Annotated in this window: 104 protein-coding genes and 4 tRNA genes (1 of these 108 running past the window's edge); 36 read left to right on the plus strand and 72 right to left on the minus strand. The window is 28.6% G+C overall.

Annotated elements, in window-relative coordinates:
• Window positions 1-251: 251 nt before the first annotated feature.
• The 4 genes from KFW21_00155 to tpx all read left to right on the plus strand — a co-directional run bounded on the left by KFW21_00155 (window position 252) and on the right by tpx (window position 4,221).
• Window positions 252-1,793, plus strand: a complete 1,542-nt coding sequence (locus KFW21_00155) for an AbgT family transporter (GenBank protein MDK2817845.1) — start codon at window positions 252-254, stop codon at window positions 1,791-1,793.
• 9 nt (window positions 1,794-1,802) lie between these two features.
• The gene (pepT, locus tag KFW21_00160; protein ID MDK2817846.1) at window positions 1,803-3,038 is read left to right on the plus strand and encodes a peptidase T; all 1,236 of its coding nucleotides are present in this window, start codon (window positions 1,803-1,805) and stop codon (window positions 3,036-3,038) included.
• A gap of 81 nt (window positions 3,039-3,119) precedes the next feature.
• Window positions 3,120-3,662 (plus strand): hypothetical protein, encoded by a 543-nt coding sequence (locus KFW21_00165; GenBank protein MDK2817847.1) that lies wholly within the window; start codon window positions 3,120-3,122, stop codon window positions 3,660-3,662.
• A gap of 61 nt (window positions 3,663-3,723) precedes the next feature.
• Window positions 3,724-4,221, plus strand: coding sequence for a thiol peroxidase (gene tpx / locus KFW21_00170; protein MDK2817848.1), 498 nt, complete (start codon window positions 3,724-3,726; stop codon window positions 4,219-4,221).
• A gap of 83 nt (window positions 4,222-4,304) precedes the next feature.
• Here tpx and KFW21_00175 read toward each other — a convergent pair whose 3' ends face one another.
• Window positions 4,305-5,852: a hypothetical protein gene (locus tag KFW21_00175; protein MDK2817849.1), complete on the minus strand. Its 1,548-nt coding sequence runs from the start codon at window positions 5,850-5,852 to the stop codon at window positions 4,305-4,307.
• A 151-nt stretch (window positions 5,853-6,003) separates the two neighbouring features.
• On the opposite strand from KFW21_00175, the gene KFW21_00180 reads away from it, so the two are divergent.
• The 7 genes from KFW21_00180 (at window position 6,004) to KFW21_00210 (ending at window position 12,027) form a co-directional block, all read left to right on the plus strand.
• Entirely contained in the window at window positions 6,004-6,735 is a 732-nt protein-coding gene (locus tag KFW21_00180) for a TrkA family potassium uptake protein (GenBank protein ID MDK2817850.1), read from the plus strand.
• 1 nt (window position 6,736) lies between these two features.
• Window positions 6,737-7,714, plus strand: coding sequence for a thiamine-phosphate kinase (gene thiL, locus KFW21_00185; GenBank protein MDK2817851.1), 978 nt, complete (start codon window positions 6,737-6,739; stop codon window positions 7,712-7,714).
• Window positions 7,714-8,328 (plus strand): hypothetical protein, encoded by a 615-nt coding sequence (locus tag KFW21_00190; GenBank protein MDK2817852.1) that lies wholly within the window; start codon window positions 7,714-7,716, stop codon window positions 8,326-8,328. The genes thiL and KFW21_00190 overlap by 1 nt, the downstream gene beginning before the upstream one ends.
• Window positions 8,300-8,506 (plus strand): hypothetical protein, encoded by a 207-nt coding sequence (locus KFW21_00195; GenBank protein ID MDK2817853.1) that lies wholly within the window; start codon window positions 8,300-8,302, stop codon window positions 8,504-8,506. The genes KFW21_00190 and KFW21_00195 overlap by 29 nt, the downstream gene beginning before the upstream one ends.
• Window positions 8,507-10,078, plus strand: a complete 1,572-nt coding sequence (locus tag KFW21_00200) for an arginine--tRNA ligase (GenBank protein ID MDK2817854.1) — start codon at window positions 8,507-8,509, stop codon at window positions 10,076-10,078. It abuts the gene before it with no gap.
• Window positions 10,068-10,463, plus strand: coding sequence for a hypothetical protein (locus KFW21_00205; protein ID MDK2817855.1), 396 nt, complete (start codon window positions 10,068-10,070; stop codon window positions 10,461-10,463). The genes KFW21_00200 and KFW21_00205 overlap by 11 nt, the downstream gene beginning before the upstream one ends.
• A gap of 181 nt (window positions 10,464-10,644) precedes the next feature.
• On the plus strand, window positions 10,645-12,027 hold the full coding sequence (locus KFW21_00210) for a DUF1214 domain-containing protein (GenBank protein MDK2817856.1): 1,383 nt from the start codon (window positions 10,645-10,647) through the stop codon (window positions 12,025-12,027).
• 92 nt (window positions 12,028-12,119) lie between these two features.
• Here KFW21_00210 and KFW21_00215 read toward each other — a convergent pair whose 3' ends face one another.
• Window positions 12,120-12,467 (minus strand): FMN-binding protein, encoded by a 348-nt coding sequence (locus KFW21_00215; GenBank protein MDK2817857.1) that lies wholly within the window; start codon window positions 12,465-12,467, stop codon window positions 12,120-12,122.
• Window positions 12,468-12,619: 152 nt separating this feature from the next.
• Here KFW21_00215 and nagE point away from each other — a divergent pair, with 152 nt between their 5' ends.
• Entirely contained in the window at window positions 12,620-14,068 is a 1,449-nt protein-coding gene (gene nagE, locus KFW21_00220; GenBank protein MDK2817858.1) for an N-acetylglucosamine-specific PTS transporter subunit IIBC, read from the plus strand.
• A 5-nt stretch (window positions 14,069-14,073) separates the two neighbouring features.
• On the plus strand, window positions 14,074-15,150 hold the full coding sequence (locus tag KFW21_00225) for a YdcF family protein (protein ID MDK2817859.1): 1,077 nt from the start codon (window positions 14,074-14,076) through the stop codon (window positions 15,148-15,150).
• 54 nt (window positions 15,151-15,204) lie between these two features.
• Here KFW21_00225 and KFW21_00230 read toward each other — a convergent pair whose 3' ends face one another.
• Together KFW21_00230 and KFW21_00235 are read right to left on the minus strand one after the other, a co-directional pair.
• A complete protein-coding gene (locus KFW21_00230) occupies window positions 15,205-16,614 on the minus strand; it encodes a PTS transporter subunit EIIC (protein MDK2817860.1) in 1,410 nt (469 codons plus the stop codon).
• Window positions 16,615-16,633: 19 nt separating this feature from the next.
• Complete coding sequence (locus KFW21_00235; protein MDK2817861.1) at window positions 16,634-17,407, minus strand: hypothetical protein; 774 nt, start codon at window positions 17,405-17,407, stop codon at window positions 16,634-16,636.
• Between the two features lie 439 nt (window positions 17,408-17,846).
• Here KFW21_00235 and eno point away from each other — a divergent pair, with 439 nt between their 5' ends.
• A complete protein-coding gene (eno, locus tag KFW21_00240; protein ID MDK2817862.1) occupies window positions 17,847-19,166 on the plus strand; it encodes a phosphopyruvate hydratase in 1,320 nt (439 codons plus the stop codon).
• 140 nt (window positions 19,167-19,306) lie between these two features.
• The gene (locus tag KFW21_00245) at window positions 19,307-19,915 is read left to right on the plus strand and encodes a hypothetical protein (GenBank protein ID MDK2817863.1); all 609 of its coding nucleotides are present in this window, start codon (window positions 19,307-19,309) and stop codon (window positions 19,913-19,915) included.
• A gap of 73 nt (window positions 19,916-19,988) precedes the next feature.
• Here the strand turns inward: KFW21_00245 and KFW21_00250 are convergent, their stop codons facing one another.
• From KFW21_00250 to tmk, 3 genes are read right to left on the minus strand one after another with little or no spacing between them, the layout of a single operon-like run.
• A complete protein-coding gene (locus KFW21_00250) occupies window positions 19,989-20,315 on the minus strand; it encodes a hypothetical protein (GenBank protein ID MDK2817864.1) in 327 nt (108 codons plus the stop codon).
• 40 nt (window positions 20,316-20,355) lie between these two features.
• Window positions 20,356-21,273, minus strand: coding sequence for a hypothetical protein (locus tag KFW21_00255; GenBank protein MDK2817865.1), 918 nt, complete (start codon window positions 21,271-21,273; stop codon window positions 20,356-20,358).
• A gap of 34 nt (window positions 21,274-21,307) precedes the next feature.
• Window positions 21,308-21,925: a dTMP kinase gene (gene tmk, locus KFW21_00260; protein ID MDK2817866.1), complete on the minus strand. Its 618-nt coding sequence runs from the start codon at window positions 21,923-21,925 to the stop codon at window positions 21,308-21,310.
• 163 nt (window positions 21,926-22,088) lie between these two features.
• Between tmk and KFW21_00265 the strand changes: the two genes are divergently transcribed.
• Both KFW21_00265 and KFW21_00270 read left to right on the plus strand, forming a co-directional pair.
• Window positions 22,089-22,763: a hypothetical protein gene (locus KFW21_00265; protein ID MDK2817867.1), complete on the plus strand. Its 675-nt coding sequence runs from the start codon at window positions 22,089-22,091 to the stop codon at window positions 22,761-22,763.
• A gap of 97 nt (window positions 22,764-22,860) precedes the next feature.
• Window positions 22,861-26,268: a UvrD-helicase domain-containing protein gene (locus KFW21_00270; GenBank protein MDK2817868.1), complete on the plus strand. Its 3,408-nt coding sequence runs from the start codon at window positions 22,861-22,863 to the stop codon at window positions 26,266-26,268.
• A gap of 110 nt (window positions 26,269-26,378) precedes the next feature.
• Here KFW21_00270 and KFW21_00275 read toward each other — a convergent pair whose 3' ends face one another.
• From KFW21_00275 to ptsP, 3 genes are read right to left on the minus strand one after another with little or no spacing between them, the layout of a single operon-like run.
• On the minus strand, window positions 26,379-26,852 hold the full coding sequence (locus KFW21_00275) for a DUF327 family protein (GenBank protein MDK2817869.1): 474 nt from the start codon (window positions 26,850-26,852) through the stop codon (window positions 26,379-26,381).
• A 13-nt stretch (window positions 26,853-26,865) separates the two neighbouring features.
• Window positions 26,866-27,477: a Holliday junction branch migration protein RuvA gene (gene ruvA / locus KFW21_00280; protein MDK2817870.1), complete on the minus strand. Its 612-nt coding sequence runs from the start codon at window positions 27,475-27,477 to the stop codon at window positions 26,866-26,868.
• Window positions 27,474-29,258, minus strand: a complete 1,785-nt coding sequence (gene ptsP / locus KFW21_00285; protein ID MDK2817871.1) for a phosphoenolpyruvate--protein phosphotransferase — start codon at window positions 29,256-29,258, stop codon at window positions 27,474-27,476. The genes ruvA and ptsP overlap by 4 nt, the downstream gene beginning before the upstream one ends.
• A gap of 142 nt (window positions 29,259-29,400) precedes the next feature.
• On the opposite strand from ptsP, the gene KFW21_00290 reads away from it, so the two are divergent.
• A complete protein-coding gene (locus tag KFW21_00290; protein MDK2817872.1) occupies window positions 29,401-29,889 on the plus strand; it encodes a CvpA family protein in 489 nt (162 codons plus the stop codon).
• 93 nt (window positions 29,890-29,982) lie between these two features.
• A complete protein-coding gene (locus tag KFW21_00295) occupies window positions 29,983-31,464 on the plus strand; it encodes a TolC family protein (protein ID MDK2817873.1) in 1,482 nt (493 codons plus the stop codon).
• 61 nt (window positions 31,465-31,525) lie between these two features.
• Here the strand turns inward: KFW21_00295 and KFW21_00300 are convergent, their stop codons facing one another.
• The 5 genes from KFW21_00300 to KFW21_00320 form a co-directional block, all read right to left on the minus strand.
• Entirely contained in the window at window positions 31,526-32,431 is a 906-nt protein-coding gene (locus tag KFW21_00300) for a glycine--tRNA ligase subunit alpha (GenBank protein ID MDK2817874.1), read from the minus strand.
• 64 nt (window positions 32,432-32,495) lie between these two features.
• Entirely contained in the window at window positions 32,496-33,416 is a 921-nt protein-coding gene (locus tag KFW21_00305; GenBank protein MDK2817875.1) for a threonylcarbamoyl-AMP synthase, read from the minus strand.
• 6 nt (window positions 33,417-33,422) lie between these two features.
• Complete coding sequence (locus tag KFW21_00310) at window positions 33,423-34,310, minus strand: DUF58 domain-containing protein (GenBank protein ID MDK2817876.1); 888 nt, start codon at window positions 34,308-34,310, stop codon at window positions 33,423-33,425.
• Between the two features lie 15 nt (window positions 34,311-34,325).
• Window positions 34,326-34,610 carry a hypothetical protein gene (locus tag KFW21_00315; GenBank protein ID MDK2817877.1) on the minus strand — a complete coding sequence of 95 codons (285 nt, stop codon included), beginning with the start codon at window positions 34,608-34,610 and terminating at the stop codon, window positions 34,326-34,328.
• A gap of 3 nt (window positions 34,611-34,613) precedes the next feature.
• On the minus strand, window positions 34,614-35,075 hold the full coding sequence (locus KFW21_00320) for a hypothetical protein (protein MDK2817878.1): 462 nt from the start codon (window positions 35,073-35,075) through the stop codon (window positions 34,614-34,616).
• 184 nt (window positions 35,076-35,259) lie between these two features.
• Between KFW21_00320 and KFW21_00325 the strand changes: the two genes are divergently transcribed.
• Window positions 35,260-36,267, plus strand: coding sequence for a Gfo/Idh/MocA family oxidoreductase (locus KFW21_00325; protein MDK2817879.1), 1,008 nt, complete (start codon window positions 35,260-35,262; stop codon window positions 36,265-36,267).
• Window positions 36,268-36,278: 11 nt separating this feature from the next.
• Here the strand turns inward: KFW21_00325 and KFW21_00330 are convergent, their stop codons facing one another.
• Window positions 36,279-36,803, minus strand: coding sequence for a CinA family protein (locus KFW21_00330; protein MDK2817880.1), 525 nt, complete (start codon window positions 36,801-36,803; stop codon window positions 36,279-36,281).
• A gap of 140 nt (window positions 36,804-36,943) precedes the next feature.
• On the opposite strand from KFW21_00330, the gene pgi reads away from it, so the two are divergent.
• Entirely contained in the window at window positions 36,944-38,602 is a 1,659-nt protein-coding gene (gene pgi, locus KFW21_00335) for a glucose-6-phosphate isomerase (GenBank protein ID MDK2817881.1), read from the plus strand.
• A 78-nt stretch (window positions 38,603-38,680) separates the two neighbouring features.
• On the opposite strand, the gene KFW21_00340 is transcribed toward pgi, so the two are convergent.
• From KFW21_00340 to KFW21_00350, 3 genes are all read right to left on the minus strand, one after another.
• Entirely contained in the window at window positions 38,681-39,274 is a 594-nt protein-coding gene (locus KFW21_00340) for a hypothetical protein (protein ID MDK2817882.1), read from the minus strand.
• A gap of 144 nt (window positions 39,275-39,418) precedes the next feature.
• A complete protein-coding gene (locus KFW21_00345) occupies window positions 39,419-40,039 on the minus strand; it encodes a hypothetical protein (protein ID MDK2817883.1) in 621 nt (206 codons plus the stop codon).
• Between the two features lie 20 nt (window positions 40,040-40,059).
• The gene (locus tag KFW21_00350) at window positions 40,060-42,348 is read right to left on the minus strand and encodes a Smr/MutS family protein (protein MDK2817884.1); all 2,289 of its coding nucleotides are present in this window, start codon (window positions 42,346-42,348) and stop codon (window positions 40,060-40,062) included.
• A gap of 107 nt (window positions 42,349-42,455) precedes the next feature.
• Here KFW21_00350 and KFW21_00355 point away from each other — a divergent pair, with 107 nt between their 5' ends.
• Complete coding sequence (locus tag KFW21_00355; protein ID MDK2817885.1) at window positions 42,456-43,259, plus strand: hypothetical protein; 804 nt, start codon at window positions 42,456-42,458, stop codon at window positions 43,257-43,259.
• Between the two features lie 170 nt (window positions 43,260-43,429).
• On the opposite strand, the gene KFW21_00360 is transcribed toward KFW21_00355, so the two are convergent.
• The 5 genes from KFW21_00360 to KFW21_00380 form a co-directional block, all read right to left on the minus strand.
• Window positions 43,430-45,520, minus strand: a complete 2,091-nt coding sequence (locus KFW21_00360; protein ID MDK2817886.1) for a hypothetical protein — start codon at window positions 45,518-45,520, stop codon at window positions 43,430-43,432.
• On the minus strand, window positions 45,513-47,504 hold the full coding sequence (locus KFW21_00365; protein MDK2817887.1) for a methyl-accepting chemotaxis protein: 1,992 nt from the start codon (window positions 47,502-47,504) through the stop codon (window positions 45,513-45,515). Before KFW21_00365 ends, KFW21_00360 begins: the two co-directional genes overlap by 8 nt.
• Window positions 47,505-47,629: 125 nt before the next feature.
• Window positions 47,630-48,925, minus strand: a complete 1,296-nt coding sequence (locus tag KFW21_00370; GenBank protein MDK2817888.1) for an NTP transferase domain-containing protein — start codon at window positions 48,923-48,925, stop codon at window positions 47,630-47,632.
• Window positions 48,926-48,953: 28 nt separating this feature from the next.
• On the minus strand, window positions 48,954-50,222 hold the full coding sequence (locus KFW21_00375; protein ID MDK2817889.1) for an L-serine ammonia-lyase, iron-sulfur-dependent, subunit alpha: 1,269 nt from the start codon (window positions 50,220-50,222) through the stop codon (window positions 48,954-48,956).
• A gap of 22 nt (window positions 50,223-50,244) precedes the next feature.
• On the minus strand, window positions 50,245-51,063 hold the full coding sequence (locus KFW21_00380; GenBank protein ID MDK2817890.1) for an HAD-IIB family hydrolase: 819 nt from the start codon (window positions 51,061-51,063) through the stop codon (window positions 50,245-50,247).
• Window positions 51,064-51,236: 173 nt separating this feature from the next.
• Here KFW21_00380 and KFW21_00385 point away from each other — a divergent pair, with 173 nt between their 5' ends.
• Entirely contained in the window at window positions 51,237-52,145 is a 909-nt protein-coding gene (locus KFW21_00385) for an ROK family protein (GenBank protein ID MDK2817891.1), read from the plus strand.
• A gap of 22 nt (window positions 52,146-52,167) precedes the next feature.
• On the opposite strand, the gene KFW21_00390 is transcribed toward KFW21_00385, so the two are convergent.
• The 6 genes from KFW21_00390 to rpmE form a co-directional block, all read right to left on the minus strand.
• Window positions 52,168-52,575, minus strand: a complete 408-nt coding sequence (locus tag KFW21_00390; protein MDK2817892.1) for a hypothetical protein — start codon at window positions 52,573-52,575, stop codon at window positions 52,168-52,170.
• A 19-nt stretch (window positions 52,576-52,594) separates the two neighbouring features.
• Window positions 52,595-53,059 (minus strand): hypothetical protein, encoded by a 465-nt coding sequence (locus KFW21_00395; GenBank protein ID MDK2817893.1) that lies wholly within the window; start codon window positions 53,057-53,059, stop codon window positions 52,595-52,597.
• Window positions 53,060-53,295: 236 nt separating this feature from the next.
• A complete protein-coding gene (locus KFW21_00400) occupies window positions 53,296-54,006 on the minus strand; it encodes a hypothetical protein (GenBank protein ID MDK2817894.1) in 711 nt (236 codons plus the stop codon).
• 90 nt (window positions 54,007-54,096) lie between these two features.
• Window positions 54,097-54,894 carry a methyltransferase domain-containing protein gene (locus tag KFW21_00405; protein ID MDK2817895.1) on the minus strand — a complete coding sequence of 266 codons (798 nt, stop codon included), beginning with the start codon at window positions 54,892-54,894 and terminating at the stop codon, window positions 54,097-54,099.
• A gap of 1 nt (window position 54,895) precedes the next feature.
• On the minus strand, window positions 54,896-56,023 hold the full coding sequence (gene xseA, locus KFW21_00410) for an exodeoxyribonuclease VII large subunit (protein ID MDK2817896.1): 1,128 nt from the start codon (window positions 56,021-56,023) through the stop codon (window positions 54,896-54,898).
• 45 nt (window positions 56,024-56,068) lie between these two features.
• Window positions 56,069-56,272: a 50S ribosomal protein L31 gene (rpmE, locus tag KFW21_00415; GenBank protein ID MDK2817897.1), complete on the minus strand. Its 204-nt coding sequence runs from the start codon at window positions 56,270-56,272 to the stop codon at window positions 56,069-56,071.
• Window positions 56,273-56,483: 211 nt separating this feature from the next.
• Between rpmE and KFW21_00420 the strand changes: the two genes are divergently transcribed.
• The 5 genes from KFW21_00420 to KFW21_00440 are packed head-to-tail and all read left to right on the plus strand — an operon-like array spanning window position 56,484 to window position 61,585.
• Window positions 56,484-57,527 (plus strand): glycosyltransferase family 2 protein, encoded by a 1,044-nt coding sequence (locus KFW21_00420; GenBank protein MDK2817898.1) that lies wholly within the window; start codon window positions 56,484-56,486, stop codon window positions 57,525-57,527.
• Window positions 57,527-58,555 (plus strand): glycosyltransferase family 2 protein, encoded by a 1,029-nt coding sequence (locus tag KFW21_00425; protein MDK2817899.1) that lies wholly within the window; start codon window positions 57,527-57,529, stop codon window positions 58,553-58,555. The genes KFW21_00420 and KFW21_00425 overlap by 1 nt, the downstream gene beginning before the upstream one ends.
• An 8-nt stretch (window positions 58,556-58,563) precedes the next feature.
• Window positions 58,564-59,616, plus strand: coding sequence for a glycosyltransferase family 2 protein (locus tag KFW21_00430; GenBank protein ID MDK2817900.1), 1,053 nt, complete (start codon window positions 58,564-58,566; stop codon window positions 59,614-59,616).
• Window positions 59,613-60,236 (plus strand): bis(5'-nucleosyl)-tetraphosphatase (symmetrical) YqeK, encoded by a 624-nt coding sequence (yqeK, locus tag KFW21_00435; protein ID MDK2817901.1) that lies wholly within the window; start codon window positions 59,613-59,615, stop codon window positions 60,234-60,236. The genes KFW21_00430 and yqeK overlap by 4 nt, the downstream gene beginning before the upstream one ends.
• Window positions 60,236-61,585, plus strand: a complete 1,350-nt coding sequence (locus tag KFW21_00440; protein MDK2817902.1) for a hypothetical protein — start codon at window positions 60,236-60,238, stop codon at window positions 61,583-61,585. The genes yqeK and KFW21_00440 overlap by 1 nt, the downstream gene beginning before the upstream one ends.
• A gap of 58 nt (window positions 61,586-61,643) precedes the next feature.
• Here KFW21_00440 and KFW21_00445 read toward each other — a convergent pair whose 3' ends face one another.
• The 12 genes from KFW21_00445 to KFW21_00500 form a co-directional block, all read right to left on the minus strand.
• Window positions 61,644-62,024, minus strand: a complete 381-nt coding sequence (locus KFW21_00445; GenBank protein MDK2817903.1) for a hypothetical protein — start codon at window positions 62,022-62,024, stop codon at window positions 61,644-61,646.
• Window positions 62,025-62,189: 165 nt separating this feature from the next.
• The gene (locus tag KFW21_00450) at window positions 62,190-63,056 is read right to left on the minus strand and encodes a hypothetical protein (GenBank protein MDK2817904.1); all 867 of its coding nucleotides are present in this window, start codon (window positions 63,054-63,056) and stop codon (window positions 62,190-62,192) included.
• A 2-nt stretch (window positions 63,057-63,058) separates the two neighbouring features.
• On the minus strand, window positions 63,059-63,481 hold the full coding sequence (locus tag KFW21_00455; GenBank protein ID MDK2817905.1) for a response regulator: 423 nt from the start codon (window positions 63,479-63,481) through the stop codon (window positions 63,059-63,061).
• A 38-nt stretch (window positions 63,482-63,519) separates the two neighbouring features.
• Window positions 63,520-63,981, minus strand: coding sequence for a chemotaxis protein CheX (locus KFW21_00460; GenBank protein ID MDK2817906.1), 462 nt, complete (start codon window positions 63,979-63,981; stop codon window positions 63,520-63,522).
• A gap of 80 nt (window positions 63,982-64,061) precedes the next feature.
• Window positions 64,062-64,583, minus strand: a complete 522-nt coding sequence (locus tag KFW21_00465; protein MDK2817907.1) for a chemotaxis protein CheW — start codon at window positions 64,581-64,583, stop codon at window positions 64,062-64,064.
• An 8-nt stretch (window positions 64,584-64,591) separates the two neighbouring features.
• Window positions 64,592-66,919: a chemotaxis protein CheA gene (locus tag KFW21_00470; GenBank protein MDK2817908.1), complete on the minus strand. Its 2,328-nt coding sequence runs from the start codon at window positions 66,917-66,919 to the stop codon at window positions 64,592-64,594.
• Complete coding sequence (locus KFW21_00475) at window positions 66,912-68,093, minus strand: response regulator (GenBank protein MDK2817909.1); 1,182 nt, start codon at window positions 68,091-68,093, stop codon at window positions 66,912-66,914. Before KFW21_00475 ends, KFW21_00470 begins: the two co-directional genes overlap by 8 nt.
• A 15-nt stretch (window positions 68,094-68,108) precedes the next feature.
• Window positions 68,109-68,933, minus strand: coding sequence for a protein-glutamate O-methyltransferase CheR (locus KFW21_00480; protein MDK2817910.1), 825 nt, complete (start codon window positions 68,931-68,933; stop codon window positions 68,109-68,111).
• 28 nt (window positions 68,934-68,961) lie between these two features.
• Window positions 68,962-69,813, minus strand: a complete 852-nt coding sequence (locus KFW21_00485) for a hypothetical protein (GenBank protein ID MDK2817911.1) — start codon at window positions 69,811-69,813, stop codon at window positions 68,962-68,964.
• A 29-nt stretch (window positions 69,814-69,842) separates the two neighbouring features.
• Entirely contained in the window at window positions 69,843-71,537 is a 1,695-nt protein-coding gene (locus KFW21_00490; protein ID MDK2817912.1) for a phospho-sugar mutase, read from the minus strand.
• 30 nt (window positions 71,538-71,567) lie between these two features.
• Window positions 71,568-72,464, minus strand: a complete 897-nt coding sequence (locus KFW21_00495; protein MDK2817913.1) for a hypothetical protein — start codon at window positions 72,462-72,464, stop codon at window positions 71,568-71,570.
• 46 nt (window positions 72,465-72,510) lie between these two features.
• Entirely contained in the window at window positions 72,511-73,689 is a 1,179-nt protein-coding gene (locus KFW21_00500) for a hypothetical protein (GenBank protein ID MDK2817914.1), read from the minus strand.
• A gap of 148 nt (window positions 73,690-73,837) precedes the next feature.
• Between KFW21_00500 and KFW21_00505 the strand changes: the two genes are divergently transcribed.
• The 3 genes from KFW21_00505 to KFW21_00515 all read left to right on the plus strand — a co-directional run bounded on the left by KFW21_00505 (window position 73,838) and on the right by KFW21_00515 (window position 75,983).
• Entirely contained in the window at window positions 73,838-74,458 is a 621-nt protein-coding gene (locus tag KFW21_00505) for a DUF305 domain-containing protein (protein ID MDK2817915.1), read from the plus strand.
• A 141-nt stretch (window positions 74,459-74,599) separates the two neighbouring features.
• On the plus strand, window positions 74,600-75,361 hold the full coding sequence (locus KFW21_00510; protein ID MDK2817916.1) for an MBL fold metallo-hydrolase: 762 nt from the start codon (window positions 74,600-74,602) through the stop codon (window positions 75,359-75,361).
• 1 nt (window position 75,362) lies between these two features.
• Window positions 75,363-75,983: an epoxyqueuosine reductase QueH gene (locus tag KFW21_00515; GenBank protein ID MDK2817917.1), complete on the plus strand. Its 621-nt coding sequence runs from the start codon at window positions 75,363-75,365 to the stop codon at window positions 75,981-75,983.
• A gap of 80 nt (window positions 75,984-76,063) precedes the next feature.
• Here KFW21_00515 and KFW21_00520 read toward each other — a convergent pair whose 3' ends face one another.
• From KFW21_00520 to KFW21_00640, 25 genes are all read right to left on the minus strand, one after another.
• Entirely contained in the window at window positions 76,064-76,978 is a 915-nt protein-coding gene (locus KFW21_00520) for a DUF368 domain-containing protein (GenBank protein ID MDK2817918.1), read from the minus strand.
• Window positions 76,979-76,991: 13 nt separating this feature from the next.
• Window positions 76,992-77,963 carry a tRNA-dihydrouridine synthase gene (locus KFW21_00525; protein ID MDK2817919.1) on the minus strand — a complete coding sequence of 324 codons (972 nt, stop codon included), beginning with the start codon at window positions 77,961-77,963 and terminating at the stop codon, window positions 76,992-76,994.
• A complete protein-coding gene (locus KFW21_00530) occupies window positions 77,963-79,618 on the minus strand; it encodes a hypothetical protein (GenBank protein ID MDK2817920.1) in 1,656 nt (551 codons plus the stop codon). Before KFW21_00530 ends, KFW21_00525 begins: the two co-directional genes overlap by 1 nt.
• The gene (tsaD, locus tag KFW21_00535) at window positions 79,615-80,622 is read right to left on the minus strand and encodes a tRNA (adenosine(37)-N6)-threonylcarbamoyltransferase complex transferase subunit TsaD (protein ID MDK2817921.1); all 1,008 of its coding nucleotides are present in this window, start codon (window positions 80,620-80,622) and stop codon (window positions 79,615-79,617) included. Before tsaD ends, KFW21_00530 begins: the two co-directional genes overlap by 4 nt.
• Before the next feature lie 46 nt (window positions 80,623-80,668).
• Window positions 80,669-81,991, minus strand: coding sequence for a hypothetical protein (locus tag KFW21_00540; protein ID MDK2817922.1), 1,323 nt, complete (start codon window positions 81,989-81,991; stop codon window positions 80,669-80,671).
• Window positions 81,992-82,039: 48 nt separating this feature from the next.
• A tRNA-Asn gene (locus tag KFW21_00545) sits at window positions 82,040-82,112 on the minus strand.
• An 8-nt stretch (window positions 82,113-82,120) separates the two neighbouring features.
• A tRNA-Lys gene (locus KFW21_00550) sits at window positions 82,121-82,193 on the minus strand.
• Window positions 82,194-82,258: 65 nt separating this feature from the next.
• Complete coding sequence (secF, locus tag KFW21_00555) at window positions 82,259-83,152, minus strand: protein translocase subunit SecF (GenBank protein ID MDK2817923.1); 894 nt, start codon at window positions 83,150-83,152, stop codon at window positions 82,259-82,261.
• Window positions 83,153-83,160: 8 nt separating this feature from the next.
• The gene (gene secD, locus KFW21_00560) at window positions 83,161-84,696 is read right to left on the minus strand and encodes a protein translocase subunit SecD (GenBank protein MDK2817924.1); all 1,536 of its coding nucleotides are present in this window, start codon (window positions 84,694-84,696) and stop codon (window positions 83,161-83,163) included.
• 33 nt (window positions 84,697-84,729) lie between these two features.
• Complete coding sequence (gene yajC / locus KFW21_00565) at window positions 84,730-85,071, minus strand: preprotein translocase subunit YajC (protein ID MDK2817925.1); 342 nt, start codon at window positions 85,069-85,071, stop codon at window positions 84,730-84,732.
• A 127-nt stretch (window positions 85,072-85,198) separates the two neighbouring features.
• A tRNA-Gly gene (locus KFW21_00570) sits at window positions 85,199-85,269 on the minus strand.
• Window positions 85,270-85,315: 46 nt separating this feature from the next.
• Window positions 85,316-86,254 (minus strand): ankyrin repeat domain-containing protein, encoded by a 939-nt coding sequence (locus tag KFW21_00575; GenBank protein MDK2817926.1) that lies wholly within the window; start codon window positions 86,252-86,254, stop codon window positions 85,316-85,318.
• Complete coding sequence (locus KFW21_00580) at window positions 86,255-87,643, minus strand: ankyrin repeat domain-containing protein (protein MDK2817927.1); 1,389 nt, start codon at window positions 87,641-87,643, stop codon at window positions 86,255-86,257. It lies immediately after the preceding gene.
• 69 nt (window positions 87,644-87,712) lie between these two features.
• Window positions 87,713-88,267 carry a hypothetical protein gene (locus KFW21_00585; protein MDK2817928.1) on the minus strand — a complete coding sequence of 185 codons (555 nt, stop codon included), beginning with the start codon at window positions 88,265-88,267 and terminating at the stop codon, window positions 87,713-87,715.
• Window positions 88,268-88,344: 77 nt separating this feature from the next.
• Entirely contained in the window at window positions 88,345-88,893 is a 549-nt protein-coding gene (locus tag KFW21_00590; protein MDK2817929.1) for a hypothetical protein, read from the minus strand.
• A gap of 3 nt (window positions 88,894-88,896) precedes the next feature.
• Window positions 88,897-89,208: a hypothetical protein gene (locus KFW21_00595; GenBank protein MDK2817930.1), complete on the minus strand. Its 312-nt coding sequence runs from the start codon at window positions 89,206-89,208 to the stop codon at window positions 88,897-88,899.
• Complete coding sequence (locus KFW21_00600; GenBank protein ID MDK2817931.1) at window positions 89,205-89,705, minus strand: sigma-70 family RNA polymerase sigma factor; 501 nt, start codon at window positions 89,703-89,705, stop codon at window positions 89,205-89,207. Before KFW21_00600 ends, KFW21_00595 begins: the two co-directional genes overlap by 4 nt.
• A 112-nt stretch (window positions 89,706-89,817) precedes the next feature.
• Window positions 89,818-90,810 (minus strand): ankyrin repeat domain-containing protein, encoded by a 993-nt coding sequence (locus KFW21_00605; GenBank protein ID MDK2817932.1) that lies wholly within the window; start codon window positions 90,808-90,810, stop codon window positions 89,818-89,820.
• Between the two features lie 211 nt (window positions 90,811-91,021).
• Window positions 91,022-91,834 (minus strand): hypothetical protein, encoded by an 813-nt coding sequence (locus KFW21_00610; GenBank protein ID MDK2817933.1) that lies wholly within the window; start codon window positions 91,832-91,834, stop codon window positions 91,022-91,024.
• A gap of 114 nt (window positions 91,835-91,948) precedes the next feature.
• Window positions 91,949-92,641, minus strand: a complete 693-nt coding sequence (locus KFW21_00615; GenBank protein ID MDK2817934.1) for an ankyrin repeat domain-containing protein — start codon at window positions 92,639-92,641, stop codon at window positions 91,949-91,951.
• Between the two features lie 184 nt (window positions 92,642-92,825).
• Window positions 92,826-94,544 carry a pentapeptide repeat-containing protein gene (locus KFW21_00620; protein MDK2817935.1) on the minus strand — a complete coding sequence of 573 codons (1,719 nt, stop codon included), beginning with the start codon at window positions 94,542-94,544 and terminating at the stop codon, window positions 92,826-92,828.
• On the minus strand, window positions 94,545-98,216 hold the full coding sequence (locus tag KFW21_00625) for an Eco57I restriction-modification methylase domain-containing protein (GenBank protein MDK2817936.1): 3,672 nt from the start codon (window positions 98,214-98,216) through the stop codon (window positions 94,545-94,547).
• A gap of 173 nt (window positions 98,217-98,389) precedes the next feature.
• Window positions 98,390-98,899, minus strand: coding sequence for an Abi family protein (locus KFW21_00630; protein ID MDK2817937.1), 510 nt, complete (start codon window positions 98,897-98,899; stop codon window positions 98,390-98,392).
• Between the two features lie 583 nt (window positions 98,900-99,482).
• Window positions 99,483-99,980 (minus strand): hypothetical protein, encoded by a 498-nt coding sequence (locus tag KFW21_00635; protein MDK2817938.1) that lies wholly within the window; start codon window positions 99,978-99,980, stop codon window positions 99,483-99,485.
• 81 nt (window positions 99,981-100,061) lie between these two features.
• Window positions 100,062-100,134 (minus strand) — tRNA-Thr (locus tag KFW21_00640).
• Between the two features lie 140 nt (window positions 100,135-100,274).
• On the opposite strand from KFW21_00640, the gene sbcD reads away from it, so the two are divergent.
• Complete coding sequence (sbcD, locus tag KFW21_00645; protein ID MDK2817939.1) at window positions 100,275-104,129, plus strand: exonuclease subunit SbcD; 3,855 nt, start codon at window positions 100,275-100,277, stop codon at window positions 104,127-104,129.
• Between the two features lie 33 nt (window positions 104,130-104,162).
• Here sbcD and KFW21_00650 read toward each other — a convergent pair whose 3' ends face one another.
• A complete protein-coding gene (locus KFW21_00650; protein ID MDK2817940.1) occupies window positions 104,163-105,710 on the minus strand; it encodes a family 10 glycosylhydrolase in 1,548 nt (515 codons plus the stop codon).
• Between the two features lie 123 nt (window positions 105,711-105,833).
• On the opposite strand from KFW21_00650, the gene KFW21_00655 reads away from it, so the two are divergent.
• The gene (locus KFW21_00655; GenBank protein ID MDK2817941.1) at window positions 105,834-106,712 is read left to right on the plus strand and encodes an HAD family phosphatase; all 879 of its coding nucleotides are present in this window, start codon (window positions 105,834-105,836) and stop codon (window positions 106,710-106,712) included.
• 76 nt (window positions 106,713-106,788) lie between these two features.
• Here the strand turns inward: KFW21_00655 and KFW21_00660 are convergent, their stop codons facing one another.
• The 4 genes from KFW21_00660 to KFW21_00675 form a co-directional block, all read right to left on the minus strand.
• Entirely contained in the window at window positions 106,789-107,682 is an 894-nt protein-coding gene (locus KFW21_00660; GenBank protein ID MDK2817942.1) for a hypothetical protein, read from the minus strand.
• 66 nt (window positions 107,683-107,748) lie between these two features.
• The gene (locus KFW21_00665; GenBank protein MDK2817943.1) at window positions 107,749-109,464 is read right to left on the minus strand and encodes a motility associated factor glycosyltransferase family protein; all 1,716 of its coding nucleotides are present in this window, start codon (window positions 109,462-109,464) and stop codon (window positions 107,749-107,751) included.
• A gap of 4 nt (window positions 109,465-109,468) precedes the next feature.
• Window positions 109,469-110,776 (minus strand): DUF502 domain-containing protein, encoded by a 1,308-nt coding sequence (locus KFW21_00670; protein ID MDK2817944.1) that lies wholly within the window; start codon window positions 110,774-110,776, stop codon window positions 109,469-109,471.
• Window positions 110,777-110,801: 25 nt separating this feature from the next.
• Window positions 110,802-112,370 carry a penicillin-binding protein 2 gene (locus KFW21_00675; GenBank protein MDK2817945.1) on the minus strand — a complete coding sequence of 523 codons (1,569 nt, stop codon included), beginning with the start codon at window positions 112,368-112,370 and terminating at the stop codon, window positions 110,802-110,804.
• A gap of 246 nt (window positions 112,371-112,616) precedes the next feature.
• Between KFW21_00675 and KFW21_00680 the strand changes: the two genes are divergently transcribed.
• The 3 genes from KFW21_00680 to KFW21_00690 all read left to right on the plus strand — a co-directional run.
• On the plus strand, window positions 112,617-113,174 hold the full coding sequence (locus KFW21_00680; GenBank protein ID MDK2817946.1) for a peptidylprolyl isomerase: 558 nt from the start codon (window positions 112,617-112,619) through the stop codon (window positions 113,172-113,174).
• Between the two features lie 216 nt (window positions 113,175-113,390).
• Window positions 113,391-114,335 carry an acetyl-CoA carboxylase carboxyltransferase subunit alpha gene (locus tag KFW21_00685; GenBank protein ID MDK2817947.1) on the plus strand — a complete coding sequence of 315 codons (945 nt, stop codon included), beginning with the start codon at window positions 113,391-113,393 and terminating at the stop codon, window positions 114,333-114,335.
• 18 nt (window positions 114,336-114,353) lie between these two features.
• Window positions 114,354-115,343 carry the 5' portion of a diphosphate--fructose-6-phosphate 1-phosphotransferase gene (locus KFW21_00690; protein MDK2817948.1) on the plus strand. The gene runs 738 nt beyond the window's last position, so only the first 990 of its 1,728 coding nucleotides appear in the window; it begins with the start codon at window positions 114,354-114,356; its stop codon lies off the right edge, out of view.

Genomic DNA, 115,343 nt, shown 5'->3' on the forward strand with positions numbered 1-115,343 from the left:
ATACTCTTTAGGGGGGAAAGTAGGTACTACCAGATTTTTATTTTTTTTATTTATTTGATATGTGAATATTGGAATATATAAAAAAAATAAAAATTTATAACTTATATGATATGAAAAACCACCTGTATAAGGTGGTTTTTTGTTCTTTAAATAATATTGTGATTTACAAAAATTTACTATATAATATACTTTGAAAGTATTGAGTTTTATGTTATATATGTCTTTATCTGTAACATAAAAGGAGGGGATAAATGATAGCTAAAAAAAACAATTCTTTTTTAGCAAAAATTGAATTAGTGGGAAATAAATTACCAGATATTTCTATGCTTTTTTTATATGCTTTAATTTTTATTTGGGGATTGAGTTTTGTACTGTCTTTTGTTAATTTTGATTATTTTCATCCTACAACAAAAGAACAAATTATAATAATTAATATGCTTGCGCCCAAAGAGTTATTATTATTATTAACTAATATGGTAAAAAATTATGCTCTTTTTCCACCTTTGGCAATGACAGTTATAGTTACAATTGGAGTAGGAATAGCTGAAGGTAGTGGATTTTTAACAACGGCTGTAAAGAAAGGTATGTGTATTACTTCTAAAAAATGGATAACACCTACTGTTGCTTTTGTTTCTATATTAAGTAATCTTATTTCTGATTCTGCATATGTTATTTTAATGCCTTTAGCTTCGTTAATTTTTTATTTAGCTGGAAAACATCCTTTAGCAGGAATTGCAACAAGTTTTGCAGCTTTAGCAGGGGGTTTTTCAGCGAGCTATATCCCATCACCAATGGATCCTATTATGCAAGGATTTACTCAAAGTGCTGTTAATTTATTAGATAAATCTTATACAATAAATGTGTTATGTAATTATTTTTTTAGTGTTACTTCTACATTTGCTGTAATTGGTGTTGTTTGGTTTATTACAGATAAAATTGTAGAGCCTAAATTATTTGCTACTATGCCTATTGAGTTAAGTAAAGAAGATCAAATAGAGTTAGAATCACATAATATTATTTCAGATCTTGAGACCAAAGCTTTTAAAATAACAATAATAGTAATAGGTATTTTAGCTACTTTATTGTTCTTTGCTTTGTTTCCAGAAAATTCTATTTTTAGAGCAGTAGATGGGAGTTTAACTTCTAGTAAAGCTCCTATTATGCAAAGTATCGTACCTATTATCTTTTTGTTTTTTGCTATTCCTGGATTGGTTTTTGGTAGTATTATGGGAATTTTTAAAACATCCAAAGATGTTTCCAAATCAATGGTTAAAACAATAATGACTTTATCTGGATTTTTTGTATTTTCATTCTTTTGTTCTCAGTTCTTGTATGTTTTTGGAAAATCTAATATAGGGACGCTAATTGCTATTTCTGGTGCAGAATTATTAAAATCTTTAAATATGCCTCCTCAAATAACTATTGTTGGACTTATTTCTTTAACATCTATATTAAATTTGATTATTACTTCAGCCTCTTCAAAATGGGCAATTTTAGCACCTATATTTGTACCTATGTTGATGGGGGTTAATATTGCTCCCGAATTAACACAAGCTGCTTTTCGTCTTAGTGATGCTGCTGTAAATGTATCTACCCCTATGTTTGCGTTTTATCCTTTGATTATTTCTTATTGTCAGAAATATTGTAAGCAAACAGGGGTGGGCACACTGTGTTCTATGATGATTCCTTATACAATAGGACTTCTTATTGTATTAACATCAATGTTGTTTCTTTTTTGGGGCTTAGGAATACCTCTAGGTATAGATAGCAATTATATTTATGTGCCTAAATAGGAGTAATATATGAATAAGAAATATACAGATTTATTACAAAGTAATTTTTTTAGATATCTTAGTATTTCTAGTCAATCATTAGCATCTAATACAACACTTCCTAGTAGTGAAGGACAAAGAAAATTAGCTGAATTATTAGTAAAAGAATTAAAAAACTTAGGATTGAGTGATATTTGTATCGATGAATACGCTATTGTTACAGCTGTTTTGAAAGGGGATAAATCTCAAGTTCCTAAAATAGGATATATAGCACATTTAGATACGGTAGATGTGAATTTGAGTCCAGATATCTCCCCTCAAATTATTAATTTCAAAGGGGAAGCTTTGGTTTTAAATAAAGAAAAAAATATTATTTTAGATCCTAAAAATCATCCAGAATTAAATAAATATAAAAATGAAAATATTATTTTTAGTGATGGCACTAGTGTCTTAGGTGCTGATAACAAAGCCGCTATTTCAGTTATTATGACTAGTTTATATTATCTTATTGATAACAAAATTTCTCATGGTGATCTATATGTTGCATTTGTTCCTGATGAAGAAATAGGTCTACGTGGTGCGAAAAAATTAGATTTGTCTCGTTTTCCTGTAGATTTTGCTTATACTATTGATTGTTGTGAAATAGGTGAAGTGGTTTTTGAGAATTTTAATGCAGGATCTGTAAATATTCAAATACAAGGTATTGCTGCACATCCTATGTCTGCAAAAGGTGTATTAATAAATCCTTTATTAATAGCAGTAGATATTATTAACAAATTTGATAGAAACGAGACACCTGAATGTACAGAAAATAAAGAAGGATATATTTGGCAAACAGACTTGGTGTCTAATGCAACTAATGCAACTCTTAATATGGCAATTAGAGATTTTGATAAAACATCTTTTGAACAGAAAAAATTATATATCCAGTCTGTTATAGAAAAAACAAAAAAAAAATATCCTAAAGCTATTATAGAATATACAATTTCTGATGTATATAGTAATATCGCTGATAGTTTAACAGAGGATAAAAGGTCGCTTGATGTTATTTTTGATTGTATGAAAGAGTTATCTATTCCTATCAATGTGCTACCAATGAGAGGTGGAACGGATGGAGCAGTATTATCTGCTAAAAACATTCCTACTCCTAATTATTTTACAGGAGCGCATAATTTTCATTCTAATTTTGAATTTTTGCCAATCACTTCTTTTGAGAAATCATTAGCATTAACAATTGCTATTATTCAAAAAGTATCTACTTTATAATCAACTCTAAATAAATTATTTAAATATGAATATTGACTATTTATTTATTATGACTATATTTATTAATAGAAGGAGTTGTTAATGAATTTAATCAAATATAGTTTATTGGTAATTTTATTTTTGTCTTTATCGTCTAAAAATGTGTTTGCATACGATACTCACCATGCTCCCAAAATATATGGAGTCCTTGGCACAGGTACAGTTTTATTTACTGGTGGGATAGGTTTTTCTTATACAGCTGAAATTACAGTTAATCCTGAAGATAAAATTTTTCAAGCTGTTACTACAGATATGCAATTTTTAGGAATTTTAGAACCGTCTGCTTTTGAATATAATGTGTTAAGTACTTATGGAGTGGGTTATAAATTTGAAAAAGGTCACAAATTAATAATTGATGTATTCGGAATAGGATTAAATTTGCGATCTAGTCCCTATATTACTGATACAGGTCAAAATATTTCTTATATTCCTCCTGCAGGATTTGTTTTTAATTTTCCAGGATTTCAATTTATTCATAAAAATAATTTTTATGCTGCATGGAGAAACAATTTTACTATCGGCGATTTTATGGAATTTAAATCTTATTTTGCCATAGGTTTTGATTTTAGCAAAATATTTGAATAATTGTATTGAATCTTATCACAAATTGTGCTATAATTACATACAATTAAAACAAGGGGTTTATATGTTAAACATCACTTTTGCAGGCGGTCCTTTGACTGTACCTGGAACACAATTACAAGTAGGGGATAAAGCACCCAATTTTAGTGTTACAAAAAATGATTTGTCATCTATTTCATTAAGTGATCTTAGTGGTGTAAAATTACTTTCTATAGCACCATCTTTAGATACAGGGGTTTGTCAAATACAAACAAAAAAATTTAATAAAGAAGTTACTTCATTAAATGGAGTAAGTTTGATGACTATTTCTTTGGATTTACCATTTGCTCAAGCTAGATGGTGTGGTACAGAAGGATTAGAAAACTCTCTAACAGTATCTGATTATCAAAATAGAGATTTTGGTACTAAATATGCTCTTTTAATTGAAGAATTGAAATTATTAACTAGAGCTGTATTAGTTTTAGACAAAGATAACAATGTTAAATATGTTGAATATTTAAAAGAAATTACAGATGAACCAAATTATGCTGCTGCCGTAGCTGCTGTTAAATCATTAATCTAAAATAATAAAAGACTAAAAAAAGACTAAAAAAAGACATTGTATTATACAATGTCTTTTTTTTATTAATATATAGTTTGTTATTATTAATATCTAAAAGAATAATCAATACCAAGAAAAATAAACGGTGTAGTACCAATAGTATGAACATCATCAATAAAAGTTGACCCTACCCGACCATTTATTTTGATTAATACACCCCAATACATATTAGGTAACATATGATATTTTAGATTTATATCAATAACACTAAAATCAGGACCTAGAATATCATTAAATGTGATTGTATACAGTGATCTTAATGTCCATTGAACAGAGAAGGATAGTTGTTTTAAAAGTACATTTCCGAGTGTGAATGATGCTGAAATCCAAAGATCTTCTTGTGAAAAATCTCCATAAAATTCTAATTGGAATAAGATAGCCTTTTCTACATTTTCAAATCCTATAGAACTTGTAAAATAAGTAAGATTAGGAGAAATTGTCATCAATTTGTTTTCTCGAAGGATACCGTCTTGATTTATATAAGGTCTATCAAGATAATAAAATATATTTACCCAACGAGGTTGCCAGTAATTGGATGCCTTAGATATTTCAAATTTAATGGGTAGTTTTTCAAGGAAAGTCATAATCAAACCACCTGAAATTCCACTTCCTGTCTTGATAGTAAAGAGATCTGTTTTAGCTCCAATAATTTGGGTATAATCTCCATATATCATCATTTTGAATATATTATTTTTACTAGTATATAGAGGAATATCGATTCCTATTTCAAACATAGAAAATACAGGCGAATTTTTGTTAGGTGAAAATTCATACAGTGCAGAAGAGTATCCTTGAAAAGGATCTAAGTCCATTCCATAAATAGCATAAATTTTGAGATCTTTATAAGTTTGAAGTTTAGGATTTTTTAATCCTTGTAAAGGTTTTATAAAAATTTCTGCAGACATAAGATCAGGTTGTGCTATATTAGCTATTAAATAACTAATACCGAAATAAGAAATATCTAAACTAAATTTTAAGGTTTTGAAGGGTTCATAAGGAGCATAGAGATTAGGATTGTAATCATAAAAAAATCGCCCATGACCTTGAAATAGCTGCTCACCTTTGTAAATAGATGCTTGAATATGTCTGAAAATATGATTGGTTTTGGAGTAATATAGATCAACTTCTACTTTGGATATTAGTGCTGGGGTTGATGTCCACATTCTTGAAATAAAAGCACTATTCCAATCAAAACGAAGTGGTATTTCATATGCTATAAAAAAATATCCTATTTTCATGTAGGGAGATAAATAAATATCTGTATAAGGTAGTTTATCAAATTGTCCGTATTGAGCAGCAAAGGTAAGCCCAATATTAAATATAGACGAAGGACCAATAACAGCATTAGTTTGACTTAGCAAACTTTCTCTATCTCGAGATGGTGGTAACACAACTGTTGGTGTTAATGTTCGTGGCATATATAATTGAGCATCTGGATTAAGGTTTTGCTCAGTTGGTGGTTTATATCCATCTCCAGATTCAATAATAGACTGACCAATAATTGGAGATATAGGAGCATCTTGAGCGTATATATTAGATAGGGATAAGTAAAATAATGAGTATATAAGATAAAAAATAAGTTTGTTGTTCAATATATATTCCTTAATTATTGTTATATTATTATATAGTAAATTCTAATTAAATTCAAATTTGTAAAAGATTTTATCTTGTTATTAAATCTTGATTTTTTATAGAAATTAAAGTAATATAATAGAGATAATATCTTTAATAAAAGGAAAAAATATGATAAATACTTCTAGTCAAAAACAAACTTTTTTAATTATTGGATTAGGTGTTTTTGGATTTCAAATAGTTCAAAATCTAGCACAGTCTGAATCTGAAGTGATAGCAGTTGATAGTGATTTGGCTATGATTCAAAAAATGAAAGAACTTCCTGTTTTCCCTTTTCAATTAGATTCAACAGTTGAAGAAGCTTGGAAGGAACTTGATATTGCTTCTGTAGATTGTGTTATTGTTTGTATTGGTGAAAATATGATGACCAGTGTATTAACGACATTATTAATGAAAAAATTTAAAATTCCTAGAATTATTGCTCGTGCTAATAGTGCAGAACATGCTCAAATTTTGGAATTGATTAATGTTTCAGAAATCATTAGACCAGAAATTGAAAGTGCTGCAAAATTAGTTGGAACTTTAGTTGGTGGGTCTGGATTTGTATTATCTTATGAGCGAATTTGGAAAGATCATGCAATAATTGAAGTGCAAGTCAACAAACAGATTGCTGGTAAAACTTTAGTTAATTTGGATTTACGAAATAAATATAAAGTTAATGTGATAGCGGTTAAACATCCTATTGTTAGAGTAAATGGTGAGTTTCAAAATAGTCATGAATATGAAATTGATGAAGTTCCTAACCCTCATGTGGAATTAGTAGTAGGTGATATTTTAATCATTCTAGGTAAATTATCAGATATTAAAGGCTTACAAGAATCTCCAATAGGCAGAATGCGATAATATGATATCAGAAAATAATAATCTTAATTCAGAGTCTCAAATTATAGACGAGTTGCAAATACTGTTCAAATCTAGCAAAGGACGATTGGGTATAGGTGATGACGCAGCCGTGATAGAGCATAACCAACTTATTTCAACTGATGCTATGGTTGAAGGGGTTCATTTTATCCGAGGTAAAGCAACTTGGGGAGAAGTTGCTTACAAACTATTTGCTTCTAATGCTAGTGATATAGCGGCTATGGGTGGTTATGTTACGGGATATACGCTTACTTTATCCCTACCTGAATATTGGACAAATACAGACTTAAAAGATTTTATAGCAGGAATTAGACTATTTTTAACAGATCATCCAGCAGATTTATTAGGTGGTGATACGGTTAGATCTAAAGAATTTTTTGCTTCTGTAACTGTTTTTGGTCGTACTAGTGGTAGGCCTTGGTTGAGAGCTAATGCAAAAGAAGGTGACTTTATTTATTGTACAGGAACTCTTGGTGATTCCAAACTTTGGTTGAATAGAGAACTAGGCAAAGCTAGTTTACCTCTGCAAGATCCTGAATATTTTAGAAATAGACATTACAAACCATTCCCTAGAAATAATCTTGTACCATTTTTAAAAAAATTTAATATAACATCAGCAATGGATATTAGTGATGGTCTTATTGAAGATCTTCAAAAATTATGTAAAGCATCAAGTACTAATTTTTATATTGATGGGGATTCTATACCTATTAGTGAACAACAAGTTGGAATAGCAAATTTATTAGAACACAAAATTTACTATCAACGAGAAGCTTTGATTGGTGGAGAAGATTATGAATTATTATTTACTAGTCCAGAATCTATTGATGAGACATCTCTAATGAATAATACTGTTCGAATTACTAGAATTGGTCGGTTGTTATCAGCCAAAGATCATTCTTTTATTTTGCATGCAGGTCAGAGACTAAAACCAGATCAATTCAAAGGATTTCAACATTAATGGATAAGCTTTTAGTATTACAACAAGCACTCAATCGTGTTAATGATAGTTATTTTAATTATGAAAAATTACCTATAATAAAGCTTTCTAAAGGTCAAGATAAATCCAAAAGACGAGCAATCATATTTGGTACTTATCATGCTAAAAAAGATGAAATAAAAATTCATCCTGTATTATTACAAGAACAGGTACAAAGCTTTGTTTTGGATTTTGTTATTTATCATGAAATGCTTCATTATCAAGATAGAGATATACTGCTTACTCGTAAAAAAGGTGAGAAGGTACATACAAGAGAGTTCAGAAAAAGAGAGCAAAATTATCTTCATTATGAGGAATCTCAAAAAATATTAAAAAAAATTTTATATGGAAATGATATGAAAGAAGAGTCTACACAAAATTTACGATCTAATAAGGAAAATACCTCAAATAATAATACTAAAAAAAATACGAGAACTATTTTAAAAGGTGAAGCGCTAGAAAGTGCATTAGCAGATTCTTTACAACGATTAGATCATATATTAATAAAATATAATATGAAAGAAGATAAAATCAAAGGAGCTAAGCGTGGTACCAAAAAGAAAAATGATGAAAGCCAATTGGCTAGTAATGAGTAGTGGATTATTGATTATTCTCTTAGGCTATGTTTTAGTAGCACCTATTACTAGAGATTATGAAACGCCAAAAGCTTTTTTTGCAATTTTAATATTAAATTTAGGATTGCTAGTAGTTATTTTAGGGCTTTCAGTTCCTTTTGATGCTCTTTTCAACAAATTTTCTAAAGAGGTAAAATAAATGAGTCATCATTCTACTAAAAATAATATTAAAAATATTTTAGCAGAAACTCTGTCTTCTCTTGGAATAATAAATGATTGTATTGTAATAGAATATCCTGAAAATCAAGACCATGGACATTATTCGTCCCCTATAGCAATGTCATTAGCTAGAGATCTCAAAAAAAATCCTCGTGTAATTGCAGAAGAGATTCACACTCTTATCAAAGACAATAAGATGTTTGATAAAGTAGAAATTGCTGGAGCTGGATTTTTGAATTTTTTTCTTAGTGAATCATACTTGCAATCAAAATTAAGCCAAATTTTAACAGATTCTTGTTTTGGGAAAAATAAAAGCTTAGCTAATCAGAATATCTTATTAGAATATATTAGTGCAAATCCAACAGGACCTTTACATATTGGTCATGGACGATGGGCAGCAGTCGGGGATAGTTTATCTAGGCTTTTGAAATTTTCTGGAGCAATGGTTTTTCGTGAATTTTATGTCAATGATGCTGGTGTACAAATAGCTCATTTAAGAGCCAGTGTTGAAGCTTTACAGCAAGGTAAAGAAGTTCCTGAAGATGGCTATAGAGGATCTTATGTGCAAGCATTAGCTGAAGAAGTAAGTAAAACAGGAATAGCTCCAGAAATACTAATGCAAGATTCTCAACGACAAACTTTAATAGCTTTTCGTACAGAATTTGATCAATGGTTTTCTGAAAAAAGTCTGCATATAGATAATACAATGGCAACTACATTTACTGAATTAGAACAAAAAAAATCTACCTATCTTCAAGATGGTGCTTTATGGTTTAAATCTACAGAATATAGTAAAGATGATAAAGATAGAGTTATCGTTAAAAGTGATGGAGATTTTACCTATTTTGCATCAGATATAGCTTATCATCGTAACAAAATTCAAAGAGGATTTCCTATATTGATTAATATTTTAGGCTTTGATCATCATGGCTATGTAGAACGAATTAAAGCAGCTGTAAAAGTACTAGGAGGAGATTTAACTGTTTTGTTAGGGCAAATGGTTAATCTTTTCCGTAATAATGAACCTGTGCGTATGAGTAAAAGAACAGGTGATATGATCACTCTAGATGAAGTAATTGAGGAAATTGGTACAGATGCTACACGATATCTTTTGTTAAGAAGACCTATGAATTCTACAGTAGATTTTGATTTAGAAATTGCAAAAACATCCTCTAATGATAATCCTGTTTTTTATATTCAGTACGCTCATGCGCGAATTGCTTCTATCCTACGAAATACTACTAAAAAAGCAGAATTCATTTCTTTTGCTCATCACGATGAAAAATCATTACTATTAGAAATTATAAAATTTGAAGATTTGATTCTCGATCTTGCTCAAACTTATGAATTAAATAAAATTCCTAATTATCTGGAAGGACTTGCGGGAATATTTCATCGTTTTTATAGAAATTGTCGTATTATTGATGATACTCAAGAATCTTCACGCTTGGCTATTTGTCAAGCTACCAAGAATATTATTAGACAAGGTTTAGAATTATTAGGTGTTTCAGCTCCTGAAAAAATGAAGGGTGTACCGAGTAATGAGGCTTGATAAATGGTTAAAAGTAGTATTAATATACAAACAACGAAGTAAAGCTACAGAAGCTATTGATAGTAATAAAATTCGAGTGAATGGAGACATTGCTAAAGCTGCCAAAATATTGAAAATTGGTGATCTTATAACTATCTCAAGAGAGCTAGGACATTATCAATATACGGTGCTTAAATTAGCTGAAAAAAACATCTCAAGAGAACAAGCTAAAGAAATGTATGATCTTGTAACCCCAGAAGATACTGGTACAGAAGATGAAAAAATGATCAAAAAAGTAGAGCGTGTTCAAAAACAAGAAAATCGAAAAGATTGGAATAAAATGCATGATGATAAAAAAAAGCAACGGAAATTACGATCTTACAAATATAGATCCGATATAGAATAATTATAATATAAACAAAAATCTTAGAGTTTAATCTAAGATTTTTTTGTTTATATTATTTGAATTTCTTTGAATGAAGAAAATTCAAAAACGGTATGTATCTATATAATGAATTTATAATTATTTGATTGTTGGTTATTATATGAGTATTATAAATTATATAATTATTTAAAAGGAGTTTTTGATGAGAAGATATACACGATATTTACCACTAGTAATTTATGCGCTCTTATTGGGGTGCCAGAAAAATAATTTGAATTCTGATGGAAATCTGAGAGAGTTAGTTACCTATACTTATCCTTATGTAGCGATATTTAATACTCTAAATAATTTGGTTGAAAAACCTCAAAATGGTAGTGTAGGAACTGATGGATGGAATAAGTTACTTATTCCTACTGGTTTAACAGATCATTTTATGACTGCTATTCCTAGACCTAATAATGATAGTTTATATCTTATGGCATCTTTAGACCTTAGACAAGAACCTGTGGTGGTTGTTTATCCTAAGTTTGATTCAGATTATATAGTTTTAGAGGTTTCATCATTAGACCACTCTATAGATGTTCCTTTATCCAGTACTAAAGGTGATTTTACAAATATGACCAAAGTATTATATTATAGTGATCAAACAGCACAATTCAAAGATTTTGATGCTACTAAGTATGACAAAGTTGTTAAATTAAATGGAGATTTAGGAATTTCTTTTTTAAGAATTATGCCTCATTTCTCTGATACCAAAAGATATGAAAACAATATTAAGTTAATAAAACAAACTACAATCAAAACTTATACAGAGTATAATAATTTACCAAGATTATCTCAAATTCCATTGAATGTTCCTGCTTTTGGCTCTGATATAAAAGTATATAGTAATAACTTGTTAGAAGTAATGCAATTTATTGTGAATCATTTGTCTTTCACCAAAAATATTCCTATTGATAAAAAAATGCTTTCTATCTTAGCAAAATATGGTGTTAGTCCAAATAATACCAACACTTCTGAATTTGCAATATTAGATACAGAAAAATTAGTTACTATTATGAAAGATCTAAAAATAGAACAATATGAGCGTTATGAAAATTTTACTATAGATGATATCCACAAAATATTTCTTCCTAATGAAATTTCTCAAATAGACAATTTATTGTTAGCAACAACGGTAGGACCTCTAGGATTGCCTTCTACAGAAGCTATTTATCCAGATATTCTTACAGAAGATGGGGCGCCATTAAATGCATTGTATGATTATAAAATTTCTATGACAAAGGATAATTTACCTCCTGCTAATGCATTTTGGTCATTTACATTATATGATACAGAGAAAGGATTGTTTTTACCAAATGATTATAAAAAATATAGTGTTGGTCAAAATGGTGGTATGAAATTAAATGAAGATGGTGGTATTGATATTTATATTTCTGAAATCAAACCAGAAGGTGTTGCTCCAGAAAACTGGCTTCCTGTCAATAGGATAGATCAACTATTAGATATAATATTAAGAATGTATCAACCTGATTTAGAAACATACAAAACTTGGAAAGCGCCACTTATTCAAAAAATATCTTAGGATATTTGATTTTAATAGGAATATAAAATTTTAAATAAAAAAACCTAAGCTCTAACTTAGGGTTTTTTATTTTGTCTATAATAAGGTAGTGTTTATTTGAGAGCTTTCAAAGGCTCACCTTTAAAGTTGATACCTGTGGGTTTAAGAGCGTTTTCAATAGCTGCTAGAAAACCTTTACTAGTGAGAGATGCGCCACTAATAATATCAATATTGATATTATTAGTGGCTAGGATAGTTTTTGTCATCCTTGGATAAACAAACACTTTATCTTCTTTAGATTCTGTAACCTTAATTGCAGAGATAACACTATCAACAAGAGTTACTTGTACAGTGATTTTACCTCTTTTTCCTGTTGATGATCCTGTATAATCACCATTATTACTAAAAGATTGTAAGGGCACTACTAAACAGCAGATTAATAAAATAGATTTGAAATTCATTAAAGACTCCTTATGCTACAATCTAAGATATTATAACATAATAATCTCTTAGGTGCAAATATAATATATAAACTACCTATATATATATTTATTATTGACAAAAAAAATATATCTTATATAATTAATATATATATTAATATACAGAGGTTTACATGTTTACATATTTACAAAAAATAGGAAGAGCTTTAATGGTTCCTGTATCGGTTTTACCAGCTGCTGCTGTACTAATGGGTATTGGCTATTGGATAGATCCTGTAGGTTGGGGTAGTGGTAATGTATTTGCTGCCTTTTTAATTAAATCAGGATCAGCTCTTATTGATAATATGGGTATTTTATTTGCTATTGGAGTTGCTTTTGGTTTGTCAAAAGAACAAGATGGTCCTTCAGCATTATCTGGAATTGTTGCATGGTTAATTATTACGACTTTATTATCACCTAGTTCTGTTGTTCAATTACAAGGAATACCTATTGAGCAAGTATCACTAGCATTTAGCAAAATTAACAATCAATTTATTGGTATTCTTTGTGGTGTGATCGCTGCAGAAACTTATAATAAATTTTATAAAACAGAACTACCTGCCGTATTAGCATTTTTTTCAGGTAAAAGATTGGTACCAATAGTAACAGCTTGTATAATGTTAGCTGTATCATTTTTATTTCTATATATTTGGCCTATAGTTTTTGAAGCTTTAGTAGCTTTTGGGATTGTCATTTCTAAATTAGGTGCTATTGGGGCAGGATTGTTCGGATTTTTAAATAGAATGTTAATCCCTGTTGGATTACACCATGCTTTAAATGCAGTTTTTTGGTTTGATGTTGCTGGTATTAATGATATTGGTAATTTTTGGAGTGGAGCAGGGATTAAAGGTGTAACAGGAATGTATCAAGCTGGATTTTTTCCTATTATGATGTTTGGATTGTTGGGAGCTATTTGTGCTTTTATTCAAACAGCAAAACCTGAAAATAAAAATAAAATAAGTTCTATTATGATAGCATCAGGATTTGCTAGTTTTTTTACAGGTGTTACAGAACCTATTGAATTTGCATTCATGTTTTTAGCCCCAGGACTGTATTTAATCCATGCATTATTAACAGGATTATCTCTTTTTATTGCATCATCTCTACAAATAACAGCTGGATTTGGATTTTCAGCAGGATTAATTGATTTTATTCTTTCTTCAAGACTTCCTATGGCGAACAAACCTTGGTTATTACTTGTTCAAGGATTTTTATTTTTTATTGTTTATTATATAATTTTTTATTTTGCTATTATAACATTTAATCTCAAAACTCCAGGTAGAGAAGATGCTATGATAGAAGAAAATGATGATAATAATAAAACAACAACAAAGCACAGTGAAGTTGCTGAAATTTTGTTAATTGCTCTTGGTGGTAGTTCTAATATTATTGCTATTGATAATTGTGCAACTAGACTTCGTCTTGAAGTTGTAGATTCAAGTGTTATTAATGATATACAAATTAAATCAGTATCTATTGGACTATTAAAAGGGTCTCAAACTTCTGCTCAAATCATTATAGGACCAAAAGTTCAGTTTGTTGCAGATGAGTTAAAAAATCTTGTTAAATTAAATATGGAGTAGTTGTTATGCGTTATTTTTTAGTATTGATATTTTTATTTATTACGAGTTCTTGTTCGAAGACAAAAAATATATCTTTTTTTACAGAAGAATATTATCAAAATCAAGTTAAAATCACAGAATTAGTTCAACAGGGAATGTATTATTATTGGAATGGTGGTGATTATAAGAATGCAGAAAAAGAATTCTTCAAAGGAATTACTTTAAAGGGTAATTTAGATGTTGTAGAAAGATTTTTTCAAGAAGCTGTTACATTGAACAATTATCGATTAGATCTTCAGCATAGTTTAGCTTCTACTTATATTATTCAAGGTAAATTAGCAAAAGCATTTGATACCTATAACACTATTCTAAGTATAAATCCGCGAGATATTAATACTCAAATTCTTTATGCCGGGTATTCAAAGGTAAAAAAAGATCAGAATACTTATAATGAATATATTACTAAAGCACAACAAATCAATCCTGAAAAAACAGAATATTATTTACAAGCTTTTGATAGAATTGATATAATCAATAAAACTATATTTAATGTAAGTTCAGAAAAAAAATATAAAGATAACGAACATATCATTATTATTTTAGGCTATGCATTAGCAGAAAATGGAACGATGCAAGAAACATTGTACAAGCGTTTAGAAAAAGCTTTGGAATTGCACAAAATTTATCCAAATTCTAAAATAATTGTCTCTGGAGCTGTTCCAAAAGAAGGATATACAGAAGCTGGCTTGATGAAAGAATGGCTTGTAAAAAAAGGTGTTCCTGTACAAAATGTTTTTGTGGAAGATAGGGCTAAAGATACCATAGGAAATGCATTTTTCTCTGTAGATATCATCAAAGCACAAAAAAATAAACCAAAATATGGGACGATTATTTCTAGTGCTTCTCATATGAGAAGAGCTTTGAATATCTTTACAGAAATGGGAGTAGTGAAAAATATTGATATAGAGTGGGATAATTTGGTTTATTTAGATTATCCTAACATGACAGAGGCTCAAAAAATTTCTGATAATGAAAAAATAGTTATTTATAGAGATTTTTTTAGAGCCTCAGGTATTTGGGCATATCCAGGATTACAACAATAATAACAGAATAACAAAAAAAAACACCACTATTAGTGGTGTTTTTTTTTGAATATATTATTTCATTGCATTTTTCATAGCGTCTGCTAAAAATTCAACATCAGATCCTATAATAATTTGTACAGAATCGTGTAGTTTCATAATACCTTTAGCACCAAGTTTTTTGATAATTGCTTCATCAATAATATCAGTATTATTTAGTTTGATACGAAGTCTTGTAACACAATTTGTTAATTCTGTGAAATTATCTTTTCCGCCAAGTGCTTCAATGTATAAAGGTGCTACTTGAGTATAAGAATCAAGATCTTTTTTGGAAGAGATAGGAGAAGGTGACATTTCTTCAGGATTTCGTCCAGGAGTATTAAGATTTAGCATTTTAATAAGAGTATAAAAGACAAATAAATAGACTACAAAAAATCCTATTCCTAAAATAGGAATGAGCCATCCATTAGTGAAATATTTCCAAGATAACATGAGATCAATAATACCACCAGAGAAAGTAAATCCCGCTTTTAATCCAAGAATATTTGCAAGAGCAAAACTTGTTCCCATTAATATAGCGTGAATAAAATATAATAATGGTGCAACAAATAAAAATAAAAATTCAATAGGTTCTGTTACACCAGTTAATAATGAAGTCAATGCTACACTAAGGAATAACCCAGAAACAGCAGTACGACGCTCTTTTGGTACGGCTAGGTACATAGCAAGTGCCGCTGCTGGTAGTCCAAAAATCATTATAGGATAGAATCCAGCCATAAAGATTCCAGCACTAGGATCTCCAGCAAAGAAACGATGTAAGTCTCCAACTACTTGTGAACCATCAGTACTTGTATAAGTACCAAGAGCGAAGTAAGCATATTTTTCAATAATATGTTGCAAACCAAAAGGAATTAATAATCTATTGAAAACACCATAAAAAAACAATCCAATAGCACCTGCTCCTGTAATCCAGTTAGCAAGATTTTCAATTCCAGCACTAACTGTTGGCCAGATATTTCCAAGACCGATAGCGATTATTAAAGAAATTAGACCAGCCATAATAGGAACAAATCTTTTTCCACCAAAGAAGGCTAAAAATACAGGTAATTGAGTTTTGTAAAAATGATTATATGTATAACCACCAATAAAACCAGCAATAACACCACCAAAAATTAAGAGATTGTTATCAGGATTGATAACTTTAGTTACTGCTGTAAGAATCAAATAAGCGAGAGCACCTGCTAAGCCCGCAGCAATATCTCTATCTTTTGCTAGTCCTCCTGCAATGCCAATAGCAAATAATAAAGCTAGATTAGCAAAAATAGCAAGACCTGCTTCTGAGATAATAGGATTGTTTAATAAGTCTGCTTGTCCAAGTCTTAATAAAAGACCTGCAATAGGTAAAACCGCAATAGGTAACACTAAAGCTTGCCCTATTTTTTGAAGTTCAGATAATAAACTTCCAAAAAAATTATTCTTTTTCATATTGATTTCCTATTGTGTATTAGTTGCTTTTCAAAACAACCATTTGATCCCAAGATTCGAGATATAAGCGAGAAACAGATGGATTATCATTACTTGGTCTTTTGTCTAATGTATAGGCTGTTAGAGTATTACCATTAAATTTTAATAGTAGATATACAGAATATCCAATTTGTATATCAAGATCAGGATCAAAAGTACCTGATAAATCACGCTCTAAAATATTTTTCTCACTTTTTCTTGTCCAACTTGTGTTTTTAAATGGTCTCCATTTATTTGCTAAGCCCATACTATCTGCAACATAATTCTTAGATATCCATGTAGCACCTTCTTGAACTCTAACTCTATATGTTGTATAACCTTTTAATTCATCAGCTGTTAAGAGTTTGTCACTAGTATTAAAAGTTGGAGCTAAATAAATAGATTCTGTATTTACTTCAAGATCTGCTTCTGCTCTACAGATACGAACGATTTCGTTGTGAATTGCTCGACCATCATATGTTCCATTTATAAAAACACTAGAAACATATTTGAAAGTTTTCATATCTGGAGCAAAATATAAAGAATGGGATCTCATTTCCAAATATTTTCCAACAGTAGGGTCTACCACCATTATATCTGTTATCCATTCTTTAAGTCCAGATGAAATACTGAATTTACCATCGTCAAAAGCACTTTTTTTGGCTGCATTTAACATAAAATTTATTTGATTTCCCTCTAAGTGTGTAAATATCTCATCTTTAGCAACAGAACAAGATGTTAAAAAAAATAAACTAATAAATAGTAATTTAGTCATTAGATACTCCTATATCTATAATATATTGTAATCCTAATATGTATTATACAATTTTTAATTAATCTATGTATTCTTAATAATATTTTATTTATCGTAATAATAGAGTCTGATATTAAGTGATTGCTTTATCAGTTAAGTATTTATAAAAAAAATACTACTGGTCTTATTCTTACTAAAAGAGATATAACAATAATATATTTTTTATCGTAGGTAGTTTTCTTACTATTAGTAAAATTATAGTTAGAGATTTATTAAAATTTTCTTAATGCTAATTTGTTCTTAATTATAATATATATTATAAAGATATGCAATAACTATTTCTTTTTACAATAGTAATATTCCAGTATTTCAATATTGTGAATTTGACTTTTTATTGAAACAAGTGTATGATATTAGTAAGTAAAATAAAGCTATTAATATAGTAAAATTGGAGGGATTTATGTCCATGATTATAGATATAAGAGCTAGAGAGATTCTTGACTCTCGTGGAAATCCAACAGTAGAAGCTGAAGTTGAATTAGAAAACGGTGTTGTTGGAAGAGCAGCTGTTCCAAGTGGTGCATCAACAGGCGAAAATGAAGCTGTTGAACTTCGTGATGGAGATAAATCTCGTTACTTAGGAAAAGGCGTTCTAAAAGCTGTGAAAAATGTAAATGAAGATATTGCTGAAGAAGTAATAGGTATGGATGCTACTGATCAAGTATCTCTTGATAGAGCAATGATTAACCTCGATGGCACAAATACCAAAGGCAAATTAGGTGCAAATGCTATATTAGCTGTATCTATGGCTGCTGCAAAAGCTGCTGCTGAATACACAGAACTACCATTATACAAATATCTTGGTGGACCAAATGCAAAAGTACTTCCTGTACCTCTTTGTAATGTTATCAATGGTGGATCTCATGCTGGAAACAAAGTTGATTATCAAGAATTCATGATTACTCCAGTAGGGGCTCCTTCATTTCGTGAAGCTGTTCGTTACTGTGCAGAAACATTTCATGCATTGAAAGATGTATTAAAAGCTAAAGGTTATAATACATCTGTTGGAGATGAGGGTGGATTTGCTCCAGATCTTCAATCAAATGAAGAAGCTTTACAACTTCTTGTAGTAGCTATTGAAAAAGCTGGATACAAACCTGGAAAAGATATTTCTATAGCTCTTGACCCAGCTACATCTGAACTTTGGAATCATGGAGATGGCAAAGGATATAAATTCTGGAAATCTACTGGCGAAGTGATGAATTCAAATGATATGGTTAATTATTGGATAGAAATGTGTAATAAATATCCTATTGTTTCTATTGAAGATGGACTTGGTGAAAACGATTGGGAAGGTTGGAAACTTATGACAGAGAAACTTGGTAACAAGATTCAAATTGTTGGTGATGATCTTTTTGTTACAAATACTCAGTATCTCAAAAGAGGAATTTTAGAAAAATCAGCTAATTCAATTCTTGTGAAAGTAAATCAAATTGGAACATTAACAGAAACTTTTGATGCTGTCGAAATGGCTAAAATGGCTAACTTTACTTCTATTTTATCTCATCGTTCAGGTGAAACAGAAGATTCTATTATTGCAGATTTAGCAGTTGCTACAAATTGTGGTCAAATCAAAACTGGATCAATGTCTCGTTCTGATAGACTTGCAAAATATAATCAACTTCTTAGAATTGAAGAGCAACTTGGTGCTAACGCAATCTATAAAGGAATGGATACATTCTGTAATCAAGGTCGTGTGTTTCAACCAACTTATAAATAAATTCTATAAATAAAAAAAATCCTAGTATAATCTATACTAGGATTTTTTTTATTTAAAAAGTATTGTAAATATTAGTAAAATAAAGTATAATGCCTCAATAGATATTATATATTAGTATTTATAAAAACAAGGAGAATTTTATGAATTTTATATATCCTTTATTACTACTTTTTGTAGTAAGTTGTTCAGCAACACATAATAGTGAAGCTAGCGATAATACTAGTGACAATTTTAATAATATTGTTGGTGACAGTTCAGACATTGTTACTAATGGTAATGGGGTGACTGATGATTCTAATCAAGGGTCTTTAGATGTTAATAGCGATGGTATTGTTACAAATCCTCCTGTAATTGATAAAAATACAGATGTTGATTTAGATTCACTTAGAAAATCTTTTATAGGTGGTTACAACTCTGATACTGATAAAACAACGGTAACAATTCGTACAGATCAGGGCGTTATTGCTTTTCAAAATGGATTTTTACAAATCTTAGAAGGTACTACTCATAAAGGAATAACTTTTTCTTTGACTAGCAGTTATCTAAATATGACACAAGATGATCAAATTAAAAACGCAACACTAAATATACATAGTGCAACAGCTTTCTCTATTTTAAATTTTGAAGCAAATGGCGTTGATGGACAAAAATTAACTGTGACTGAGCTTCGATTCCTAAAACAAGATAATGATCTTTTTGTATTGAATTCTGATGGTAATTATCAATTATTTGGTAAAAAAACTTATTAAAATATAATTCCAATCAAAAAACACCACTGTAATTAGTGGTGTTTTTTGATTGAATGGTAACTATTATGATAATTTAATTTAATTGAAAAATAGGGTAGTTATTTTTATATATCATAGAACCGCGTACTTCATAGCTATCTGATCCAGATAGTCCTTGACTTAGTATAGAAAATATAATTTTACCTGAATGATCTACAATATTTGAACCTATTTTTTGATATATAATGCGTTCTGAAGAATCTTTAACAAAATTATCTGTATAAGTGTATTTAGTACTACCTGCAAATTCACTGACATTAGAACTTGATAAGATATAATTTTTTTCACCATTTTGGCTATATGCTATAGAATATCCTGATAAAATATCCAGTGCCATTAACAATGCTAAAATTGAACCCATAGCAGTAATCTCCTTATTGTATTCGTAAGTATATAAAATATTATTCTTCCACTTCTAAGAGAGAACTTTTGAGTGCGTTTTCGTATTGACTATCATCTAGCGGGTGTGCTGCAATATCCCAAGGAAGAGATACTAACTGACCGCCTTCTTGTTGTACTTCATAAGTGCCTCCAATAGCTTGCCCTTTATCTATAATAAGATTATGAGTAACAGCACCTTTGTAAATACCGTCTACATTGATAGTACCTACCAATTTTCCTTCTTGTGCGAATAATTTAAAAATCTGCACTTCGTAGGTTCCATTAATGGCAAGAACTTGATCTACAAAATTAGTATATTGTATCATTACACGAAATGGTTTTTTTATAATCCCTGTAGTTTTATAAATAAGGTAACCTTGACGCCAACCTTTTTTTTTCTCTCCAAAGAAATTGAGCATTTTCATTGTATTAATACGAGGTAAAGAAGACTCAATTGTTTTTTGGAATTCTAAAAAAAATTCTTGATCTGTAATTTTTCTATGTCCGACATCAGTCATATTTGTAATCATTACAATATTAGTAACCATTGGTATAGGGGTGAATATCTGTTTTTTTTTATTTTCCCGCTCCCGCTCTTTCCGTTCACGATTACTTTCTTCTAGTTGAGTAACATTAGTTTTGTAAGCAGTAATTATATAAAGATATTGCCCAAAAGGTATATTAGTATCTGTATAATTTGTTGTTGTTTGAGTAATAAGAGTATTAGTTTCTACAGGAATAATCTTTCCTAATTTAGAATTCTTAAGAGTATTATAAGCTCGCTGAATAGTGTAAAATTCTGCTTCAGGAACAGAATACCATTCTAAATCAACTTTGTTGTCGTAAATACCATCACTAACTTGTAAACTATATACTGGGGTTATATATGCCTGTATAATTGATGTTATAAATATAAGAAAATATAATAAAAATTTCATAACGCTTCCTTTTTTTAAAATAAATAAATACAATTTATAAAAATCGAGTATCTGTTTGCTGTAATTCTATTAGAATTTGTTTGTGTATAGTATCTGGATCGAGGTCACCATCAATAATACTAATATAGTTGTATTGTGATGATAATTCTATGTAACCATCGTAAATTCTTTGATGAAAATCAGTGTTTTCTAATTCTATTCTATCCAAGCCTGATGTCATTTTTTCTTGAAGACGCCGAGTTGTCGTTTGAAAGCTTGGTTTGAGCAAAAATGTTTTAGAAGGTTGGAGTTCTAAAGTAGCCTTTTTGGATATTTCTTGTAAATCTAGTATATTCAAATTTCGTCCATAACCTTGATATACTAAGGAAGAATGAAAATATCTATCACAAATCACAATAATTCCTTCTTTTAATTTTGGTTGAATAATTGTTTCTGTAAGCTGAGCACGAGATGCAGATAAAATAAAAAATTCAGTAAGTGGGGTACAATATTGAGTAAGAAGAATTTTACGAAGTTGTTCCCCAACATCTGTAGTGCCTGGCTCTCTTACTAAGATAGCTGGAATATTTTTTTGATTACAGTATTCAAGTAATTTTTTACTTTGCAATGTTTTTCCAGAACACTCTACACCTTCAAATGTAACAAACAACATATTTTCCCCATAGTGTGAATTATAACGAATATTATAATGTAAATATATTGTTATGTCAAGATAGTTATATATACAATATTATTATAATTCATTGAAAATAGTTGACCAAAATCATATTCTTTTTTATAATAGTATATATATATATTATTATAGGAGTTTTTAAATGAAAAAATATTTATTATTTGTGATTATTTTGATATCAAATGTTACGTACACGAGAGTTAATAATATAGTAGAAATGATGTCGCCTACAGATAGATATAATTTGTTTTTATCTACCAAAGAAGTAGCTGATGCTTACAAAAATCAAGGACGTATTCAAAAAGCAGATAGTTTTTATCGATTAGCTGTAGATATTTATCCTATTGGTGATGAAACACATCAATTAGCAAACGAATTAAATATTTCTCTTAATGATGAACAAACATATACTAATTTTATAGAATTAGGAGACAAAAATCTTCAAAACAAACAATATAGAAAAGCTCAAATAAATTATTTTATGGCAAATAAACTGTCTAGTTCTTCAGAATTATATGTTAAAATAGCTAATACTTACGAAGGATTAGGAAATACAACAGAGGCTATATATTATCAAGGATTAAGTGAAAATCAATTTTTTTCTGAAACTGCTAATATGAAGTTAGAACAAACAGAAGCAGAACAAGATGCAGAAGTAGCAAGTATATTGTTAGAGGAATATTTGTTAGAAGAACATGAATTGTCTGATGAAGATGAAATGTTGTTCGAAAAATCTCCATCAAATGAAAAAAATATGGTAAATACAAGTGATCTGAACGCTATTATAGAAATAGATTATGAAGAACAATTAAATTAATTAAAGATCAATAATTATAAAATAAGCTACACTATAGTGTAGCTTATTTTATAATACGATTTATACTAAATACGATGTTATTATAAGGAAGAGACTAATGCCATTAACTTTTGAAGATCCTAGTATTGTTTTTAATGTTAATCAAGGGATGATTTTAGAAGCATCTGCAGGAAGCGGTAAAACAACTATCTTAACAGAGCGTTGGTTATCGTCTTTTTTGTATCTTATAGTGTGGGAACAAAAAACAGTTTCAGAAGCACTACAATCAATTACAGCCCTTACTTTTACCAAAAAAGCTGCTATAGAAATGAAAAATCGTATTAGAGAAAGAATAGAAGAATTATGGCAGGATAATGAACTGGAATATATCTTAAATAAGTTAACACAATTTGTAGGGGAATATCCTACTAGTTTGGCTCAAATTACTAGTCATTTAGAATCTCAGCGAAATCAAATAGATGATCTTCTTTCCAGTGCCAAAGTAATGACTATCAATTCGTATGTCCTTCAATTATTACGAGCGCATCCTTTGGAATTAAATATCGATATTGGACTTACTCCCGAAGAGGGTAGCTATGACATATCTTCTACAGAACAAGAAGCACAATTGAATTTATTACGCAAATTACTACTACAAGAATACCCAAAACATCAAGCTATTTTTCAATTTGGTGTCCACTTATTAGGTCTTAACAAGTGGGTATCTTTGTTAGAACAAATACGCAAATTAGTTTTTCAATATGGCGATAGAGCAATTAAAGAAGGCTTGGATAATTCTGTCTATTTTTTATACGAAAAGGAAATGCTAGAAGTAATAACAAAAGAAGATACTCTGAATCGTGTTTTTGCTATCATTAGTCCCTCTATTAATGCATTAATAGAAACATTAAACATAGAAAATAATCATAAAACATTAACTAAAGGTAATACCAAATTATATAAATCTTTAAAAAATATTAATAAAGACAATCTGTTGAATTTGTTTTCTAAAGATTTATTGGGAGTTTACGACGAGAGTAATCCAGTCAAAGACGAAGTTTTGAATGAATTAAGAAAAAATTCATATTATGCGTATCAAAGTTTTATTGATGGTTTGTATAGAATTATTATACCATTAATGATGCCGATTTCTGACCTGTGTACTCAAGAACTCAAAAAAACTCAAGCAGAATATGGAGAGATTTCTTTTGGTGATAGTGAGATTATGTTATTGGATGCTTTAAAAAATAAAACTTTTTTAGATAAGATTACGAGACATACAAGATTTTTCTTTGCTGATGAATATCAAGATACTTCTGATTTACAAAAAGAAATTTTTGATTCTATTATTGCAGATGATACTATTATTCCATTTTTTGTGGGTGATCCCAAACAATCTATTTATAGTTTTCGTAGAGCAAATGTTTATGTTTTTGCTAATACTGTTAGTGAATTTATATCTTGTAATTATGAACATAAATTATTGAATACTAATTATCGTTCTTCGAAATCACATGTAGATTTGGTAAATTATCTCTTTACAGATATTTTTCACAATGATCACGCTGGTATCAAATATCAAAATCAACTCTCCAAAAAAGAAGACGAGGGAAGTTTTGCTTATACTTTGGCATTGGGGATAGAGGATGATGAAGAAAGCAAAAGTCTTACCAAAGATAAACTAGATAAAGCTTATCACGAAGCTTTATTTATGGTGAATGATCTTATTCTCCAAAAAGTTAATCCTGGTGATATCATGATTCTCTTTAGAAACAAGGCGTCTATTTTAGATTTTTATCGTTTATCAAAAGAATATTATCCTCAATTACCTTTGTCGTCTTCTGTTCGTAATATATTGTGGGACAACAGTTATATTACTCCTATATTAAGCTTTTTAAAAACACTATTAAATCCTCATCATAATTTGACGATGATAGAATTATTAAAAACGCCTATCTTTAGAAAAACAGATATAGAAATTAATGAATTACTTATTAAAGCTCAAGAAAATGACAAATCGTTATTTGAGATACTTGAAGGACATGAATATAATATTCTTAAAGAATTTATTATTTTGAGAGATAGAATTTCTTTGGAAGAATTGATTTCTCTGTTAATCAAAGAACTATATTATGAAGAATATCTTGATCTTATTTCTGAAACAGGTGATGCAAAAGCTACTTTATCTTTATTCATTGATGAAGCTCAAAAATTACAAGAAAAAAGAGAAATGAGTTTGGGAGATTTTATTAAGTATATAGATCAGAAAAAAACAACTACAGAAGAGGCTGAATTTTCAGGAGAAGAAGGCGAAACACTACGCTTGATGACAGTACACTCTTCTAAAGGATTAGAATCGCCTTATGTTATTTATATTCATAAAGCTAATGTTAATGAAAAGAATGTTCGTTACCCTATTTATCAAAAAAATCAAATAGCTTTTGATATTTTAGGAAAAGGTATCATCGCAGAAAATTTGAGTAAAGAAAAATTAAAAGAAGAAACTGCTGAAGAAAAAAGATTGGCTTATGTAGCGATTACAAGAGCAAAAAAGAATTTTGTTTTTTGTGCTTTACCAACAATTAGAAAAGACAATAAAACAGAATCAAAACTTTTTGAAACACAGTGGGCATCATTTATTAATAAAGAATTAATTGAAAAAAATCAGGCTTATGCTTCACGAAAATTAAAACTGAATATAACTATAGAAAAGCAGCAAAAGAATACAATATCTGAAGACACATCTTTGTATAATCAACGCTATGAGTGGCTTCTAAAAAAAGACAATGCCTTTATAAGACAAGAACTTCCTCAATTTTTGTCCGTATCTTTATTACTAGATGCTGAGTTCAATCCAGACAAATTTTATGATAAATATATCAGACATTCTTTTAATTTATTAGATTCTTTAAGAGAGCTAGGGGAAGAGGAGTTTACACTGTACACTCCTTCTCAGCAAGATATAGGATCGCTGGTGCATTTACTATTACAAGAGTTCAACAATCCTACGCGTCAAGAGGTTCTTGAATATCTTCAAGTATACCACCATGAAAAAAAAGAAGTGTTTAATTTAGCGATATCTTATGCTTATGGATATTGGGAGTCAGAATTTTATCAAGGCTTATTAACAAATAGTTCGGCTACTGATAAAGAGAGGCAAGTATTGTATCTCTTACCTAATGAAATCATGATGAGGGCTACGGCTGATTTGTATGTTTCTTCTCGAGATAACAAGCATACTATTGTTGATTATAAACTGTCTGTAGGTAAAAATAAAGATAGATATCATAGACAGTTATCATATTATGCTTTATTATCAGAAAAAGCACATCAGCAAGTAGATAATATTGTTTTATTTAGTTTAAAAGAAGCGAAAGAATATTATTTAATCTGGGATAGAGAGGAAACAGAACAATATTTTAATAAGGCTGTTCAGGTAGCGATGAATTTTCTTACAAATAATGAAATTCAAATAAATAATTTAAAACCTTCTATTGATTGGGAAGAAAAAAGCACTCTTTTTTAATAACTTCTTATAGATGATAAAATAAAAATAACCCTATATCAAATATTAATTAAAAAAACCTTCTAATTTTAGAAGGTTTTTGTATGGAAGTGCTTTGATGATATAAGTATTTAAGTGATAATATCTAATATTAATCCTTGTAATTGATTAGTAATTTTGAGAATTTCCATTCTATTTTTTTCATCGTTGAGAATTCGTTGTGCTAGCTGTGCTAATGCTTCGTCAATAGCTTGTGCGGTGCGAAATAGTTTGGTTCGTGTGAGACCAGATCTAGCTGTTGTTTCTCGTATTTCTATATTACGAATAGCACCTTTGAGAAGAAGACGAATATGTTTTTTGTATCGATTAAAAATTTCAGGCAACGGTTTTTCAGCAAGTTCTTGACCTATCTTATCTAATTCATCTGCTAATACAGAAATATTACTCAATACATGATCTGGATTACTAAAAAGACTTTCTAAAATAGGTTCATCAGGGGTATCTTCTATCATTTTAGAAAATGAAGTTGAGGACATAGCTTTGGTTTTTGATGATTTCAATTTAGCAGGATGATTTTTGTTAGAACCGTGAGGAATAATTTTCATATATAAGAAATCCTTAACGAGATGATAATTGTACTAAAAATTCGGAAACAAGAGTCTCTGTGTTTTTAGAGCTAGTATCAATAGTTTCAAAAAAATTATCAAGAGGCTTTTTGATCTCTATATCTGAATATCCTAATGCACGCATTGTTAATAACACTTCTGTTTTTTTCTTAGAGGAAGGATTTGTAGTAGTGATATGAGTATCTAATTCACCTATAGTTTTTTTCATTTTACTTTGTAAGTCCAAGATCAACTGTTCTGCTTTTTTGGTAGAGATACCTTTGACTTTACTGAGACTGACTATATCCCCAGACACAATAGCCATACGCAAATCGATGCCAGAAAATTCTTCTAATATTTTGATACCTTGTTTTGGACCAACACCTTTTGCGGTGATTAGAATTTCAAAGAGATTTTTTTCAGCTAAGGATAGAAATCCTACCAAATACATTTCTTGTTCTCTAACAATAAGCGATGTATATAAAGTCGTCTCTTGTCCTATTTCAGGAAGGTCAAGAAGGATAGTGTTTGAAACTAATACCTCATACCAAACCCCAGAATTTGTTTGGATAGTAGCTTTTGGAGCAGTTTTGTCATAAATTATTCCTGTAATTCCTGCAATCATGAAGACCTCGTCACAGTACTTGTAGTATTGATAATACAATTATCAAAATAAGCATTTTGCTTGGTTAAAAATGTCACAAGATCTTGATACAAATAATCTTCTATTTGTTGTGTATGCTGCATAGGAATAATATCTTTTACAATCTGTTGACATTCTTCATGAGTACTATTTGCTAAAATATAACGAGCCATAGGAATACCAATAGGAGACATGCTTAGCGTTGAAATTCCTAGCCCATAAAGTAAGCGAATAAAATAAGGCTCTTTTGCCATTTCTCCACAGATGGATAGAGGTATATTGTGTTCAAGACATTGTTGACCAGCATAATATAATAATCGAATAATAGCTGGATGGGCAGAGTTATGGTAATGAGAAACATAATTATTATTTCTATCTGTAGCTAATATATATTGGGTTAAATCATTTGTTCCTATGCTAATAAAATCAATATGTGGAAAATAATCTGGTAAACAAATTAATGCCGAGGGGACTTCTGCCATTATTCCAATAGGAATAGTAAAAGGTGTCGTATATAATTCTTTATAGCATTCTATAATAATAGCTTTTAAAGTAAGTAAATCATCTAGCGTGGTCACAAAAGGTATTATTATTTTGATATTAGGATTTAAGTGATAGGATCTTAATAATGCTCGGATTTGTTTTTTGAATTCTTGTGGATCTCTAACAAATTGACGGGTAGATCTAAATCCTAAAAATGGATTTCCTTCATCAAGCGGTGTTATAGAAGAATTTTTAATGGTTTTATCTCCACCCAAATCTAAAGTTCTTATAGAAATGGGTAAGTTTTTAGTTTCTTTGAAAAAAGACTCGTAATAGAGCGTTTGCTCTTCTTCGCTAAATAATTGTTCTTGTAACAAAACCATCGTTTCAGTGCGTAATAATCCTACCCCATCAGCATTGTATTTGTGAATTAGATGAATATCATACAGATTTCCAATATTAGCTAAAATAGAAATAGGGTACCCATCTTTAGTTGTATGACAATTTTTTGCAGAAGCTATTATATTTTCTTCATATTGAATATGGCGTTGAATAAGATTGTGATAAAATATACAAGTTTTAGGGAGAGGATTTATAATAACATCTCCACCATAACCATCCATAATAATTTTATCTCTTCTATTAATATGTTCAATAATAGTTTTTACACCAAAAATAGCTGGGATATCTAATGCTTCAGCAAGAATGGCTGCATGTGAAGTTGCGCCACCATCAGCTGTGATAATTCCTTGTATATATTCTAAAGGAAGATGTAAGAGATCGGCTGCAGAGATACTTTCAGCAACAATTATCTTGGGTTTATTTATACTTCCATAACCACGAGAACCTGTAAGTCTTTCTAACAGTGTATAACCAATAGATTGGAAGTCATCAAAACGAGAGCGAAAATATTTATTATCAATTTTAGCAAATTCTTGTTTTATTGTTTCTATATTTTGCAGTATAATATATGTTGCAGGTATTTTTTGTTTTTCAATATGTTCTGGAATTCTTTTTTTAAATACAGGATCATTAAGAATTGCTATGTATAAATCAACCATCTGTTGATTTGTATTATTAGATAATGCGATATTATTATATTTTAATTGTTGGAATTCATGTTGTAAGGTAGTGATAATTTTTAGATAATTATCAATTTCTATAGTAGGATCTATAGTGGTACATTTCTTTTTGAGAAGTGTTTTTATAGGATTAACTTTTATAAAAACAGTACCTTCTGCAATCCCTTGATTTATAGGGATACCTTTTAGTTTTAACATATATAAATCCTAATAATATAATATTTATTGTATATATTATACATCGTTTTTTAAAAAAATCAATTATGAAAACATTTATATAAAAAAATATTTTAATTAAATAAATTGCCGATAATATTATTAAATATCTAAGGAGATAAAAATGGGTCAAATTATAGAATACTTAGTCATTACTTTCGTTATATTAGGAGTATTATTTGGGTTTGTAAATGGGTTCATAAGAGTTTTTTTTTCATGGTTTAGTGTTTTAGTAGGGGCAATTATAGCAATGAATTTTTCTTATGGGTTTACTAAATCATTTTTTCCAAATTATGCAAACAATATAATTCTGATATTTTTTATAGGTGTAGTATTATTTTCTATTGTCTATTTAGTTATAACACAAATAGCTCACCTTTGTTCAAATGCTTTTCAAACAAAAAATATGGGAGGATTAGAAAATCTTCTTGGAGGTTTTTTTGGAGGTATTCAAGTAATGATCGTAGTAGGTTTAGCGATATATTGGATTATGGCTTTAAATATAGTTGATATGTCTCAATATCCTATATCAATGTTTTCAGCATATTGGGCTGAAAAATTTATATTATTAGTTGGATCTCAAGTAGATGTTGCTAATCATCTTTTAAAATAATTTTCATTATTTTGCTTATCAAATATCTTGACAAATTATTGTATAAATTATAATATGATAAATACCAATGTTTTTTATAATTAAAGAGGAATAGTGAACTTAAAATATAGTGTTTTTTTTCTTATAATAATTTTGACTTCTTTGTCTTTTACACAAGAGAATGACAATGCTTCTCAAGTTGATCCAGACATTGTTTATTTTTCAGATTATGTATATACGGTAATTAATAAATTGCCAGATATACAACTAAATAAATTGAAGAATATAGAAGCTTCAGTAAATCTTTTAAAAGCTTTGAAACAAAAAGAATGGGAATTTAATGTAAGAAGTGGTGCTTTTCAAGAGAGTGATTTCACAGGAAATATTGATTCTCCATTTATATTTCAAACAGGTTGGGAAGCAGCTTCTTCGTTAAGTAAAACCTTTGTAAATATCGGTGGACGAATGAATTTGGATTTTGTCTTTAGACAATTTATTGCTAGAGGGGTTGTTGATGGAATTATAGAAAAAAGAGAATTTTTTGTTCCAACATTAACATTTAAATATGCTCAACCTCTACTTAAAAATGCTTTTGGATTATTAGATCGTTCACCAATTGCTTTGGCTGGATTAGATAAAAGAATGGCAAGTTGGACCGTAGAAGAAGAAAATGCCTATTTATTAGCTAATTATAAAAAAATATATATGCAATGGATTGTATACGCTCAAATCCAAGAATTTTTGATAGAATCTTTGGATAATTCAAAAGAATTAGAAAAAATTAGTAAAGCTCAACGAGATATTGGTTATATAGATGAAATTGATTACCAAAATGCAAAAATGCTTAGTCTAGAAATCGAAAGTGAGTTATTAGATGTAGAAAGAACTTATACAAATCTTTTGTATCAGATTTCTTATTTAGTAGATAATACTAATATTAAACCCGATCTTGGCGAATGGGATATATTAACAGCAGCATTAAATAATGAAAGTTTTCAAGGAATTCCTTTTACTGATACCAGACAAGCGTTGATTTTGTCTTTTATGCAAAATAAGATCAAACACTCTGTTGGAGCTTTACGTAATTCAGCATTACCAGAATTAAATTTATTATTAACAGCAGCGATGGAAGTATATTCTACAAATAGTACATCACAAATCAATCAAATGATTTTAGTGCCAGCATACTATGTTGGACTACAATTTAAATATCCTTTAGGTGATATGGATTATAAAGCTAATTCAACAGAGTTACAAAAATATCAATTAGAGTATCGATTTTTAGTAACAAAATATCAGAATGAATTTGATTACAAAATGAGTGAAAAAGAAAGAAATCTGACATTTTATAATCAAAAAATTAATAATAGACAGATTGTTAGAAAAGCATTAGAAAAACGCTATACTTCTCAATACAAAGGTTTTTTACAAGGTAGAAATATATTAGCGAATCTTATTGATACAAGAAATAAAATGTTACAAAATAGAATTGAAGAAGCAGATATGCAATTACGATTGATTTTTGAATATTTTGATTTTATAGCAATGAATAATAGAGATGAGATTTCTATGGGACAGTCTATGTCTTTAGACTAATAGAATATTTATCTAACAGAGAATATAAGTAGAACACTAGATAATAAAAAACAAGCTCAAATTATATAGAGCTTGTTTTTGTTTGTAAGGAAGTAGATGTTTTTTTTGATTCTAAGCGATCTACCCAAGATTTTGCAACTTTAGCAGTCATGGCTCTTACTCGTAAAATGTAAGATTCTCTTTCTGTTACGGAAATAGCTCCTAATGATCCTAAAGTATTGAATATATGAGAACATTTAATAGCTAGATCATAAGCTGCAAAAATTGCGTTTCCTTGAATTGCTCGGAAAAATTCTTTTTCAAAATCATTAAATAATCTAAAATAAAGTGCTTGATCTGCAATTTCAAAAGAATATGTTGAATAATCCCACTCTGAATCTAAATGTAAGTCTCCATAAGTTGTTGTATCATTCCATTGAATATCTTTAAAATGTTCTACATCTTGAAGATACATAGCTAGTCGTTCGGTACCATATGTTAATTCAGCAGGGACAGATGGCAGTGAAATACCACCGATTTGTTGAAAATATGTGAATTGAGTTACTTCCATACCATCAAGCCATACTTCCCAACCTAATCCCCAAGCTCCAAGGGTGGGTGATTTCCAATCATCATGAACAAATCGAAGATCATGTTTTGTGATATCAATACCTAGATATTCCAAACTTTGAATATATAAATCTAAAATATTAGCAGGAGCTGGTTTTAGTAATGCTTGAAATTGATAATAAAATCCCATTCGATTTGGATTAGTTCCATAACGCCCGTCTCCAGGTCTACGACAAGGTTCTACATATGCTACACGCCAAGGTTCATCCCCCAAAGATCGCAAAAAAGTATCTGGGTTAAAAGTTCCAGCACCTTTTTCTAAATCGTAAGGTTCACGAATTAAACAATCTTGTTTTGCCCAGAATTCTTTTAATTTAAAAATAATATCTTGAAATGTAAGTGCATTGGGATTTCTCATAAGTTTCACCTTTAATATTAATATATATTAATTATATCATAATTATTTATAAATCTCAAGTATGTTATTGAGATGCTTTGATGAGCCTATCTCTTAATGCTACGCCTTGTCCGTGATTCGGAGGGAGTTCACAATATATCGTAGAAATATTAAGTTTATCACATTGGAAGAAAGTATAGTATAAGGCATGAGCATAATCAATAGCATTATCAAAATGAAAAACATGTTGATATGAGGATAAATCCCTATCATAGTTAATAAATAAAAGAGCTGAATTGTCACATGCTTTGGGAGGTGTTCCTTCAAAAGCAATAATAGTTGCTTTAGGTTTGTAATGAGTGAATTGTGTTCCTGGAGAATGGTGCTCTTGAGAAGTGTTTGTACTTGGTACAATGCCTATTTGGTCAGCGATCATCTCTGCTGTAATAAAGCCTGATCGTAGAATATAAATTTTATTTCCATCAGTTTTTACAACAGTGGATTCTATTCCTATATCCAAAGTCCCTCCATCTAAAATAATAGCTTTATCTTCCATATAAAATTTTGCCATTTCATAAGTAGTTGGAGATGGTTGCCCAGAAATATTGGCAGAAGGAGCACAAATAGGCAAATTCACAGCAGATAAAAATTCCAAAGCTATAGGGTGGTTTGGAATTCTTACACCAACAGTGTTTAGTCCACAAGTAACATTAGATGAGATTTCTTTTTTTTTGGGTAAGATTAATGATAGAGGTCCTGGAGAAAATTTTTCAAAGAGTTTTTGTTCAAGAGGAGAAAGAGAAGTTGTAACACTGAGTATTTGATCTATAGTTGCGATATGAACAATCAGAGGATTAGAAGGGGGGCGATTTTTTAATTCAAAAATACGAGACACACTTTGATGGCAAAAAGCGTCAGCACCTAGTCCATAAACTGTTTCTGTAGGAAAAACAACACATTCTTTGCTAAGAATAGCATCAATAGCTAATTGTAAAGATTTGTTCATAACAATTTAATGTTTTGTATGTTTACGAAGAATTTGGTCAATAATCTTCAAATAATTTGAAGAACTATCTATGGTAGCATGAACTAGTCCTAATTTTCTAAAAATTCTATTATATTGGAGTGTAAAAGTATTACTATCTGTAATAGAGTTCTTACCTAGTGTTCTTAAGATAGTTTGATTAGATTCCATATCTTCTAGTTCTGCGATAATTGGTAGGATATAAGGACTTGTAAAATTTTGTTCAATAGGATCTGTGATAACAATAGGAATGATCTCGTGTTTTTTTGAAAGAGTTCCTAAAGCGTGTTCATACGAGTCATCAAAAAAATCACTTAATATAAAAATGATAGCTTTTTTTTTGATAAGATGATTTGCTTTTCGAAATACATTATTAAGATCAGTTTTTTTTGAGGTAGAAGGATGATAAAATACATCTCGAATAATTCTAAGAATATGAGAATAATTATGCATAGGTGGAATAATTTTCTCTATTTTATCTGAACTTAAAATCAGTCCTGTTTTGTCATTAGCAAAGAAAGAGGTAAAACCAAGTAAAGCAGTAATTTCTGCCATAAGATGTCTTTTGGATTTTACACTACCAAAATCACCTGATGCTGAAATATCAACGATGAAATATGTTTGTAACTCACGTTCTTCAATAAATGTTTTGATGAAAGGTTCGTTCATACGAGCAGTCACATTCCAATCAATATCTCTAACATTGTCTCCCGGAGTATAGGCACGAACTTCATCAAATTCCATACCACGACCTTTGAAGGAGCTTTTATAATCACTTTGTAAAGAGCTATTAACCATTTTTCGAGCTTTAATCGCTAGGTGTTTTGTTTGAGCAACAATCTCAGAAATAGAAAATTTTTCAATGTTTTCAGCCATAACAATCCCTTAATATTATTTTTTTTCTTTTTCAAGAGTAGTAGAATCTATGTAATCGATAGGATCGTTTTGACTTTTTGTTTGTTCAAAAGGATCTTGGTAAGCTTTAATATTCACAACTTTAATATTAAAATTTGGCGATTTACCTCTGATACAAGCTATAATTAATACGACAATAATATAGAAAAAAAACCCAACTATTAAAATAACAAACAAAGGCAACCATAAATAAATTAATAAAAAAATACCGATAATAAAAGAAACAAAAGAGTAAAGTGGTGAATTAATAATAAATTTCATTTTTTAAAAGAATGGAAAACGATATAATATAGCATGAAGGAAAGTAGTTAATAAAGTTAACCATCCAGCAATAGGGGTTATTTTTTCTAATATAGGAGTTAATTTCTCATTAAAAGATGCAAATGGAATCAAATCTAATAACTGTGGATAAAGAATTAAAGCATCTAAAAATAAAATAGTAGCAGGAATCAAAGCACCTATTAAAGGTAGTCCCCCATAAATAGAACCGAAATTAGGTCCAAAAAAATTCCATACTGCAAACAACAGAGCCATATAAGCCATATTTTTTTTTACAATTTCAATTTGTAAGAACAATAAAAACTCTTGTATTTTTAATAGTAAATCTGATGTTTTAGCTTGTTTGGATATATATGATGATAGATAATTTTCTATTTGATTTGCTAATAGAATAATGGAAAATGTTGCTAATATAACTAATAATAATAATACACCTAAAATTGACATAATGAACTCCTTTGTATATATTATATATACTATATATATTTTAGTCAATATATATAGTATATATAAATAAATTATTTTTATTTATATATAGTACTTGATAATAAATTAGTTATATAGTATAATTTATTTATTGCACTGATATCAAGTGTAATTCTATTTTTTGTATAGTATGTAGGGAGTATATATGAGTGCAATAACAACAGAGAGAAACCCTATAAATATAGGTGTTGTTGGTACAGGTCATATGGGACGATACCATATTAATTTATTAACTAAAATTATACCTAATGAATATGTTTATATTTATGATGTTAATACAACATTAAGTTCTAAAATAGCAAAAGAATATGATGTAACTCGCTGTTCTTCTTATGAAGAATTATTAAGCAAGGTAGATGCGGTTGTGGTTGTCGTTCCAACTTGCTTGCATTATGAATATTCAATGCAAGCAATGCGTGCTAATTGTCATGTTTTGGTGGAAAAACCTATATCAGATAACTTAGAACATGCACAATTAATGATGAGCTATGCAGAAGATAATAATTTAATACTACATATTGGGCATATTGAGCGTTTTAATGGAGCTGTGCAAGCATTGAGAGAATTTGTTGATAATCCTCATTATTTTCAAACACAACGGATTGGGTCAGTTTCTCGTATTCAAGATGTTGGTGTTGTTTTAGATTTAATGATTCATGATATTGATATTATTTTATCTTTGGTAGATGCTCCTGTAAAAGAAGTTACTGCTTATGGAGAATCTATTATTACTAATTTTGAAGACTATGCTTTGGCTACACTTTATTTTGAGAATGGAGTGATTGCATCATTAACAGCTAGTCGTGTATCAAGTTACAAAGCAAGAAATATTATTTTATCTCAAGAAAAAAATTATATTGATCTAAATTATGCTACTAATGATCTGCTAATATATCGTAATCAAGATAACCAATATGATATTTCTCAAGATCAAATCACTTACAAAGAAGGTCATTTGGTAGACAGAGTTTTTGTTCATAAAGACAATCCGCTCAAAGCTGAGTTAGAATATTTTATAGATGATATTAATAATGATACTGGAGGGGATAAATATAAAAACATTCTGTGGGATGCACATTCTAATTTGTATACTATGGAAATTGCTTTTAAAATTTTACAAGAAATTGAAAGAAATAAAAAAAATCGAACATAATTAAAAAAAAATTAAATCTCTCTTGCGTCTCTCAAACGCAAATCAAAAAAATCATCTTCTAGTTCTGTGGCTAGTAACATTTTCAATACTAATTCTACACTTTGTGTACGGATTTCTTCTCTATTACCCTCTAATAAAAATTTCTGAGACCAACCACCATCTTGTGATAAAATAGCAGTGTATATAGTGCCTATAGGCTTTTCTATAGTTCCTCCCTCAGGCCCTGCTATCCCTGTAATAGAAATAACATAATCTGCTTGTGAAATTTGTAATGCCCCTTTAACCATTGCTATAGCACATTCAAAACTCACCGCTCCATATTTTTCTAATATAGTAGAATCCACGTTTAAAATAGATTCTTTAATACTATTATTATAAGAAACTATGCCACCGAGTAAAACTTTTGAGGCACCTGGAATATCCGCAAGACTTGCCGATACCAATCCAGCAGTACAACTTTCTGCTGTGAATAAAGTTTTATTGTTTTTGCCTAATATTGTAATAATATCTTTTGTTATTTTTGAAACTTCTGTCATGACTACCTTCTTGAAAATAAAATAATTTTTTATAAAGTCTTTTATTTATAATCGTATTAAATTTCCTTTTTATTAATAGTAAGTTGGTATTATAAATAAAATGTAGTATAATATATATATAATTAAATTAGGAGTAATAAATGCTGTTAAATAAAAACCCTCTTACTTTAAAATCTTGGAAAAAATTACAAGATCATTTTGAACAGATTAAAGATATAGAAATGAAAACTATGTTTATGACAGAAGACAAACAAAATACAACAAGATTTGATAAATTTCATATTCAATTTGAAGAATTGTTATTTGATTTTTCAAAAAATCGTATTAATGAAGAAACGATGACACTATTAATTGATTTAGCAAAAGAAGTTAATCTACAAGATGCTATTACTAAACAAATTTCTGGTGATTTTATTAATGTTACAGAACAACGATCAGTACTACATACAGCCTTGAGAAATAAATCTAATTCGCCTGTGATAGTTAATGGACAAGATGTTATGCCTGAGATTAATGCCGTTCTTAATCGTATGGAGATTTTTACAGAAAAAGTTCGCTCTGGTGAATGGAAAGGCTATACAGGTAAATCAATTACAGATATTGTAAATATTGGTATTGGTGGTTCTGATTTAGGACCAGTAATGGTTGTTGAAGCATTGAAATACTATAATACAAAATTAAATATACATTTTGTTTCTAATGTAGATGGAACTCATATTATAGAAACCATGAAACATTTGAATATGGAAACCACATTATTTATTATTGCTTCAAAAACTTTTACGACCCAAGAAACAATGACTAATGCGAATACAGCAAGAGTCTTATTTTTAGAAAAAGCTTTTGATGAATCTTTTGTCTCTAAACATTTTGTTGCTGTATCTACTAATAAAGATTTAGTTACTCAGTTTGGTATTGATACTGCTAATATGTTTGGTTTTTGGGACTGGGTAGGGGGGAGATATTCTCTTTGGTCTGCGGTAGGTCTTCCAATAGCTTTAGCATTAGGATTTGACAAATTTGATGAGCTTCTTCAAGGGGCTCATACTATGGACAAACATTTTGTTAGCACTGCTTTCGATAAAAATATCCCTGTTATCATGGCCTTATTAGGTATTTGGTATAACAATTTTTTTGGAGCTGAAAGTTCAGCTATTTTGCCTTATGATCAATATTTACATCGTTTTGCAGCATATTTTCAACAAGGAGATATGGAATCAAATGGTAAATCTACGGCACGAGATGGATCAACTGTTACTTATCAAACAGGTCCTATTATTTGGGGAGAACCAGGAACAAATGGACAACATGCTTTTTATCAATTAATTCATCAAGGTACCAAATTAATCCCTTGTGATTTTTTAGCTCCAATTCAAAGTCTTAATAAAATTGGTAATCATCATGATATTTTATTATCTAATTATTTTGCACAGACAGAAGCACTCATGAAAGGTAAATCCAAAGAAGAAGTTGTTGCAGAATTACAATTATTAGGAAAATCCGAAAAAGAAATTCAAGATTTAGCTCCTTATAAAGTCTTTACTGGTAATAAACCGACAAATTCATTTTTATTTACAAAAATGACTCCCTATATCTTAGGAATGTTAGTTGCGATGTATGAACACAAAATTTTTGTCCAAGGTGTGATTTGGAATATTTATAGTTATGATCAGTGGGGTGTAGAACTCGGTAAAATATTAGCAAGTAAAATTCTTCCTGAATTAGATGGTACTAATGCAATTAATACTCATGATTCTTCTACTAATAATCTTATTAATCAATTCAAAAAATATAAATAATATATAATAAACATAAAAAAAGACTTCCAAATTTGTTGGGAGTCTTTTTTATACCTTAATATTATAGATGTAAAATAATTATCTTACAAAATGAAAACTACCTACTTTGATATCAGGCTTTACATAAGTTCCATTAATTTCATATTGAAGCATGATATTTTTAGTAGGTGATATGTCTAAAAATGTTTCAAGAGTAATTTGACCAAGTTCATTAAAATCATAATGTGTAAAAGGTTGAGCAAGTATTTCACCTTTTTTATTAACATATGCTAAAGCAAAGGAACTTGTTTTTTTAGAGATACTATAAATATCGAGAATTCCTTGAAAATTATGGCCAGAATTTCTATCAATAAAAAATACTTGATTGGCTTGAGGTTTGTCAGAATTGATAATCTTATGATGACCGATGATTTTATTTTTAGTATTATAAAACACAAGTGCTAAAAATTCGTCGTTTGGAATATCTTTAATTCCATTTATTACTCTAATAATTCTATAAGTTTTCAATGATTTTTTTTCGATCTCTTCTTGTTTTTGAAGAAGATAATATTTTTTTGGAGCTTGTGAAGGAGCATCAAAATTAATCGATATCCCACTAGGATACAATTGTATACCATAAGAAATATTAATTTTGCATAGTGTTATAAGTAGTGCTAAGAATAAGCGTTGCATAAAGTCTCCTAAATTATATAACACAATTATTTTACAAAAAAATATATCAATTATTACTATTTTATTTTTAGTCTTAATATTTTGATAAAGTATAATTTAGGAGAAAGTGTATAGTAATTTAATATTTATATGTTGAATAGGGTGTTATTTCACAAAATAAAATGCACCGATTCTTGTTAATATATTTTGTTTTTGCCCTAATAATTCTATTTGTAGCATCGTTGGTCTATTGGGAGAAAGTTTGTTGTAATCTAATATTTGTATTTTATTATCTTTCCCAAAATCTGGGTGAGAAACTGTAGATATTCTAATATTATCTTCGTTAAAAAAACCTATAAGAAAATATTGAGCATTATCTGGGATATGATAAATATCTAAAACACCTTGAAAATTACGACCTGAATTTCTGTCAATGAAAAAAATATGTTTAGGAGAAGGTTTAATAGAGTTAGTTATTATTTCTTCAGAAATAACTTCATTTATATTATTATAAAAAACAAGCTTTAGTGTGGTATCTTCTGAGTATTTTATGCTATTAACAATACGGATAAATTTTTTAAATTTTTCCGTAGTGATAATTACAGGTTCTATAGGAGTACCTTTCTTTTTATACCAAGATTTTTTGATTGCTTTGTCTACAACTATAGCTTTGGGAGGAGCATTGAAATTCACTGTGATACCACTTGGGTAAATTTTAATTTTGGAAATATCTGAATACATTGCGAATGGATTAAGTAACAATCCAAGAAAAAAAATTTTTTTCATAATACCTCTTTATTTAATGTTTAATTAAGAAAAGATACAATAGTTTTACCTACACCTCCATCTTGGGGTTTAGCAAAGTAATATTCTTTTACCTCTGATATAGTTTTTAAATATTGGTGTATAGCTTTTTGTAAAATCCCAGTTCCTTTACCGTGAATGATAGTAAATTCATGAAGTCCAGAAACCATAGCACTATATAAATGTCTGTCTATTTCAGGTAGAGCTTCATCAACAGTCAATCCATGAACATCTACTTGATGAGATATATCATTAGTGTATTGTTTTTTTGTTTGATAGTGATTTTGATTAATATTTGAATCAGTTTCAAATATATCGGATCTTTTTACAGATATTTTAATAATACCAACTCTTATTACAATAAAATTATCTAAAATATCTTCAACAATAGCATCTTTATTAAGAGAAGCCACGAATACTTTTTCACCTATAGTAATGGAAGTCTTTTTTTTACGATAAAGATTTGTTATATCTTCTTTTTTTTGATTAATTAACTCTTGTACTTTTTTCAATTTTTTTGCATTTTGTTGAGGATTTTTGATAATATCTTTTTGAATAGCACTTAATTCTCTAAGACAATAATTTAATTCTTTGTCGACTTGAGCTAGTCCATGTTCTTTGATTTTCGTAGACTGGTTCAAAAGAAGAGCTTTTTGACTTTGTAAATGACTTTGTTCAATATCTAATTTATTTTTTTGCTCTGTCAATAGTTGTTCTTTTTGTCTTAATTTTTTTTCATAATCTTCAATATTAGATAGTATTATTTCAGAATCGTTTTTATTTTGATCTAATAATTTTATAGCAGATTGAATAATATTAGGATTTAATCCTATTCTAGTTGCAATATTCAACGCATAACTTTCTCCAATGGTATTTGGATAAAGAACGAATTGAGGACAAAGATTTTTGATATCAAATCCTGTTGCGTATGTTTTGATATATTGATGTTCAAAACTTTTGATTTTAACTTGTTTGTAGTGAGTAGTGATAGCAAAAAAAGTTTCTTTTTTGATTAATTCATCAATAATAGCACATGCTAAAGCCTCTCCTTCAATAGGATCTGTAGCATGTGCTATTTCATCTATAAGTACTAAAGTATTAGAATTACAATTTTTCAATATTTTTTTAATACTATACAGATGTCCTGAAAAGGTAGATAAATCATCATCTAAATTTTGAGAATCACCTATTTCTATAAGAAGGTCTGAAAATAATGGTAAAGAAGCTACTTCAGCTGGAATAGGAAGACCTTTGAGGAACATATCTGTACAAATAGCCAGTGTTTTTAAGGCGGCACTTTTACCACCAGCATTTGGACCAGAAATGATGATACCGTTTTTATTTGGCTCTAATTCTATAGAAATAGGTACTACATTCTTTTTACCTTTTTTAATTAGAAGAAAAGGATTATAAATATTAATTAAAGAAATTTCTTTATTTGTATTGATACTTCCAAGAGTTGCATTGTATTTTGTAATAAAATGATACTTAGCAAATAATATTTCTAATTCTGCAGATCTATTCATAATAAAAATTATATCTGATATGTTTTCTGATATAATTTTACTCCATTGACGAAGAAGACGATTGATTTCTTGGTGTTCCAAATCATCAACAGAAAGAAGTTCGTTGTTTAGAGAGATGACTTCAGGTGGTTCTATATAAGTAATTAAGCCTGTAGAGGAAAATCCGTGAACAATACCATCTGTACGATTCTTAGCAACACTTTTGATAGGTAATACATAGCGATCCTCTCTAAAGGCTATCCGTTTTTCTGCAAGATCTTCATTATTTTGAAGTTTTGATCCTAGTATTTTTTCGATTTTTCTTCGTAGTGTTTGTTTCATGCTTCTTATACGCTTGAGCTCTGATGATGCTGAATCTGATATATTGCCTGTGCTATCAAAAGATTTGTTCCAGTAGGATAATAGCTGAGTAGAGAAATTAATTTCTTGAATAAAATTATAAAGAATTGGATAGTCTTTATGAAGAATATTCAATGTAGTTATAGTGTACCATTGTTTTAAACTTTGATAAGTAAAAAAAATATCTGTGGTATCTAGGATATAATCTTTTATACTAAATTCAATATTTTCACGAATATCAGGAATATCTAAAAAATTAAAAGACATGTATTCTTGACAGTAATTGATTGTTTCTTGAGACAAATTGATATTATATTGCAAATCATCAATGTTAGAAAAATAAGATTGTTTTTTGAATGAATTTTTAGCAATATCACTCGCTAATAGTGAAATAAAATATTCTTGTATAAATAATAACTCTTGCACCTATTCTCCATTTATGATAAATAATAACAAATTATAAGATAAAAAATATTAATTGTCAATTACAATAATTAATAGTAATTTATAATTATATAATAGAGAGGTGTCATATGCTAGAAATTAATAATAAAGTAGTATTAATGGGAAGTGTAGTAATATATTCAATAATATTCTTTGCGTCGGTTTTTACGAATTATCTACATGTTGGAGATACTGCCAAGAGTCCTGTTAGCTCTATTTCAGTAATATCTGACAAATATTTCACAAATATTACTCCTGCTAAATATACTTTTAGTATTTGGGGGATTATTTATAGTGTAGGAGTCTTAGTATTAATGTTGTTATGGCGTTTAGCAATCAATAGTAACTTTGAAGTGTTCAATAAAATTAGTTTGTTAGTTTTATTATCTTCTATTATTACGGTATTAAATCCTTTGTGGATTCTCGCATGGGTAAATGAAAAAATACTTCTTTCTTGGTTAGTGATGATTAGTTTATTAATATTATTAATTATTTCCTCTATAATATCTCGTTCATTAATTGATTCTCAGACAATGATATTTAAGGCATTTATTAATATATATTTGGGGTGGATCACTGTTGCTTTTTGTATTAATACATGGGCTTTATTGATTTATTATGGAGTAGATCCTTTTAGTATAACAAGTATGTATGCGTCATTAGTGGTATTGACAACAGTAGGATTAATTGCTTTATGGATGCTTTTTGGTCAAAATAATTTGTTTTTTATTTTAGTGATAGCATGGGCTTTTTTAGGATTATATATGCAAAAAGATATAAGAGTTGATGAATATACACAGATCAGAAACTTTTCTTTAAGTTGGATAATAATTTTTGGAGCATCTATAATGTACTATATTATAGTGTATTTAAAAAAGATACCGACGAAATAAATTCGTCGGTATTTGAAAGAGGTTCCGGAGGGGAGATTGGTTGAATATTATTCATACTCGCCATCCGAAACAGGGAATTATTTATATAATATTATCTATAATAGTATCGTCGTTCTAATAAAAAACTTTATAATTAATAATAAATTTAATATTTTATTAAAAAGCTTAAATTATACATCACGATATTTTTGCAAACTATTATAAATTTTTTTATATTTATGCTTTGATGGAATAAGACTTTGTGAAAATTGGCTACTTATATTTTGTATAGTTTGTGTATCTTTGGTCTTAAAAACATTGACCATAGTGGATAATAATCTTTCGGTATCATGGACATTATTTAAAGAATTTGAAACCTGATTACTATTATTCTCGATTTGAGAGATAGTTTTATCTAGATTAGTAAAAATTTGATTTAAATTTTCAAAAGAACTTTCTTGATAAATCATGGAAGAACGAAATTCTTCAAAAAATATAGATAGATCTTGCATTTTTTGTTGAAAATTATTAGTGAGTTCTCCTTGATAATGAGCTAATTTAGTTGCATTTTCTGTGATAAAGCCGAGTTTTTTAAAATTATCTATCATTACAAGAATTACTTCATTAGCATTAGAAACAAGTTTGTTATTTTCTTCTGTTACAGCAGAGATTGTAAGTGTTTGAGAGACAGATTCTCGAATAACTTCTTGGATATTAATTAACTTTTGAGATATTTGATTGACAGCTAAGCTAGATTCTGTAGCAAGAATGCGCACTTCATTAGCAACAATAGCAAATCCTTTACCTGAATCTCCAGCATGAGCAGCTTCAATTGCAGCATTGATAGAAAGAATATTGGTTTGTTCAGCAATATCTTGTATGATAATTAAAATTTCATCAATATGCTCAGCTTCTTGCCCTGCAAGCTGTATTTTATCAGAAATAAGAGTCATAGAATTAGATACAGTTATACTTTTTTGTAAGGATTTTTTAATTTGATTCATAACAATACTAGAAATAGATAGGCTATTAAAACTATGTTGTTTAATACTTTGAAATAATATAATAATTCTATCAATCCCTTTAGAAATAGAATGAATGATTTGCAAATTATTATTAGTTTCTTCATAACGATCTTTTACAGAAGCAACTAATTTTTGCATTCCTGAAGAAATTTTTGAAACAGCTTTTTGAATAGGAATAATCTCTTGTTTATCTTTTATAGTATTATTAATAATGTTGTCTAAATTAGATCGAATATGTTGAATAGTACTATTAATATCAATTGTAAAATTCTGCAAACGAATTATTTGACCTTGAAATTTCTGTAAAAATTTGTTTATCCAACTTGTTATAATACCCATAAAACTTCTATTATTAATATTAAAACGATATGCAAGATCTGCATTACCTTGTGAAAGAGCTGTAAATTGATTTTTTAGAGGAGTAATAATAGTAGATTGTCTATATATTAAAAATAAGAAAAATATTAAAACAATAATAGATAAAATAATAATGAAGAAAAATATTACAGGAAGATGAGCGTATAACGAATCTAATGAATTGTTATAAATATAAGTTTTTATATAGTAACTAATTCTTATATAACTAGATAAATATAATATAAAAGAAATAATTAAAGTAAAATAAGATGACGCATTTTCTATAGAGTCAATCTCTCGAAGAGACATGTGATGTGTTTGCATAATTTTTTGTATAGGTAGAATAAATATTTTACCTACTTGTAAAAAAAGATAAGAAAAAATAAACCAAATAGCACAAAGATACAATAAGTCTGTTATAAGATATAAAAAGGGATTATTTAAAAAATACATGGATTCTCTAACATTAATAAAATTGACACATAATATAATCAAAGATGGCCAAAAAACGAGAGCGAATCCTTTGAATAAATATTGATTAATATTTTTAGTATAAGTTCCTGTAGTTAAAAATTTGAATACAGGTTGAATATATATCAAATAAATAATTAATTGTAGAATATGAGCAAAAATTAATACAATAAAACTAAAACCAATTATTTTATTATTTAAAAATGGAATATTAGATGATGTAACAGATACTAAATATGAAACACGGTCTAATCCAAATTTATAAAAATCAATAGAAGATAAATAATTCCAGCTATAAATAGCTAGAGTATTTAAAGGTAAAAATAAGAATAATTGAACAATAGTTAATTTTATAATTATAGATTTTATATATTTTTTATGTAAATTAATTTGTGGAATAGTAAAGATAATCTGATTGGTTTTATTCATTATTATACTCATTTTTTTTATTTACAAGAGTGTTTTCTAATGTAAATTCTTGAAGAATTGATTTTAAATAATTTTCAATAACACTTAATTTTTCAACACCAGTTTCAATATGATACAAAGAAGATCGACCTTGTTTGAAATTTTTAATCATAGAATTAAAATTAAGGGACATGAGCACAGTACTAGCACTTTCTTCACGAAGTTCTTTTGTTAGATGCTGAAGGAAATTTTTCATATCTTTTATAACATTTTGATATTGAATAATTGATTCATTTTGATTAATTGTAATAGGATCAGCTTGTTGAGAAATTTCAAATAAATCAGTAGATGTTGTAGAAACTTGAGTTATGGAAGTTCTTAATTGCTCTCCTATTTTAATACTAGAGCTAGATAAATACATATTTTCTTTAGAAATATAATAAGCATCATTAATATATTCTGTAATATTAGAAAGTCTTAAAGCAATTTTATTAACAGATTCTTGGGACATATGAGCTAATTTTCTAATTTCTTCTGCAACTAAAAAAAATCCTTTTCTTGAAGAATCTCCATGAGCAGCTTCAATCGCAGCACTCATAGATAGTAAATTAGTTTGTTCGGAAATATTTTTAATAATACTTAATACATCATCAATAGCAGATATTTCTATACCAGCAGTTTTAATTTTTTGATGAATATTAATAATATGAGTATTCATTAATTTACTTTTTTCTAAGGAATCTTCTACAGCAGAGATCGCTTTATTATTAGACAGTTGACCGAGTTGATTTTCAGCTGTAATTAAAGTAAATGTTTCTCTAATATTGTTCGATCCTTCTATCAGATTATTTAAATTTTCTTGTTCATTTTCTAAAACTTTAGATTGTTTGCCAACTTCTGCAAGAAGATATTGTACGGTAGATCCTGTGTAGTTAGTAGCCATATTCATTTGAGTAACATTTATTTCTTGTTGTGTTAATGCTGCTATTAATTCAGAAGTGTTTTGTCCTAATATGTTATTTTCTTTGTGTAATACGGTAGTAGAAGAATTAATTTGCATAATATCATTTTTCAAATGGTCAATAAATTGATTGTATTCAGAAATAAATGATCCTAAATCATTTTGTTCATAATAGGTACTTTTAATACTTAAATTACCATTATTTACTAATTTTTTAACATCTTTATAAATAAACTGTTTAATATTATTATTAATATTTTGTTGACAAAAAAGTAATACATTAGCATATAGGATACAGATAGATAAGGTAGAAATCCCCCATAACAGTACAAAGTCAATGTAAGCTTCTGAGATCTTATTCTTAATTCCATGATCTAAAAGATTAAATATTTCAAGAATAATTAAGATAAAACCTAGAAGTTGAAGGATAAGAAAAATAAAATCTTTAGAAATAGCAAATAGCACTCTTTGATGTTGTGGGAATGTATAAAGCCCTAAGGTATTTCGTAAAGATTTGTTGATGCTGAAAAAAAATAAAATTATTAGTATAAAAGAGAATACTTGCCATATGATTTTGAATAAAAATAAATGAATTAAACTATCTATAGGTATAGAAGAGATATGTGCATAATCTAAAATTAAATTGATACTGTTACTGATATTTGGGAGTATTAAAAAATACAATATTGATGGTAAAGGATTGATAATCTTTTTTTTGATATTTTCAATATTTTGACCTGTTTTGAGATATTTATAATATGGAAATAAAAAGATAAATAGTCCTATATGAGATAGGACTATAAAAATTAAATAAGTATGAGTGATATAATGTTGATTGAAATATGTTTGAATAATTTGTAAAATAGGAGTATTTATATTATCTATATCAATAATATAGGGTACAATAAATATTTCTTGTGCAATAGTAATAGGAGTCAGTATAAAGAATAAAAATAGATGCATTTTGATAGAGATACTATTTTTTAGAGCTCTACGCTCTATTATAGATAAAGATTTGATTTCACTGTACTCAGTATTATCCATATAGAATATCTAACCTCTTTAAAAAATAAGTTATTTTTCTTTTAAGTATCGATTATTATTAAAAAAAACTCAATACTTTTTTGAAAAATAACTTATTAGAAACAATTTAAAGATAATTTTATCTTTTAAAGGGCAAAATTATCTGGAATGATAGCTTTGGCTGGAATCACAATAATATTATCTCGAATAACATAATTATCATTATGAATATTGTTTATCTTTTTTGTGTTTAATAAAGTAACATTATTACCAATACGGGAATTTTTATCAATAATAGCATTATTAATAGTACAATTATCACCAATGCCAATATTAGGAATTTGCTGTTTTATATTTTCGTTTCTATCTTCTTGTGTTTCTATCCAATCTGCACCCATAATCACTGTATTTTCTATTTGAGAATTTGACCCAATAATAGCTCTTTGACCAATCACACAATTTTTGATAGAACATTTTTCCAAACGAGACCCCTCTCCAATAATTGATTCTGTAATATTACATTTTTTTAGAGATGTTGGAGGAAGTAAGCTAGGGCGTGTGAGATTTGGCCAACGAGGATCATAAAGATCAAATCCATTAGTTTCAAAAGTAAGATCTAGATTTGCTTTGTGAAAATTATCTAATGTTCCAATATCTTCCCAATATCCTGTATGAACTACAAATTTAACCTGATGATTTTTGATAATATAAGGTATGATTTCTTTTCCAAAATCCATCATTTCATGTTTTTTTTGTAATATTTCATCTAATAGAAGTAATTTTATTAAGTATATACTCATTGAAGCAAAGACAAAATCTTTGGTAAGATTATATTTTTTTTGCAATTTTTCTGGAATATACCAATCATCATCTAAAATAGTATCGCCAGGTTTTTCCCAAAAATCAATTATCTGATTTTGATTATTAACTTTTACAATACCAAAAGAATTTGCAGCAGATCTGGGAACAGCTACAACCCCTAGGGTGAGGTCAGCATTGTATTCAGAATGAACGTGACGTAATTCTTGAAAATCCATCCTATACAACTGATCCCCAGCTAAAATAAGAGCATGATTAGCGTTTCTAATACTTTTTAAATGATGTAAGCCTTTTCTTACGGCATCAGCAGTACCTTGTGAAAATCCAGTATTTTTAAGATCTTTTGATGCTTCACTTGCTATAATATCTACAAAAGAATCATGAAAAAAATCAAATTTGTATGTTTGGGTAATATGTTGATTTAATGATGCAGAATGAAATTGAGTTAACACAAATATTTTACCGACACCAGAATTGATACAATTAGTGATAGGAAAATCAATAATTCTATATCTTCCTCCAAATGGGACTGCTGGTTTGGATCTAAAATTTGTTAATGGTTCTAAACGAGTTCCTTGACCACCTGCTAAAATAATGCCTAAAATTTCATTCATATGAATCATCGTATGCTCCTTAAACATATAATATTAATTATGTACCTTTTTCTCGGCAAGTACAAGACTTTATATTTGTAAAAGCACTTTGTTCTTGTAATTTTCTGTTATAATATTTAGCTAACCCACCCGTAGAGGTTTCTCTGTAGGCTTCTTTCATATCTTTGCCGGTTTCCATCATCGTGTGGATCACTTCATCGTAAGAAATAAGATGATCAGATCCTGTAAAATACACATAATAGGCAGATTGTAAAGAGCGAACTGCAGCAGCAGCATTTCGTTCTATACAAGGGATTAAAACATAACCACCTAAAGGATCACATGTCATTCCGAGGTGATGTTCCATGGCTACTTCCGCTGCATTTTCAATATGATGTATATCATACCCTAATAAATACGCAGCAGCACCAGCTGCCATAGAACAAGCTACACCAACTTCAGCTTGACAACCAGCTTCAGCACCAGAAATAGAAGCATTATGTTTTGCTATTAATCCTAAAATACCAGCCACGGCAAGAGCATTACAAATTTCTTGATCTGTTTTATTGTAAGTTTCTTGTAAATAACGAAGTACAGCAGGTAGAACACCACAAGCACCACAAGTTGGGGCTGTAACAACTTCTCCCATAGAGGCATTTTGTTCGGATACAGCCAGAGCGTAAGCCGAAACCAATCCATTTTCTCTAATAATAGGGTTTACTTCTTGCATTGATTTTTTGTATACTTCTGGAGATTTGTAACTATATTTAAGAGGGATAGGAATATATTTGTCAGTAGTTTCCAATCCTTTAGTAATAGATCTCATCATAATTAAACGCATATCTTCGAGGTAATTCCAAATATCTTCTGAATCAAATTTAGTTACATATTCTGGTAATGTCAAATCATTTTGAATACAATAACTTATAATATCAGATAAATAATGGTGAGGGTAACAATGAACACCTGTATTAATATCTTGTCCAGCATCTACTAGTGCGCCACCACCTACAGAAAAAACATTCCAAGTTTCAATAATTTGAATATTATGATCCAAAGCTTCTAAGATCATTCCATTAGGATGTTGTTCAGGCCAAATATCATCTCTCCAAATAATTTCTATAGGATAAGTACCGAAAGCACGCTCCAATGCTTTATCTGTAAAATGACCTCTTCCTGTTGCTGCAAGACTTCCTTGTAATGTAATACGAAAACTAGCTGCTTCTGGATTTTTTTCTCTAAAAATATTTCCTGCACGAAAAGGACCTATAGTATGGGAGCTTGACGGCCCTAATCCATTACGGTATAATTCTTTTAATGAATACACGCTTATTCTCCATTGATTTTGATTATAGTGATAAAATAACATCAATACATTCTGCAACACTTTTAACCGTGTGAGAAGCATATTTTGTTAGAGATGATTCTCCATTTGCCATAAGAAAAGCATTGGATTTTCCAACTGTTTCAAACATAGGTAAATCATTAAAAGAGTCGCCTACACTGTAAATTTCTATATCGTGAGGTAAATGAGATTGAAATTTTATAATTCCATTACCTTTCGAAGCATCTTTGGGTGCGATATCGATAAAATATTGATTTCTAAAAGCTGTTACATGGTCACCCCATTTTTCTAAAATAGTTTTTTTTGTTTGTTCTGCTTCTTCCAAAATACAAGACATAGGTGTAGCTCCTATAGTTACAAAATTAGTAGTTTGTGTTAAGGCCTCTGTGATATTTATATGAATAGAGTGATTTTCTTGAATAATCGTAGATATTTTTGATAATAATCGATCTGCTATTTCATAGGTCATTGTGCCATCATCCCAATAGATAGTATAATTTTTTAAATGATAAAAATATTCTAGTATTTCTAATCCTATTTTGTTAGAAATACTACTATTTTCAATTTCGACAATATTTAATAAGGAGTTAGGATTTGTTTTGTAAATCATAGAACCATTACACAAAATTAGTCCATCTGTTTGTACTTCAAATTGTTCTATTAAAGGTAGTGTCCATACTAAAGTACGACCAGTACATAATGTAAATAAATTACCAGCTTCTCTAAATTTTTTGATAGCATCTAAATCTTCTTTACTAATAAATTGTTTGTGATTGTGTACTAAAGTCCCATCAATATCACAAGCAAGTAATTTCTGTTTCATAGTAACTCCTACTTTTTATAATATATATATATGGTATAAACTACTTTACATAAATAGTCAAGTTCGTATATGTATTATGATTTAGTACTTGTTTTAAATTTAAATTTGTATATACTATAATAAGTGGATATTATTTTATATAAGATTTACCCCGAGTGATATAGGAGTGTAGGATGAATTTTTTAGGAATAGATTTAGGTGGAACTAGTGTAAAATATTCGTTAATTGATATTGATGGAAATATGTCTGTTGAAGGAACATTCCCAACTGTTTCAAAAGATGCTGATGAGCTATTACAAAAATTAATAAAAATAGCAGAACAATACAAAACAAAATATAACATTCAAGGGATAGGTATTGCCTGTCCTGGAATTATTCATCCTTATGAAGGACGAGCTTTGTGGGCTAATATGAATATGCCTAAAGGTTGGCACGAAGTAGTTATAAAAAAAACTTTAGAAAGTATTTTGAAAATTCCTGTAGTCGTTGATAATGATGTTAATTGTGCAGCCTTGGGTGAAAAATGGCTAGGAGCAGGTCAAGATTATCATACTTTTATTTGTATTGCTATGGGTACAGGAATAGGCTCAGGAATAGTTATCAATGACAAATTATATTATGGAGCAGGTTTTCAAGCGGGTGAGATTGGTTATATTAGAGCTAATAGAGGATCAACTGTATTTTGGGAAAAGAATGCATCAACATTAGCTTTGGTAAAACGTATAAAAGATACAATAAGGATCTCTAGATCTTATGCCGAGGAAGAAATCATACAAATAGATGGAAAATGGATTTTTGACAAATATCATAGTGATCAACAAATTGCTTTTGTTGTAGATGATTGGGCTGACATCTTGGCTGGTGGTATAGCAGATGCTGTAAGTATTTTAAATCCTCAGGCAGTTATTTTAGGTGGTGGAGTATCGGCTCAAGAACAAAAGTTACTAGATTTAATTGTTCCGAGGGTGTCTTCTTATTTGCCTAAAGGTTTTATGATAGAGATTGTAATTGCCAAAACAGGTAACAATGCAGCTCAATTAGGTATCATCAAACGGCTATTAGATGAATATATTAATAAATAAAAAATTTATTTTTTGAAGTGGTTTATTTGAATATAAATGAAAGTGCCTTAGAGGGTAATTCTTCAGCTATTTGTTGAGGTATATTTTTGTCTTTTTTTAGTTTCAATCCACCAATATCATTATTACTAGTGACATATATTTTATCACCATTGATTTGAAACCCAGTATAGAAAATATTAAACATATGATATCCTTTATAGATAGCGATATCTCCGCACATTTTGATAAATTCATGATTGTATCTACCAGTATTATCGCGAAGTATAGCGGTATTACCATTTTGTGTAAATGTATAGATTACTTGTCTCCCTTTTATAGATTTACCAATAATAGTTTGATTTTTGATTTGATTTTTAAAGTCTTCTTCCAAAGATTGTCCAAAAATATTAATACTTAGTAATAAAAATAGGCTAAATAATAGATTATTCATAATAACTCCTATATGATATTTATGGGACAATAATTTTTTGAAAATTAGGTCCGTCTACAGAATTTTGAACATTGACAAGATATCTAGTAATATCTTGAGGAGTTGTATATACTTGAAAAACAGCAGAAGTACCATCAACATTAATAAACCAAACTAGCATATATTGGTACAATACACCACCAGGAGATCCACTTTTTAGTCTGAATACAGCTTGATTTTGAGGATTAGGTGCAACCGTACCAGTAATTTCATAAGGTTCCCAATCATAGTATAAAGTACTACCACGAATAGAGTTAACAATTTGTGCATCATCCATAAAAAACCATCTTCTATAAGTACCATCAAAATCAGTTTCAATCTCTTGCCATGTACTACCAATCAATGTTGTTTGAGTGATTCCACCTGTATAATCTGAAGTTAACCCCACTTGACAATAAGTAAACCCAAGCATTAAAATACATAATATAATAATTGGAAATTTCATAATGAAGATATTCCAATAATATTAGTGTTATCTAAAATATCATACTGACAAAAATCAGTAGATTCACAAGCTCCAAGTATTAATGCACAACATGCTATTAATATAATTTTAAGCATATTTCAACTCCTTATAATATAATATATATATATATATTATATATATATTATTGAATCGTCAAAATAAACACAAAAAAAAACTCTCATAAAGAGAGTTTTTTTTAAGAATAAATAACATTTTTATTTTGGTCTTTGTCTTGAACGCGGTATCTTTGAAGTTGGTTTTGGTTTTGGTTTTGTTAATGTAGGGATAGGGACTATTACTAAATTATCAAATGTAACACCTAATAAACGAAGAGTACCTTTGGAAGAAAGAACACGATTAAAAACTTGTTTGTTTTGGTTAGTGTACTGTATTTCATAAAGATTATTTAATATAGGATAGGCAGGTAAAGAATTTGAACATATTATATCACCATTATCTAAATAGACATCATCTTTAATCTCAGTGAGAGTTTTTATATAAGTTTGTTGTCTATTGGTATTAAGCATAACTCTTTGATTTGGTCTTAAATTACCTACATATAATAACGATGTTTCGATGATAGAAGGTTCAACAAGTGCTTCTCTATTATCTTCAGGATCTAAGGTATATTGAACATTCTTAGCTACTACCATATTAGCAAAATAAGATTTCTTGGTATTTGTATTGTAATAAATAGCAGAATATTGAATTTGTCCTGTTTCTGGATAAGAAAGATACATTTCCCATGTTCTAAAGTTACTGCTTAATAATAACAACGGTTCTTTTCTTTGTTTTTTAGCTATCAGTATTTTAGGTTTAGCTGGTCTTGAAGAGCTTGCAGGTGCTCTTCTTGCATTTTGTCTTTTTTGAGCTTGTAGATCAATAAAACTAGTTGAAAATAGTAATAAGAGTAAAAAATATTTCATGTATGATACCTCTCGTAAAGTAGTATTTTCTTTAATTATAAAGATTTTATGTAATTAAGTCAATAGATAGAAGCTCAATCAACAGTGCTGTTAGATACTACTTTGTTGATTGCTAGAACTTGCAAATAATAAGTACACGGTATGAGCAACCATTCTATCGTAAGGACGGGTACGACCAGGAGTAGGGCGTATACCACGCTCAAATATTTCTTTAGCTCGAATTCTAGTAAATCCATGTTTGGGTAATTCTCTGACAACATCAGCTAATTGTTCTACACAAGGAATAATAATAGCAATATTTCCACCAGGGGTAAGCACCTCTTTGGCTGCCCATAACAAACCACCTGGCTCAGGTACATCAAGATAGATAGTATCCATTTTTAGATCTAATCCAAATCCTGTTTCATGAACATCATCTTTCAAAATAAATTCAGCATTTTGAAAACGAGCTAATTTTTCAAAATTTTTAATAGCAATTTTTTGATGCTCAGGTCTACGCTCAAAGCTATATATTTTACCAGTTGCACCTACGATACTAGAGATAGCAATAGCAAATCCAGCAGATCCAGTGCCAATTTCTAAAATATTAGCACCAGAAAAGATGTCTGTTTCCATAATGACAGCACCGATATCTTTTGGATAAGAAATAGTAGTGGCTCGTTTGACTTTCATTAATCTATCGGATATTGTTGGATGAAGTATAGTAAATTCTTCTGTATCGGTGTGATTTTTAATCGTATCACCCCAATATTGATTCTCTCCAAATTTAATCTCTCCTTTGTTTGTTGAAAGATTTCCATTAGGAGTGAAAGGAATCATAAAAGATATTTTTTCATGAGCCAAATAAATAAGTTCACCAGCTTGTATAGGTTTTTTATCGAGAGACATGTTATTCCTCTATTTGTTCTATACTATTAATAGTAGCATAGATAATTTTATTTTTTGTCTTTATGGTAATAGTATTACCTGATTGAAGAGAAGAATCTGTGCTTGTAATAGCGGCAAATCCTTTATTTAGTATTCTTTGAACATTATTTTCTTGTAATTTTAGTGATAAAAGAATCAAGGCTTGTTTTTCTGTATCAATATATTTCTGATAAGTAGTAACCAGTTGATTTTTAAGATAATTTATTTCTAAGTATTTTTCTTTGATTAGATAATTTAATCCTGAAGAAAATTGTTGTTTAATTTGAGATAATTCTTGTAATAATTCATTTTTATCAGGAAGAAGTATCATCGCAGCACCAGTAGGTGTTGGAGCTGAAAAATCGGCAACATAATCGATGAGCGTTGTATCTACCTCATGTCCTACAGCTGCAATAATAGGAGTATTAGCTTGTGCTACAAGTCTTATTAATTGCTCGTTATTGAAGGCATTGAGATCTTCACTACTCCCACCACCACGCCCTATAATGATAGCATCCAAATTATTTTTTAAGGCGAGGGATAAAGAATCATAGAGTGATTGAGGTGCATCAGTTCCTTGAACAATAGAGGGGAAAATAGATATTTGAACGAAGGGATATCTATCTTGTGCGACGCGTAAAATATCTTGTAATACAGCACCATCGGCAGAAGTAACAACCCCTATATGTTCAGGATATTTAGGAAGTGGATTTTTCCTGGATTCTTCAAACAGCCCTTCTTCGTAAAGTTTTTGACGAAGTTTTTCTAAAGTAGAATGAAAGACCCCTTCTCCAAGCTTCATCATTTCATCTGTGAAAAAGCTAATTTGTCCATATTTAGTATAATAACTAGGTTGAGCAAAAATAATAACTTCATCACCATCTTGAAGATGGGATAGTAGTTTTGCAGCATTACTAGAATTATGCGTAAGACAATCTATTTTGGCTTTGTCATCTTTTAATGAAAATCGAATGTAAGCAGAATGTTGCCTTAGTTGGAGATTGGATATTTCGCCTTTAACTAAGACAGGCCCAAGTTGATCTTTGATTAAGCCTGAAATAAAAAAAGCAACGGCACTCACAGAGAGTGCCGATTTTTCTAAACCTTTCATGAAATAAAGAATCCTAATATAATTTTTGATGATTAATAAATAAGATTACTTTTGAGCTGTATAACGATTTTTGAAACGTTCAACCATTCCACCACGTTCTGTATTACGATTACTTCCTGTATAAAAAGGATGGCATTTTGAACATACTTCAACAGTCATTTTATCATTAACAGTTTTGATTTGAAAAGTTTCGCCACAACTGCATGTTACAGTAGTGTCTTTGAGTTCGGGGTGAATCCCTTTTTTCATAGCGTAAGCTCCTAAGACTTATTTAATTATATAATATTATATAACATATTCTCTAATTTTGTCAAGTATTTTATCAAGTATATAGAATACATTTTTTCTATACAAACAATATATTTGTATAGATTATATATTTTGATTTACAAAAGATAATATTTGATCTATAATATTAACTTAAAGATATATTAATAAAGTAAAAAAGGTTAAAAAAATAATGCAAATTTCAATAATTATACCTGTCTATAATACAGAAAAATATTTACCAAAATGTTTAGAATCTGTCATTAATCAAACATATAAAGATATTGAGATAATCGTAGTTAATGATTGTTCCTCAGGTAATTGTGAAGAGATCGTAAAATCTTATCAAGAACAAGATGATAGAATTATTTATTTGAAACATCATGTTAATAAAGGATTGTTTGGTGCAAGAGAAACAGGGGTTAAAAAATCTAGCTATGAGTATATATTACATGTGGATAGCGATGACTGGATAGAATTAGATATTTGTGAAAAATTACAAGAATCAATAAATTATTCTCCAGATCTTATAGAATTTGGATTTCAAATAATCGATGATTCTTTACAAGAGCCTGATATGCCTAAAATAGATTTATTGCAATGTTCACAACAGGAACTATTTACTCGATTTATAACTTTACAAAATGAGCCTTGGTTTGTGTGGCGTTATTTACTCAAAAGAGATATTGCCTTAAAAGTTTATGAAGAATTACAGATTAAAGATCATATAATTATTCATGAAGATGTTCTTTTTCTTATTAGCTATAGTTATTATATAACAAAAGCTATTAGTGTAGCTGTTGTAGGATATAATTACAATTGGAATAATATGAATAGTGCTATGAGAGAAAAAAGAACAGTAGAAGTTCTTCAAAAAGAGTTAAATGTAACTTCTGTAGTGATATCTCATTTGGAGCATTTTTTTGATATTCATCAATTAGATAACAAACTATTATTTCATATAAAATATAATTTATGTAAATCTTTTTTAGGTAACTTACAATTTTATGAAAGAGATCAAAAAACAATGAATAGTATAATGGATAGTATTTTAAAGCAAAGTATTGATATTTTTGGTAGTGATATCTTCACACTTTTTATCGTGGCAAAACCAGAATTATTACCAAATTGGATTAGAACGCTACTAAAAATACAAGATCAATTTTTTCCTAAAGATCAGGCTCTTTTTAAAGTATTAAAAAAGATATACTACAAAATCAAAAGGTTAAAAAAATAATGCAAATTTCAATAATTATACCTGTCTATAATACAGAAAAATATTTACCAAAATGTTTAGAATCTGTCATTAATCAGACTTATAAAAACATAGAAATTATCATTGTTGATGATTGTTCCTCAGGTAATTGTGAAGAGATCGTAAAATCTTATCAAGAACAAGATGATAGAATTATTTATTTGGAACATAATGTTAATAAAGGACTTTATGTAGCTCGAGAAACAGGGGTAAGACATGCTAATGGTACTTATATTACTCATTTAGATAGTGATGATTGGTTAGCCTTAGATATTTGTGAATTGGGAATGAAAGCACTCAAAAATAATGAAGATGCTATATTTTTTAATTATATTAGAGTAGAGACGGAAAGGAATATTTCTGTAATTTTATATTCTCAAACAATATTAGAAAATCATTTGTTTGATTCTCTAATAGAATTAAAAAGAGACCATTGGAATATGTGGGGTGCTTTCTACAAAAGAGATTTGGCACTTAAAGTGTATGAAGAATTACAAATAACTCAACATATCGTTATGTCAGAAGATCTCTTGTTTTTTCTTCCTTTTTCTTATTATTGTAAAAATGCTGTCAGTATTTCACCTATAGGATATTATTATACCTGTACTAACGAGAGTAGTGCTACCAAAACTGTTCCTACTGTAGAATCTTTGACAAATGATTTAGAAGTTTATCAATTTGTCATGCAAACTCATAAATGTTTTTGTGAAAAACATAAAATATATACTAAGAAGTTGTATAAAATTCAACAAAAATTATGTCAATTTCATTTAGAGCAAATGACAATTCTTCAAGAAGATAAATTAGCAATGGATCAATTGTTACCAAAAACAGTAGAAGTTTTTGGTGGAGATACCGTAGCTTCTTTTATATATGATGTTTCTATGACTCCTAATATGATTTTTACACAAAGAAAATTATATAAAAAAATTGATAATTTTTTTATTAAAATACAGAATCATTTTTGTTTTGTATTTCTAAAAAAATTATATCAAATAATTAAAAAATAGGACTTATTGTGAAAATTTCAATAATTATACCTGTCTATAATACAGAAAAATATTTACCAAAATGTTTGGAATCTGTCATTAATCAAACATATAAAGATATAGAAATTATTGTTGTTGATGATTGTTCCTTAGGTAATTGTGAAGAGATCGTAAAATCTTATCAAGAACAAGATGATAGAATTGTTTATTTGAAACATAATGTTAATAAAGGACTTTATGCAGCTCGAGAAACAGGGATAAGACATGCTAATGGTAGTTATGTTATTCATTTAGATAGTGATGATTGGTTAGGGTTGGAATTAGCTCAGAAGATCAATGATGCGTCTTCACAAGATGCAGATCTTTTTATTTATGATACGATAAGTGTTCGAGCTCAAGGTAAAGAAAAAGCAATATGGACGAATAAAGGTGCTAATAATTTTGATAATACAACTTTATTTACAGCTCTATGTTCTCGTTCGTTTAGCTCTTGGGCTACTTGTGGTAAAGTATTCAAACGAACTGTAGTATTGGATATTTATAACAAAATTAATATAAATTCTCATCTTACAATGGCAGAAGATTTATTATTTTTCTTTTATTATGCATATTTTTGTAAAAATGCTGTTCATATTCCTTATGATGGGTATTATTATAATTTGACCAACATTAGTGTGAATAGAATTTCTTACACATTAGAAAAATCTCAATCACATTTGCAAAATTTGCATATTGTTATCGAGCGAATAAAATCTTTGATGCAAGACCAAGATATTAATTTTTCTGTATACAAACCTATTATACAAGAATTAGCACAGAGTTATTTTATTAGATTAAATGAGTTGTCGATAAATGATAAAAAAACAATTTTCACACTGTTAGTTGATGTGTTTGGAACAGAAATTTTAGTAGATTATATTTCGACACAAGCTCAATTTAGAGATGACAAAATCAGAGTAACTAGTGATCAATTAATAACAAAGATATTTCCTAAAAATTCTAAACAATATAATATATTAAGAATGATAATATTACAAATGTACAATATATTTCACTATATATTAGATAGAGATAAAAAATGACAAAAATACAACAATATCAACAATTATTAATACCAAATATGGTATATTCTCCAGAATTATTAATAACTTTATTAGAACAAGTTCTTTCTGAAAAAAGATATGCACATGTGATAAGAGTATTAAATACTGCAAAAATATTAGCGAATAAATTTCAAGTTTCTAAAAAAGAACAAGATCAGATTATTCAAGCAGTATTATTTCATGATCTTGCAAAGGGAATGAAAGATGAAGAGCTGTTTGAATATGCGGAAATATACTCTATCTATTTAGGAGATGTACCTGCTCCTATTTATCATGCTATTGTTGGAGCTTGGATGATGGAATATTTTTTTGATATTAATGATAAAAAAGTATTAGAAGCTGTTTATTATCATACAACAGGATATATTAATTTTTTAACTAATCAAATTGGAGCGATTTTGTTTATAGCAGATTATTTAGAGCCAGCGCGTTCTTTTGAAAAATTACATATAGAAATTCATATTCCTAGTAATATAAAATTGGCATTACTAGAAATAGTAAAAGATAAAATATCTTATGTTATTCAAAGAAATAGAGTAATTGATTGTAAAAGTGTAACTTTTTATCATGGTTTGTTAAAAGAACAAGGAGATAATTAATGATGAAATACTTAAAACTATCTAAGTTTGAATTTATCAATATTGGTATTTTCACTCTTTTAATATTTATATTAGGATTGATTTTACCTATTTTTTATGGAGATGATATCAATTATGCTATAGATCAAGGTTCTTTTATTGTACAGCAAATTCAAGAGTACAAAACATGGCATGGTCGATTTCTGACTCATATTTGGGTTAGAATAATCTTACAATATCCTTATACTTCAGATCTACTAATAAGTTTTTTTGTAGCATTATTTTTTTATGCTTCATGGAAATCTATCAATCCTCATCATACTGCTTCAGAAAAAAATAATCAAAGAGTGCTTTTAGTTGTTCTTTGTTTTGCTTTAATTTTATTTTTTACACATGGATTTTGGATTGCTATGCTAAGAGTAACACATTTTCTAAGTTATCGTTTTACGGTAGCACTAGTTTTATTATTTTTAATACCTTATTTAAAAATATTTGCCAATAAGGAAGACAAACCTTCTTTAAAAATATTTATTCCTCTGTCTTTTTTAGCGGGAGCAACGCATGAACAAGTCGTGATTGTTATTCCATTATTATTAATGATGGGAATAATAGGGAAATTTTTAAAGAAAAATATACCTTTATGGTATTGGCTAGGTATCATTGTTTTTGTTATAGGTTGTGCTACTGTATTTTTATCACCTGCAGGATTGTCAGAAGAAAAAATTATAACATATGGAAATGCATTAGAATGGGATTTTTTTGGACAAACTCTAAATTGGTTAGAGCTAGGCTGGAAACGATATTTTTATAGTTTAATTAAAGTATTGTCAATATGGATTCCTCATAGTATAGGATTTATGATTTTTTTTATCATCTTATTGATATTATCAATTAAAAAATTAAATTCTTTCTCTTATGAATTAGTTCCTTCAATTTTTTTATTTTTATTAAGTCAGGCTATTATTTTAGTAATGATGTTTTCTCCAAGATTCACATCAGGTCCTATGGCTTTAGGTAGTGATCTTATAGTGATATCGTGTATATCACTACTATCTTCTTATTGGAAAATTATAAAATTTGATGTACGAACAAAAGAAAAATTAATTATGAAAATAGTATATAGTATTACTTTTATTACATGGATTTTACAGATTCCTCCAGTTTTATCATATAGAGTTGAATATAATCATATGATTAAAATAGTTGGACAAGCTATAAAAAAAGGTGATTCAGAAATTATAATACCAAAATTAAAGAGGCAGGGAATAAAAACACTTTTTGGTTATATTAGAATTATTCACCCACCAGAGGTAAACACTCTTATAAAATATAAGTATCCTAATACAACAATTACTATTATAGAAAAATAAATAAAAAACACTCATCTAATTTAAGTGAGTGTTTTTTTTATAAATAGATAAAATATTTTTAATTTTCAGTAATTTCAATAAACCAAATCTCTTCTGATTGAAGGATTCCTTCAGGATTATAAAGACGAATTTTAATTTGACCAGATTTATCAATAACTGTAAATGTTAATTTTCCTTGTTTAGGAGTACTCTGATCAGCTTGATAAATAATACCTGGACTTGAGTAATAAGGCGATGCAAAAAGATAGTTTTTAGTATTATTCTTAATACTAAAAGTTGAATCTTTAATCACTTGTTTGGTATGAAATGATTGTTGAATAATAAGTTGTTTTTTTGCTAAAGTACCTGTAGGATAGCTAGTATTTGATATAGGAGATTTTGTTATTATATTAGTTGGATTGATTAAACCAACTTCAAGTAACATAGACTCTAATGACATAAGCGGGAGTATAGGAGGTGTTTTAATATAAGAGACAAAATTCTGTGTACAATTTGTTAGTAAAAGAAATATTCCAAAGAGGAATAAATTTTTGTTCATTATTACACCTTTATAAGATATAAATATCTATTATATTATCGAATGAAATAGGGTAGATCTTTAATATTAGAGATTTAAATAGTACCATGCTTCTGCAAGATTTTCATTCAATCGAAGAGATGCTCTATAGTAACGATAATGTAGATCACTATAAGACTTGGTACGAAGTATTTTTCCAATTTGAAAATTTAACTCAGCTTGATAAGGATTTAAATTCCATGCTTGCATATAATATTTTTCAGCTTGTTTAAGATTTTTTTCTTTTACAAGTATATTTCCTAAATGAAAATAACTAAGAGATTTCAATTTATTGTTAGTACTGATATTGATAACATTTTTAAATGTTTTTTTAGCTTGATCGAATTGATTCAAATTTTGTAGAGCGATTCCTTTAATATATATTAAGTCAGAACTACTATCTGTAAGATCACTAGCATTAAGATAAGCAAGAGCTTCTTGATATTTTTTTAATCTAGATAGAGAATGTGTTTGGATTATAAGGCGTAATTGTTCTATTTTTTTTTCTTGAAAGGGAATACGAGGAAGAATAAATAAAATATTTTGATAATCAATATCTGTTTCAGCTGATAAAAATCTTATCCAAGATCGAGATAAAAAATTCCAATTAGTCATTATTTGAGGGATATCTTTTAATAAAGCTTCATCTAATAAAGGAAGATAAATAGCAACATCTGATATAGCAAGATGTAACAACACTTTCAATTCTCTTTCTTGATAAGAAAGAGAATTGAAAGTGTTGTTATTTTTTAGATATTCATAAGCTTTATCATATTCTTGATTGTAATATAATTTATCAAAAATTTGAGTATTACTACATTTAACAATAGTTAAAAATAAAAATACAATAAACATTATTTGTTTGATATTTTTTATGTAAGGAGTTAATGTGAGATTATTAATAGTTAAATTCATAATTATCCAAAAATTTTACCAATACGCTCTAAAACTTTACCTCGATCTAGAGGTTTGACGATATAACCTTTAGCACCAAGTTTGATTGCCTCTTTTACTGTTTCAGCAGTTCCAAGTGCAGTTACCATAATAACATTCACTTCAGGATTGAGCTCTTTTAATTTTTTAAGAGCTGTTAGTCCATCCATTTCTGGCATTGTAATATCTAATGTTATTAAATGAATATTTTCTTGATTTTCTCTATACTTAATAAGTGCTTCAGCACCATTTAAAGCTGTATCTATAACTTTAAATTCTCTAGAAATGAAAATTTGTGACAATTGTTTTAAAATAAACTTAGAATCATCTACACAAAGTACGCCAATTTGTTGACCTAATTTTGTTAATCCTGTAGGTAATCCATCTTCATTGAAAATAATTTTCATAAGTACTCCTATATTTTCTTATATATGAATTTGTATAATTAATTTTTTAGAGCAATGTTAATATCTATTATACCTAAAGATGTATCAATAGGGATGATTAAAGCTTCTATATTATCACTCTCAAATATGGTAATATGATTACCTACAATTAATGTTGGTGGACTAAAATTAAAGAATTTAGATTCTTTTGATAATTTGGTAACGGCACGAGCTGTAACCATATTACCTATTTCAGAAATTGTTCCTCTTACAAGATCATTTACTTCTATAAAATGTTCGTCATTTAGTTTTCCTGCAAGAGCTAAAGCTGTTTCTTCAGTCATATCAAAAACAATACGCCCATAGACTGCTCCTGTTACTCCAATAATAACAGTAAATCCTTTCATTCCATCACCAAGTTTTTTTAGTTGTAATTGTTGTCGTGAAATAGAAGTATTTAGAATTTCACTCATGATTTCGAATGCTGATTCTACAAAAGGGTTGATATAATCAATTAACATAAATTCTCCAATTTTATAATAACAATATAAATTATTATATATACTTATTCTTAATAATTCAAGTTACGGTGTTAAAATATTTATTTTATTATATTTTTAATTAATATTTGAATAAGAGACGAAACATCAATAATTAAAATATTATCGGCGTTATCAATAATAATACCTGAAAAAATAGAGTTTTGAGTCCATTTACTCATATAATTTACAGGATTATAGTTTTCTGTAGTAACGCTAATATTTTTATCTATGTGATCAACATTAATAGCAAACAAATAAGATTCATGTTTGATTATTATTAAATATTCATCATTTTGACAATTTATTAATACAGGATATTTATTGATAGTTATTTGTTCTTCTAATCCAAGCATTTTTTTCAAAGAATACACGGGAAGAATTTCTCCTCTAATATTTGTAATACCCATTAGTATTTCATCTGAATTAGGAATGCGGTATATTTTTTTACCCATAACAATATCTCTAATATTTAAAATATTTAAAGCATATATTTGAGTATTAATACGAAAGGTGATAGTACTAAAAAGAGTATTAATATTTGTATTTTCTGTAAAATCTACTGTTAAATTTTCTATTGACATAGATACCTCTATTTATATTCTTTGAAAGAATATTGGATAATTTTTGGTAAATCAAGAATAAATCCAATTTCTCCATTACCTACAATAGTTGCAGCAGAAATACCTGGACTAGAAATCAATCGTTGATCTAATGGTTTCACAACAATGTCCTGTTCTTTTAAAATTTCTGGTACAATGATACCAACTTGTCTAGTTCCAAATCGTACAATAATGCAAAAATTATGTTCTAATTCTTCAATATTTTGATTGGGATTAGTATTGGTAAATGTATCTGTTTTGTTTTTTTTAAAAGAATCTATATTATAAAGAACTTTCGGTAAAGAGACTAAAGGGATCAATGTTTCTCTAAATTTAATAGCATAGTAATGATCTAATTTATGTAATATAGATTTATTTAAAATAACAGTTTCTTCAACAGATGTAATAGGAATAATATAATGAATATTTTCAATCATTATTACTAAACCTTGAATAATTGCCAGTGTTAAAGGTAATTGAATTCTAATAGTAGAGCCAACACCTATTGTTGAAGAGACAGATACAGAACCACCAAGCTCTTGGATATTTCTATTTACGACGTCCATACCAACACCACGGCCAGATAAATTAGAAACTTCTTCAGCTGTAGAAAATCCAGGAAGAAAAATAAGAGAAAGCTTTTCTTTGTCACTCATAGTAGTTATTTGTGATAGAGTAACAAATCCTTTAGCAATAGCTTTTTCTGCAACTTTTTGGGCATCGATACCTTTACCATCATCAATAATTTTAATGAAAAGTGCATCTCCTTCTTGATAAGCTTTTAATTGAATGATACCAGTTTCATTTTTGCCTAATGCAAGTCTTTCTTGAGGTGTTTCGATTCCATGATCTAGAGAATTTCTAATCATATGCATAAGAGGATCGTATAAATCTTCTATCATCCCCTTATCAATTTCAGTTTCTCCACCTTCTATTATTAATTCTACTTTTTTATTAACATTTTTTGCAATATCTCTCGCTAATCGAGTAAAACGCGAAAAAACTGTTTGAACAGGAATCATGCGTAAATTCATCATTCGAGTTTGTAGTGTTGATGAAATACGAGATAATTGTTGAATATATTCTATGTAGTGATTTACACTTGTATCAATTAAAGCAAAATCACTTCTGAATTGATTGTTTCTAATTTTGTTTGTTTCAGGATCATCATGGAGAGGTAATAAAGTGGTTGATGACAAAAATGTACGAAGATTTAATTTGGTATTGTAAATAGATTTCTCTAAATCTGAACTAAATTGATTTAATCCAGAGCGGATAATAACTAATTCTCCTAGTAAGTTTAATAATTCATCAATACGAGAACTTTCTACTTTAAGAGTAGGACTGCGTTTTTCTTCTATTTTATTTGAAACTAGCTCATGTTCTAGATTACTTTTTTTTGTGAGTATTTCTTCAGAAGAAGAAATTATTTGGGAAGAATCCGGAGTTTTTATATTAATAGCCTGTGTTACTACAGTAACAGTTTCTTCTGAAAAAATACCATTCATACTTTGTTCTATTTCTAAAAAAAAATGAGGAGAGAGTGCTGTCACAGTAACTTTAGTGGTGACATCTGAAAGAGATAATTTTTTTTGAATATAAGCAGGATCATCATCTGATGCAATGACAATATTCAAAAATGGCATGTATTCTTCATCTAAAGATTCTGGAGAAGGATTCATAATAATAGGTTCTGATATATTATTAACAATATTTAAAACTTCAAATGGAGCAACTTCTTTTAATTCATATTCTTCATTAAAACGAATTTCAATAAATAATAATGCTTCTTTTTCTTTTAGTGATTCTTGAATACTGAAGAAGGTTTCATTATTAAGTCCGAAACGAGCAGCAATAGGCAAACTATCTATATTAAAAGAAAAATTATTATCCTCTTGTATTGTTGAATTTGAAGTTTGAGGGTTATTTGATACTGTATTTTTAATAAGTTCTAAAGATTTGATTAGTGCATTTGCTTTGTCAATAGAAGGTATTTCTTCTTTTTCATGAGCCATTAGTAAAGTAAATAATTCATCTTTCACTTCAAGTAATAATGTAATATCGTCATTAGTGAACAAATATTTATTAGTTCGAACAAGATCTAATACATCTTCCATAATATGTGTGAGTCTTGTTACATCATTAAAACCAACAGCTCCAGCACCACCTTTGATAGTATGAGCTACACGAAATACAGTATCGATTCCATTTTTATTTGTGAGATCTTTTTCTAAATTTAATAAGCTTTCTTCAAGATTTTCTAACAAAGAAAATGCTTCATCTAAAAAGTCGTTAATCAATTCTTTCCAATTATCCATTTGACCCTCCAGAATGTACACCATAATGAATCAAAGCTTGCAGAATACCTTTTCCTAGATCTTCTTGAGATAATATTAAATCTACAGCATTTTGATTAACAGTAGATCCGGGCATTCCCCATACAGCGCTGCTAGTTTTATCTTGAGCAAATATTAAAGAACCTTTAGAATGAAGTTTCTTCATTCCTAAAGCACCATCACTACCCATTCCACTTAAAATAGCACCTATTACATGGCCATGAAAAGAATGTAATAAATGTTCAATTGCTAAATTGATAGAAGGTTTGAAAGGATGAGATTCATAATTATTTCTATCTGTATAATACACATATAAATTACCAAACGAATTTAAACGTCCGTGTAAACCACCTGGAAATATATAAGCGTGACCTTTATCTAATGATATGTTATGCCTTAATTCGTGAACAGGAATCAGAGATACAGAATTTAGTTCAAGAGCGAAAGATTTTGTAAATTTTTCTGGCATATGTTGAATGATAACAATAGGGATAGAAATAGAATTATCTATATGCTTTAGAATACTTCTAATAACTTGAGGACCTCCTGTAGAAGCCCCCAAAATAAGTAATTTAGGTTTAATATCTTTTTTTGTTAAAATACTATTAAGGTTAGATAATCCTGTAGGAGTATTTACTTGAGTTGTAGATGATGATAAATTAGAAATTTTTTGTGGAGTACTAGAAATATGATTGGATATAGGTGTTGAAGATAAGGAATTTGTTAACAATCGCCTATTCTTTTTTGCAGCTATTCCTGATATAATCTTAGGAATAATAATTTTTTTTACATTAGGTATTATTGTTTCAGCGGAACCTTCTGTTTTTAATACAAAATCACAAAATCCAAAATCAATAGCTTTTTTGAAAATAGGATTGTCATAACGAACAAGGGTACTATGAATAATCACAAATGGTTTATCTTCAAAAGATAATTGTTCTTCTATATTTTGAAGCACATAAAGTCCATCACCATTGTTCATTTCAAGATCAAGTATTACTACATCAGGTTTTGTTGATAAAATTTGTTGAAAACCTATCTCTCCATTGTGTGCCATTCCTACAACAGTTAATTCAGAAATATTATCAATAGTTTTAGACAGGTAATTTCGTACAAGAAGAGAATCGTCAATAATTAATATTTTGCCTAAAGACATAAATACCTTCTAAACTTATTTTTTGTTGGTATAATATATAACTTTTTGAAGCAGTATAGGGGTTAATAATACATTTAATCCAAATATACTTTCAGAAGGACTAATAAAAAAATATCTATTAGCTTTCAATCCTGTTATTAGTTTATTTAGTACATATTCTTGAGTAGTCTCATTAAAATAAATAAGTACATTTCTACAAAATATAATATCTATTAAAGAATTCGTGTGGTTATCTATAAGATTATGTCGTTTAAATACAATATTTTGTTTTAATAATGTTGGTATTTCAATAGTGTTCTCATTAGTATGAAGATAAGAACGATATTCTTGAGGAATATGCTGTAATCCTTCAATAGGATAATGACCTTTTTCTGCTGTAGTTAAAGATGTCTGATCAATATCTGTAGCTAAAATAGAAAAAGTCCAATCATGTAAAAAATGCATGTCAAAATAATATTGAAAATATAGAGCTAAGGTATAGGGCTCTTCTCCACTGGAACAAGCACAACTCCAAATAGAAATATGCTTAGTAAGATCATTTGCTTTTAATAATTCTGGAATAATAGTAGATCCTAATATTTGAAATTGCTCGATATTTCGAAAGAAATGGGTATGATTTGTAGTAACAAATCCTATAAACTCAAATAATTTTTCAGTATTCATTAGTAAGTCGGAGTATAATTCATCTACTGTTATATTTTTAATTTTAATAATATTTTGAATACGCTGATCTAACACTTTAAGATGGCTTGCAGGAAAAATAATACCACTAGCGGTGTGTATTAATTCTGCTATTTTTTGCAATAGTAAGCTTGGTGTTTTAAAAATACTTTGGGTCATCGTTGTCCTCAAAAAATTTATATAACTTTTAATTTTCTAAAATATTATCAATTTGTTCTGACAGATCGTATTCTAAAAGATCGGCGATTAATACAAAATCTTTATTTTCAAAAGCATGTAACATTTGTAAAGAAAGATCTTTCATTGCTAAAGAATGTTGTTCAATATGATGATCTGAAGAATTAGTTGCAGCAAATCTAGTGAAAACTTCAATAACATCAATTATTTTACAAAGATTTTGAATTGCTTTTACATCATTTCCTGTTTGAAAATGAGTGGCAATATCAGGAAGTTGATCTTGTATTTCTGTTAATAATGCGTAAGTACTTTCTTTAGAGTAACTTTTTTCATTTGATATTTTATGTTGTAATGTATCAAATATATTCACGATTTTTTCTAGTTGTTCACCAATCTCTTTAGTTTCATCGAGAGGAACAACATCTTCATCTAACCTAGTAATAACTTGTTTAACAATTGCTTTTAGAATAGGAATATCTGTAGGAGGAAAAGAAAGAGAGTTTTGAAGAGCCTCTAAACTTTCTATAATCCATGCAAAACTGTTAATGAGTTCATTTTTTTTAGCTAATGATCCATTTTTTAATTCTTGTGCTCCTAAAATAACAAATTGCTTACCATCTTCTAACAAAGAAATACTGAGTTCTAGTTTTGTAGTTACTACTAATTCAACTTTGTTCACTTTATCTACAGAAGTTGCTAACATTTGAGGATCATCAATAGAATAATATTTGTTATCAATAGTCATAGAGGTAATAATAAGATTTTCTTCTAATTCTTTTAATATAGCATTTAATAAGTGTTGTATTGTATCAGATTTTTGAGGACTAACTCCTATGGGAGTTTCATTGATAAATAATTCCATAATATATTTCTCTCTAAATATTTTTTATATTATAAGTTTAATTGTTGTATAAAAGTAGACTTTAAAATATCGTGCCTTTCTTCTACTTCAGTAACACAATGAATACAAGCCACTTCACCATGGGTAGAAAAATAAAATTTTATTTTTGGTTCTGTTCCAGAAGGGCGAGCAATGATTCTGGTCTTTTCATCATAAGATAAAACTAAAACATTAGATGCAGGTAATTTTGTATTATTATTATTTAAATAGTCAGTACTTTTTAGTAATCCAAATTCAGATATATTTTGAGGAGGATTGGTTCTTAGTTGATCCATGATAGCGTTGATTTTTTCGACACCATCTTTACCTGGAATAGTAATAGAATATTGAGATTCTTTATAGTGGCCATATTTGATATCAATTTCTAATAATAATTGATCTAAAAATTTACCCTGTTTTTTGTAATAAGCGACTAATTCTGCTACAATAGCTGTTGCTGAAATACCATCTTTATCTCTAATTTTATCAGAAATATTGTAACCATGGCTTTCTTCCAAACCTAATAAGAATTTTTTACCAGATTGTAGTTGTTTTTCCATTTCTAAAGCTATCCATTTGAATCCTGTCAATGTTTCTGTATAAAACAGTTTGTGTTCTTCTGCTATTTTGCTAATGAGAGGAGATGTTACAATAGTACTTACAATAAAAGAAGAATTTGGTACTGCTTTTTGAAGTAAATAATTTGCAATAAGAAAACCAATTTGATTTCCATTTAGTAGTGTATATGTTCCTGTAGAATTTTTGTACGCAACGCCAATTCTATCTGCATCAGGGTCTGTTGCTATAAAAACATCTGCGTTTATTGTTTGTGCATATTCTATACCTAAGCGCATTGCTTCTGGATCTTCAGGATTAGGAAAAGGCACTGTAGGAAAATTACCATCAGGAATTGATTGTTCAGACATAATCTCAACATTTTTAAATCCAAATTTTTTGAGTAATTTTGGAGCTATTTTGTAGCCACAACCATAAAGAGGAGAATATAAAATTTTGATATCACTAGCAGCACACAATTTTTTATCAAGAGTAAATGTCTGAGCTTCTTGTAAATATTGATTTATGATATTATCACAGTAATGAAATAATGGTGATTTGATGGCATCTTTAAAAGAATGTAGTGATCTTACTTTGTCCAAAGAATCGATTTTTCTTACTTCAGCAATCATGTTAATATCATGTGGAGGTGTTACTTGAGCTCCATCTTCCCAAAAAATTTTAATCCCATTGTATTCTTTTGGATTATGTGAAGCTGTATTCATAATTCCAGCTTGAGCTTCTAATTGTCTAATAGCATAAGAAACAATAGGGGTAGGACAAATATCTTTGAAAAAATATACAGTAATATTGTTTTCTATAAGTACAGAAGCTGCTTCTTGAGCAAATTCTAAAGAGTTGATACGAGAATCTCTTCCTATCACCACTCCTTTTTTAGAACCACCTTGAGCATGGATATAATTAGCTAAGCCTTGTGCAACTTTACGAATATTATAGATATTCATACGGTTGGTACCAGCACCTCTAATACCTCTCAATCCACCTGTACCAAATTCTAAATCTTGCCAAAATCGATCTGTTAATTCTGTTTCATTTTCTGTGTTGATCAATAATGATATTTCTTGTTGAGTTTGCTTATCATACTTATCTGTTGTCCATTCTTGTGCTTTTTGTAAAATTTCTGGATTCATAATAAGCCTCCGTATTTTATAATTAGTATTTTATATTTTTATGAAATATTGAAATCCAACTTGTGTTAATAAAGATAAATAATAAAAAAGTAATAATGTAAAAGGGTAACTACAAATTAATATAGCGAGACTTCCAATACTGTCGAGCTCTTTGAATGATAAAGAATTTTTGAGAGCTATTCCTATAGAGGATACGATGCATAATGTAATGAAACTCAGAATATATTGAGCAATCGCTAAAATAATTGGTACTACAAATGATTGAGAAAAAGCGTTATGAGTGATAATAGGGAGCAATCTGATATTTCTGAGATCTGTTGTATTCCACGAATCAAAAAGAGGATTTATTTCAAAAGACAACGGTAATATGTAATTTTTTGCTAAGCTATTACTAGGAATTAAGGTGTTCTTATTATTAATAAAAAGAGTAGCTTTGTAGAGAATAATTTTTTTATCTATTATTTTAGCATATTCTGCAAATAAAGCAAAAGCTTGATTTTTTTGATTGAATCCTCTAAAAAACATTTTTTGCACTAAATAGGAAGTAGGATTTTGTTGAGCAATAGTACCAAAAACCAGGCATTCTACATCGTTTTGAAGGATCATTCCTTTTTTTGAAGGTAAAAGTGGGAGTTGATCAAATTCTTTTAAAACAATAGCTTCTGGTGCATTGGTAGGAGCTGAAATGATAGAAGGTTTTTTTTGAGTATAAGGTATTAAAATTTCTTTGATTCCAAATAAAGAAATAATAATGAAAAAAATATAACTAAATATACAAATATTCAACTTGATATTTGTATTGTTTTTTTTGTGAGAAAGAAGTAAAGATACCAGTAATGTTGTCCCAGCGATAGGGATGTAAACATCTAATAATTCAAAAATAGCCAAAGTTATTTGAGAAGATTGGAAATAATAATAAGTAAACACACAAATACAGCTAATAAGATGAAGAAAAAAAGCTATAAAAATTTTTTTAATAATGAATTCCTTTCGTTATATTTTTAATAGTGGTAGCAATAATAATACAAGTATATAATACAATAACTAATAAAAAATTAATAAGTAATATTGGTGAATTAGGATTATTTTTATATAATTCTAAGGAAATATTTATTATATAAGTTGATAAATAGGGAGTATAAATAGATAGAATTAAAATAATCGCTAGCGCTCCTAAAAATTGCTGTGCTATAGTTACAACCACTCCAAGAAATGATGCTATTGAAAATATACACAAAATAGTTAAGAAGATATTAGTATAATCAAACATTTGTGTTTTGATTGTTTGGGATATCTTGACATATTTTGATTGAGATAACAATAATTTTCTAGATGATAGGGATGCTTTTTTGTAAGAGATTAACATAGGATCATCGTTTGTTGAGGATGTTTCTTTAGTATTATCAGAACTAACAACAATATCTTTTAATACAGTATTACTATTAGTAGGTAATTTTATTCCTACAGTAATATAGAGATTTCTAATTTTTGTATGTAAGATACTCATATTATCAAACCAACGCTGGATCAGCTGTTGCCCTAATTTGTATTGAGGTATAGATAAATGGGTAAGTTCAAAAGGAATAATTTTAGAACCGGATTGTTTGTAATAACCAAACGAAGAAAAAGATTGTGGATTAGAAAGTGTAAAAGAATTTTTGTTTGTTTTGATATTATCAAATAATAAATAGTTAGAACCAATCCATAAAGCTTTAGTTTTGTTTTGAGAAAATAGAGTTTGTTGTTTTGGTAATTTTTGTGGGTCAATTACTAATGTTCCTTGACTTGTAGAAATAATACTATTATTTGGAATTGTTATATTAGGTTTAATATTAGTAATAGAAATATCAAAGTTTTTTTGAGAAAAGGGAAATGAGATCATTAATAATAAAGTAGATAAAATAGTGCTTGTTATGATTAATAATAAACGAGAAGAGATAGTTCTAGGTGTATTCATACCACAAAACAAAGCTTGATGAAACCATAAAAACCAAGGGATAGATAACAATATAACATCTCTTAATACAAAAAGCACTAACTCTTCTGAGTAATTCAAAGCAAACAAAATTAAAGGTATAGAAGAACAAAAAAATAATAAGACAAAAAAATGTTTTAACAGAGTAGAAAAATAATAAGAAATAATAGAGGTCATAATTTCCTTAACAGTAATATATAAATATATTATATATTACTGTTTTTTTTATAATATTTCAAGTAAATAGAGATAAAATTATTTAAATACAAATATAACATTTGTATTTAAATAATTTTAATGTTATATTAAAATAAAGGAGATTTATATGTATAAATTATTATTATTAATGATATTGGTATATTCTAATATTATTTACAGTCAGGATCACAACAATCATTCTATGGCTAGTGAGGATAATAACAGTCAAAAAGTTATGATGCTTATGCATAAACCTATGATGGAGCAGAAATATCAACAAACAGACTCTCCTGATGTAGATTTTCTTGTAAATATGATTCCTCATCATAAAGGAGCCGTATTATCGTCAGAAGAATATTTGAAATCAGGAAAAAATGAAACTGTCAAAAAATTAGCTATGGATATTATTACTGCTCAACAAAAAGAAATTCTTGAATTTCAACAAGCAAGTGAAAAATTAAAAACAGAACTTGGTGAATATTCCAAGAAAGAAGTTTCTAAGATAACTAAAGAATCTAAAAAAGCTATGGACCAAATGATGAAAGAAATGAGTTCAATTACTCTTTCTGGAGATATTGATAGGGATTATCTTATAGGGATGCTTCCACATCATCAAGGTGCTATTAATGTATCTCAAATTATTCTTAAAGTTACTACTAATGAAACAATAAAAGAAATAGCTAATCGTATTATAGCTGATCAACAAAAAGAAATTGCTGATATTCATAAAATTATTGCAGATATGTAGTTGTCACTATTTAAATAATAAATAATAAAATCCCCATAAAATATTATATTAAAATGTTTTGTGGGGATTTTTTGCAACTTCACTTGAAAAATTATAAGAAATATTTTATAATATTCTATAATATTTTTTTTAGGAGCGGTTATGAGATGTGCTTCATTAATTAGTGGAAGTAAAGCTAATGCTTTTTATTTAGAAACTAATGAACATGCATTATTAGTTGATGCAGGATTATCCTTTCCTAAATTAGAAACTACATTTGCTGAATTAAAAATTGATATCAATAAAATTCGTGGTATTTTGGTAACTCATGAGCATGAAGATCATATTAAGCACCTAAAAAGAGTAGCAAGTGTTCTTAAATTACCTGTGTATATTACTGCAGAATCTTACAAAAAGGCAGGATTATCTTTACAAGATCATCATATTATTAAAGCTGGTGATGATCTTTTATTTGGAGATATTCATATTAATGCTTTTCGAGTATTACATGATTCTGAAATGTGTTTGGGTTTTCTTGCTAGTAATAATAATAAAAAGTTATTTTTTGCTTCTGATATAGGCTCTTTTGATGATAAAATTTTAGAAAAAGCATATAATGTTGAATTTATAGGAATAGAAGCAAACTACGAACCGTCTATGCTCACTCGTTGTACCTACCCACAATATCTAAAAGATAGAATTTCTAGTGGTGCGGGACATTTATCTAATTCTGAAGCAGCTATTTTTGTTAAAGAAACTGTAGGAAAAAATACTAAAAATACAATGTTTTTACATATTAGTGAAAATAGTAATTGCACATCATATATAGAAAAAATGATAGATCAGGATCTTTACCACAAATTTCCTGAGATACACTATCATATTACAAGCAGACATGGTCATGGACCATTGATAGAGGTATAAATTGAAAAAAATATTGTTACAAACTTGTTGTGCTCCTTGTGTTACAACTTGTGTTGAAGTTCTCAGAAAAAAACTTCCTTGGGAAAAAGTATTAGATAAAGAACCTGATTTTGATGAAATTGCGATTTATTTTTATAATCCTAATATTCATCCAGAAGAAGAATATCATAAAAGAGCTCTAGAAACCAAACGATTTGCAGACCTAGCTAATTGTGTATTTATAGAAGGGGAATATGAGACAGAAATATGGTATGATAGAATAAAAGGATTAGAGCAAGAACCTGAAAAGGGAAAACGCTGTACGACTTGTTATGGAATGAGATTACAGAAGACTTTTGATTATGCCAAAAATCACGGTTATGACGCTGTTGCTAGTACATTGACATTAAGTCCACATAAGGATGAAAAAAGAGTTAATGCTATTGGACAAGTATTTTATAAAAAAACAGGTATAGAGTACCTTGTTTCTAATTTTAAAAAAAATAATGGATTTAAAATATCTAAAGATTTGTCACGACAACATTGTATCTATTGTCAAAAATATTGCGGTTGTGAATTTTCCTTGATGGAGCGTTTACAACAAGAAGCTGAAAAACTTCAAAATATTCAAAATCAAGCATAGAGTATTTCTTCATAAGATATGTGGATATTTCTAAAAAATTAGTCTAATAAATAAAAAACTCCTCATTGAGGAGTTTTTTTTTATTTATTAGTTTCTTGTGCTTGAAGCTTGGAACTTAGTAAAGCTAAAAATATTCCAGTGATTATAGTGAAAATACTAACAAACCATGCTATGATACTACTTTGAGCAGCTATCATTTGAAGTAGTATCTGAATACAGGAAGCAAATATTAATCCTAAAATAAAATAGAATGTAGCACCTGGTCTTTGTTCTAATAATTTTGTCATGAGTAAGGTTGCTAATATGATACCAATTATCACACCACCACCAATAATAGCGATAGGGAAAAGAGAGCGTTCTGAGATGTAATTGAGAATAGGTCCATATTCTCCTAGAGCTATTAATAAAGCAGAGCCAGAGATACCTGGAATAACCATAGTAAATGCTACTATTATACCAATAATAAAAAGCCATATAATTCTATGCATTGGTAAAGCAACAATCTGAAATAATCCAAAATCTTTGATAAGTCGAGATTGTTCTGTAATAATATTACTAGGTTCTCTTAAAGAACTGATTGCAAATAAAGAAGCAAACCCTAAACAAATTAATCCTAAACGGGTAAAAGAAAATTTGACATCTGTTTGCATTTTTGCTAATACAGGAATAGAGCCTAAAATTAATCCTAAAAAGAATCCAAATGTAGGAGTATAAGAAAATGGTAAAGGACTGCCTTTTGGAAGATCAATACCTAATAAAAAAGAAATAAGCTGAGCAAATACTAAGAATCCTATTATAATTCCCAGACCTAAATTACATAAAAATAATAAATATTCTTTTCTATTCTCTGGTTTAATTAAAAAATAACCAACAGCTTCTGTTAATTTTTGATAGATACCGAGAACAAAAGCCATCGTTCCTCCAGAAACTCCTGGAATAATATTAGAAATACCAATGATTATCCCTTTAAGGGTAATATTAAAAAATTCTTTCATTCTATATCCTTGTTTATAATTCATCATAAAGTTTTATTGCTTGGTATACATCTTCTAAAGTAGAACTTTTAGCTAAGGCTGATCTAATTTTAGAAACCCCTTCAAACCCTGATAACAAACTCATCAAAGCTCCTCGTAATGGAAGAATATTATGATAACCAGTTATTTCAAACCAAGACTCTGCATAATTTTTTAATAAATCGAGAAGTTCTTGAGGGGTAGGGGTATTATAAGATCCAGTATTAGAATAGTCTATGATTTGTTGAAATAAATAAGGTTTAGCTATAGCACCTCTTCCTATCATTAATCCATCAACTTGATATTTTTGAAATACATTTAGTGCTTCTTCTGGGGTTTTTATATCTCCGTTAGCAATTAGTGTTTTAGAAGTAAGTTTGCGTGCTCTTTGAAAATAATCCCAATTAGCTGAACCAAATTTGAATTTATCACTAGTTAATCGACAATGAAGCATGATAATGTCAACTTCAGAACCATCTAATGCAGAAATAATATTATCTAAATTGTCGTAAGAAAACCCACAACGAATTTTGGCTTCTACACTGACACCACTAGATTTAACGGCGTTAATAATATCTGCAATTTTATGAGGTTCTTCTAACAAACGAGATCCAGCACCATTTCTGAGAACTTTAGGAGCGGGACATCCAAAATTGATATTAATAGATTTTACTCCAAAAATATCTTGAATAATTTTAGATGCTTTATAAAAGCTTTCAGGAGAATCTTTTCCAAATAGTTGAATTGATGTTTGTTCAGGAGCATCAGAAATATCTGCATAACGCAAAGTTTTGTGAGATTCTCGTAAGATTCCATCTACACTAACCATCTCTGTAACACTATATCCAGCACCATGTTGTCTATTCATAATTCGCATAGGTTTGTGACTATAGCCAGCTAAAGGAGCTAGAATAAGATTGTTTTTAGTAGTAACATCACCAAAATGCAAGGATTTAATAAATGACATTAGGTATCAATTCTCTTAATACAATAAAATTCTAAAAACTCTTCTTTATTTTCGTTTACATAAGTACTAACTTGAGCAATAACAAATCCAGCTTGTTCAACCAAATATTTACCACCTTTTTCTGTAATACGAAAATAACCTGTATTGAGAGATTTTTTTGTATTAACAATAGGAGCACGAAAAGCTAATAATCCACCAATGGGTATCAAAGTAGATAATTTTTTGATATAAGTAAGAGGATCTGCTAATAATTCTATTTTTTTCCAAGCAGTAATAACATGATGAACAGGACCTTGTTCATATATTTTGTCCATAGAATCAATGATTTTAATATTATGGCTATCCAAAGCTACTCTGCGTGCAAAACTAGATAATTCTACGCCTTGAGCTGAGAATCCATTATGAGAAGCTTCTTGAACAAAAATGCCATGTTCTGCACCTAGATCGATTAATTTATAAGTTAAATGATGATTAGGAATAGGAAGTATTTTTTTTATTATTTGAATTCTTCTTTGACTATCTTCTCTCAAATTTAAAACACCTTGTTTGTAACTTTGTTGACTTTGTTCAGAATTATCTGTAATAATAGTATCACCACTAATTTGAATTGTTGGTGATTCAATATTATATATATAAGTACTATTACAGTTTATACAAGAAAATAAATTTTGTTTAGTAGTTCTTAATAGAGACTTTTTGTTTGAAGAACTACATAAAGGACAAAAAGCAGGTCGACTAGCAATAGCATTACTTAGATTTAGAAACCATTCTTGAAAATTAAAATTACTAGGTATACTTAGTTTACCATTAGTAGATTTTGATATAGCTTTTTTAATTTTTGTTGTTGTTAAAAATATATATCCTAATAAACTATTTATTTGAGAAGAATTGGATATATCTTGATATTGCTTAAAATTATGGGCAATAGCAATCACATGTTTCTTAGCAGCTAAGCTTTCTAAAAGAGTTGTTCCTGGACCACAAAAGATAAGATCGTTTTCTTGAATATAAGGTAATAAATCAGATACATTATAAATAACTTTTAAATGTTCCTGTTCTTCTATATTATAATGACTAAGAGGTCCTGCAATTACTGTAATTTGGTAAGAAGTATCTTTCAATCCTTTTATAATTCTTTCTGCATTATTATGAGGATCACTCCCACCTAAAGTAATAAGAATTTTATTGATTGAATTTTTTTCAGAAGGAAGTAAAAATAATTTTTCATTAATAGGAGTTTGATAAATTTCTGTAAAATTAGCGTGTTTTGTTTTTTTTGTTGGTAATGGAGCGACATAGATTTCTGAACAAATTCCAAGTTTATGATTGTCTAAAGAAATCATAGGAATACCACAAGTAATCAGAGTTTTAGATAAAGATTCATTAAGATGAACACAATCATTAATAATCAAATTAAATTCAAATTCTTTCAAAATATCAGAAATATTAACACTATTTTTGTATGCTGAAATTTGATGATTTTTATCTAGTAATAAAGGGTTGAGAGATGATGTATCTTTTAAATCGGTAATTACCCAAATAAAAGATTTGGAATAAAATTTTGAAATTTGTAAAGATCGTTTTAAATGCCCTATTCCAAATTTTTTCCCTGCCTGTACGATAAATAATACTGTAAGATCTTTGTTTTGACTCATAGTCTTTTTCCTTTTGAAATAAGAGGATACCTAGCATAGCTATCCCAAGATTTATTTTTATAATAGTTATTTTTATAATCAATATAAGCTCGACCCGCTACCATAGCAGCATTATCACCACAAAGAGCTAAAGGAGTGTGGAATATTTGATATCCAGAACTGGTCAATTTGTCTAGCTCAGTTCTGAGACGAATATTAGCAGCAACGCCACCAACAGTAATTATAGTTTTTATTTTTGTATCCTGAAGGACATTTTTTAATTTTTTAAGTAAACTCATTACGGCTGCTTTTTGAAAACTTGCACAAATATCGGCTATAGGATAAGGCGGTTTAAGTTCGCGTAATTTATAATAGACAGCAGTTTTTAATCCGCTATAACTAAAATGATATCTATCATTAGGATTATCAGCTAATCCATAAGGTAATTTCCAAAAATCTTCGTTTCCTTCAAGAGCATATTTTTGAATAATTGGTCCACCAGGATAACCAAGATCTAACATTTTTGCAACTTTATCGAAAGCTTCACCCACAGCATCATCAATAGTTGTACCAAGGATTGTTTTTTTCTCAAAAGATTCGATTAAAAATAATAAGGTATGTCCTCCAGAGCAAACTAATGCAATATGAGGAAAAAGGATTTTATTATTCAAATGAGGAGTGTACAAATGCGCCTCAATATGATCTATAGGAATGAAATCTTTGTTCAAAGCGTAAGATAAAGATTTGGCTGTCATCGTACCAATAACTAAAGATCCTATCAAACCTGGTCCTGAACTTGCAGCAATAGCGTCAATATCTTCTAAAGAAAATCCTAAAGTAGTCTGTTGAAATATTTCTAAAATCTTAATTAAATGATTCCGAGAAGCTATTTCAGGAACAACACCAGAAAAAGGCTTGTGTAATTCTATTTGAGAATAAATTTGATGAGCAAGTATTTTTTTGCCATCTTCAACAATTGCTAGAGAACATTCATCACAAGAACTCTCTATACCTAGAATTATCATAACACACACCTATTTGGCAAATTATTCTATCATTATAACAAACTTCCTAAAAAATTTCAAGATGAGAGTCTAATATCTGAAGAAAATATAATTTATAAATAGCAATAGAAACATTGTTTTGAGCTTTTAAGATAGATCTTTCTGTTATTTTAGGAAATACAATGATTTGTTGATGATAAGATTGATATAAGATAGATATAATTCCGCTTATATTTTTCCTATATTTGGATGGTAGTGTGTCAAAGCATAACAATAAATCTCTGATATCACATTCCCTTGCTAGTAATTCCCAATCTCTTGTTTTCGTTATTAATTTGTGGACTAAGTCTTCAAATACTATAGAATTATTGTTGAATATTAATTGAATAATATTTTGTAGGCATTGATGACTTTTTTGAATAGGATAAATACTAGTATTTAGATCTTGTAATAATTGTTTTTGACCTTGTGGAGAAAACCCTTTTTTAATAATTTCTCTATTAGAAAATATACTATTTTGTAAAAAACTTAATAAACTGTGATAGGGTATACGATTTATAAATAAAGAAAAATGAGTAGATTGTGCTAATTTATAAAAACAAGGAATCTTTTGTAAATCCAATTTAGTAAGAGCATTTTTGTAAATATTATTTTGATAAAAATTAATTATTTGATGATGAAATGATAATACAGATGGAATTTTGGGAGAGTGCTGTAAAAATAATATCAAATTATTTTCAATAATATAGTAAATACTAGATAGTAAATTTGGATTTTCTATAGAAGAAAGAAGATTTATTTCATTTGATATCTCTTGAAAGGTATTTTTTGAAAAATATAAAGAAATATTAGGTAATTTTATTTTTTTTAAAAATAATGCTAACATTTTAGGAGTTACAAGATTATTTGTTATTATATAATGGAATAATTCTTGTAAATCTTTTTGTAGAAAAGTGAGCCATAATTCTGTTGATAAAAATCTTGGTTGGAATCGATAAAGTTCTAATTCTAAGTTATAAAAGTTTGTCGGTGTATAATAATGAGTGTATTGTAATTTATTAGATAAATATGTTGCAAAATCAAGAGGTAAGAATAAAAAAAAATCTTGATAATGATTAGAAAGACAAAAATTTTTTTTATGAGGATTGAATAAATCAATAGAAATATCAGAAATAAAATGAACAGTTAAATCTTGATTAGGGTGTAGAAATGATAAGGTATTTCTTAATTCTTCTAAAAAGGGTTCTATAGTAAATTGATCAAATGAAATTTCTAAGAGAAAACACAGATCATCTATATTAATACTAATAAGAGCTAAATAATTCAGAGTATAATTTTCTGAACTTTTTAAAAAATAAGAAGGAAGTATATTTTTAAGAATTCTAATCATAGATTTTCCTATACAATCAAAAAAAGATCCTATAAAGGATCTTTTATGCTCTCCCGGCAAGACTCGAACTTGCGACCAAGTGATTAACAGTCACCTGCTCTACCAACTGAGCTACAGGAGAATAATTCTTGAACCGCCTGGGGTTCGAACCCAGGGCCCCGTGATTAAAAGTCACGTGCTCTACCAACTGAGCTAGCGATCCAACACATTTAGTGTACAAATATTATACTCTATTATTTATATTTTGTCAATACTTTTTTATTTTTTTTATTTAATGATTTTATGTGTTTTATTAAATAGAAATAAACTTATAGGAGGAGCAACAAAAATAGAAGAATAAGTACCGGTAATAACACCTATAATTAATAATAAACCAAAATTTTGTAAAATATTACCAGACCAAATATAAATTGATCCAGCAACAAATAATGTAGTAGTAGATGTTAATACTGTTCTTGTTAGAGTTTGACTAATACTTTTATTTATTATATTATAAAAATTTTCTTGTGGAAGTAGTGTATGATTTTCACGAATTCTATCAAAAATAACAATAGTATCATTAATAGAATAACCTAAAATTGTTAAAAATGCTGCAAGGATAGTTAAATTAATGGGTATTTGTAAAATAACAGTAAAAATTAATAAAATTGTCATATCATGAAGTAGAGCACATATTGCACCCATACCATAAATAAAATCAAAACGAAAAGCAACATAAACAAGAATAAGAGCTGTTACGATACTTAATAATTTTAATGCTTGTTTAGCAAAGTCATTACCAACGCTTGGACCAATATATTCAGAAGAAAGTACAACAATATTAGCTTCTTTATATTTTTTTCTTAGTGGATTTAATAAATGATCCCCAGAACCACTTTCTTCAAATTCTGAAGGAGCTGTGATAAGAAAACTTTCTACACCATTATTTTGTGTTAATGTTGTAATTGATATTTGTGTATCAGGGATTAATATTCTAATTTCTTGTACGGTAGACGGTGCAGTAAATTCAATACGAATACCACCAGCAAAATCTGTTCCTAAAGTAAGTCCATTATGTAAATAACTAATGATTCCAGTAATTGATAATACTATAAAAATAATGAGAGCAATCATTCTTTTACCAAGAAAATCAAAATTCAATTTATTTGTTGTTTCTATCATGATAACTCCTACACGATTTCTCTATGTTTTGTACCAATTAATGTTTCTAAAAGTAACTTTGATACGAAAAGAGATGTGAAAATATTTGCAATAATACCAAATGCTAATGTTACTCCAAATCCTTTGATAGAACCTGAACCAAATACAGATAATGCAATAGCTGCAATGATTGTAGTTAAGTTAGAATCCCAAATGGTAGCTCCTGCATGATCATAAGCAGTATAAAAAGCTGAAAGATAATGGCGTGTTTTCTTTTTTTCTTCACGAATTCTTTCATAAATAATAATATTAGCATCTACTGCCATACCTACTGTTAATGCAATTCCTGCAATACCAGCTAAGGTTAAAGTTGCTCCCATAGAAGCAAGAATAGATAAGAGAAATACTACATTTAAGGATAGTGCAAATGCAGCAACAAAACCAGCTATACGATAATTAATAAGTATAAATATAATAACTGCTAGTGCTCCGAAAACTAATGCTTGAACACCTTTTTGAATAGAATCAGCTCCTAACTGAGGTCCTATAATTCTTTCTTCAATCACTTTTAGACGAACTGGTAAAGAACCAGCTTCTAATATGTTTGCAAGATATGTTGCTTCAGATAATCCAAAAGTTCCAGAAATTTGTCCACGACCATTTGGTATCTCACCTTGAATAACAGGAGCACTACGAACTCTATCATCTAAAATAATAGCAAATTGTTTGTTAATATTATTTTTAGTAATATCTGCAAATATTGCACTACCTTCATCTGTTAATTCAAACGATACGACATTACGCCCAAGATTATCTGTTTCTGTAAATGCAGATTTAATAGATGTTCCATCTAAATCTACTTTGGTGTAAATAAGATACCAGCCTTTTAATTGAGGGACATCTGTTTCATCATTTTCCCAATAAGATACCCATTCAGTATCTTTAGGAAGAATAAAAGTAGCAGGTATATCATCACGGCTAGTAATACCATATTGACCATCAAAAGGGATTCCTTGATTTGCTAAAGTATTTAGTAAATCTTGATTAACAAAACGAAATTCTAATTTACCAACTTTAGAAAGCCCTTCTTTGAGCAAATTGGGATCACTAACACCAGGTAATTCAATAGTTATTTTTCCATCGAAAGTAGAACGAATAGCAGGTTCTGCCACTCCGAAAGTATCAATACGATTTTTGATAATTTCTAAAGAACGAGTCAATGCAACAATTTTTTCAGCTTCAAAATTTTCTTCAACAGCAACAGGATCTTCATCGTATTGACGAAGTAACTGCACTCTAAGATCATCTTCGTCTGGAATAGTAGCTACATAAACACCACCTTGAAGATCGAGCCCAAGAGAAAGAGTTTTTGCTCTAATTTTTTTTAATTTTTGCACATAAGTACGAGTATCAATGTCTGCAACTGCTAATTCTTCAGCAGGCATTCCAATAAGTGCTTTATCTTCTGGTGAAATTAGTACATACCATTGATATGTAGGATATAATCCCCATATAGCCCATCCAATAATAGAGAGCAGTATGAAATAACGTGAAATTTTATTCATATATAGAATCCTTAAAAATAATGAAAATTTATATTAATCAAGTTTACCATTATCTAAAACAGATGCTACACCTGATTTAGAAACTTCAATTTTAGAATCTTGACTTTTAATATAGATAGTTTTTTCACCAATAAATTCCACAGTACCCACAATATGACCTAATGTAATAATACGATCACCTTGTTTTAAGCCATCAATTTGTTTTTGTAATTTCTTACGTCTCTTATTGTCTGGAAGAAATACAAGAAGGTACATAAATACAACCATTATAATAATTGGTAAAAAAGTCATAAAGCTTCCTGCTGTCGTAGGTTGAGCACCACCACCTATTGTAGCAGCAGCAGCAGGTGCCATTTGATAAAATAATCCTAACATAATATTCTCCTTAATTAATAACTAATATTTGATATTGTAGCATTTTTATATATTAATGTAAAGATATTTTATCAAATATCTTTACATTAATATATAAAAAAAGTCCCTAATTTTAGGGACTTTTTCTAGCGGCTGGGGAGAATCGAACTCCCAGCATCAGCTTGGAAGGCTGAGGTATTACCATTATACGACAGCCGCATTATTATTGTAATTATAAATTATTTTTTCTCTTTTGTCAATGATTTTATTTTATTTTTTTTGATTTAAAGAATTCTTTGCTAAAATTAGTTTTATTTTTTAAAATTTCTTGTATATATTTAATGAAGTTTTCATCTTCAGTAGCAAGTAATACATCAAGAGGGCTTTGACTATCAAAATTAATAGTTGTATAATTAGCTTTTTTATCCAATAACAATTTAGAAATATAACGATTTTTTTTGTTAAATGCCCAATGAAGAGCTGTATTTCCATTAACATCTACTTTGTTGATAGTTTTATTTTGTCTGATTAATTGTATAGCAAGAGGGTAATTCTCAATAAAGATTTCTTTAATAACTGGATCTACTTGCTCACTAACAAGAATGTCTTTAATACTATTTTCAGTTTCTAATGTATCTAAAATTGAAGGTGTAACACCTGCGTTATTTTTTATATTTTTAGCACCAGCTAATAATAAGTATCTAGATTGAGTATTATTATTTTTTAGTAGTGCCTCAATGATTGGAGTTGATCCCAGTTTATTAGTAGCATTTATGTTAGCACCTGCTCTAATAAGAAGTAAGACAAGTTCGTCTTTAGAATTAATAGCGAAATGAAGAGGAGTGTTTCCTATATCGTCAGCACTATCAATATTAGCTCCGAATTCGATTAATAATTTAGCAAGAGATTCTTTATTTCGTGATACAGCCCAATGTAAGGGGGTGCTACCACTACGATTTCTAGCGTTAATATCTGCTCCATTAATAATAAGTATTAATGCTATTTGAGGATCAGATACCAAATGAAGTGCTGTGAGACCATCACTGTTAGTAACTGTTACATCAGCTCTATGTTTTATCATATATTCTACTAATGATATATTATTTCTTATAACAGCTTCTAAAAAAGAAGAATTTTGACTGAATAAATTAGAAGTAATTATAAGAAAAAAAGTTAATAATAAATATGTAACTCTTTGTTTCACTTATGTGTCCTCTGTGGATGTATCTAATTCTGGAGAATTTTCTTCATAAGTAGCACTATCCTCATCAGAGACTTCTTCATAAGTAGCAGTCTCAGAGGCTTCATCATCATAGTATCCTTCATCATCATAGTATCCTGCTTCATCAGCGGGAGGTTCAATTGTAGATTCTATAAAAGATTCTAAAGGAACAGATGAGGAAATTGCATTAACATTTTTGAGAAGGTCTGTCATTGCTTTATTACCATTATCAATAGCTAAACTTAAGGCAGTATGTTTGTCAATAGACTCTATATTATAATTAATACCTTTTTTAATAAGTAATTCAGCTGTTGAAACATGATCATTTTGAACAGCAAATAATAAAGCATTCCAATTGTCAGAATCAGTTGCGTTCAAATTTACTCCACTATTTAATAGTTCTTCAATTGCTTCATTATGACCTAATTGAGCAGCAGCCATAAGAGCGGTCCAATTACTTACTGTAGATTCTCTCTCTTCCCCATTGATAATCCTATTAACAAAAGCTGTAGCAGTTTGATTTGCATTAGCACCCATATGGCCTAAGTATTTTATCATATTAGTATTATTATTAAATGTTGCTACAATAAGTGCTGTAGTACCAGCTACATTAGCATTATTTATATCTAATCCTATAGTTTCTAATAAATATTCGACAATCTCTTTATGATCATTTTCAGCTGCAAAGCGTAAAGCTGTATCACCATTAATATTTTTAGTTTTTGGATTTACGCCACGCTCAATCAATTCTTTAATTTTGTTGAGATTTCCCTCTATAGCAGCTTGGTGAATACTATTATTTCCATCATTATCCCAATTATGGATAGCAATACTCTCTTCTGGAGTTAAATTAGTTAATAAATTATATGATTTTTTAGGATAATCAAAAATACGATAGGTATTAGATATATATATAGTTTTTTCTATATAATTTGAAATATTAGTAATAATATTTGATATCTGTAAAGGAGCTTGAATAGGTGCTGGAATTGATTTATCTATATAAATATTCGGAGAATACAACAATCGAGGAAGAGTGATACTTTTCTCTTGATCAAAAGCTCCATATTGGATTAGCAAATTTTTAATAATTGGTGTAGTAAAACTTAAAGCAGTATTACCTGCTTTTGAGACAATATTAGGATTAGCTCCATTTTCTAATAAATAACGAACAATATCTGAATATCCATTCCAAGATGCAACATGGAGAGCTGTAAATCCAGAAATATCAGTCATATTAATGTCAACTGATCTAGTATTTATTGCAGAAACAATACCAGTATAATCATTATTTTCAGCCAATTGAATAAGATTTTGAGTATAATTTGCGATGGGAGTAGTTAATAATAATATTATTATTATTTTTTTCATAGAAATCTCTTTAATAAATTTTAGTGATTTTATTTTGAATAGTACTATATCATATATAGATGTCAATTATTATTTATTGTATTTATTTTGTATATATAATTGATAGATTTGATTTTCATCATATAATATATCAATTATATTGTTTTCTGTATAAAGCCATTGAGAAAGTATTGTTGAAAGTTTCTTTTTTAATTCTTGATAAAGTTTTTTATTGGTATCATTTTCAATAAGAATTAAATTTATAAGAATTTGATTTTTCTCAGCTATCACTTGTTTAATAGCTTGAATATTTTGAAAATCTTGAGGAGTATTATTTTCAAATTTAATTATATCAGATAATGTTATTTCTAATAGTAATTTTTGTTGTAGAATATCTTTAACTGCAGGTGATAATATTGATGAATACAATTCAATATCTTTTTCAAATTCTACTATAGCAAAATTTATTAAATTTTGCTCATGTAATGGTAATTGTTTAAAAATAGAAGGTGAAATTTCTGTAGGTTTTTGGATATAATTAAAATTAATTATATTATCTATATGTCTACGATTTTTTGTAAAATTACTAATTGCATAAGGTTTGCTTGTTATTAATATCAATAATACTAAGAAAATTTGAGTCATAATATTCTCCATGATAAAGTTATTACTTTATATCATGGATCGGAATATATTTACAATTCTATAGAATTGTATAAATATTATTTAGTAACACATTCATAGCGTTTGAGTAACTCTTCTGTTAACATATCAGGGTTTTTAATAGCATTAGTTATTTTTTCTTGAATTTTTATATTATAATTTTGATAAGTATCTTGGAATATTTTTTGTATACTTTTAGTATGGCTATCCATTAAAATGTAACTTTTAGTGCTTAAATCAAATAATTTTATATAAGTATCTAAAATTTCTTGAGATCTATTTGTATGTATTTTATGTTCTTGAATGAATGTTACTAATTCTTTTTCAAGATATTCAATTTGTATGTTTAATAATTTCATATTTTTTTTAAATTCATCTTGTTTTTCTTTTGTATTTGTTACAGCAATTGAAATTTCTTTATCGAAATCAAAAATAGCATGTTTATCAAATATTTGCATATATTTTTCATTTTTGTATCTTTTTGGAGCTCCCCAAAAGGGAAATTTATAATTTTTAACAGTTTCTTTTCTATATTGTTTGTGATCTGCAAAAGTAGGAAGAGTCAATAAAGACAAAATAGTAATAATAAAGTATTTTTTTTTTAACATGATTTATTTCTCCGCTGGATCTTTATAAGAAGAAATTAATGTGGAATATATATAATTAGAATTGAGGACATTTTTTCTATCTTGTTCTAATAGTTTAAGAGCTATTTTTTGTTGGTATTCATTATAAGAAATAATAGATCCCAAGGTAGATACTATTATAAGTAAAAACATTGCAGTCATTAGAGGTATTTTAGAAGACATGTAATAGTGCGGTGTTTTATAAATCAAAAAGTCTGTTTTTGAATCTATTGTATTAAAATCAATAGATTCTTTCTTGATGCAATTTAATAATTGATCTAATTTATCTTGAGTCATAATATTTCTCCTAGTTCATTTTTTAGTATTTTTGTTAATTTTTCTCTTGCTCTGTGTCGTAGTGATTTGGTTGCATTGAGAGCCAATCCTAATATATCAGAGCATTCTTGGAAAGAACGTTCTTCTAAATCTTTTAATATAATAATCTCTTGTTCTCTTGATGAAAGTTGATTCATTCCTATCCATAGTTGTTCTAGCGTTTCAGATTGTATACTTTGTTGTTCGGGAGTATATTTATTATCAGCAATGTCTTCAATAGTATTTAATCCTAAACAAATTCTAGCACGTGATTTTATATATTCTTTATAAACTGTATTTCGTGCTATTGTTATAGTATAGGCAACGGGTGACTCCATTTGAGAAACTTTATCCCAACGTTTCCAAACTTCTACAAATGCTCTAGATGTACTTTCTTCTGCTAGATCTTTATTAGTTTTAGCTCTGCATAGGCGATATACAAGAGTTTTATTTTTTTTATAAAACTCTTCAAATGTCATATTATTTTCACTCCAAATGAATTTTATACTACAATATAATAAGGTCACTATCGATCAAATCGATTTATAATTGTTACTTTTTTATTAAATATTTGAGTGAAAGAACTGATTATTATTTTTTAATTAATCTTTTCATAGTAATATCTGTTGGTGAAATAATATCTTTAAGTCGTATACCTTTTGTAGTTTGAACATCAAGGTCTGCATGATAAGTGATTAATAATTTAGTAATATCAAGATGCTTTTTACTAATAGAAAGAAATATAGGGGTAACACCAAATTTGTTTGCTAAATTAGGATTTGCTCCTTTTTCTAATAAAAGTTGTACGGTAGAACTATTTCCTAAAGCACTAGCTATAGCTAATAATGAAGTTTTAGTAGAGGCTATAGTTGAGTTGATATCAGCTCCTTTATTAAGGTATAACTTTACTATGCTAGTATATCCTTTTGTAACAGCTTCAAATATTGGCAACAACCTATTAGGCATAGGATCATTAATATCAGCTCTATGTTTTATTAATAATTCTACAATTTCTGTGTATCCATTTATAGTTGCTAGATGAAGTGCGGATAGTCCTTCATTATTTTTTGTATTTACTTGCATATATTCAGTTAAAAATAAAGCTACAAGTTTGGTATATCCTTTTTTACTAGCAATCATTAAAGCTGTATTACCTTTGTAATCTTTTGTGTTAATAAAAGCACCATGATTAATTAATAATTTTACAATTTCTAAAGAATCATCAGTGGTCAGCATGAGAGCAGTTCTATTTTGAGCGTCTCTACTATTAATATCTTTTGGATTTATAGTAAGTATCTCTTTAACAAGATTGATATTATTTTCTTGTACTGCTTCTAAAAGGCTTACCTTTATATTTGTAGAAATAAGGTTAGTGTTTTGTGAAGAATTGTCTATGGAATCAAAAACTATAGGTGAATTTGATAAATCTTGTGTATAAATTGTATTATTTTCTTGTACTTTTTCTAAAAGGCTTGATTCTATATTTGTAGAAATAAGGCTAGTGTTTTGTGAAGAATTATCTATGAAATCAAAAATTATGGGTAAATTTGATAAATCTTGTGTATAAATTATATTTGATACCATAAATATGGTAAGTAGTAATAAATATTTTATAACATGCTCCTTAATATATAATAATTATATTATATATTATTATAATAATTTTTTTTTGTCTAGTTTTACAACATGATATATATCGTAAAAATGATCTGTAATCTTGAATATTGTAAAAAACTAATTAATATACCAAATATATATCATACATATGAGTATATTATGTAGTAATTTATATATATTAGATATTATTAAATAATTGTTGGTTACTTAATAATTTAAATAAAGATTCAATCTTGTCTTGCGGGAACATATTTTTATTGATAATGGTGGTGGAGATATTTTCATTTTGATTGTTGATATGATGAATATTAGCACCATTTTTGATAAGAAATTTAAAGCTCGTGATAGTTTTCTCCACATTAAGGTGAGGGTAATATTCTTCAGAGCTGTCTGTGATTACCCAAAATAATGTTTTATTATCATATAATAAATTCATGTTAATCTGGTATCTTTTTTTCATATAATTTATAGCTTTTTTATTCATAGCTTTTACTAACAATCCTGTAGTGATATAAATATTTTTTTCTCCGTTAATATTAGGGTGATTGATAGTACTTAAATAATTAGCCATTGGATAATCATTATTAATTAACGCTTCATATAATAGAGAATATTTCAAATCTAATAATTCAATATTATTTTGTATTAGTAGTTTTGCTATTTTTAATTGCTTGTATTTTACGGCTATAGAGAGGGCATTACCGATAAGACAGCCATGACCTGCGTATAAAAGTTGATTAATAGGAACTTTTTTAATAAGCATATCTTGGACGAGATTAATTTTTCCTTTTTCAATAGCAATACTCAAAGGAGAGCTATCATCTTCGTATGGAGAATAATTTGTAACTCCTTTATTTTGTTGTATCATATTTTTAGCATCTTCATAAGATTCGTTAGCAATAAGATTTCTCAATACATTAAAATCATTTTCTATAGAAAAATTTAGTGCCATAGAATGCAATAATAAAATCATAAATAAAAGAATTGTCATAAAAGTCTCCATTACTGAATTAGTAGAAATCAATTAATTTTTATTAATTTATTATACGATACAATCAAATACAAAATAAGCCTGTAATTATAATATTACAGGCTTATTTTGTATTTATTTGCAAGAATCTTTTTTAGTTCTATGATTGATACCACCAGCTTTGGCGAGTATATCGACCATTGATTGATTGTTACCAGCACAAGCTACACTCATCGCACTGTGATTAAGTTGTTTACTAATGATATTGATATCTACTTTTTGTTTAAGTAAAAATTTTACAGCATCTTTTCTATCGTTAGAAACTGCCACCATAAGAGCAGTTTCTCCATCTCTTTCGTCTTGAGCGTTAAGATCGATCTTACTTTTCATTAAAGGATATAAATATTCTATAGTTTTAATATCACCACCCAAAATAGCAGACTTAAAGACATGTTGTACATCAGCTCTATCTGTAGCAAATAGATTTGCATTATGTTCTTCAATTAGATATTTAGTAATATCTAAGTATCCTAAAAAAGTAGCCCATAATAGAGCAGTTTGTCCTAGACTTTTTTCATCTTTAACTTCTATATTCTGTCCATTATTTATCATTTTTTTGATTTCCATTAAGTTACCTTGTTTTACTGTATCAAACCACAATGCATCAGGGCCTTTGGACTTTTGATAAAATAAACGATGAGATAATCGGCTTGTGCTAGCTTTGTTCGTCATCTGTTCATAGGTAAACCTAGGATAATCCTTAGTATTCTGCCCAAATATAGGGGATACCAATAAAATTAATAATAATATTTTCATAAAAATCTCCATCACTAAATTAGTAGGAACTAATTAGTTTTTATTAATTTATTATACCATATTTATAGACTAATTCAAATACTATTTATTTGTTAATACTTTAAGTATTTCTGTACAGTGAACTATCGATATATTATTATAATATTTTTGATTTATTTTGTAAAGAATATACTAGAAAAATTCATATTAAAATAGACTAATCTATCTTATTATATTTCCTAAAAGCTTGTACTACTTCAAATATTCCATAAGGTACTAAAGCCTTGCCAAGTAAAAACCAAAATGCACCAAAAATTTTAACCCACCATTCAGGATTACTACTAGTTATATAAGTAGTTAATAGTTTGTAATTAGTTGGATTGAAATATTCCACCATATTAGAGAAAAATTGACCAGATGTAAATAATCCTCCAATAGATTTCCAATATACACCTGTAAAGAAATGATTATTAATATCGTAATAGGGAAATGATATATAAAACATTGAAAAACATACAAACCATACTATAGCAGTAAAGAAAACACCCTGTCCCCAATTTTGACCATGATTATTAGAAACTTTCCCTATCCATAAAGATAACCATTCAGTGATCAATTTAATACTAGATTTTTTATTTAATTGTATCCATAGCTCATTCTCATACAAATCTTTCTCTTCTGCTTTATACTCTAAAGCTCTGATAATATTATTTTGTTTGAGTTCTTCATTTTTGAGAAGGGTTGCCGTTTCCCAATTAGCACATTTTGGAGCAAATAAAACTCTGGATAAAGTTCCTGCAATTACACAGCCTTTCATATCTAAAGTAGTAATATTATCATTGCTAAAATCTAATCTACCATTGATAATAGTATTTGTAAGTGAAATTTTTTCAATAACTATTTTTTCAATAACTATTTGTTTTATAAAATCTTCTCTTTGTCTTTTAAAAGATCTGTATCTTGTTATAAGATCTTCTTCTTGTTTTATAGAATCTTTGTGTTTTTTTATAAGATCTTTGTATTGTTCATCAAACTCTTCTTCTTGTTTTATAAACTCTTCTTTTTGTTTTATAAACTCTTCTTTTTGTTTTATAAACTCTTCTTTTTGTTCATTAAACTCTATAGAGATTTTTAGATCTTTTTCTAAATTTTTTATATATTTATCTATTACTTGATCATTTGAATCTTTAATACATTTATTGATTTCTCCAAAATAAATATGAGAGTCCTTACCTAGTATCAAATTATGAAAAGTAGGATTGCTATCAAAATAAGCTCCATAAAAAGCCCCCCTCTCATTAAACTGAGTATAGTTAAATTTGTTTTCACCATGGAATTTCACTCGTTTAAAGTCTGCCTTACCCATAAAACGAGTGAAAGAAAAATTACAATTCGTTAATGTAGAATTTTTAAAATCAGCTTTGTTCTTAAAAGTAGAATTAGTGAAATTTATTGTATTTAGTTCTATACCATAAAAAAACACCTCTTTATGAAATGTTACTGAGTCAAAAGTAATATTTTTTATTTTGATATTTTTTATATCCTTTGTACTTTTACAATAAAAATTATTTAAATAAGATCTTTTTACTATTAATTGATTAATTTGAGTATCATCTATATGAATTACATTTAGATTTAGATTTTGTATAGTTATATTTTTATCACATTTTATATTATTTAGAAAAATATTTTTTTTTCTATTCTCTGTTTCAAAACTCTCTACATTTGCCAAAAAATCAACAGTCTCTTTAAAATGAATGTTAGATAATGAAACCTCGGGTGATTTGGTACCTTGCATGCTTATTGAAAACCGAAATTCAACTTTTTTATTTATAATTATATTAGATTCACTAACTTCATTACTGTGATGTTCAAAAAGTAATTTATTATAATTTGTATTATCATCTACATTAATAATAATTATATTCTCACTCATCTACTTCCCACCCTCAACAATCGTTATTTCCTCAGCACTCAATCCATAGAGAGCATAGACAAAATCATCTACTTCATTTTGTAGGGCGTCTAGTTGTTCGTCGGCAATATCTTTAGTGATAAGCTTTTGTATTTGTTGATCTTTTATGGCTTTGGCTCTATCAAAAAGCTCTTCAGCTATTTGTAGCTGTTCCTCTGTCGGTATGATGATAGGCACTTGTCTCATATCATTAATTTGAATACTGATAGTGTTATTAACTATTTGCTTCATATAATGAAACATAAAATATGAATTAATCATAACTAATAAATATTTACTAGTTATAATAGGATATAGAGGATATAAACTCATACTCTTAACATCATTGATTGTAGACTCTTTTATTCTAGCTTTGATAAAAGTTGATTTATCTTTTATAACTGTACTTTTAGTTAGTAAGACATCACTCCATGAAAAACCTTCTTTAAAAAAGAAAGTATAACCTTGCCAACGAGCTTTAGGATCTGTTTTTAAGAATTTCACATTTTCTACAGACCAGTTGATACAGTAAGAAGTAGGCATATACCAACGATTACCGTCCTTGTCCCCTTTGTCATAAGGTACAAAGCTTCGCTCTCCTTTGATACCATTATCTTTTTCGTCTTGAGTGAGTGTGTTGACATCAGCGATCTCATCATCACTAATAATCTGATAGAGAAAGCCCTGACCAAAGATATCTCGTCCATGTTCTGTTTTTAATGCTAAGAATAATGCTCTTATCTCTAGTTCTGTCATTTTTGTAATATCATGAGTAGTAGCAAATTCTTTGTTGAATTTTGCTATTTTTTCTATGCGTTGTCGATAGGTACGCTCTGCGTCTTTATTACTTGCTCTTACACCTATATAAAAACCATTATTCGCTGTAGCTAGTCCTTGTCCACCATCTGTGAGTAATCCTAGTAAGGCTATATCTCCAGCTTTTAGGGTGGCTTTGTAGCTATTTAATAGATTTTTATTTTTATCAATATTGGCACTGGTTTTAATGATATCCCAATAACTTGTCATTAAACTGTGAATAGTATCAAAGTATTTATTAGCTATAGCTAAATTATAAACATTCGGGGTAAAAAACACTTGATTAGGAGCTTCTCTATAGGTGTTTATATCTATAAGAATATTATTTCCCTCATAGAGAATTGCTTGATTTCTATTGTCTACATAATTAAATTGATAATTATCACTAGTTGTACTACTTTTATATGCAATTACAATAATAGGCTCTACTGCAGCATGTTCAAACACATTATCTACTAATCTCATTTCTACAAGTTTTTTACTTTGTAAATATTGTCTTAATTTTTGTTTGCTTTGTAATGTTAAAAAAGTGTTAGAAGTAATATATCCTAAAATACCACCGTCTTTTAAGAATTCAAAACCTCGTAAATAAAAATAATTATAGAGATCGTCTTGAATACCATATTCTTCTTTGTACTGACTCATCATAGTAGAGGAGATACCTTTATTAGATACATAAGGAGGATTCCCAATCACTATATCAAAACTCTCAATACCAAACATTAACCCACTATCAAAAAAGCTACACGAAACTATCGTATTAAAAGGATCGTAATTTTTCAACTGCTCAATATGAGATTTGACATTACTGATTAGTGCTTTAACTTCAGTTTTTACCTGTTCTTTTTCTGTTAATACAGCATTATAGTAAGTGTGCATAGCTCGACTGAGTTCTGCTCTATGTGTTTTATTAAAATATAAAGGTATATCCTTAACAGATATAAGACTATTAGCCGTCATCACTTTAAATTCCAAATTGGGCAGAACTTCGAGATTGATATAATCACTATCCGTATAATAGGTGTGTTTTAATAGCTCTATCCACAATCTCAATCGGCAGATATTAACAGAGTTTGGGTTGATATCCACGCCGTATAATTGGTTTTCTATGATATGCTTTTTAGTCTCAAAAATCGCTTTTTGTATCTCTTGTCTTTCTTCTGAGATCTTGCCCTCTCTTCTCTCATAGACAAAATTATCTCCAAAACTAGACTTAATAATCAATTCATCATTTTCAATAGATACCTTAATATCTTTGTGTAACAATCCTAATTGGCTTTTGATCTTGATTAGCTCATTCAAACTAGACACCAAAAAGTGACCACTTCCCACGGCTGGATCGATGATAGTCATATTATCTACGAGAGCTTGGGCTTTTTCTATATCTTCTTTTTTATAGAAATTCTTTTTTGCATAAGAAATAAGCTCTTTAAAGTCTTCAAATTCCAAAGCAAATTCTTTATTAAAAATATCAATGATGCGTTTTTGCAGGACTTTTTCTGACATATACATGGTAATACTAGCAGGGGTAAAATGTGAGCCGTCCTTGTAGCCATTCAATCGCTCAAAGACAGTACCCAGTACAGAAGATTTGATTAGCGTGTTTTTATCCACACTATCGCTATCACTATTATAAGAAAAACAATTCAAAAAGCGTAGTAGGTATTCTAATAGATTTAATTCTTTTTTGGTAAAGTCTTTATCTTTATAAAGTACGCTATCAGATTTGATTTTGAGGGGTCTTTCTATATCTAAATCAGAAATACGATATTGTCTTTCAATCTCTGTTTCTTCAAATAGAGAGCTATTAAGATAAGGGATTGTATCGTATTTTTTGTCATCTGAGTGTCTTTCTGCTCTTGGTGTGGACAATATACTAAAAAACAATTTTGATAATAAATGGTAGCCTGTAATATGTTTAGAATCCAAAATATGAAAGTCGGGGTCATTACGAAAAACTTTTAGTTGAGATTCTAATATTTTTAAAAAGAGTATCCTATTTAGCCACAATATATTTAATCCCAATGCCGTCTCAAATAATTCTTCGTTCTTTTCTTTGTTGCCTATTTTTGATTCTGTTAAGTCTAGGAGGGTGTTTTGGATAGTGCTTTTAACGAGTTTATTATCTTTTTCTTGTAGTCCCATGATATGAAGTAGCTCTTGATAAAATTCTCTGTTTAGTTCATTGGCGTCATTTTCTAGTGCTTGGTTTAATAATAAAGGCTTATCAAAGATTCTATAAATCAAGGTGCTATCATCGTTAAAAAGATCTATCTTTGTTATTGTAATAGTAGTCTCAATATTAAGTTCACTAATTTTTTTATAAAAACCGTCTTTATTTTTATAATATTGTGTGAATGCATTTTTAATAGAGGATTTTTTAGTTAAATTTAGAAATTCTTTTTCTTCAAAAAGATAGAGATATTGAAAATTAGTAATCATTATATAAGTGATTTCGTTTTGCTCTTTTTTGGACTGCTCCATATAGTAATATAGAGCTTCTTGAAAGGCTTTTTTATTCAGTTCATCGTCTGTAATCATTTCTGCATTCTTTTTTGTTTTTGTTTCTATGATTACTTTTAGTTTATTTTGATACCATATTGATAAATCTATGCTATCGTGATCCATTTCATATTGATAATTATCTATTGATGAAAAGAGATTTTTTAGTTTTTGTTTCTGTGTTTCTTCTGTAGCTGTGTATTGTATTTTTTTGATTACCTCTATGTATAGTACTAAGCCTTTTTGAAAATTTGTTATATTTATGGTGTCAATATGATAATCAGATAATTTCTTTGATTTTAATATCTTATCAATAGTTTGTATGGTTAATGTCATTTTAAATCCTTATTTAGATCTATGTTATTATACTACATAAATGAAAAATAACAATATTAATATTATAAACGATTATTTCATTTTTTGTAATGAATAAAGAGAAGTATACCCTCTATATTTCACATTTAAAACGAAAAAAAAGCTCATCCTAAACTTAATTAAGATGAGCTTCTTTATATTTGAAAATAAGATGTATTATTTACTTTTGATTGGTCAAATCCTAAATGTATATAATCAGATTTTTTTACAATATCTCGTATTACTGTTAGATGTGTATTTACTTCGATTTTTAATACTGGATTTTTTACAATTGTTTTCAAACTATCATATAATATTTGATACATTTTCGCAAAACAATTCTTCTGAAACCATGCACTATCAATTACATTGTTTGTATTATATCGAACTGAGCGATTTGTAGGATAATATTGAGAACTTCTTGCAATAAAGTGATCCATATGTGCACTCATATTTCTAAGAGATTTAATAACATGTAGTGTTTGAGTAAGTTGTGTTTTGTTTTTTTTATTCATAAAATTTATAATATTATTTAAAATAATAATATTTTTAGGTATCTTTTTTAAATCTAACATCCGTACTAATATTCCAAATGTAACGCAGTGTATAGCTTTCCAAATAGGAAGTTCTTTAGTTAAATATTTCTCTTTATAATGTTTTAATATTCCATAACAATTTTAATAACTTTTTACTGATATACATTTTATTCTTTCATCAACTTTTCACGAATGTCGGCATCCGATCTATTAATATAGTGTTTTGCTGTAATCGAAATATCACTATGTCCGAGTAATTTTGATACTAAAATAAATGTTTCGTAATAAGAGTTGACATTTACAGTGAATTTAACAAAAGCTCTATCATTTTTTTTGTTATAGAGGTTTTCCCTCTATTTCCATTATTTCTGAAACATAGTAACATACTGCATACTCCATATAATAAATTCCCCAATTCATTACATACGCACGGTATAAAATTATAAAAGATCTTAGTTTAGTGGATTTTAATCGTCTATTTCAATTGTACTATCCTTGTACACTGATAATACTTCATAAGCTACTATTTTTGTTTGTATCAGATAATTTGTTTAAAAACAATATCAAAGATTAGTTTAGTATCTTTTATTTCATATATTCTTAAATCTTGTAGGATAGGAGTATAAGAAAAAATAAAAGGACTGTCTATAGGTTGATCCCAAATTGCTATTCTAAATTCTCTTTGTTTTTGATATTTACTATGCTTAGTATCCTATTTTTTCTTACAATAAGGCGTTGTACTATAATCTTCATATTTTACAATTTGTGCACGATAATGTATCCCACACTTTCTTAAAGATTCCATAATATTAATAATCAATTGATGATTATAAAATATTACTGTATTAGTATTAAATAGATTTAAAATTTCTATTTGTTCTGGTGGATTATCTTGATCTATTTCAAAATAAGACATACAAAAAATATGACTAGGATCATTCCCAGATGAAAAATTTATTTCTCGGATATCTTCATTTGACAAAGATATTTTACCTACAATTGGATCTTCATAAGTAATAATAGACGAATCAGGATCTAAATAAGGTCTTAATATTATTTTATTCCCTTCATCAAAATCGCCTCTTTCAGCATCATTTTCTATTTTTTGAAAATATTGTAATGTATTACAATATAGTTGACCGTTAATTAAATCCTCTAGATGTTTTTTTTCTCCAAATCGATAATATTCCCTATAGAATAAATCACCCATCTACTTCCCCCTCTCAAAAAACAAAAAAAGCAAGTATAGAAATTATCTACACTTGCTTGAAATAAAAGAACCTAAGTTCCTAGCCCCCTGTGGGAATCGAACCCACGACCCTCTGATTACAAATCAGATGCTCTACCATCTGAGCTAAAGAGGCAACTAGTATTTGTTCATATATTCTAACATATCTTATCTTTATTGTCAATAGTTTTTTTAAAAAAAATAAATGAATTGAGATAAAAATATTTATATGCTATAATAGTATGATATTAATACAATGTATTTATAAGAGGTCTTATGAAAATTCTCTGTACAGCAGATTGGCATATTGGGAAAAAATTAGAATCTTTTTCTCGTCTTGAAGAACAAAAAATAATTTTAAATCAATTAGTCGAAATATCCAAACAAGAAAATTCAGATGCTGTTATTGTGGCGGGAGATTGTTTTGATACTCAAAGCCCAAATCCCGAAATGACAAAACTTTTTGTATCTACGCTTGCTCGATTAGCTCGTGGTGGGGATTGTCTTGTTCTAGTTATTGCAGGAAATCACGATAATCCTCTATTTTTGTCTACCTCGGAAGCTTTTGCTTCTCAAGTGGGAGTAGTTATCTTAGGTTATCCTAGTCAAGAACCATCTCTCGAAGAAAATAATTCAGCGTGGAAAGTAACACAAACAGCACAAGGGATGATAGAAATATTTTTCAAAAAAGCTAACAAAACAGTTCGCTTTTTAATGTCTCCTTATGCCAATGCCCAGCGTCTTAAAAAAGATCTAGGAGTGCTAGACACAGATAAAAAAGCTTGGGAGATTTTGTGTGAGGAATGGGAGAAAAATATTGCTCAAGACCCAGCAATCAAAAATATTCTCATCTCTCATAGTTATTTATTACCAGCCAAAAAAGATAGTCTTATTCAAGAGGACGCTCCTAAGGAAGATATCGGTGAGCGTTCTATTGTGGGGACTTTAGGCGGGATTTCTTTAGATAATATCCCTCAAGGGATAGACTATGTTATTGCTGGTCATATCCATAGACCGCAGTCCTTATATAGTACCAAAACTAAGGCTTTTTATACAGGGAGTCCCTTGATTTATAGTCTTTCTGAAAGTGGGCAAGAAAAAAGTGTTTTGATCTTAAATCTTGGACGAACAGACAAAGAATACCTTCTCCCTTTTAAAAAGTTACGAGATGTTAAAGAAATTAGATTTGATAATTTTGATACTATAGGTGAGCGATTGGAACAAGAAAAAAATAATTATCTGGTATTGATTTGGGAAGGAGATAGATATTTCACCTCAGAGGAACATCAATATTTAAGAAATACCCATCCTTATTTAATTCGTGTTGAATCTCGCCCTAAGATTGTTAGAGATGATAGTATTATACAAAGTATAGAAACTTTACATGAGCAAAGTACCACAGATTTATTCATAGAATATTTTAGATCCAAACATCGAGATCTCCTGCCTCCTGAAGATTTACTCAGTGTGTTTGATGAGTGTTTACAAGAAGAATCTACGAGTAATGTCCTAACCAAAAAAAGAGGTTTTCTTCCAAAAAATCTAAAAATCAAGGGTTTTTATTCTTATAAGGAAGAAGTAGAGATTGATTTTACAGAATTAGAACAAAAAGGATTTTTCGGGATTTTTGGTAATACAGGTAGTGGCAAGTCTGCGCTCATAGAGGCAATGATCATAGCTGTCTTTTATAAAGTAGAACGAATTGGGATTTTGGGAGCTGGTGGAAAAGGTAATTTTTCTAATTCTTATGCTATTATGAATTTGGATTCTAATGAATTGTTGATAGAATTTATTTTTGAGATTATAGGGGTAGAAGGTGTAGAGGAATATCTCTGCCGTGTGTCTGCAACTAGAGACAAAAAAAAACATACAGAAGTAAAAAGCAAAAGAGAAGTGTTTTTAAAAGAGCAAGAGGAATGGATCCCTTCTGAGATTACCTTAGGAGAAGATATTCTGGGGATTACCTATGATGATTTCCGTAAAACAATTATCTTACAACAAAGAGATTTCTTGGGCTTTATTTCTTCTGTACCCAAAGAAAATTCAGAAACATTGATTAGATTGTTTCAATTAGAGCGATTTGATTTATACTATATTATTGATTCTTTAGAAAAAAAAGAATATGGTGAATTCAAGACTTTAGAAGTGAAATTACAAAATTTTGAAGATACGACAGATGTGGCATTAGAAGAATTCAATATTCAAAAAACTTCTTTAGAGTCAGAAAGGGCTGTTCTTGATGAGCGTATAGAAGCTCAAAGAACTTTAGTAAATAAACTGACCCAACAATTAGAGCAACAACAACACTCTATTCATATACAAAAAAAATTCACTAAAATGCAATTAGACGAAGAGCTATTTAATCAGGCCAGAGAACATTTGAATATTATCGATCTTGTTAATTTAGATAGTCAGATTGCTAAAAAAGAAGAACAAAAACAACAATCAGAGCTAACTTATAAAAATTTACAAAACAAATTGATTGTAGAAAAAGAAAAATTAGGTGATATCGAACAACAAGGGATAGAATCTAAAATACAACTAGAAATAATACAAACTCAGTTCAATGACAAACAGCAAGAATGGGATGCTTTGATAATGGATAATATCTCTGAGCAAGCAATAATTTTTGAAAATCGACAAAAAGACTACAAAAGAGTAGCACAACTATCTGAGGAATTAGCTAAAAAAATAAATAGTTTCAAAGAGAATATTGCTCAAAAAGATAAAACCCTTCAAGCGTTGACTGAATGTCAAATAGAAGAAAAAAAAATAAGAGATTTACTAGGTTTGGGCGTAGCATTAGAATATCTACAGGATGGATGTGCTTGTCCTTTGTGTGGTTCTGAGGATCATCCTTCTCCTTATAAGGCTGGCAGTGATGGTGAATTGCAAGAGATTAGCAATCAGGTTAAAATTTTACAACAACAATATCTCAAAATTCAACAGCAGGAAGAATCTCTAAAAGAAAGTCTTCATACTCAAGAAAACAATATCAAACAATTAAAAGATACTCTAGGAGAGTACACTAATCAAGCTCAATTCGATAAGGCTTATCAGGAGATAGTAGTTCAAAAATTAGCTCAAGAAAAACAAAAAACGATAGTCAGAGAAGACTTACAAATAGCTAAAAATCAATACAAAAAATTAGAAACTCAAACACTCAATTATAGAGAACAATATCAAAATCAAGTTCGCTTGACTGATAATATAGCAATAGAATTACGCTATACCGAAAAAGAAATTTCTCAAAAAAATCAAGAGTTAATGAGTCATAGAGAAGAAAGAATTGCCTATCTGCAAGAAAAGCAGCTAACAGAAAATAATTATAAAAAGATCAAAGAATATCCTCAAAAAACAGAACTAGAAATTAATACCTTTTTTACAGAATTTTTAATGCTTTCTGGAGAAATGAAAACAATAAAAACCTTTATTCAAGATAATGATGTAAATGTTGAAAATGAAAAAGATATTCAGCAAAATATCTTGAAAGAGTTTAGTGATGAGCAATATAAACAATTACAAGAATTGGGATCTTTAGATAATAAAATCCATACTATTGTAGAAGGTATAGCTCAAAAACAAAAATTACAAGAAGAATACGATAAATTAGTTTTAAGAAAAAATAATATAGAACTACTTAAAAAATTGTTTAAATATAGTGGATTTGTACACTTTATAGGACAAAAATATTTGAATAAGCTTTGTTATACGGCAAATCAACGATTCTTAAAATTTACCCAAAATCAATTTGAATTGTCTGCTCCAGATGCTTTAGATGATAAAAAGGGAAAAATTGTTGTAATTGATAGACTTGCTGGTGGGATAAAAAGAGATATGTTGACTTTATCTGGTGGACAAAGCTTTCAAGCGGCATTAGCATTAGCATTAGCATTAGCTGATGAAAGTGGGACAGGACATCGATTTTTCTTTATTGATGAAGGTTTTGGAACTTTAGATGAGGAAAATCTCTATGTAGTTTTAGATACATTGAGAGAATTAGCAGAAGAAGAGAATAGAGTAGTCGGTATTATTTCTCATGTACAGATGATAAAAGAAGAGGTGATGGCTTGCTTGAATGTAGAATTAGACAAAAATAAAGGGACACGAGTTTCGTTAGTAGTGTCATAATATTTTTATATAAATAAATCTAAAAAAATATTATTATTTTTCAATAATGGTTTTTTCTTCTAATAATTGATCAATGATTTCCAAGCTTTTTTGTTGTTCTGTATCTTCAAGGGTAAGTAAAGTGCTTTCTTGATGGAGTCTAGATACACCTGTTATTCCATAAGTATATGCATTATCATAATCATTAATTTTGAATTCTAGTTTTTGTTTCGCTGAAACAATAGCTATAATATTTTGTGAATTTTCTTGATCTGGTTTTTGACCTTTGTTAAAACGATAAATAACAAAATAACGAATTAGCTCTTTATCTGAATTATTCCAAGTAAGAGTGTATTCATTATTTTTAGTTAATAGTATAAAATTTTCTACTTGAAAAGGTTTGATATTAATCATGTTTCTATTTTTAGGAACTAATGCAAAGTTATTATTTATAGAATTATTTAAATAATATTTAATATTTTTAGTATCTTGCACAATCCATTTTGCACTATAATAAGAGACTCCATCAACATAATCAAATTTTCTTGCAAAATCTACTTGTTCTTTGATATAAGTTACAGGCCAATTTTGTTCACCTAATTTATAAACCCCTAATCCTATATATAAATTAACTTTATCTTTGACTATATCATTCCACCATTTAACTAAAACACCATAAGGTGCAGGTTTACTATCAAAATGCCAATAAATTTGTGGCATCACATAATCAATCCATCCATTATCTATCCATTTGATAACATCAGCATACAGATGGTCGTAGTTAGTCTGACCAGCCAAAGTATCTGATCCTAGAGGATCTTCGGATTTATTTCGCCAAACTCCAAAAGGACTTATTCCAAATTGAACATATTTTTTACTTTGTTTTATTTTTATACTTAATTTTTGAATAAAATTATTTACACTGTCTCTACGCCAGTCTTCTCTTGTTTTGAATTTTTTACCATGTTTTTCCCAAGATATATCATCATTAAAAGGAACTGCCACCCCTTTATTATAAGTGATGTAGGGATAAAAATAATCATCCATATGTAAGGCATCAATATCATAATTGTTTACAATTTCCATAACTTCTTTGATGACATATTGTTGAACTAAAGGATTTCCAGGATCAAAATAATAACGATTATTATATTGTATTACCCATGCTGGATTTTTACGAGCAATATGATTTGAGCATAATGTTTCAAAACCTTCTCCATTAAGAATACGATAAGGATTGACCCAAACATGTGTTTCTATAGCTCGTTTTTTAGCTTCTTCAATAAAAAAAGCTAAAGGATCGTAATTAGGATGTTCTCCTTGAGTACCAGTAAGATAGCGAGACCAAGGTGAAAGTTTGGATTCATAAAAAACATCAGAAGTAGGTTTAACTTGAAGAATAGCAGCATTAAATTTTAATTCTTGAAGAGTATCTAATATTTTTATTAGTTCCATTTTTTGCGTTTCTTTAGATGAACCTTGTGTAGTAGGCCAATCAATATTAAAAACAGTGGCTATCCAAGCTGCTCGTAATTCTCGTTTGGGTTCTGTAGAAAATATAAATACAGGTATAAATAATAAAGCCATTAATAAAATTCGCATGGAACATCCTTGATTTCATTTGTATAAGTTTTAGATAACGGAATTAATAAAATTTTCTTTATATCTTGTAGGAATATTAATATTGTGTTATACTTATTAAAGTAATTTGAAGGATTTGTAGAAATGAAAAATCTAAAAATAAAATTAGAGCAGGATCTAAAAGATTTTGATGCTAAAAAAATCAAAGCAATTGCTATAGATATTGATGGAACATTGATTAATGAACATACTATTTGTACAGAACGAACAGAAAAAGCAGTCAAAGCATTAATACAAACAGGACGAGAAGTATATATTGTTACAGGAAGATCAACACTAACAGCAATGCCATTTGCAAAACAAATAGGTATCCCAAATTATATGATCAACTACAATGGAGCTTCTGTTTGGAATATGCAAACTCAAAAGCGTGAGAATGAACATACATTGGCTAGTAATATCATACAAATTCTTATCAAGCTTCTTAGAGATCGTCAGATGATGTCTTTAGCCTATGTAAATGATCAATTTTATTATGAAATAGAGAATGCATATTTGGAACAATATTTCAAACGAATTACTATTCTTGGCTTTAAAAAACCATTGGATGAGTTACCTATGGATCTTTTTCACAAATTATTTATTATGGGATCAGATGAAGAAATTATAGAAATGCATAAACTTCTTAGTGAGAATTATGGAGATCAACTATCTATATTTTTAACAACACCGGGTATGCACAATATTACACATCCTGAAAATCCTGCTCGTTGTATAGAATTAATGGCAAAAGGTGTTAACAAAGGTGAAGCATTAACTGCGTTATTAAAACAACAAAATATCACGATGGATGAAGTTGTTGCCTTTGGTGATGATAATAACGATATAGAAATGTTAGAATCTGTAGCTTGGGGGGTTGCTATGCATAATGCTAGATCTACAGTTAAAAAAGTAGCACGATTAGAAACCTTATCTCATAATGATGATGGGGTAGCCTATTTCATTGAAAACTATCTTCTATAAAAATTATCCTAAAATCAAATAAAAAGAGCTATATTATATAGCTCTTTTATTTTTATATAAATCAAAAATATATATATTAATTATTTTTGATATCTTTTTGTGCAAAGTCTAAAATAAAGATAAGACCAGCTCTAATTTGTATATCAAAAGGATTTTTATCTGGAAAAAATGCCCACTCATTAAAGTCAGAATTATAAATATTCCATTGTATTCTTGTCCAAAGAGTGATACCATTCCCTAATATAAAATCCAAACGAGCGTAGTGTTCCATAGGGATACTTTCTTTTTTGGAAATGCCACTATTATAAAACAGACCATTATTAACTATAAACTTAGAAAACCATCTAAAACCTATGTTTTTATGAAATTGTACATAATATAAGAATTCAAGAGAAGGACTGTTAATCCAAAATTTGTCAATTTGCCCATTAACTTCACTTATTTGATTTCCTGCAAGAAAAAATCCAAAAATAAATTCAGATAACAAAAAATGTCCAAAATTTCCATTGATAGGATTTGTAAAATTAGCTATATAACGAGATCTAAATTCTAATCTACTTTCACTATTAGCATGTAAAGTAAACCATGGTGAGATATTCATAAAAGCTTGAAATACAAAATAAAAACTTTCGTCGTCTGTTCTATCGTATACAACACCATCTTCATTATATCCTACACTTCCTCCCACTTCCAAACCTGCACCAAAAGAGATCCAATTGTAATTAGGTACAGATGCAGCATAATATATCTCCCAAGCAAAGCTATTATTAGCCCATAACTCGGTAGAATCAGATTTATATAAATTTCCTGAATTTACAGAAGCTTCCATACCTAGATAATTCACTGGTTTTATTTTATTTTTCCATGAGGATTTTGATGGAATAGCAAAGCCTTCTGTGTCTGTAGACTGAGCGAAAATGCTAATATTATTTAATAATAATATTAGCATTGTTATGTATAGATACTTCATTAGAATATCTCCAATATATATTGATATATACTAATATATTAATATTTATAGAGGAACGTCAAATTATTATTTGGAAATAAATTTTTGAGACTTTTTAATTTGATTGTGAAGACTTTTTAATCCATCTAAGGTGTCTTTACAAATACTATGAAGTATGAACAGATGTTCTTCTTGAGATATTGTGTCATTAAGAGTCTGTGCTTTTTGAATAGATTCTTGAATAGCAATAGAAATAAATAAAGAAATTTTGTGATTTTCGGGAGATGATAATAGATGTTGCAAGCGTGTTGATTCTTTAAGAGCCATATCTAAGTTTTTATTTTTGTAAGCTTTACTTATTGATATTAAGATTTGAGAACAAGTAGGGATGAGCTTTTTTGTATTTATAACAATATTGTCCAAAAATTTAATATATTGTTCTTTTTGTATAGAATGTTGAATAGTTAATATTTTTTTGTCTATTTTTTTAGTTAATAAAGAAAAAGCTTGTTCTATAGTGGTGTGTTCAGCTCCATCTAAATAAGCACCATCCATTCCTGCAATGATTATTTGTGCTTTGCTCTTTGGTATTTCTTGAGAAAACCAATCTCGAAAAAGTATAAAACGAGCATCTGCATACACAGTGGTGTTAGGAAGACGACCTTTTATTTGCTGAGAATGTGAGGTATGAGTTGTCTTGGCTTGTAATGTGTGGTAAGAATTCAAACGATGATGTGATGTGCGTGAAAATTCTGACAATATATTTCCAGAACTGTGTGTTTTTTGTTTGGTAAAAGATAAATCTTGTCCAATCATAATTATAGGATTTGCGTCTATTTTACGTGCAAAATCAAAAGCTGAAGTAGATACTGAGCCTCCGGATGCCAAAAGACCACAAGATCCCCAAAATTCTTGAAATGGTGTATACAGAGGAAAAACAGAATCCATAAGAATAATATTTTGATCTTTATATCCTTCAAAGGAACTATCATGAATAGCTGGATCTGCTACAAGAATATGATTTTTATTTAAACTGTAGCGTAGGTAGAGAGAATTTTTTTCTTGAGGATCTACAGTGATAACAAAATCAGGATTGATATGTACTTGCTGAAGGATAGATAAAGCCGTATCACAAGCAATCAATATAGCATGACTTTGTTGTTTTTGTAAGAAAGGTAGGCTTGCTTCAAGAGAGGGGCCTGCTCCTATAACAATAGCTGGTTTTTGAGATGCCCAATCAAGATAAGGAATAAGTTTTTGACTTATAAAATAGCGATGCATATTGCGAAAAATATTTTTAGTCCATATTTTACCAAAACGAAGAAGAGTTGCATTACCAACTTCATATTTTCGAATACCAGCCGCGATATAGTCTTTTATAGTTATAAATTGATCGGGGAATAATTCACTATAAGGTCTATGAATAGTAAATGATATATTATTTAATTTTTTATCTTGGATAATTTGACTGATATTTGTTAATTCTTGAATAAATATTACTCTAGGATTGTCTAAAAGTACTTGTAATTCAGGTTTTATTTGTAGTACCGTATCAAAAATGATAGAAACGGGTTCAAAAACAATACAAATACTATTTGTTTCTTCAAGTATTTTTTCCAATAGATATCCAAAACCAAGACCACCGATAAAATAAGTGGGATGATTTGGAGATAGTTGAGTAAAAATTTTATTAGCTTCAGCTTTAGGGCGTGAGGAATGTAAGCGGATTACGCGTTGGTTTTGAGCAATAATTAAGTTGAATGTATTATCTATATTAGTAATATTTTCTTGAATTCGAAGCATTTAATTATTTTTCATCATCTGTTAAAATACCACCAGATATCACTATTCCGAAAGCTTTGTCTGTAGACATATCTAAGGGAATTAACTTATCAGTGTTCACTAATATAAACCAACCTGTAGTAGGAATAGGTGTTGTTGGTATAAAAACAGTTGAAATATTTTTATTAGTACAATCGGTAATGTAAGAACTATCTTTTCCTGTAATAAATCCTATGGCATAAGTAGATTGAGTTGGAAAAGGAACTAGCACTGCTTTGTCAAAAGTACTATTTTTGGAAGGATCGGGTGAAAACACTTTAGTAATTTGTTCTACAATACCATAAACTTTGTTAAACATAGGGATATTATTGAATAATTTATGAGAAAGAGATTTTACCCATAAACCAAAAGCACTTTCTCCTAAAAATCCAATAATAATAATGATAATAGTAAGAATAGCAGTAATAATAATATTAATAATGAATTCATAGTATTGATCAGGGATACTTGCTGGAAGTATTTGAGGAAGTAGTTTTGAGATATTAGTAGTAAATTGATACAAATGATTAAAAACCCATCCTAATATAGCTATAGTTGCTGATATAGGAGTTAGTAAGAGAATCCCATTTAGAAACCAAATTCGCAAAATATTAGATCGTTGAGGAATATCAATAATTTTTGGTAATGGACTATTGGCACTATTTTCTTGTAAAGATCCAACAGAGATAACAGTAGTCATTGCTTGCCCGCTATTTAGTTTGCAAGGCGTTATTTTATCTTTTTTACAAAGAAGAAAAAATCCAGCAGATACTACAGGAGCAGAAGGAACATAAACTGTTATCCAATTATCTCCCTCTTTTTCACCCAAAAGATGTCTTGCGTGGGTAGAGGTAACAAAAGCAATACTTTGTGAATATTCATTAGGGTAAGGAATCATCACACTTTCTGAAATACCTGTAGTTAAATTATTTGAGTTATCTTGTTGGAAAACACTTTCTGTAATTTTTTTAAAGGTAGTATAAATAGGTCTTATAAAAGTAGGTTTCATAAGTATTTGATCTATTAAAAAAGAAAAAAATTTACCTAAAAATGTAGATGCTAACATTCCAAAAATGAAAATGATCAAAATAATACATAATAAATATAAGAGATCTACAATACTGTTGATATAAACCTGTTCTGTAATAAATATGGGTATTATACTAGATAAATCAGGGATGAAACTTCTTAATAAAGACCAACCCCAATAGACAAGCCCTAATGTCACTCCGAAAGGTAGAATTAGTAGTATTCCGTCTTTAAATGCATGTGTAATAGAAATTCTTTTTTTCATTGTATCTTCCTTATTATATTTTTAATTATTTAGTATTTTGGTATCCTACTGATAGAACAATTCTTCGTACAATATTTGCAAAAAGAGGGGCTGATACACCGCCACCACTTCGTTTGTTACCTTTTGGATTGTGAATTGCGACAACAATAGCTAAATTTGGATCTTCAATTGGTAAAATCCCAATAAAGATTGTATTATTTTTACCTATGCTATATCCTGTTTGTCCAGCAATCATTCCTGTTCCTGTTTTACCACCAATCCTTACTCCATCAATAACAGCTTTAGCTCCCGTTCCTCGGGCACTGACTACACTTTCCATAGCGTATAATAATTCTTTGGCTTTTTGAGGATGCAGTAGTTGTTTAGGGGGAGATATATTATTTGTATATAATTCTTCTCCCGAAGAATTTCGAATAGAAGTAATAAGTTGAGGATCTTTATACACACCCTGTCCCCCAATAACAGAACTGGCAATTAATAATTGTAATGTCGTAACACCAATTTCTTGACCAATAGCTATCATGGGTTTTGATAAGGATGTCCATTTTGAAGGTTCGTGTAAAATCCCCTTTTCTATACTAGTCAGCGGTAAATTAGGTTTTTTCCCAAATCCTAATTCTAATAACCACAAATAATAATCATTGATACCAAATAAGGATGATAGACGAGCAAACGATATGTTAGCAGATTTGGTTAGCATTGTTGATAAAGGAATATAACCAAATTTAGGTTGTGAAAAAGTATAATCAGCAACTTTATACGAAGTAAAATCATCGAATGTTGGACTTTCAGTAGAAGCAAAACCCTGTTCCATAGCAAAGGCTGCGGTAAATATTTTCATAACAGATCCAGGTTCGTAAATATGTGATGTAGATACTGGTCTATGTATGTCATCACTTACTTGTACTAATGCAAGTATTTCTTTAGTTTTGACATTGATGATACCAACACTACCACTGTTAGCATCAGACTCTTGAACTACCCTATATAATTCTTCATAAGCTATTCTAGATATTTCAGCATCTAAACTCAAAGTAACACTAGAACCTTGAACTAGAGTTTTGTTTTGTGTGTATTCAACTCCATATAATCCAACACCATCTCTTCCTAATATACCAATAATAGGAGCTAAAAAAGGATAAGGATAAAAACGGGATTCTTCTGCAGTGATTCCTAATTCATCATTTTTTAGGAATCCTTCTTTTTTTAATAAGTTGTATAGTAGTTCTACTGGAGCTAATATAGAAGGGGTCATATCTCTTTTTATATAAGCAAAACTTTTGTTAGTTTTGTCAAAATTTACAAGATCACTAACTGAGAAATATCCTGTGGAACGAAGGTATTGTGTTATGTATTCTTTTAATTCAAGAGAAATACGATCAGGTCGTACATATAAAGAACTCGTGGAAGATATTCCAGCGATTAATCGACCTCTAGTATCATAAATATTTCCACGAGGGATAGAAATACGATAATTAACAGATGACAATCGTTTGTCAGGAAATAAAGTGGTTTGTACAAGCTTGATACCTGTAAAAAGGAATCCAAATAAAAAACATACCGAAAGGGTAAGAAAACGATAAGATTGTTTCATATACATACGCCTACTTAAATCTACAAAGAATAAATCAAATTCTATATTATTATGACAGTTTTTACTTGAAATTGCAATTTAATACTTGCTAATACTAATAAAATATATATATATTACATAGGAAGTATTAATACAAAGATTTAATCTTTATTATAAAAATTGATTTAATTTATGTTTTTTGATATAATTAATAAATCAAATTATTATATAAAATATATATTATAAATTCATGGAGGATTTATGAAAATGAACAAAATTAGTTTATTAATCGCGTTAGGAGTGGTAATTATGTCTGAAAGTAATACAGAAGCACAAACAGGGATTATTCAACCTGTAAATCCAAAAAACCCAGTAGTAACTATAGAAACAGAATTAGGGCTTATTAAAGCTGAAATTTTTGAAGATAAAGCACCTATTACATCAGCTAATTTTCTTAAATTAGTAAAAGAAGGATTTTATAATGGAATTATTTTCCACCGTATTATAAAAGATTTTATGATACAAACTGGAGATCCTCAAGGAACAGGAATGGGTGGTCCAGGATATACTATCAAAGATGAATATCATCCTCGTCTCAAGCACACAACTATGGGAGTTTTATCCATGGCTAATGCTGGGCCAAATACTGGTGGTTCTCAGTTTTTTATTACTTTAGCACCAACCTCTTGGTTAGATGGTAAGCATGCTATTTTTGGTCAAGTAATTCAAGGACTTGATATTGTTAAAAAAATAGGTGAAGCACAGACAGGGGCAAATGACAAACCTGTCAAACAAATTTCTATGAAAAAAGTAACTGTTAATTAAATTTATAATAATATTATTATAAAAAAAGCAAAAGTCTTAGACTTTTGCTTTTTTTTTATGTAATGTTATAATTTTTTATAATACTAATATTAAGAATTTTTGTTTTTTTTCAAATTGTCTTGACGATATATTTATAATACAGTATAATTATGATATTATAAAATTACTAAAAAATTGAACTATTTTTATTACAAATATGAGAGAGGCTGTTTGAAGATGAGTGTGAAATATTTTGATTTTGAATACGAATTAAAAGAGATAGATCTTGCAATAGAAATTCTTAAATCCGATTTAGAGACAGACTCGGTACAAATCCATACATTAGAAGATAAAAAAAAAGATATTTTACAACATGTGTATAAAAATTTAACACCATGGCAAACAACCCAAGTTGCTCGTCATCCAAATAGACCAAGTTTTGTGGAATATACACAAAGTATGTTTTCTGAGTTTATAGAAATACATGGAGATCGTTTGTATGGCGATGATAAATCTATCATTACGGGTTGGGCAACATTAGGTGGTGAGAAATTTATGGTGATAGGCCAAGAAAAAGGTAAAGACACACTGTCTCGTGTAAAATGTAATTTTGGAATGTCTAATCCTGAAGGTTATCGAAAAGTTCTTAGAGTTGCAAAAATAGCTGAAAAATTTAAAAAGCCTATTCTTACTTTTGTAGATACCCCTGGGGCTTATCCTGGTATTGGTGCAGAAGAACGAGGACAAGGTGAAGCAATTGCTAAAAATATTATGGAGTTTTTTGGGATTAAAATTCCTATTATATCTACTATTATAGGAGAAGGTGGTAGTGGTGGAGCTTTAGGGATAGCTGTAGCTGACAAAGTTTTTATTCTAGAACATTCTATTTACTCTGTAATTTCTCCAGAATCTTGTGCTTCTATTTTATGGCATGATTCTAAAAAAGCACAACAAGCTTCGGAAGCACTAAAATATACACCACATTATCTAAAAGAATTTAAAGTGGTAGATCAAATAATTCCAGAACCTATAGGTGGAGCACATAGAGATCAGCAATTAATGATGGATACTCTCGCTGAAAACATATTGAGTAATATAGTGTTATTAAAGAAAAAAAATATGACTAAACTTCTCAATGAAAGATATGATAGATTTAGAAATATTGGTTATTATACAAATTAATGAAATAAGGAGATTTGAATGAGTCAGTTAAATAATAATTTAGTTAATATGGAAAAGGGGCATTCTCTGTTTGAGAATTTTATTAGAACATTACCTGTTCCTATTCTTAAAGAATTTGTAAAAGGTTCGTCCTTACAAGCTGTTGAATTTAAAAAATCTAATCAAGTATTAACAACAAATGATTTAAATGCTATTGAAACAGCGTTTCCTTTGTCTATAGAAAAAAGTGAAAATAAGATTCTTGTTACAAATGGTGTATTAAATATTAAAAACAAGCGTGTTGCTGTTTTATTTTCCGGAGGTCCTGCATCTGGTGGACATAATGTTATTGTAGGTATTAAAAAAGCCTTGGGTGAACATAATACATTACTAGCTACAAAAGCTGGCCCTAAAGGATTATTAGCTGGAGAATTTTTTGAAATTACAGAAGCTATGGTTGCTTCTATTTGTAATACTGGTGGTTTTGATTTTATGGGTTCAGATAGAACAAAAATCAAATCTGATGAACAATTTGCTCAAGTTAAAAAAATAGTAGCTGAATATAAAATAGATGCTATTATTATTGTTGGTGGAGATGATTCTAATACTAATGCAGCTATTTTAGCTGAATTACTAATACCTTTAGGTGTTGCTGTTATTGGGGTCCCAAAAACAATAGACGGAGATCTACAATTAGGAGATTTGTTGCCTATTTCTTTTGGATTTGATACAGCCACAAAAATTTACGCTGAAATGGTTGGTAATATTTTACAAGATACAGCATCTTCTCTAAAATATTGGCATTTTGTAAAAATTATGGGAAGAGCTGCTAGTCATGTAGCTTTAGAAACTGCATTACAAACAAGACCTGCTTATACAATTATCTCAGAAGAAATTCTTGAAAAAAAAATGTCTCTTGCTCAAGTAATTGAAGATATTACAAATACAATCAAAATTCGTGTTAATCAAGGAATAAATCATGGACTTGTGTTGATTCCTGAAGGATTTATTGAATTTATTCCAGAGATG

The sequence above is a fragment of the Spirochaetota bacterium genome, assembly GCA_030154445.1.
Lineage (GTDB): Bacteria > Spirochaetota > Brevinematia > Brevinematales > Brevinemataceae > Brevinema_A.

Coding starts and splice junctions, on each gene's coding strand:
- KFW21_00155 (MDK2817845.1), top strand. CDS start 252: ATGATAGCTAAAAAAAACAATTCTTTTTTAGCAAAAATTGAATTAGTG.
- pepT (MDK2817846.1), top strand. CDS start 1,803: ATGAATAAGAAATATACAGATTTATTACAAAGTAATTTTTTTAGATAT.
- KFW21_00165 (MDK2817847.1), top strand. CDS start 3,120: ATGAATTTAATCAAATATAGTTTATTGGTAATTTTATTTTTGTCTTTA.
- tpx (MDK2817848.1), top strand. CDS start 3,724: ATGTTAAACATCACTTTTGCAGGCGGTCCTTTGACTGTACCTGGAACA.
- KFW21_00180 (MDK2817850.1), top strand. CDS start 6,004: ATGATAAATACTTCTAGTCAAAAACAAACTTTTTTAATTATTGGATTA.
- thiL (MDK2817851.1), top strand. CDS start 6,737: ATGATATCAGAAAATAATAATCTTAATTCAGAGTCTCAAATTATAGAC.
- KFW21_00190 (MDK2817852.1), top strand. CDS start 7,714: ATGGATAAGCTTTTAGTATTACAACAAGCACTCAATCGTGTTAATGAT.
- KFW21_00195 (MDK2817853.1), top strand. CDS start 8,300: ATGAAAGCCAATTGGCTAGTAATGAGTAGTGGATTATTGATTATTCTC.
- KFW21_00200 (MDK2817854.1), top strand. CDS start 8,507: ATGAGTCATCATTCTACTAAAAATAATATTAAAAATATTTTAGCAGAA.
- KFW21_00205 (MDK2817855.1), top strand. CDS start 10,068: ATGAGGCTTGATAAATGGTTAAAAGTAGTATTAATATACAAACAACGA.
- KFW21_00210 (MDK2817856.1), top strand. CDS start 10,645: ATGAGAAGATATACACGATATTTACCACTAGTAATTTATGCGCTCTTA.
- KFW21_00215 (MDK2817857.1), bottom strand. CDS start 12,467: ATGAATTTCAAATCTATTTTATTAATCTGCTGTTTAGTAGTGCCCTTA.
- nagE (MDK2817858.1), top strand. CDS start 12,620: ATGTTTACATATTTACAAAAAATAGGAAGAGCTTTAATGGTTCCTGTA.
- KFW21_00225 (MDK2817859.1), top strand. CDS start 14,074: ATGCGTTATTTTTTAGTATTGATATTTTTATTTATTACGAGTTCTTGT.
- KFW21_00230 (MDK2817860.1), bottom strand. CDS start 16,614: ATGAAAAAGAATAATTTTTTTGGAAGTTTATTATCTGAACTTCAAAAA.
- KFW21_00235 (MDK2817861.1), bottom strand. CDS start 17,407: ATGACTAAATTACTATTTATTAGTTTATTTTTTTTAACATCTTGTTCT.
- eno (MDK2817862.1), top strand. CDS start 17,847: ATGTCCATGATTATAGATATAAGAGCTAGAGAGATTCTTGACTCTCGT.
- KFW21_00245 (MDK2817863.1), top strand. CDS start 19,307: ATGAATTTTATATATCCTTTATTACTACTTTTTGTAGTAAGTTGTTCA.
- KFW21_00250 (MDK2817864.1), bottom strand. CDS start 20,315: ATGGGTTCAATTTTAGCATTGTTAATGGCACTGGATATTTTATCAGGA.
- KFW21_00255 (MDK2817865.1), bottom strand. CDS start 21,273: ATGAAATTTTTATTATATTTTCTTATATTTATAACATCAATTATACAG.
- tmk (MDK2817866.1), bottom strand. CDS start 21,925: ATGTTGTTTGTTACATTTGAAGGTGTAGAGTGTTCTGGAAAAACATTG.
- KFW21_00265 (MDK2817867.1), top strand. CDS start 22,089: ATGAAAAAATATTTATTATTTGTGATTATTTTGATATCAAATGTTACG.
- KFW21_00270 (MDK2817868.1), top strand. CDS start 22,861: ATGCCATTAACTTTTGAAGATCCTAGTATTGTTTTTAATGTTAATCAA.
- KFW21_00275 (MDK2817869.1), bottom strand. CDS start 26,852: ATGAAAATTATTCCTCACGGTTCTAACAAAAATCATCCTGCTAAATTG.
- ruvA (MDK2817870.1), bottom strand. CDS start 27,477: ATGATTGCAGGAATTACAGGAATAATTTATGACAAAACTGCTCCAAAA.
- ptsP (MDK2817871.1), bottom strand. CDS start 29,258: ATGTTAAAACTAAAAGGTATCCCTATAAATCAAGGGATTGCAGAAGGT.
- KFW21_00290 (MDK2817872.1), top strand. CDS start 29,401: ATGGGTCAAATTATAGAATACTTAGTCATTACTTTCGTTATATTAGGA.
- KFW21_00300 (MDK2817874.1), bottom strand. CDS start 32,431: ATGAGAAATCCCAATGCACTTACATTTCAAGATATTATTTTTAAATTA.
- KFW21_00305 (MDK2817875.1), bottom strand. CDS start 33,416: ATGAACAAATCTTTACAATTAGCTATTGATGCTATTCTTAGCAAAGAA.
- KFW21_00310 (MDK2817876.1), bottom strand. CDS start 34,310: ATGGCTGAAAACATTGAAAAATTTTCTATTTCTGAGATTGTTGCTCAA.
- KFW21_00315 (MDK2817877.1), bottom strand. CDS start 34,610: ATGAAATTTATTATTAATTCACCACTTTACTCTTTTGTTTCTTTTATT.
- KFW21_00320 (MDK2817878.1), bottom strand. CDS start 35,075: ATGTCAATTTTAGGTGTATTATTATTATTAGTTATATTAGCAACATTT.
- KFW21_00325 (MDK2817879.1), top strand. CDS start 35,260: ATGAGTGCAATAACAACAGAGAGAAACCCTATAAATATAGGTGTTGTT.
- KFW21_00330 (MDK2817880.1), bottom strand. CDS start 36,803: ATGACAGAAGTTTCAAAAATAACAAAAGATATTATTACAATATTAGGC.
- pgi (MDK2817881.1), top strand. CDS start 36,944: ATGCTGTTAAATAAAAACCCTCTTACTTTAAAATCTTGGAAAAAATTA.
- KFW21_00340 (MDK2817882.1), bottom strand. CDS start 39,274: ATGCAACGCTTATTCTTAGCACTACTTATAACACTATGCAAAATTAAT.
- KFW21_00345 (MDK2817883.1), bottom strand. CDS start 40,039: ATGAAAAAAATTTTTTTTCTTGGATTGTTACTTAATCCATTCGCAATG.
- KFW21_00355 (MDK2817885.1), top strand. CDS start 42,456: ATGCTAGAAATTAATAATAAAGTAGTATTAATGGGAAGTGTAGTAATA.
- KFW21_00360 (MDK2817886.1), bottom strand. CDS start 45,520: ATGAATAAAACCAATCAGATTATCTTTACTATTCCACAAATTAATTTA.
- KFW21_00365 (MDK2817887.1), bottom strand. CDS start 47,504: ATGGATAATACTGAGTACAGTGAAATCAAATCTTTATCTATAATAGAG.
- KFW21_00370 (MDK2817888.1), bottom strand. CDS start 48,925: ATGATTCATATGAATGAAATTTTAGGCATTATTTTAGCAGGTGGTCAA.
- KFW21_00380 (MDK2817890.1), bottom strand. CDS start 51,063: ATGAAACAGAAATTACTTGCTTGTGATATTGATGGGACTTTAGTACAC.
- KFW21_00385 (MDK2817891.1), top strand. CDS start 51,237: ATGAATTTTTTAGGAATAGATTTAGGTGGAACTAGTGTAAAATATTCG.
- KFW21_00390 (MDK2817892.1), bottom strand. CDS start 52,575: ATGAATAATCTATTATTTAGCCTATTTTTATTACTAAGTATTAATATT.
- KFW21_00395 (MDK2817893.1), bottom strand. CDS start 53,059: ATGAAATTTCCAATTATTATATTATGTATTTTAATGCTTGGGTTTACT.
- KFW21_00400 (MDK2817894.1), bottom strand. CDS start 54,006: ATGAAATATTTTTTACTCTTATTACTATTTTCAACTAGTTTTATTGAT.
- KFW21_00405 (MDK2817895.1), bottom strand. CDS start 54,894: ATGTCTCTCGATAAAAAACCTATACAAGCTGGTGAACTTATTTATTTG.
- xseA (MDK2817896.1), bottom strand. CDS start 56,023: ATGAAAGGTTTAGAAAAATCGGCACTCTCTGTGAGTGCCGTTGCTTTT.
- rpmE (MDK2817897.1), bottom strand. CDS start 56,272: ATGAAAAAAGGGATTCACCCCGAACTCAAAGACACTACTGTAACATGC.
- KFW21_00420 (MDK2817898.1), top strand. CDS start 56,484: ATGCAAATTTCAATAATTATACCTGTCTATAATACAGAAAAATATTTA.
- KFW21_00425 (MDK2817899.1), top strand. CDS start 57,527: ATGCAAATTTCAATAATTATACCTGTCTATAATACAGAAAAATATTTA.
- yqeK (MDK2817901.1), top strand. CDS start 59,613: ATGACAAAAATACAACAATATCAACAATTATTAATACCAAATATGGTA.
- KFW21_00440 (MDK2817902.1), top strand. CDS start 60,236: ATGATGAAATACTTAAAACTATCTAAGTTTGAATTTATCAATATTGGT.
- KFW21_00445 (MDK2817903.1), bottom strand. CDS start 62,024: ATGTCATTAGAGTCTATGTTACTTGAAGTTGGTTTAATCAATCCAACT.
- KFW21_00450 (MDK2817904.1), bottom strand. CDS start 63,056: ATGAATTTAACTATTAATAATCTCACATTAACTCCTTACATAAAAAAT.
- KFW21_00455 (MDK2817905.1), bottom strand. CDS start 63,481: ATGAAAATTATTTTCAATGAAGATGGATTACCTACAGGATTAACAAAA.
- KFW21_00460 (MDK2817906.1), bottom strand. CDS start 63,981: ATGTTAATTGATTATATCAACCCTTTTGTAGAATCAGCATTCGAAATC.
- KFW21_00465 (MDK2817907.1), bottom strand. CDS start 64,583: ATGTCAATAGAAAATTTAACAGTAGATTTTACAGAAAATACAAATATT.
- KFW21_00470 (MDK2817908.1), bottom strand. CDS start 66,919: ATGGATAATTGGAAAGAATTGATTAACGACTTTTTAGATGAAGCATTT.
- KFW21_00475 (MDK2817909.1), bottom strand. CDS start 68,093: ATGTCTTTAGGCAAAATATTAATTATTGACGATTCTCTTCTTGTACGA.
- KFW21_00480 (MDK2817910.1), bottom strand. CDS start 68,933: ATGACCCAAAGTATTTTTAAAACACCAAGCTTACTATTGCAAAAAATA.
- KFW21_00485 (MDK2817911.1), bottom strand. CDS start 69,813: ATGGAATTATTTATCAATGAAACTCCCATAGGAGTTAGTCCTCAAAAA.
- KFW21_00490 (MDK2817912.1), bottom strand. CDS start 71,537: ATGAATCCAGAAATTTTACAAAAAGCACAAGAATGGACAACAGATAAG.
- KFW21_00500 (MDK2817914.1), bottom strand. CDS start 73,689: ATGACCTCTATTATTTCTTATTATTTTTCTACTCTGTTAAAACATTTT.
- KFW21_00505 (MDK2817915.1), top strand. CDS start 73,838: ATGTATAAATTATTATTATTAATGATATTGGTATATTCTAATATTATT.
- KFW21_00510 (MDK2817916.1), top strand. CDS start 74,600: ATGAGATGTGCTTCATTAATTAGTGGAAGTAAAGCTAATGCTTTTTAT.
- KFW21_00520 (MDK2817918.1), bottom strand. CDS start 76,978: ATGAAAGAATTTTTTAATATTACCCTTAAAGGGATAATCATTGGTATT.
- KFW21_00525 (MDK2817919.1), bottom strand. CDS start 77,963: ATGTCATTTATTAAATCCTTGCATTTTGGTGATGTTACTACTAAAAAC.
- KFW21_00530 (MDK2817920.1), bottom strand. CDS start 79,618: ATGAGTCAAAACAAAGATCTTACAGTATTATTTATCGTACAGGCAGGG.
- tsaD (MDK2817921.1), bottom strand. CDS start 80,622: ATGATAATTCTAGGTATAGAGAGTTCTTGTGATGAATGTTCTCTAGCA.
- KFW21_00540 (MDK2817922.1), bottom strand. CDS start 81,991: ATGATTAGAATTCTTAAAAATATACTTCCTTCTTATTTTTTAAAAAGT.
- secF (MDK2817923.1), bottom strand. CDS start 83,152: ATGATAGAAACAACAAATAAATTGAATTTTGATTTTCTTGGTAAAAGA.
- secD (MDK2817924.1), bottom strand. CDS start 84,696: ATGAATAAAATTTCACGTTATTTCATACTGCTCTCTATTATTGGATGG.
- yajC (MDK2817925.1), bottom strand. CDS start 85,071: ATGTTAGGATTATTTTATCAAATGGCACCTGCTGCTGCTGCTACAATA.
- KFW21_00580 (MDK2817927.1), bottom strand. CDS start 87,643: ATGAAAAAAATAATAATAATATTATTATTAACTACTCCCATCGCAAAT.
- KFW21_00585 (MDK2817928.1), bottom strand. CDS start 88,267: ATGACTCAAATTTTCTTAGTATTATTGATATTAATAACAAGCAAACCT.
- KFW21_00590 (MDK2817929.1), bottom strand. CDS start 88,893: ATGTTAAAAAAAAAATACTTTATTATTACTATTTTGTCTTTATTGACT.
- KFW21_00595 (MDK2817930.1), bottom strand. CDS start 89,208: ATGACTCAAGATAAATTAGATCAATTATTAAATTGCATCAAGAAAGAA.
- KFW21_00600 (MDK2817931.1), bottom strand. CDS start 89,705: ATGACATTTGAAGAGTTTTATAAAAAAAATAAAACTCTTGTATATCGC.
- KFW21_00605 (MDK2817932.1), bottom strand. CDS start 90,810: ATGGTATCAAATATAATTTATACACAAGATTTATCAAATTTACCCATA.
- KFW21_00610 (MDK2817933.1), bottom strand. CDS start 91,834: ATGACAATTCTTTTATTTATGATTTTATTATTGCATTCTATGGCACTA.
- KFW21_00615 (MDK2817934.1), bottom strand. CDS start 92,641: ATGGAGATTTTTATGAAAATATTATTATTAATTTTATTGGTATCCCCT.
- KFW21_00620 (MDK2817935.1), bottom strand. CDS start 94,544: ATGAGTGAGAATATAATTATTATTAATGTAGATGATAATACAAATTAT.
- KFW21_00625 (MDK2817936.1), bottom strand. CDS start 98,216: ATGACATTAACCATACAAACTATTGATAAGATATTAAAATCAAAGAAA.
- KFW21_00635 (MDK2817938.1), bottom strand. CDS start 99,980: ATGGGTGATTTATTCTATAGGGAATATTATCGATTTGGAGAAAAAAAA.
- sbcD (MDK2817939.1), top strand. CDS start 100,275: ATGAAAATTCTCTGTACAGCAGATTGGCATATTGGGAAAAAATTAGAA.
- KFW21_00650 (MDK2817940.1), bottom strand. CDS start 105,710: ATGCGAATTTTATTAATGGCTTTATTATTTATACCTGTATTTATATTT.
- KFW21_00655 (MDK2817941.1), top strand. CDS start 105,834: ATGAAAAATCTAAAAATAAAATTAGAGCAGGATCTAAAAGATTTTGAT.
- KFW21_00660 (MDK2817942.1), bottom strand. CDS start 107,682: ATGAAGTATCTATACATAACAATGCTAATATTATTATTAAATAATATT.
- KFW21_00665 (MDK2817943.1), bottom strand. CDS start 109,464: ATGCTTCGAATTCAAGAAAATATTACTAATATAGATAATACATTCAAC.
- KFW21_00670 (MDK2817944.1), bottom strand. CDS start 110,776: ATGAAAAAAAGAATTTCTATTACACATGCATTTAAAGACGGAATACTA.
- KFW21_00675 (MDK2817945.1), bottom strand. CDS start 112,370: ATGAAACAATCTTATCGTTTTCTTACCCTTTCGGTATGTTTTTTATTT.
- KFW21_00680 (MDK2817946.1), top strand. CDS start 112,617: ATGAACAAAATTAGTTTATTAATCGCGTTAGGAGTGGTAATTATGTCT.
- KFW21_00685 (MDK2817947.1), top strand. CDS start 113,391: ATGAGTGTGAAATATTTTGATTTTGAATACGAATTAAAAGAGATAGAT.